Here is a 113289-nt window from a genome sequence, read left to right as displayed (position 1 = left end):
GTTCGCCCTGGTGGACATCACCTTCTTCCGCGAACTGTTCCGCGAAGACGCCTTCATCTACCTTGCCACCGGCGCCATGGCCGGCCTGGGCGTGCTGATCGGCCGCACCCAGCATCGCGCGGTCCAGGTGGCACGCCAGATCCTGTTCGCGATCTTCACCGGCCTGCTGCCGCTGCTGGCCTTCATCGCCGTGCTGTTCGTCGTCAGCCTGCCGTTCACGGGGCTCGCTCCGCTGTGGGAGATGCGTTCGGCGGCGAGCACCCTGATCGCCGTGGTGGCGCTGCTCGTGGCGTTTACGAACTCGGTGCTGCAGGACGGCGAAGGCGAGCGGCCCTACCCGGGCTGGCTGCGGCGGCTCGTCGATGCCGGGCTCGTGGCACTGCCGCTGTACGCGCTGCTGGCGTTGTATGCCATGTGGCTGCGCATCCACCAGCACGGCTGGACGACGGACCGGGTCTGGGCGGTGCTGCTGGCCGTGATCGTGGCCGGCTACGCGTTGGGATACGCCTGGGCAGTGCTCCGCCGCCGGGATGGCTGGCTGGGTGCGATCCGCCCGGTGAACCGGGTGATGTCGCTGGTCGTGCTGGCGCTGGCGCTGCTGGCCAACACGCCACTGCTCGATCCACACCGGATCGCGGTGGGCAGCCAGCTGCAGCGCCTGGCGGATGGCCGCACTGCACCCGATGATTTCGACCTGGCCTGGCTCCGCCACGACAGCGGCCGCCGAGGCTACGAAGCCACGCTGGCGCTGCGCACCCATCCCTCCTGGACCGGCGACGCCGAGCGGCTCGCGGAGCTGGAGCGCGTGATCGCCCGCACCAACCGCTGGGGCACGTACTCGGACGACGAGGCCGAACGCCCCGTGCGTGACGCGGCACAGTTGCGTGCCCAGGTACGGCTGGCCGAAGGAGCCATCGCACCAGACGATGCCTGGTGGGACGCGCTGGCTGCCGGACGCTTCGGCAAGCAGGACTGCGCCCTTGCGACCGACGAGTGCATCCTGCTGACGCCGGACCTCGACCGCGACGGTGCTGGCGACCCCCTGCTGTGCACGCTTGGCAGCGCTCCCAGGTCGCGATGCGCGCTGTTCGCACGTGACGCCAACGGCGCCTGGAACGCCGCGACCAGCTTCCACATGTGGGCCGGAAACACCCCGGACAAAGCCTGGCGACGCACGCTGCGCGACGACCTCCTCGGCGGACGCGTGCAGGCGGTGCCGCCGCGCTGGCCGGACCTGCGCATCGGCGATGACGACCGGCTCCACAGGTTCAGTCCGGTCGACGAGCGCTGAGCAGTCCGCGTCAGCCCAGGCCGAACTGCACCTCGTCGGGCGTCGGCACGCGCACCGACAGCACTTCGAGGTCGGCGCGCACGCGGCGCCCGGCCAGCGGATGGTTGCCGTCCACGGTGAGCGTGTCGGCATCGACCGCCGTCACCACCACATCAAGCGCGCCCTTGGCCGTCGTGGTCTCGAGCCTGTCGCCCACCTTCGGCTCGGAAGTCGCGCGCCACATGCTGCGCGGCAGCGTCTGCACCAGCGCGTCGTGCCGGGGGCCGAAGCCATCCTCCGGCGACACCACCACTTCGAAGCGGTCGCCCGCGCTGCGCCCTTCCAGCGCCTGTTCCAGTCCGCGTGCGATGCCACCGCTGCCATGCATGTAGGTCAGCGGCGCATGGTCGCGGGTGCTGGTGATTGGTTGCCCGCTGTCGGCATCGGTCAGCGTGAAGTGCACGGTGGCGATGCGGCGGTCTGCGATGTCCATCGGCGGCGGTCCTCGTCGGCTGTCGCCGCATCCTCGCCAGCGCCGGGCTGTCGCGCAAGCCCGGGGACGCCCGGGCGTGACGCGGTTCGCGGCGCCCGGACGTGCGAAGCCCCGCCAGGGCGGGGCTTCGTCCTGCATCAGGTGCCGCGACGGCTTCAGCCGGCGATGGCGGCCTGGTAGCGACGCTCGACTTCGTTCCAGTCGACCACGTTGTAGAACGCGGCGATGTAGTCGGGGCGGCGGTTCTGGTACTTCAGGTAATAGGCGTGCTCCCACACATCCAGGCCAAGGATCGGGGTATTGCCCGAGCCGACGCCCTTCATGAGCGGGTTGTCCTGGTTGGCGCTGCTTTCGACCAGCAGCTTGCCGGCCTTGTCGGTGGACAGCCACGCCCAGCCGCTGCCGAAGCGCGTCAACGCAGCCTTGGTGAAGGCTTCCTTGAACGCGTCGAAGCCACCGAGGTCGCTGTCGATGTGCTTTGCCACCTCGCCCACCGGGTTGCCGCCGCCCTTGGGCGACATCACCGTCCAGAACAGCGAGTGGTTGGCGTGGCCGCCGGCGTTGTTGCGCAGCGGACCGCGCTTGTCCTCGGGGAGCTGGTCGAGGTTGGCGATGATGTCCTCGGCGCTCTTTTCGGCCCACTCCGTGCCCTCGAGCGCGGCGTTGGCGTTGTTGATGTAGGTCTGGTGGTGCTTGGTGTGGTGGATTTCCATCGTCTGCGCGTCGATGTGCGGCTCGAGCGCGTCGTAGGCGTAGGAAAGCTTGGGCAGGGTGAAAGCCATGGGGATCTCCAGAGGTGGATGGATCGGCCAGCCATTGTCGCCGCTGCAAGGTAAAAAGTGCGCAAAGGAAAGGGCGCCACGCGGGCGCCCTTGCCGGTACACCACGGAACGCTGCATCCCAGGCCAACCACGCCGCCCAGGTCTTGCGCCAGCTTGACGTGCAGGCCCAGCCCTTGGCGGATCGAGCAACGAAAACGGGGCGCTTGCGCGCCCCGTCGGCATGTCGTGCGGCGAAACCTCAGACCGGGTCGTCGACGCCGTTGTCTTCCGCGTACACCACTTCGAACACGTTGAAGGCCACGCCTGCAGGCAGGTTGCAGCTCACGTTCGCCAGGGGGCTGAAGACCTGACCCGCCGGGGGGTACCACTCGCCGATGTTGGCACCGTTGGCCGCCACCGTGATGGTCTGCGGGTAGTAGGCCGGTGCGTCGAATGGCGGCGTCATGCCGTCGACGAACGTGCAGTTGACGTCGACGGGCGCGGCGTTCTGGTTGGTGAATGCCGCTACCAGCATCAGGTTACCCGACGCCTCGAAGTCGCCAGGCAGCGAGCAGGTCACGAACGCCGGCGCGGTGCCCTCGTTCTGCACGCCGAGCGGGCGCTTGCGGAGTTCACCTTCATACGACGGCAATGCGCCGTTGCACGCGCCGGCGGCGTTGACCGTATGGGTGCGTACCACCGGCGCAGCCGACGCGGATGCAGCAACCAGCAAGCCAGCCGCGATGGCCGTGATTCCAAACGTGAAACCCTTCATCCAAACTTTCCCCTGTTTTGTTTTTTGGCACTGCTGAAGGACGGGCAATGCGTCCGTTTGATTCTTGCCTGGATGCAGGGTCGCAATCGCAGCGATGCGCCGCCGCACCCGATGCGCCGCGTCAGGTGACTTCGGCCACCTCGACGCCATCCAGCCCCTGCGCCAGCGTGCGCGCATCGCCGCCCTGGGCGAGCTTGATGCGCAGGCGCACCTCGTTGGCGGAGTCCGCATAACGCAGCGCGTCCTCGTAGGAGATCTCGCCGGCCTGGTAGAGCTCGAACAGGCTCTGGTCGAAGGTCTTCATGCCGAGGTTGGTCGACTCCTTCATCACTTCCTTGATCTTGTGGATCTCGCCATCGCGGATGTAGTCCTGCACCAGCGGCGTGCCGAGCAGGATTTCCATCGCCACGCGCCGGCCCTTGCCGTCAGGCGTCGGGATCAGCTGCTGCGCGACCACGCCCTTGAGGTTGAGCGACAGGTCCATCAACAGCTGGCCGCGACGGTCTTCCGGGAAGAAGTTGATGATCCGGTCCATCGCCTGGTTGGCGTTGTTGGCATGCAGCGTGCACAGCACCAGGTGGCCGGTCTCGGCGAAGGCGATGGCGTGGTCCATGCCCTCGCGGGTGCGCACCTCGCCGATCATGATCACGTCGGGCGCCTGGCGCAGGGTGTTCTTGAGCGCGTTCTCCCAGTTGTCGGTGTCGATGCCGACCTCGCGCTGGGTGATGATGCAGCCCTCGTGCTTGTGCACGAACTCGATCGGGTCCTCGATGGTGATGATGTGCCCGGTGGAGTTCTGGTTGCGGTAGCCGATCATCGACGCGAGCGACGTCGATTTACCGGTACCCGTGGCGCCGACGAAGATGATCAGGCCGCGCTTGGTCATCGCCAGCGTCTTGATGATCGGCGGGAGGTTGAGCTCCTCGATCGTCGGGATGCGGGTCTCGATGCGGCGCAGCACCATGCCGACCTGGTTGCGCTGGTAGAAGCACGACACGCGGAAGCGGCCGACGCCGGACACGCCGATGGCGAAGTTGCACTCGTGGGTGCGTTCGAACTCCTCGCGCTGCGGCGGTGTCATCACGTTGAGCACCAGGTCGCGCGCCTGCTGCGGCGTGAGCGGGTTCTGCGTGATCGGCGAAATCTTGCCGTGGACCTTCATCGACGGCGGCATGCCCGCGGTGATGAACAGGTCCGAGGCCTTCTGGTGGGCCATCAGCTTGAGGTAGGAGGTGAAGTCGATGGCGCTCATGTGGTGCTCCGGTTACTCGAACAGCCGCTTGTCCTTGGCATAGTCCCGCGCCTGCTGGCGGGTGACCATGGCGCGCTTGACGAGGTCCTGCAGGTGCTGGTCGAGCGTCATCATGCCGTGCTGCTGGCCGGTCTGGATCGACGAATACATCTGCGCGACCTTGTCCTCGCGGATCAGGTTGCGGATGGCCGGGATGCCGACCATGATTTCCCAGGCCGCGGTGCGCCCGCCGCCGACCTTCTTCAGCAGCGCCTGCGAGATCACCGCGCGCAGCGACTCCGACAGCATCGAGCGCACCATCGGCTTCTCGCCGGCGGGGAACACGTCGATGATGCGGTCCACCGTCTTGGCCGCCGAACTCGTATGCAGGGTGCCGAACACCAGGTGGCCGGTCTCCGCGGCGGTCAGCGCCAGGCGGATGGTTTCCAGGTCACGCAGCTCGCCGACCAGGATGTAGTCGGGATCCTCGCGCAGCGCCGAGCGCAGGGCCTCGTTGAAGCCGTGTGTGTCGCGGTGCACTTCGCGCTGGTTGATCAGGCACTTCTGCGCGGTGTGCACGAACTCGATCGGGTCCTCGATGGTGAGGATGTGCCCGTACTCGTTCTTGTTGACGTGGTCGACCATCGCCGCAAGCGTGGTCGACTTGCCCGAACCGGTCGGCCCGGTCACCAGGATCAGTCCCTGCGGCTGGTCGATCAGCTCCTTGAAGATCCGCGGCGTTCCGAGGTCCTCGAGCGTCAGCACCTCGGACGGAATGGTGCGGAACACCGCGCCCGCACCGCGGTTCTGGTTGAACGCGTTGACGCGGAAGCGCGCGAGGCCGGCGATCTCGAACGAGAAGTCGACCTCGAGGAACTCTTCGTAGTCGCGCCGCTGCTTGTCCGACATGATGTCGTAGACCAGCGCATGCACCTGCTTGTGGTCAAGCGCCGGGATATTGATGCGGCGGACGTCACCGTCGACGCGGATCATGGGCGGCAGCCCCGCGGACAAATGCAGGTCCGAAGCTTTGTTCTTGACCGAAAATGCCAGAAGTTCGGCGATATCCATGCATGCTCCCCAGCGGCAGTGCACAAGTTGGTGATGGACGCCCGACCGTCGTTGCGGCTGGCGCCAGAGTACTCCCCGCAGGCAGTATAGCCCCGTATCCGCGTCACAGAACCAGCGGTGCTGGAGGAGCAGGCAGATGCCGACCGGACCCCTCGCGCGCGTCCTAGAATCGATTGAAAACGCCGCCGGCGACGCGACTCGGCCAGCCGCGCGCCTGGTCGCCGTGGGCAAGACCCGCGAGGCGGGCGAGATCGCGACCCTGGCGGCGGAATGGGCCGGCCTGCGCACCGGCGCCACGCTCGCGTTTGGCGAAAACTACGTGCAGGAGGCGTCGGCGAAGATCGCCGCGCTCGAGGGCAGCGGCATCGAGTGGCACCTCATCGGCCATCTGCAGTCGAACAAGGCCGCGCAGGCCGCGGCGCTGTTCGACTGGGTGCAGTCGGTCGACCGCCCCAAGCTGGTCGCGGCCCTGGCGTCCGCGCGCGATCCAGGCCACCCGCCACTGAACGTGCTCATCCAGGTCAATATCGAAGGCGAAGACGGCAAGCACGGCTGCGCGCCGGATGACGTGCCGGCGCTGGCGGCCGCCATCGCAGCCGAGCCGACCCTGGCGCTGCGCGGCCTGATGGCGATCCCGGAGCCCCATCCCGACCTTGCGCGTCGCCGGGACGCCTTCGCCGCGATGCGCGCGCTGCACGATGCGCTGCGCGCCGACCATCCCGCAGCCGACACCCTGTCGATGGGGATGAGCGAGGACTATGAACTCGCGATCGCCGAGGGCGCGACCATGGTCCGCATCGGCACCGCGCTGTTCGGGCCGCGACCGGCGGCCTGACCCGCGTGCCGCAGCACGCGGGCCACGGGGTCGCGACGGGAATCGTGCTCGGCGACAATGGCCCTCCACGCGCCGCAGGAGTCACCCCGCCATGACCCACCCCGCACCAGCCACGGCGGACAGCGTCGCCTTCATCGGCGGCGGCAACATGGCCCGCAGTCTCATCGGCGGCATGGTGTCGCGCGGCGCCGACCCCGCCGGCATCCACGTGGTCGAACCGGTGGACGCGCTGCGCGAGGCACTGGCCCGCGACTTCAACGTGCAGGTCCATGCCGAGGCGTCGGATGCTGCAGTACGTACCGGCACCTGGGTGTTCGCAGTCAAGCCGCAGGTGATGCGTGAGGTCTGCGAGGGCCTGGCCGGACACGCGCGCACGGCGCGGCCGCTGGCGGTGTCGATCGCGGCCGGCATCACCGCCGGCCAGCTGTCGGACTGGCTTGGCGGAAATGCCGCGGTGGTCCGCGCCATGCCCAACACCCCCGCCCTGCTTGGCGCCGGCGTGACCGGCCTGCACGCGAACGCTGCCGTGGACGCCTCCGGGCGCGCGCGCGCGCAGGCGCTGCTGGCCGCCGCCGGTGAAACCGTCTGGATCGAAGACGAGGCGCTGATGGACGCAGTCACCGCTGTATCCGGCAGCGGCCCGGCTTACGTGTTCCTTCTGGCCGAAGCCATGGAAGAGGCCGGGCGTGCCCAGGGCCTCCCCGCCGACGCCGCGCGCATCCTGGTGCAGCAGACGATCCTCGGCGCCGCGCGCATGCTCACCGGCTCCGACGAGGCGCCGGCCGAGCTGCGTCGCCGCGTCACTTCGCCGGGCGGCACCACGCAGGCAGCGATCGAGACCTTCGAGGCCGGCGGGCTGCGCGCACTGGTCGCCTCGGCCATCGACGCCGCCGCCGTGCGCGGCCGCGAGCTGTCGGCCGCGAACGACTGAGGGCGCGCCTCAGTTCTGGTTGATGCCGTAGCGGCCGGGACCCAGCAGCGCGACCGCGACGGCGGTCGCCAGGAACATGCCCTGCAATTCCAGCGCCCAGCCGCCGCCGGCATTGAGCCGGTCGAGCTCGCCCAGGTGCGCCAGTGCGATCGCGAACAGCATGTTCACCGCGACCAGGGCCCCGCCCAGCCGCGCATGGAAACCCAGCAGCACCATCAGCGGTGCCAGCACCTCGCCGATCAGCACGCCATACGCGAGCACCCCTGGCAGGCCGGCGGATTCGACCATGCGCTCGATCCCGCCCATGCCGCCGCGCAGCTTGGCGATGCCGTGCAGCAGGACCAGCAGGCCCAGTGCGATGCGCAGCAGCAGTCGGGCGGCGTCGTGCATGGCGGCCTGGTTCATGTCGTCTGTCTCCGTGGCGTGGGCGCGGATGATGTCAAACCGGGGCGCGATCGTCAGCATCGGTGTTGCGGGTGCCGGCGGGTACGCGGTGCGGCCCGGCCTGCGGCTCAGCCACCGCCGCGCCAGCGCCCGATGATGTCCGCCATCGCTGCCACGCCGTCGGTCAGTGCCGCGGGTCCGGGCTGCAGGATCAGCGGCGACTTGACCTCGTGCAGCTCGCCGTCCCTGACCGCGGGAATCACGTCCCAGCCCGGTCGCGCCGCGACCCTGTCCGGCCTGAACTTCTTCCCGCACCACGAGCCGATGATGATGTCGGGCGCGCGCCGCACCACCTCCATCGGGTCGGCAAGGATGCGCTGCTTCGCCAAGGACTCGGCCGCGAGCTCCGGGAACACGTCGTCGCCGCCGGCGATGCGCACCAGTTCGGCGACCCAGCGGATGCCCGTGATCGGCGGCTCGTCCCACTCTTCGAAGTACACCCGCGGCCGGCGTGGCAGCGCCGCGGCCCGCGCCTCGATCGCTTCAAGCCCCCTGCGCAGCCCGTCGGCATAGGCTTCGGCGCGCGCCGCCACGCCGACCAGCGCGCCGAGCCGGCACACATAGTCGAGGATGCCCTCGACGCTGCGATGGTTGCTGATCCACACCTCCACCCCGCGGCGCACCAGCTCCGCGGCGATGTCGGCCTGGATGTCGGAGAAACCGATGGCGAGATCGGGTTCGAGCTGCAGGATCGCCTCGATCTTCGCGCTGGTGAAGGCACTGACCTTGGGCTTCTCGCGCCGCGCCCGCGGCGGACGCACGGTGAAGCCGCTGATGCCGACGATGCGGTCCTGCTCGCCCAGCGCGTACAGCGTCTCCGTGGGCTCTTCGGTCAGGCAGACGATGCGCCGCGGGCCGCGCAGCAGCGCGGGCGCGCTGCTCACGGATACAGCATCCGCTTGCTGCAGCCGCCGGCAAGGTCGCGTTCGTACAGCCAGCGCTCGTGCCAGCGGTACTCCGCGGCGTACCAGAACTCGATCCGCTCGGGATCGACGCGCAATCCGGTCCAGCGCGGCGGGCGAGGCACATCGCGGCCTTCGAACTCGCGCTCGCACTCGGTCAGCCGGCGCTCGAATTCCTCGCGCGACTCCAGCGTTTCCGACTGCTGCGAGGCCCATGCGCCGATCTGGCTGCCGCGTGGGCGGCTGGCGAAATAGGCATCCGCCTCGGCATCGTCGACGATGGCCACGCCACCCTCGATGCGCACCTGCACGCCCAGACGGACCCGCGGCCAGTGGAACAGCAGCGCCGCGCGCGGGTTGGACTTGAGCTCGCGCCCCTTGCGGCCATCGAGTTGGGTATAGAACACGAAGCCGCGGGCGTCGTGCGCCTTCAGCAGCACGGTGCGCAGCGACGGCCGGCCGTCGGGCGGGGCCGTCGCCAGCTGCATGGCGGTGCGGTCGGGCTCACCGGCGGCCAGGGCTTCGTCGAACAGGGTGTCGAAGGTGTGGAGGGCTTCGGCGTAGAGGTCGGTCATCGGCTTGCGTGCTCCGCGGTCGTGCAGATCGTCGTCATGCGCGGGATGCGCCCGCGCCTGGGCTATCGTGCCCGGATGGCGACGGCGATGCACATCCACCTGGATGGTTTCGACTCCACGTTCGTGTCCGCGGTGCTGGACGATACGCTGCGTTCCGGTGCATTCACTTACGGCATCAGTGGGCTGCAGGGCAGCGGCAAGTCGACGCTGGCCGCACAGGTGGCCACGGAAGCCGCACGGCGCGGCCTGCGCTGCGCGCTGCTGTCGATCGACGACGTCTACCTGCCGCACGCGGATCGCCTGCGGCTGGCGCGCGACATGCATCCGCTGCTTGCGACCCGCGGACCACCGGGCACGCACGATGTCGCCCTTGCGATCGACGTGCTCGACGCGCTGCGCCAGGGCCGCGACGTCGCCCTGCCCCGCTTCGACAAGCTCGATGACGATCGCCTGCCATCCACGCTCTGGCCGCGCACGGGCGCGGTGGACCTGGTGCTGTTCGAGGGCTGGTTCCTGGGCACGCCGCCGCAGGACGCGACCGAGCTCGAGGTGCCGGTCAACATCCTGGAACGCGACGAGGACGCCGGGGGCCCGTGGCGGCGCTGGTGCAATACCGCGCTGGAACGCGACTATCCCGCACTGTGGCGGCGCATCGATCGCCTGTTGCTGCTGCAGGCGCCGTCGTTCGGGATCGTGCCGGAGTGGCGCTGGCAGGCCGAGCGGGCGCTGCAGGCGGCGCGTCCCGGTGCGGCCGCCATGGACCGCGCGGCCATCGACCGCTTCGTGCAGCACTGCGAGCGTACCGGCCGCCACGCCCTGCGCACGCTGCCGCGCATCGCCGACCGCGTGGTCGCCCTGGACGCGCGACGGCGGCCGGTCGGCGCGCCCGGTGCCCACGGACACCGATGATGGCGCCGCGCAGGCTGCTAGCATCCCGTGTCCCGCAGCAAGCGCGTCCTGCCAATGAATCCTGCCCGCCACCTCGTGCTCGTCGGCCCCATGGGCGCCGGCAAGACCTCGATCGGGCGCTGCCTGGCGCGGCACTTCGGCCTGGTGTTCGTCGACAGCGACCTCGAGGTCGAGCAGCGCACCGGCGCGGCGGTCCCGACCATCTTCGAGTGCGAGGGCGAGGCCGGCTTCCGCGCGCGCGAACGCGATGTGCTCGCGACGCTCCTGGCGGGCCCCGACGCGGTCGTCGCCACCGGGGGAGGCGTGGTGCTGGATGCCGGCAACCGCAGGCTGCTTGCCGCCACCGGCTTCGTGGTGCACCTGCATGCGGACGTGGCAGCACAGATCGAACGCCTTGCACGCGACCGCAGCCGCCCCCTGCTGGCCACGGGTGATCGTGAATCCACCCTGCGCCGCCTGGCGACGGAGCGCGAAGCCCTGTACGCGGACGTCGCCGACCTGGTGTTCGACACCCGGCAGCTCTCGGCCGCGGACGCCGCCCGCCAGCTGGCGTCGCAGCTCGACGCGCAATGGCGGCGCGCCGCACCCCGTACCCGACCGGCGCCTGCGGCATGACCACGACCGGGCGCATCGACGTCGGCGGCAGCGCGCCGTACACCATCACCATCGGCCCGGGGCTGCTCGCCGACGGCGCCGCCCTGGCCGCACCGCTCCGCGGACGCCACGCGCTGGTGGTCAGCGACAGCCAGGTCGCGCCGCTGTACGCGGGCACCGTCGGCGACGCCCTGCGCGCCGCACGCCCGGAGGCACGCATCTCGACCTTCGTGCTTGCCGCCGGCGAGGCCAGCAAGACCCTGGCCGGGTTCGGCGATGCGATCGACGCCCTGGCGGCCCTCGGCGCGACCCGCGACGCCTGTGTCTACGCCCTGGGCGGCGGCGTTGTCGGCGACCTTGCCGGGTTCGCCGCCGCCTGCTGGATGCGCGGCATCGACTGCGTGCAGCTGCCGACCACCCTCCTGGCCATGGTCGATTCCTCGGTGGGCGGCAAGACCGCCGTCGACCTGACTGCCGGCAAGAACCTGGTCGGTGCCTTCCATCCGCCGCGCGCGGTGTTCGCCGATACCGCGACCCTGCGCAGCCTGCCCGACCGCGAGCTGCGCGCAGGCCTGGCCGAAGTGGTGAAGTACGGCGCCATCGTCGACGCTCCCTTCCTCGAATGGCTCGCCGGCCATGCCGGCGCGCTGCTGGATCGCGAGGACGCCGCGCTGGCCGAAGCCATCGCCCGCAGCTGCGCGCACAAGGCCGCGATCGTCGAACGCGATCCCTTCGAACACGGCGAACGCGCCCTGCTCAACTTCGGCCACACCTTTGCCCACGCGATCGAGGCGGAACAGGGTTACGACGGCCTCAACCACGGCGAGGCGGTGGCGGTGGGCATGGTGCTCGCCGCGCGCCTGTCGGCGCGGCAGGGGCTGGCCGTCGACGCCGACGCCGACGCGCTGTGCCGCGTGCTGGAACGCTTCGGACTGCCCGTGGCCCTGCCCCGCGGGCTCGACCCGGCCACCCTGGTGGAGCGCATGCGCCTGGACAAGAAAGCAGTGGCCGGTGGCCTGCGCTTCGTGCTCTGGGATGGCCCGGGCCGCGCCCGCATGGCCACGGACGTGCCGGGGGACGCGGTCATGGCGGTGCTGGAAGAACGCTGAAGGCCCCGCGGCAGGCGCGAGCGCCCGCTACCGGGACCGCTCCCGACGTCCGCAGGCCGCATCTCGCGTAGAATCAGCGGCCCATGCGCCTGCTCCTGCAACAACGCCCGGACGGCCACGACGCCCCCCGCTTCGTGCAGCTCATGCTGCAGCCCGACCTGCTCGGTGGCTGGACCCTGGTCCGCGAAACCGGCCACATCGGCGGCCGCAGCAGCGTGCGGCGTGAGCAGTACCTCGACCAGGCATCGGCGGTGGCCGCGCTCGAACAGGCGCGCGACCAGCAGATCAGGCGCGGCTTCCAGCTGATGTTCGCGCAGGGCGCGGACGCGCGCGGCGGCTGACGCGGCCCGACATCCCCCACGACACAGGACCAGAGCATTGCCCCAGACCCTTCGCAACGACCGTTTCCTCCGTGCCCTGCGCCGCGAGCCCGTGGACTGCACGCCGGTATGGCTGATGCGCCAGGCCGGGCGCTACCTGCCCGAGTACCGCGCCAGTCGCGCGAAGGCCGGCAGCTTCCTTGCGATGGCCAAGAACCCGGAGCTCGCCTGCGAAGTCACCCTGCAGCCGCTGGCGCGCTTCGACCTCGACGCCGCGATCCTGTTCTCCGACATCCTCACGATCCCCGACGCCATGGGCCTGGGCCTGTACTTCGTCGATGGCGAGGGCCCGAAGTTCGAGCGTCCGCTGCGTGACGCGGCGTCGATCGCGAAGCTCGGCGTGCCGGACATGGAATCCGACCTCGGTTACGTGATGGATGCCGTGCGCGTGATCCGCCGCGAGCTCGACGGCCGCGTGCCCCTGATCGGTTTCTCCGGCAGCCCCTGGACGCTGGCCTGCTACATGGTCGAGGGCGGCGGCAGCAAGGATTTCGCGATCATCAAGGCGATGGCGCACAACGATCCGAAGGCGCTGCACGCGCTGCTGTCGGTCAACACCGACGCCGTGATCGCCTACCTGGCCGCCCAGCGCGCGGCCGGCGCCCAGGCACTGCAGGTGTTCGACACCTGGGGCGGCGTGCTGTCGCCGGCGATGTACCGCGAGTTCTCGCTGCCCTACCTGACCCGCATCGCGCGCGAACTCGAGCGCGGCGAAGGCGTCGAGCGCACGCCGCTGATCGTGTTCGGCAAGGGCAATGCCGCCTATCTCGACGAACTGGCCGACACCGGAGCCGAAGGCGTGGGCGTGGACTGGCTGATCGAACTCGGCGAGGCCGCGCAGCGCACCGGCGGCAAGGTCGCGCTACAGGGCAACCTTGATCCGACCACGCTGTACGGCTCGCCCGAAGCGATCCGCCGCGAGGTGCGGCGCACACTCGACAGCTACCGCGACGGCAACGGCGGGTCGCGCGAGGGACACGTCTTCAACCTCGGCCACGGCATGTCGCCGAACATGGATCCGGAGCACGTCGGCGTGCTGGTGGACGAGGTGCACGCGCACAGCCGGCGCTGACCGGCCCTGCCGTCCGGCGTGTCACCCCACGCCGGACCGCGACGGCCACAGCCGGCGCCCGCCATCACTGCGCGCGTCGGCGGGCGAGCGGTACTCGAGGCGGATCTCGCGAAGACCCTCTGACACGTCGGGGTTATGCGGTTCGGCGCCGACGCAGCCCGGATACAGGCGGCCGTCGACGGCCATCGCCAGCATGGCCAGGGCCTGCGCGGCATCTCCCAGCGGCTCGTGTGCCAGCACGCGACCGCCGACCAGCCAGGCGCCCGCCTCGCCTTCGGACATGATCGACAGGCGTGAGTCCGCGGGCGCGGGCGCGCCTGCCGGGAGCGCGTCGACCGGAGCCGGCGACCAGCAGCGCCCGGTGCTGCCGATGTAGGTCCCGCGGACCAGTTCGGCGACGAACGCCTCCAGCGCGCTCCTTGCCTCGGGGCGATCCACTGCGCCGGCCGCGACGGTGTAGCGCCCCTTCACGTAGTACAGGCGATCGATCAGCAGGGTCAGCGCCGAGTGGTATTCGCCGTCCTCACGCACCAGTCGCATGTCGGCCGAGCGGGCCGGGATCGCCGCGACCTTGTCGCCGAGCGGCATGACCTGGAACCTGCGCAAGCCACTGAAGTCGCCATCGACGTAGCCACCGGACTGTCCGACGGTGGACTCGATGCCCTGCAGCGCGGCCTGCGCCGCCTGATGCAGGTGCGAGTCGGACACCACGCCCGCAGGGTAGAAGTAGATGTCGATCCAGCGATCAAGGCTGTCGCCGGACTGGTAGCGCACCGAGGCGCCGAGTTCGGCTTCGTCATACAGGCGCTCGCCCACTGCTTCCCATGCGCCGACCTGCAGCGGGTAGACAATGCGCGTCTCCTTGAGGAAACCACCAAGGAAAGGCACGGGCGCATCGTCGCCGCCGGGCGCGGCCTGCGCGGCAGCGGCGCAGGCAAGCACTCCGAGCACGAGGGCCAGCCCTGCCATGCGCGCCGCACCGACTTGTCCGGGTGTCCTCATCGTTCCAACGCTCCATGCAGCAGCATGTCGATCGCTTCGCCCAGCATCGCACCGGTCACCGGCTTGCGCAGGAACCCGTCGAAGCCTGCGTCGCGCGCCAGCGGTTCGGCTTCGGCATCGGCGCGGTGCTGGTCGACGAGGTGCACGCGCACAGCCGACGCTGATCAGTTTGCGTTGTTGACCAGCACCGTGCTGGTGATCCCGATTCCGGGCAGCAGGTTGCACGAGACGCTGACCGCATCCCCCGGCAACAGGAATGCGCCCCCGACGAAGTCGCCGGGCTCGAAGTCCAGGGCGGTGCTGCCGTCCTCGTCGCGCAGCACCCGGATCGACTTCGTGGCGTAGAGCGCATCGCTGCCGTTAGCCCCGGCCCCGGAGTTGACGGCGGTGCAGGAGACGGTGCGCGCGGACGACATGTTCTGCAGGTACACGGTGAATCGGCTGACGCGGCTGCTGCCGTTGCTGTTGCCGGGATTGTTGAAGGAACAGGTCACGAAGGCGTTGGTGCCGCCCTCGTTCTGCACCGCCAGCGGACGCTTGCGGATCTGGGTCTCGAAGGCGGGCAGCGCGCCCTGGCAGATGGCGGTGGCCTGGGCGACGACCCGGATGGCCTCGGCCGGCAGGGGCGCGAGCGCTGCCGCGGCGACGAGCGCCGCTGCGATCATGAAGGGAGCGATGGGCGTGGCTCGATCGGACATGGAGGCTCCTGCGGCTGGCGGGATGGAACGCGGAAGATAGCGCACCATGGCTCCGGCGTCCGTGGCACGGCTCACGCCGGCGCGGAGGGCCCGGACTCCGGAGCCGCGGCCCCGCCGGCTGCGGGTGGGCGACGCAGCGCATCGATCGTTTCGCCCAGCATCGCACCGGTCACCGGCTTGCGCAGGAACCCGTCGAAGCCTGCGTCGCGCGCCAGCGGTTCGGCTTCGGCATCGGCGCGGGCGGTGATCGCGAGCAGCGGCGCGTCGAACCCGCCGGCGCGCAGCTGCCGTGCCAGCGCCAGGCCGGTGATGCCCGGCAGGTCGAGGTCGAGCAGCGCCATGTCGAATGCTGCATTCGTCGCCTCGGACAGCGCAGCCAGCCCGTGCGGCACGTGGACCACATCGTGGCCTTGCGCGCGAAGCAGGCCGCAGATGACCTCGGCGACCGTGGTGTCGTCCTCGACCAGCAGCAGCGACAGTCCGCCGCGCCGGGCACGCCCGGGAACCACCGCTGCGGTGACGGTCTCAGGCCCCGGCGACGTCGCTTGCAGCGGCAGGTCGACGGTGAAGTCCGTGCCCTGACCCGGTGTGCTGTCGAGTTCGATGCGCCCGCCCATGGCCACCGCCAGCTCCTGGCAGATCGCCAAGCCCAGGCCACTGCCGCCGTAGCGGGCCGCAGTGCGCGCGCCATCGGCCTGCTCGAAGCGCTGGAACAGGTGCGCCTGCTGCTCTTCGTTGAGGCCAGGCCCCGTGTCCGACACCACCAGCCGCACGCCCCCCGTGGCGATCGGCCCCGCCTGCATCGAGATGCTGCCCTCCTCGGTGAACTTGACCGCGTTGCCCAGCAGGTTGAGCAGGATCTGTTGCACGCGTCCGGCATCACCCAGCAGCCAGCGAGGGGTCTGCGTGTCGATGTGGCAGCGGAACCGGAGACCGCGCTGCCGGGCCATCGGCTCCACCAGGCCACAGACCTCGTCGAACACCGCCACCAGGTCGAAGGGCTGCGCCACGAGCTCCAGCTTGCCGGCCTCGATCCGCGCCAGGTCCAGCGCGTCGTTCACCAGCCGCATCAGGTGTTCCCCGGCCCGACGGATCGCATCGGCATAGCCGCGCTGCCGCGTGTCCAAGCTGGTGCCCAGCAAGAGTTCGCTCATTCCCAGCACGCCGGTCATCGGCGTGCGGACCTCGTGTCCGAGCGTGGCCAGGAAACGTGTCTTCGCGTCCGAAGCCTGCTCGGCCAGTTCGCGTTTCTGCTTGTTGAGCTGCCAGGCGTGGCGTCGCTTCAGCCGCAGCCGATACAGGTGCACCACCCACAGCATGAGCAGCGCGACGGCCACCGCGAACATCGCCACCGCCCAGGGCGCCTTCCACCAGGGCGGCTCCACGGCCAGCCGCAGGCTCTGGACGGGCGTCCATTCGTCGTCGGCCGTGCGTGCCTGGACGTCGAGCCTGTACTGGCCGGGCGCCAGCCGCGCGAACACGCGCTCGCCGCTGGCGCCAGTCTCGACCCAGCCGGGATCGTAGCCATGCAGGAGGAAGCGATAGCGGTGGGCATGGGCGTCGGTGAACGACAGCAGCCGGGCCACCACGTGCAGATCGCGATCGTCATGCCGCAGCGAGAGGTGGCCTTGCGGCGACAGCACCACGCGTTCATCGCCACGCCGCAGGTCGACGGACTCGATGGCCAGCGTGGGCGTGCTCTGGCTCCACTGCACCTGGCGCGGATGGAACAGCAGCAGGCCATCCGCGGTGCCGGCGGCGACATACCCCTGGTCGGAGACGGCGACCGGATATTCGCTGAACTCCTGGCTGGGCAAACCGTCGTGGACACCGTAGACCCGCAGCCGGTCGCTTTCCGGATCGAAGCGCACCAGCCCGCGCACGGTCGTCAGCCAGACCACCCCGACGTCATCGACCAGGACACCGCCGGGCGCGACCATCGGCAGGCCCTGCTCCGCACCCACGGAGCGCTGGCGGGTAAGCGCGGCGCCGTCCCAGGAAAATGCACCAAGCTCCCCGTACCCGGCCAGCCAGACCATTCCATCGATGCCAAGCGCCACGCTGTAGACGCCGGTTCCGGGGGCACCGGGAACGGGTTCGAACTTGCGCAGGCCATCGTCCCAGGCCAGCAGCCCGTGGCTGGTCGCCACCCAGACCCCGCCATCGGGGGCATGCACGAGGTGTTCGACGAGCATGGCCGCGCCCAGGCCCCGGCCGTCACCGCGATGGATCGTGTCGAGCACCCGTCCGCGGGCGTCGCGCAGCTGGATGCTCTGGTGGCTGGCCAGCCACAGGCTGCCGTCGCGCTGCTCGACGAACTGCGCGATGCGACCCGGCGGCGCGGCGTCGTCGCTGCCGTCCGCATACCAGCGCCGCACCTCATCGGAGCGTGGATCGAACCGCACCAGCTGGTCCTGGCAGCCCAGCCAGACGCCGCCGTCGCGCGCCTCGATGACACCGGTCACGAACAGTGCGCCGCAGACCGCGGACAGCCGGTGCTCGATCGCGCCGCTCTCGGGTGCCAGGTGATCGAGCACGCCGCCGCTGCCGACGAGCCACAGCCCTCCGCCGGCGCCCGTCGCGGACGGCGCAGCGCTGTAGACGAAGGCATTGCCGGGCGACGCGGGATCGTTGATGCGCCGCTGCAGCACGGTGAAGTTGCGCCAGTTCGCGGGCAGGTGCCACAGGCCCGAGTCGGAACTGGCGAACCACAGGCCGCCCTCGCGGTCCTCGTAGGCGGTCGACCATGCCGGGCGCACCAGTCCGCGGCTGGTGTTGCTGTACAGCGGCACGTGCTCGACGCGGTCGCCGTGGACCCATGCGAGGCCGCTCCGCGTGTCCAGCCAGCGCGCGCCCTGGGAGTCCTGCAGCAGCATGTTCAACGCCCGCTCGCCGAGCGCCGGGTCGGTCCACCGCAGCTGTTCGATGCGGCCGTCCGCATGGCGCACCATGCCCGCGCCGTGTATGCCCATCCACAGGCTGCCGGCATCGTCCAGCGCCATGCCGTCGACCATCAGCGTGCCCAGTTTTTCCGGCGGCAAGCGGTCGAAGCCGTCCCCTGTCCAGCGCGCGACACCGCCCTTGGTGCCGACCCACAGCGTGCCGTCGCGGCGATCCACCACCAGGTGCGAGACGCCGTCGGACGGCAGGCTGCGGACATCACCGGGATCATACTGGTAGCGCTGCAGGCGGCCATCCGCCGACAGCCGGTGCAGGCCGCCCTCCGAGGTGCCGAACCAGATGTCTCCGTCCGGCGTTCCATTGATCGACCAGACGTCGTTGCTGGCCATCTCGGGCTGCGTCGCGCGGTCGTACCAGGTGAAGTGCTCGCGGTCGACGTCGAGCATGGCCATGCCCGCCGTGGAGGTGCCGATCCAGATCCGGTCCCTGGCGTCGACATGCACCGACCACACGAAGTTGTCGCGCAGGCCGTCGCCCACGCGCCAGATGCGGAAGCCGACGCCGTCGTAACGCGCAAGGCCATCGCGCGTGGCGATCCACAGGTAGCCCTGCCGGTCCTCGTCGATGGCGTTCACGCGGTTTGACGGCAAGCCGTCGAACACGCTCACCTGGCGCGGTTGCGGCAGCTGGGGCACGGAGGCGCCGGCCGCACCCGCCAGCAGGCACAACAGCCACAGCCACGAACGCATCGCCCAGCGCCGCATCGAACTCCCCATGTCGTCCGCGGTGCCCCCGGCACCGTCCGACTCCACGGGCATCGTCGCAATGCCACCGCGCTGGCGCAAGTTTCACCATTCACGGCCTGCGCCTAGAATCGGGCCGACCACCCATCCGGCCGCACCCTGGGAACGCCATGCGAAGCATCCTCCATCGGCCAATGCTGCGCGCGGCGGTGCTCATCGCAGCCTGCATGCTGGCCGGCGCGTGTGCGCAGCCGGCGACCCGCGGCGCACTGCCCGCCGGTGCGCTCGCAAGCCTGGAGCCTGCGCAGCATCCGGAGGCCAGGACCTACACGCTGGACCCGGTGCACACGCGCATCGCGATCGCGGTCGACCACGCCGGATTCTCGAAAGCCATCGGCACGGTGTCGGGGACCACCGGCACGCTGCAACTGCTGCCGGGCTCCTGGGAGGGCGCGCGCGTGGCAGCGGACATCCCGCTGTCCCAGCTGGACTTCGGCAACGCGGACTGGAACCACGCGGTGGCCGCGAGCGGACTGCTCGACTCCGGGCGGCACCCTGTCGCCAGCTTCCGCTCCACGCGTGTGGAACCGCTCGATGCCGACCGCGCCCGCATCCACGGCGAACTCACGATGCGTGGCACGACCCGCGAAATCGTCCTGGAAGCCGTGCGCAATGCCGAGCGGCGGCACCCCCTGCCACCGTTCCGGAACACCGTGGGATTCTCGGCGACGGCGACGCTCAGCCGGGGCGAATTCGGCAGCAGCGCGTGGAGTTCGATGATCGGGGACGCGGTCGAGGTGCGGATCGAGGTGGAAGCCACGCAATAGACGCCCAGGCCTGGCGGGGGCCCTCGGAGGTCACCGCCCGAGGAATGCCTCCAGCCGGCCGGCATCGAAGGGCCAGGCCAGTTCGCGCCCATCGGCCCCGTCGCGCAGCACCGGCACGCGCTCGCCATAGTCCGCTTCCAGCGCCTCGTCGCCATCGATGAACACGCTCTCGAACTCGGGCGCGCGCGCCGCGGCCAGCACCTCGAGAGCGAGATCGCAGAGGTGGCATTCATCGCGCTGGAACAGGATCAAGGGCATCGCCGGAGGCCTGGCAGTGTTGCGCCCATGCGGGCGTTGGGAGTCGGGGCGGGCGCTATCATAGGCAATACACCCTGCCTTTCCGGTATGCCATGGCCGTCAGCACGTTCGACCTCTACAAGATCGGCATCGGTCCGAGCTCGTCCCACACCGTGGGGCCGATGCGCGCCGCGGCGCGTTTCGTCGAACACTGGCTGGACGAACCGGGCCGCCTGGGCGACGTCGCCCGGGTCCGTGCGGAGGTCTTCGGCTCGCTGGCGATGACCGGCCGCGGCCACGGCACCGACAAGGCCGTGCTGATGGGATTCGAGGGCCAGCACCCCAACACCATCGACCCCGACATCATCCCGGCCGCGCTGGAGCGTATCCGGGGCGGCAAGCAGGTGCTGCTGCTCGGCCGCCACCCGGTGCCGTTCGACGAAAAGCGCGACCTGGTGATGAACAAGCGCCAGAAGCTGCCGCACCACACCAACGGCATGCGCTTCACCGCGTATGACGCCAACGAGGAAGTGATCGCCACCCGCGACTACTACTCGGTCGGCGGTGGCTTCGTGGTCAACCAGGACGAAGCCGCGGAAGACCGCATCGTGGCCGACACCACGCCGGTGCCGTATCCGTTCCACAGCGGCGACGAACTGCTGGCGCAGACGGAAGAACACGGGCTCAGCATCGCCCAGCTGATGATGGCCAACGAGGTCTCGTGGCGCAGCGAGGACGAGGTGCGTGCGGGCCTGCGCGAGATCCATGACGCGATGCAGGCGTGCATCCAGCGCGGCATCGCCAATGGCGGCACGCTGCCCGGCGGGCTGCGCGTGTCACGCCGTGCGCCGGCGCTGTACGCCGAGCTGTCCGAGCGCCCGGAAGCCGGCATGCGCGACCCGCTGACCACGCTCGACTGGGTGAACCTGTACGCGCTGGCGGTGAACGAAGAAAACGCAGCGGGCGGTCGCGTGGTGACTGCGCCGACCAACGGCGCCGCCGGCATCCTGCCCTCGGTGATGCGCTATTACGAGCGCTTCTGCCAAGGGGCGAACGAACAGGGCGTGTTCGACTACCTGCTCACCGCCGCCGCGGTCGGCATCCTCTACAAGGAAAACGCCTCCATCTCCGGCGCCGAGGTCGGCTGCCAGGGCGAAGTCGGCGTGGCCTGCTCGATGGCCGCCGCGGGCCTGACCGCGGCGCTGGGCGGCAGCCCGAGCCAGATCGAGAACGCCGCCGAGATCGGCATGGAACACAACCTGGGGCTGACCTGCGATCCCATCGGGGGCCTGGTGCAGATCCCGTGCATCGAGCGCAACGCCATGGGGGCGGTGAAGGCGATCAACGCCTCGCGCATGGCCATGCGCGGCGACGGCAAGCACAAGGTATCGCTGGACGAGGTCATCAAGACCATGCGCGACACCGGCCGCGACATGCAGGACAAGTACAAGGAAACCAGCCGCGGCGGGCTCGCGGTCAACGTCATCGAGTGCTGAGGCGCACGATCCGCAGCACATCGTCGAGCAGGGCTGCCGCCGTCACTTCGGCGCCGGCGCCCGGCCCACGGATCACCAGTGGCTGCTCGCGGTAGCGGCAGCTCCTGATCGCGACCAGGTTGTCGGTGCCGCCGCCGGCGCACAGCGGATGCGTGGCCGGCAGCGCCCGCAGCCCCACGTCCGCATCGCCATCACTGAAGCGGCCGACGAAGCACAGCCGGGCGCCGTCCCGCCTGGCAAGCGCCAAGCGCTCGGCCAGCAGCGTATCGAGCAGCCCGTACTGCGCGTCGGCCATGGCCGCATCGGCGCCCGCCAGTGCTTCGGGCAGCAGCGAATCCACCCGAACCTGCCCTGCTTCCAGTGGCCATCCGGCTGCACGCGCGAGGATCAGCAGCTTTCGGCGCACGTCCTCGCCCGACAGGTCGATGCGCGGATCGGGTTCGGTATAGCCGGCCTCACGGGCTTCGCGCACCAGGGCAGAAAACGGTCGCGTGGCGTCATGACGGTCGAACAGCCAGGCCAGCGAACCCGACAACACACCTTCCAGCGCGTTGATCCGGTCGCCGCCGGCCACCAGGGCGCGGATGGAACGCAGCAAGGGCAGCCCGGCGCCGACCGTGGCGCTGTCGCCGTAACGCGCGTCGCCCTCCCGCTGTGCCTCCACGATCGCCTGCGCACGTGACAGCCCGGCACCGTTGCCGAGCTTGTTGGCGCTGACCACGTGCACGCCGCGCGCGAGCCACTCGCTATGCCAGTCGGCGACGCGGTCGCTTGCGGTGGCGTCGATGGCGATGTCGCCGCGACGCAGCCCTTCGGCCTGCACCCAGGGCGCAAAGGCATCGTCACGCGGCGCTGCGGAGTTCACCCGGGCAAGAGCAGCCACGGGGTCCGCGCCGCACTCGGCCAGCGCGCGCGAATTGGTCAGCCAGGCGAACGTCGGAACCTCAACGCCCCGCGCGCGCAGCTGTTCGCAGCGGGCCACGAAGGCGCGTCCCACCGTGCCGGTGCCGAGCAGTGCCAAGCGGGGCACGAGATCCGCGCGACGCGACGCAGGCGGCCGGACGGTGTGTCCATGCAGCGGTACTGGCGCCACGGCGCTCATGCATCCACCTGCCTGCGCACGGCTGGCGCCTGCGTGCGGGCCGCGCGCTCCAGCGCCGCGGCCACGTCGGCCTGCAGGTCGGCGCAGGATTCAATGCCGATCGACAGGCGCAGCAGCCCGTCGGAAATCCCGGCGCGCTTGCGCGCCTCGGCCGTCATCGCTGCATGCGTCATCGTGGCTGGATGCGCGACCAGGCTTTCCACGCCGCCCAGCGACTCGGCCAGCGTGAAGCAGCGCAGCCCGTCCAAGAATGCGCGCACCGCCGCTTCGCCGCCGTGCAGCTCCACGCTCAGCATGGCGCCGAAACCCGCCTGTTGCCGCGCGGCCACGGCATGTCCCGGATGCGTCTCCAGCCCCGGCCAATGGACCGTCGCCACCGCCGGATGCGCATCGAGCTGGCGTGCGACGGCTTCGGCGTTTTCCTGGTGCACCCGCACGCGCGCATCGAGCGTGCGCAGGCCGCGCAGTGTGAGGAAGCTGTCGAAAGGCGCGCCGGTGATACCGAGCGCGTTCGCCCACCAGGTGAACCGATCGTGCAGCTCCGGGGTGGCCGCCACCACGGCGCCGCCGACGACGTCGCTGTGACCGTTGATGTACTTGGTGGTGGAATGCAGCACCGCATCCGCGCCGAAGTCGATCGGTCGCTGTAGCGCAGGCGACAGGAAGGTGTTGTCGACCGCGACCAGGGCGCCCGCACGGTGCGCCGCTTCGATGACGAAGCGCAGGTCGGTGATGCGCAGCAGGGGGTTGGACGGCGTCTCGACCAGCACCAGTTTCGGCTGCGTCGCCAGGGCATCGGCCAGCGCGCGCGGATCGGTCAGGTCGACGGTGACGAGTTCGAAGTGGCCCTTGCGCGCCAGCGCGTCGAACAGCCGCCAGCTGCCGCCATAGGCATCATGCGGCACCACCAGGCGCTCTCCGGGCTCGAGCAGCGCATGCAGCAGCAGCGCGATCGCCGCCATGCCGCTGGAGGTCACCACGCCGCCTGCACCGCCTTCGAGGCCTGCCAGCGCTTCACCGAGCAGGTCGCGGGTGGGATTGCCGCTGCGCGTGTAGTCGTATTCGCGCTTGCCGCCGATGCCGTCGAAGCTGAAGTTCGACGACAGCACCAGCGGCGGCACCACGGCGCCGAAGGCCTCGTCGCGGTCGATGCCCGCACGCACTGCAAGCGTGGCGGTGGCATGGCCGGCTGCGGGCGCGCTCATGCCGCCACCTCCGCGGCCAGCGCAGCGCGAAGGATGGCGTCGACGCGGCCGTCGTCCTTGAGGAAGGCATCGTGGCCATGCGGCGAACGCAGCACGCGCAGGGTGGCGCGGCCGCCCAGCCCCTCCACCAAGGCCACCGCCTCCGACAGCGGGACCAGCGGATCGCCTTCCACCGCGACCACGGTGGTGGGCGCCTTCACCTGGGCCGGGTCCACGCGATGCAGGTCGAGCGATTCCGACAGCCGCTGCCAGGCCAGCACGGGTGTCCTGGCAACGAAGCGCGCACCCGCCGCGTCCAGGTAGTCTTCGGCCGCGACGCGCACGCGTCCGTTGGCGACCTCCGCAGGCGCATCGAAGCGCGCGGCGAACCCCTCTCCGCTGCGATAGCCCAGCATCGCGAACTGCCGGGCCAGCGAAAGACCCTGGTCGCCAGCGCACTGCAGCTCGCCCAGCGCCACCGCCTTGCGCTGCAGCGCGCGCCAGGCCGCGGCCCAGGGATGCGCGCGGTGCGCCCCGCTGACCACCACCAGTCTTTCGAGCCGCGCACGATGGCGCGCCGCGAACTGCAGCGCCACTGCCGCACCGTAGGAATAGCCGACAAAGGCATGCAGGCGCGCGATGCCCAGCGTATCGAGCAGCACCGCCGCGGCATCGGCCTGGTCGGCGGTGTCGATCACCGCGTCCAGCGTGCCGTCGGCGCCGACATGGTCGAAGGCGAGCAGGCGCAGACGGGAGGGATCCAGCGCGCGGCCACTCCCGACCACGGCTTCGGCCCAGCCGCGGCCGGGCAGCGATGCATTGGCGGCAAGGTGGCGGCCAGCCGATATCCCGCCCGAAACCAGCACCACCGGCGCCCCGTCCGGACCACTCAGCTCCCAGGCCAGGCGTAGTCGACGCGCGCCGGCGTAGCGCATGGGCAGCACGACATCGATGTCGCCGCGCACGGATGCATGGCCGGCTGCCGGACAGATGGCTGCGGCAACCTGCGGTTCGCAGGTGGAAGGGAACGGTGCGGCCAGAGGGGCTGCAGCGGCGACGCGGTCTTCGAGGCTCATGGCGATATCCGGGAAAGGGACAAGGCCATCGATGCCGCGGGGCATGCCGGAAGACGGGTAGCGCCGCGCGACCACGGCGATACGCGACGGACCGCCGCGAGGCGATCCGCAACCATCTTCCGGTGGACGCACAGGTCCCCGCAGGACTTGGCACGGCGGACGGGGCTTGCGCCCCATCCAGTTGCCCCGGCTTCGTCGGGCCTGTCCCTCAGCCGGTCTCGATGGATGGCGGCAGCTTGGCAGCGCGCCCGACCGCTGTCAATCGCTTCATGCGGATGAAGCGATATAAATCGGTCACAGTGCGGGGACCCGCCTCGCCACCGCATAATCGCGCCATGTCGAAAACTCTCGTTGCGGGCGCGCTCGCCCTGCTCCTCACCGCCTGTGCCACTGCTCCACGTTCGGCGCCGCCATCCACGGCCGGGGCCGATGCAGCCCCATCGAGCCTGGTCGCCGAAGCCTGGATCTCGCCCGATGTCCGCGGCGAGGAGCTGGACTCCGTCGCCACCTGGGTGGACGCCGACGGCCGCACCTGGCTGCTGGCCACCGGCAAGTCCACCCATCGCCTTTCGCTGTTCGATGGCGACAGCGGCGAGCCTTTGCGCAGCATCGGCACGCGCGGCAAGGCGCCGGGCGAGTTCAACCGTCCCAACGGCCTGACGGTGTTCGGCGACCTGCTGTTCGTGGTCGAACGCGACAACCATCGCGTACAGCTGCTGTCGCTGCCCGACTTCGCACCCCAGGCGATCTTCGGCTCCGACGAGCTGCGCAGCCCCTACGGCATCTGGCTGCACGAGTCCGCGCCGGGCGAGCTCGAGGCCTTCGTCACCGACAGCTTCATGTACGGCGAACGCTACGACGTGGTGCCGCCGGCGGAAGAGCTTTCACAGCGCGTGCGCCGTTACCGCCTGCGCTTCGACGACCAGGGCCACCTCGATGCCGCCTATCTCGGTTCCTTCGGTGAAACCGAGGGGCCCGCCCGCCTGAACATGGTCGAGTCCATCGCCGGCGACCCGGCCCACGACCGCCTCCTGGTCGCGGAAGAAGACAAGGCCAGCCCGTCCAACCTGCACGTCTACGGGTTCGACGGCCGCTGGACCGGCCGCAGCCTGCCCGAAGGCACCTTCACCGGCGAGGCCGAGGGCGTGGTGCTCTGGGCCTGCAGCGCCACGGGAGGCTACTGGCTGGCGGTCGACCAGCAGGCGCCGCTGACCTGGTTCCACCTCTTCGACCGCGCCGACCTGTCACCGGTGGGCAGCTTCCACGGCGAGGTCACTGCGCGCACCGACGGCATCGCCCTGCACGCGGCCGCCACGCCACGCTTCCCGGGCGGCGTGCTGTACGCGGTGCATGACGACCGCGCAATGTCGGCCTTCGACCTGCGCGACATCGTCGTAGCCTTGGGCCTGGATCCCGCCTGCCTGCACTGACGATGCGCATGCGTTCCGCCGCCATCGTGCTTGCGTGGATCGCCGCGGTCGGCGTGGCACACGCGGAGGGTCCGCAGCAGCAGCGTGGACATGCCGGGCCTGCGCCCCTGGCGCGACTGGATGTCGTCGATCGTGGCCATGGCCCCGAGGCCTGGGCGGAAAACCTCCTGTCCGGGCCGATCGAAGTCGTGCTGCGCGCCCGCGGACCGACGCCGGCGGCACGCCCCGCACTGCCCGCGCGCGCCACGGTTCCGGCGCTTGCCCGGGTCCTGGTCGCGCGCGTCGACCGCAGCGATGCGCAGCTGCTGCTTGAAGTCGTTCCCGGGCATCCGGGCGCGCGACCACTGGACGTCGAGTACGCCTGGCCCCTGGCGACCCGCACGCTGCGCATCGGGCAGGGCTGGGGCGGCGGTGTCAGCCACCGCGACGACGAAAACCGGCATGCAGTGGATTTCGCGGTGCCCGAAGGTACGCCCGTGCTGGCCGCACGCGACGGCGTGGTGATGCAGGTCGAGGCGCGCTTCACCCGGGGCGGCATGGCCTCGCCCGACGACATCGACCGCGCCAACTTCATTCGCATCCTCCACGGCGACGGCACCATGGCCGTTTATGCACACCTGGCGCCGGGTGGCGTGCAGGTCCGCCAGGGCGAGCGCGTGCGCCGCGGCCAGCACATCGGCACCTCGGGCAGCACCGGCTACAGCGGCGGCCCGCACCTGCACTTCGTGGTCCAGGCCAACCGCGGCCTGCGCCTGGCGTCGCTGCCCTTCAAGATGTTCGGTCCGGGCGGGATCCTGCGCTTCACCGAGGCTGTAGCGGGGGTCGAGCAGTAGGGCGAGGGCGTTTTTGCCACGGATTTACGCGGATACCCGCGAATTTGCACGGATAGGCCAAAAGCATTTTTCAGCCACGGATCTACGCGGATGGACGCGGATGGAACAAAGAGCTTTTCAGCCACTGATCTACGCGGATTACGCGGATCGGGCCGAGGCCAGCCGGATCAGTGCGTCCTACCCCTCTTTCCCAGCCTGATCCGCGTGAATCCGCGCGGATCCGCGTCATCCGTGGCAAAAATGCTCTTTCGATACCCGCCGCCCCCGTATAATTGCCGGCTTCCCGCCCACTCCCGGCGCCAGCAAGGCGCGTATCGCCATGCCTGACGTTTCCAGTGAAGCCGCCCGCCGCCGTACGTTCGCGATCATTTCGCATCCCGACGCCGGCAAGACCACGCTGACCGAAAAGCTGCTGCTGTTCGGCGGTGCAATCCAGATGGCCGGGTCGGTGAAGGGTCGCAAGGCGGCGCGCCATGCCACGTCCGACTGGATGAAGCTGGAGCAGGAGCGCGGGATCTCGGTCACCAGCTCGGTGATGCAGTTCCCCTACGAGGGACACATCATCAACCTGCTCGACACCCCCGGCCACGCCGACTTCGGCGAGGACACCTATCGCGTGCTGACCGCGGTGGACAGCGCGCTGATGGTCATCGACGTCGCCAAGGGCGTGGAGGAACGGACCATCAAGCTGATGGAGGTGTGCCGCATGCGCGACACGCCGATCATGACCTTCATCAACAAGCTCGACCGCGAGGGGCGCGAGCCGATCGAACTGCTCGACGAGGTCGAGAGCGTGCTCGGCATCCAGTGCGCGCCGGTGACCTGGCCGATCGGCATGGGCAAGCGCCTGAAGGGCGTCGTACACCTGATCACCGGGGAAGTGCACCTGTACGAACAGGGCCGCAACTTCACCCGCCAGGACTCGACCATCTTCCCCTCGATCGACGACCCCGCCCTGGAAGCGCGCATCGGCGCCGACATGCTGGCCTCGCTGCGCGACGAACTGGAACTGGTGCAGGGCGCGAGCCACGCCTTCGACGTCGACGAATACCTGGCCGCGCGGCAGACCCCGGTGTTCTTCGGTTCGGCGGTCAACAACTTCGGCGTGCAGCCGCTGCTCGACTTCTTCGTGCGCCACGCGCCCTCGCCGCAGCCGCGCGCCACCACCAGCCGCGTCGTTGCGCCCGAAGAATCGAAGCTCACCGGCTTCGTGTTCAAGATCCAGGCGAACATGGATCCGCAGCACCGCGACCGCGTCGCCTTCATGCGCGTGTGCTCGGGCCGCTTCGAAGCCGGCATGAAGACCTTCCACGTGCGCACCGGCAAGGACATGAAGCTCGCCAACGCGCTGACCTTCATGGCCAGCGACCGCGAGATCGCAGCCGAGGCGTATCCGGGCGACGTGATCGGCATCCACAACCACGGCACGATCTCGATCGGCGACACCTTCACCGAGGGCGAGCAGTTCGCCTTCACCGGTATCCCCAACTTCGCGCCCGAGCTGTTCCGGCGCGCGCGCCTGCGCGACCCGCTGAAGCTCAAGCAGCTGCAGAAGGGCCTGGCGCAGCTGTCTGAAGAAGGCGCGACCCAGTTCTTCCGGCCTTTGATGTCGAACGACCTGATCCTGGGCGCGGTCGGCGTGCTGCAGTTCGACGTCGCCGCCTACCGGCTCAAGGCCGAGTACGGCGTGGACGCGATCTTCGAACCCGTGGGCGTCGTCACCACGCGCTGGGTGCACTGCGACAGCGAAAAGAAGCTCGAAGAGTTCCGCGAGAAGAACGCCCCCAACCTCGGCATTGATGCCGCTGGCGAACTGGTCTACCTGGCCCCGACCCGGGTCAACCTGCAGCTGGCCCAGGAACGCTGGCCCGACGTCCGCTTCGACGCCACCCGCGAACAGGTCCACACCCAAGGCGCGGGCTGAGGTTCTGGCGGGGCGGAGGAAGAGCGTTTTTTGCCGCGGATGACGCGGATTGGCGCGGGTTTACGCGGATCAAGCCAAGGCTTTGAGTTGCTCCTTGCGCTGACCCACTCCTATCCCGCGGCCTGCAGCAGAAGTGCCCCAGCCAGATCCGCGTAATCCGCGCTGATCCGTGGCTAAAAAAATGCTCTTGTCCTATCCGCGTAAATCCGCCTTTATCCGCGTGAATCCGTGGCAAGAAGCTTCTGCGGTACGACTGAGGCGCCGACAAGCCACGCATGGCATCATCGATCCGGCTTCTCCCCCGGGATTCCATCGTGTCGACCATGAACCTGCGCGCGAAGCGCGAAGAGCTCGCAAGCGCGTTGACCCATGGCCTGGGCGCCGCCGCGGCGCTCGCCGGCGGCGCGGTACTGATCACGCTGGCCGCGCTGCATGGCAACGGCTGGCAGCTGGGCGCGGCGATCGTGTTCGGCGTGTCCCTGCTGCTGCTCTATCTCGCGTCCACGCTCTACCACTCCTTCGAGCACCCGGTGCTCAAGGGCCGGCTGAAAGTCCTCGACCACTGCGCGATCTACCTGCTGATCGCCGGCACCTATACGCCCTTCACCCTGATTGGCCTGCGCGGACCGTGGGGCTGGAGCCTGTTCGTCGCGATCTGGTCGCTGGCCCTGGCCGGCGTGGTGTTCAAGCTGTTCTACACCGGGCGTTTCAAGCGCCTGTCCACGCTGGTCTACGTGGCCATGGGCTGGCTGGTGCTGGTGGCGATCAAGCCCGTCCTGGCCGCGCTTGATGCCTGGACCTTCGGCTGGCTGGTCGCGGGCGGCGTGCTCTACACGCTGGGCACGATCTTCTATCACCGCGAGTCGATCCCTTACTCGCACGCGATCTGGCACCTGTTCTGCATCGCCGGCAGCGTCTGCCATTACGTCGCCGTGATGGCGCAGGTGACGTTGAACGCCTGAACACCCCGGAACGCATTCACTGCGGTTTGACCGGGCCCGGTAGAGGCTGGACATCGCACCCGCACCCGGAGCCGGCGAATGCCGACGGATGTCCCGCCGCACGACACGCCCTATCGCAAGGCCGTTGTTGCCGTACACGCCCATCCCTGGCGCACGGCGGTGGCCATCGTCGGCGTGGGCCTGCTGGCCCTGGTGCTGCTGTGGGACTGGAACTGGTTCCGGGGCCCGGTCGAACGCATCGTCACCGCCCGCACCGGCCGCAGCTTCGACATCGGTGGCGACCTGCACGTCGACCTGGGCCGCACCGCCGTGATCCGTGCCGACCGGCTGATGCTCGGCAACGCCGGCTGGTCCGACACGCCGGAGATGGCCAGCGCCGATACGCTCGAGCTGCACGTCCGGCTGCTGCCGCTGCTGGCCGGCCGCATCCACATTCCGGAACTTCGCCTCTCGCGTCCCGATGTCCTGCTGGAAGCCGGCGACGACGGCGGCAATTGGCGCTTCGACGGCATGTCGGGCGATGGCGATGGGCCGCGCATCGACCACCTGCAGGTCGATACGGGCCGCCTGCGCTTCGTCGACGCCGCGCACGAGACCGACGTGGACCTCTCCGTCGCCAGTGAAGACACCGACGATCCGTCGCTGCGCCCGCTTGCGCTGAGCGGTGACGGCCACTGGCGCGGCGAAGCCTTCAAGGTGTCGGGTGCCGTCGCTTCCCCGCTGGAGTTGCGCGACACCGGGACGCCCTACGCGGTCGACCTGAAGGCATCCGCCGGCGCAACCCGCGCGCATGCCCGTGGCGCCATCACCCGCCTGCTCGGCTTGACTGCGTTCGACGTACAGATGGCACTGTCCGGCAAGGACCTCGAGGATCTCTATCCGCTGCTCGGGATCGCACTGCCGAACACGCCGCCTTACGAACTCGACGGCCGCCTCGTCCGCGAGGACGCCGTGTGGCGCTACGAGGGCTTCAGCGGCAAGGTCGGCGACAGTGATCTCGCCGGCACGGCCACCATCACCACAGGCCGCGAACGCCTGCTGTTCGAGGGCGACCTCCACTCCGACCTGCTCGACTTCGACGACCTCGCCGGCTTCGTCGGAGCCGCGCCGGAGAGCGGTGCCGGCGAGACCGGCAGCGCCGAGCTCGAAGCCGAAGCCAGCGAGTACACCGCCGCCGACCGCCTGCTCCCCGACACACCGTACGACCTGCACAAGCTGCGCACCATGGACGCCGACGTGCGCTGGAAGGCACAGCGCATCGAAGCGCCGGGCTGGCCGCTGGACGACATGGACGCGCACATCCTGCTCGAGGCCGGCCTGCTGCGGCTTGAGCCGCTGGACTTCGGCGTGGCCGGCGGCCGCGTGCGATCCACGATCCGCATGGACGCGCGCCAGGAAGCGATCCGCACCGATGCCGCCATCCGCGCGCGCGGGCTCGAACTGGGCCGGCTGTTTCCCGACTCGGCGCTCACCGACGATGCGGTCGGGCGGATCAGCGGCGACATCGACATCGCCGGCAGCGGCAATTCGATCGCGCGCATGCTCGGCAGCGCCGACGGCGAAGCCGTGCTCGGCATGGGCCGTGGCGAAGTCAGCAACCTGCTGCTCGAACTCGCCGGCCTCGATATCTTCGAGGCGCTCAGGTTCCTGCTCGGCAAGGACCGCAAGGTGGCGATCCGCTGCGCGTTCGGCGACTTCGTGATCGCCGATGGCGTGATGACCGCGCGCGCACTCGCCTTCGATACCTCGGACACGATCATCGTCGGCGAAGGTACGGTCGACCTCGACGAAGAGCAACTGGACCTCGTGCTCAAGCCGCGGCCCAAGGACCGGAGCATCCTCGCGCTGCGTTCGCCGCTGGTGGTCGACGGCAGCTTCCGCGACCCGGGCTTCCGGCCGGACATGGGGCGCCTCGGCCTGCGCGGCGCGATCGCGCTGACGCTGGCGAGCATCGCGCCGCCCGCGGCGCTCCTGGCCACGCTGGAACTGGGACCGGGCGAAGACAGCGACTGTGGCGGCCAATACGCGCAGTGACCTGCGGGTTCAGGAGGTGATGTAGCGCTGCAGCTGGTCGAGTTCGTACTGCTGCTCCTCGATCACCGCCTTGACCAGGTCGCCGATGGAGACCAGGCCCACCACCCGGCCATCGGCGACGACGGGCAGATGGCGGACACGCCGTTCGGTGACCAGTTGCATGCAGGCCGGTGCGACATCATCCAGGCCGACGGTAACGATGTCGGCGGTCATGATGTCGCGTACCGGTGTTTCCTTCGACGAGCGTCCGTCGAGCACGATCTTCCGCGCGTAGTCGCGTTCGGACACCATGCCGGCGAGCCGCCCTCCCGGCTCAAGCACCACCAGTGCGCCGATGCCCTTCTCGGCCATCAGCCGGATGGCGTCGATCACCGCCGCATCCGGACCGATCGCGTGGACTTCAGGACCCTTGGACTCCAGCAGCTGCCTCACCGTGCGCATCGCGGCCTCGCTCGATCGTGGGTGGCATGGCCGAGCATACCCCTTCGGCCGGCGACCAGGTGTCGACCACGTACAGCGGCCGCTGCTTGGACTCTTCGTAAAGCCGGCCGAGGTATTCACCGATCAGCCCGAGCGCCATCAGCTGCACGCCGCCCAGGAACAGGATCACCGACATCATCGTCGGCCAGCCCGCCACCGGGTCTCCCCAGAACAGGGCCTTGAGGATGATCCACAGGCCATACGCGAACGCCACGACCGCGGTGGCGACGCCAAGGTAGGTCGCCAGCCGCAGCGGCGCGGTGGAAAAGCTGGTGATGCCTTCGAGTGCGAAGTTCCACAGCCGCCAGGCGTTGAACTTGCTGCTGCCGGCCAAGCGCGGTTCACGGCGATACGGAACGCTCACGCGATTGAAGCCGATCCAGCCGAACAGGCCTTTCATGAAGCGGTGCCGCTCGCGCAGTTCCCGCAGTGCGGCGAGCGCGCGCGGCGACAACAGGCGGAAGTCGCCGGTGTCGGTGGGCATCGGCGTTTTCGACAGCCGCTGCATCACACGGTAGAAGGCGTGCGCGGACGCGCGCTTGAACCAGCCCTCGCCCTCGCGCGCCTGGCGCGTGCCGTGGACGTCGTCATACCCCTCGCGCCAGCGCGCGACGAACCGCGGGATCAGCTCGGGCGGATCCTGGCCGTCGGCATCCAGGATCAGCGCCGCGCCTTCAACGACCCGGTCCAGGCCCGCCGTCAGCGCGGCCTCCTTGCCGAAGTTGCGCGACAGGCGCAGCAGCGACACCCGCGGGTCGGCGGTGGCCAGGTCCCGCAAGACCGTCCAGGTGGCATCGGTACTGCCGTCGTCCACATACAGCACGCCGCCGTCCACGCCGCCTTCGCTGGCCAGCCCTGCAAGCACGGCGCCCAGGCGGCGGTGCAGCTCCGGCAGCGACTGGGCCTCGTTGAAGGCCGCCACCACCACGGTCAGTCGATCGCGGGTCATGCCCTCATCCTATCGCGCGACGGCGGCGCTCCAGCCACCTTCATTCCAGGCCGTCCAGCCAGGCCGCACCGCCGAGGTTACGCATGTTCCGCTCGATCCACTGCACGCGCCGCTGCACATAGGGCCCCGGACGGTGCGCGCTGTAGCGTCGTGGGCTCGGCAACACCGCGGCCAGGCGCGCGCACTCACTGTTGGACAGGGCATCCGCGTCCTTGCCCCAGTAGCTGCGCGCCGCGGCCTGCGCACCGTAGATGCCGTCGCCGAACTCGGCCACGTTGACGTAGACCTCGAGGATGCGCTGCTTCGGCCACAGCAGTTCGATCCACAGCGTGTACCAGGCCTCGGCGCCCTTGCGCACCCAGCTGCGCCCGCTCCACAGGAACAGGTTTTTCGCCAGCTGCTGGCTGATCGTGCTGCCACCCCGGATGCGCTTGCCCTCCGAGTTGTGCTCCAGCGCGCGCTCGATGGCCTCGAGGTCGAAACCGCGGTGACGGGCGAAGTTCTGGTCCTCGGCAGCCACCGCCGCCAGCGGCAGCGAGGGCGCGATCCGGTCCAGGTCACGCCAGTCGTAAGCGATCCGGAAGCCGGCATCACCCGCGCGCAAGGCCTCGACCTGGCGGATGGCCATGAACGACGAGAACGGCGGATCGACGAAACGCAGCACCAGCACCTGCGCGATGCTCAGCAACGCCAGCAGCAGCGGCAGCTTCCACAGCCAGTGCCAGCGACTGCGCCGACGCCGCGGGGCCGGTGGCGACGCCGGTTCCGCGTCCTTGTTCCTGCCACGCGCCATCCCCATCTCCATCGTTCGCCCACACGCGGGCCGTTACGCTGATTATCCAGCCGCCGGCGCTCGCCACAATCGCAACCGGATTCCGCATGACCGCTTCCACCGAAAGCCATGACTTCCTGACCCGCTTCCTGCTGCCGCGCGCCGGGGTGCGCGGCGTGCACGTCCACCTGGGCGACACCTGGCGCCGGATCGCATCCAGCGACGACTACCCGCCGGTGGTGCGCGGCCTGCTCGGCGAGGCCGCGGTGGCGTCGGCGCTGTTCACGGGCCACGTCAAGGTGGACGGCCGGCTGTCGGTGCAGCTGCGCGGCGAGGGCGCGTTGCGCACCCTGTTCGCCGAATGCACCGCGGCGGGCACCCTGCGCGGCATTGCGCGGATGGCCGAAGGTGCCGGCGACATCGCCGCGCTCCAGGACCTCGGCGCCGACGCCCTGCTCGCGATCACGATCGAGAATCCGGGCATCGGCAGCCGCGATGCCGCGCGCTACCAGGGCCTTGTTCCGCTGGACGCCCCGGCACTGGCCGCTGCCTTCGAGAGCTACTTCACCCAGTCCGAGCAGCTGCCCACGCGGATCCTGCTGGCGGCCGGCGAGGACCACGCCACCGGCCTGATGCTGCAGAAGCTCCCGGCCGATGCGGGCGATGACGACGGCTGGAACCGCGCCAGCGCGCTGTTTTCCACCCTTGATGCCGGCGAACTGATGGCCACTGCGGGATCGACGCTGCTGCACCGGCTGTTCCACGAGGAGTCGCCGGAGCTGCTGGGCGGCCGCGCCCTGTCCTTTGCCTGCTCGTGCTCGCGCGGGCGGGTTGAGGCGATGCTGGCCTCGCTGGGCCGGGACGAGGCGGAAGCCGCGTTGGTTGAAGGCACGGCCACCGTGCGATGCGAATTCTGCGGACAGGGCTATGCGTTCGATGCCGGGGCCATACACGCCCTCTTCACTTCGGCGCAGCGCCCAATGGAGGCCCCCACGGGACTGCAGTAGCGTGGAGGGGATTGTTAAGGAAATATAAATCCACTAGAGTCCAAGCCATGATCGGGGCGGAACTTCCGCCTCAGCCTGGGGGTCTATCGGCACGCCATGAAGTCGCGCCTTGCACAACTGTCACTGTCGCTCGCCCTCGCCCTCGGCGTGGCCACGGGCGCGCATGCACAGTCATTGCAGGGCGGTAAACGCGACCAGGCCGTGCTGCCGGTGTGGAACCAGTCCAGCGGCAAGATCGAGGCCCTGCTCCTGCTCGAGGCGGCCGACCCCGGCTCCGCTCCGGGCTTCGGCAGCAACGCCCTCGACGCCGCTTTCGGGATCGACGCGGGCAATTCGCTGGGCGTGTTCTGCGACCGCAAGTCGGGCCTTGCCAGCGCGCTGGGCAACCTCGCCAACAACTGCATGCTCGCCAGCTTCGAAGACGAAGGCGGCACGCATGCCAGCGGCACGGCAGCCTTCAAGGCCGGCCGGAACACCCGGCTGGGCCTCAGTGCCGGCAGCGGCAGCGGCACGCTCCCCGGCTGGCTCACCCCGGGCACCCGGGGCACGGGCGCCACCGTCGACCTCAACGACCTGACCGTGTTTGCGCAGCACAATATCGGCCGCGAGGGCATGGTCGCCATCGCCGGCACCGTGGCCAAGGCCACGTTGGTGACCCCCGCCGAAGCCACGAACCTCGGCATCGGCGATGCCTGGACCTCGCACAGCCTGTCGATCGGCGGCGGCTATGGGCGCTTTGGCGCCAGCATCGTCGGCCAGGTCGTGGAAACCCCCGGCCAGCCCAAGTGGGAAGGCCTCGGACTGGGCCTGACCTGGCGTACGCCCTGGAGCGGACAGCTCACCGTGGGCGCCGACAATCTCGTCACGCGGGGCCGGAATCCGTTCGCCCCGAACGTCAACGGGCGTGACGACGAGGGCACCGTGCCCTATATCCGGTACGAACAGGACCTCTAAGTCCTTGATTCATGCGGGTTCCCGTGACGCGGGCCGCATTTTTTAACAACACTTTAATTTTCGCTTCGGCAGGGCTACTATCGGCGACGGCCCTGCCGGCCTTGGCGTCTGCTTTGACTCCACCGGTGGGGTTCCCATGGGATTTACCCAAGACTCACTTGGAGAGAGAGATGACGTTCAAGACCACCCAACTCCGTGACGCGGTGCTGATCGCACTGGTCGCGGGCGGTGCCGGCATCGCCGGTACCGGCGTCGCGTTCGCCCAGGATTCCGGGCAGCAGGCGACCACCCTCGATCGCATCGAGGTCACCGGTTCGCGCATTCGTTCGGTCGATGCCGAAACCTCGCAGCCGGTCCTGGTGCTGGATCGCGCCGAGATCGAAAAGCAGGGCCTGACCTCGGTTGCCGAAGTGCTTTCGCGCATCTCGGCCAACGGCGCCGGCATCAACCGCTCCTTCAACAACGGCGGCGACGGCTCTTCGGAGATCTCGCTGCGCAACCTCGGCTCCTCGCGCACCCTGGTGCTCGTTGACGGTCGTCGCTGGGTCTCCACCCTGACCGGCTCGGTCGACCTCAATACCATCCCCGCGGCCGTCATCGAGCGCATCGAAGTCCTGAAGGACGGCGCGTCCGCGATCTACGGTTCCGACGCCATCGCCGGCGTGGTGAACATCATCACCCGCGACAACTTCGAAGGCGCCGAGTTCCGCACCCACATCGGCCAGTTCAACCAGGGCGACGGCGAGCGCACCTCGGTCGACGCGACCGTGGGCGTAAGCGGCGAGCGCGGCAACGTGGTCATCAGCCTGTCGCGCGTCGAGGAAGAGGCCGTCATGGCACGCGACCGCGAGCTGTCGCGTGATCCCGTGTTTGGCCTGGGCAGCGACATGTACAGCGGCACGTCCAACCACGGCCGTATCCGTGCCGGCGCGCCCAACCTGGTCGTCGACGGCAGCGCCACGCCGACCAACGGCCGCTACGCACTGGACCAGTTCGTCCCGTTCACCGCGGCCGAGCATGCGTACAACTACGCGCAGGACAACTACCTGCTGACTCCGCAGACGCGCACCTCGATGTTCCTCAAGGGTCGCTACGACATCACCGACAACGTCAGCTTCCGCGCCGACGCCATGTACAACGAGCGTCGCTCGGCCCAGCAGCTTGCGGGCTTCCCGCTGAGCGGCGGCCCGCTGCTCGGCAACCCGGCGGACACCGTGATGAGCGGTGAGAGCTACTTCAACCCCTATAACGTCGCGCATGGCGGTGACGGCCGCGACCTGCACTGGAGCCATCGCCTCACCGAGCAGGCGCGCTACTACGAGCAGGACGTCAAGACGATCCACACCTATGTGGGCTTCGAGGGCGCGTTCGAGCTGGGTGACCGCTTCTTCAACTGGGACGTCGGTTACAACTTCAACAAGTCCGACCAGCACGACGCCCAGATCGGCGACGCCAACATGCTCAACGTGGCGCTCGGCGTCGGTCCGTCGTTCATGGACACCGATGGCGTGATCAAGTGCGGTGCACCGGGTGCGGTGATCGACGGCTGCGTGCCGTTCAACCCGCTGAGCCCGGCTGGCGGCGTGACCCAGGAGATGCTCGACTTCATCCTGTTCACCGCCAACGACACCTTCCAGAACCGCAGCGAGAGCTTCACCGCCAACATCAGCGGCGAGATCGTCGAACTGCCGGGCGGCATGATGGCGTTCGCGGCAGGTATCGAATCGCGCAAGGAAAGCGGCTTCGACCGTCCCGACGCCTTCGTGGCCGCAGGCTACACCTCGGGCAACTCGCGCCTGCCGACCTCCGGTTCGTACGACCTCGACGAGGTCTATGCCGAGCTTCTGCTCCCGGTCCTTTCGGGCGTCACGGGTGCACAGCTGCTCGAGTTCAGCCTGGCCTCGCGCTACTCCGACTACAGCAACTTCGGCGACACCACCAACAGCAAGGTGGGCTTCAAGTGGAAGCCGATCGAAGACCTCCTGGTCCGCGGCAACTGGTCGGAAGGCTTCCGCGCCCCGCCGGTCCAGACGCTGTTCCGCGGCAACGCGGACTCCTACGAGAGCTTCGGCGACATCTGCTCGGTCGACTTCCCGGGCTACAACGCGACCATCGCGGCGAACTGCACCGCGGCGGGCGTACCGGTTGACTACCTCCAGATCACCAGCAACGCCGTAAACGGTTACGGCGGGCAGACGATCTTCCCGTTCACCTTCGGCGGCAACGCCGATGTCGGTCCGGAAGAGTCGGAGTCCGTCACGCTGGGCCTCGTGTACAGCCCCAACTTCGTGGACGGCCTGGACATTTCGCTTGACTGGTGGAACATCGAGATCACGAATGCGATCTCCACGCCGAGCACGACCGAAATCCTCGACCAGTGCTACGGCCTCGGTAACCAGCAGTTCTGCGACATGATCGTCCGCGACACTGCCGCGGGCCCGAACCAGGGCGTGATCACCGACATGCTGCTGGTGCCGCAGAACGTGGCGTCCATCGAAGTCGAAGGCTGGGACTTCAACGTGCGTTACCGCCTGCCGGAAACCTCGTTCGGCCAGTTCGCCCTGAACTTCGACAGCAGCTACATGAGCAAGTGGGACCTCCAGTCGCTGCCGGGCGCCGAGGTCGAGAACCTCATTGGTATCTACAACGACCGCGATCCGACGTGGCGCCTGCGTGCCAACGCTTCGCTTGACTGGAACTATGGTGATTTCGGCGCGACCTGGTCCACCCGTTACTACTCGGGCGTGGTCGAGGAGTGCTTGTATCCCGGTTACGGCATGTGCTCGAATGAGGATCGTTATATCGACGGTCCCGACGGCTCACCCCAGTTCGCCCCGCGGAACCGCCTGTCGGCGACCACTTATCACGACATGCAGGCTCGCTATGCACTGCCGTGGAACGGTACCGTCAAGCTCGGCGTGAACAACATCTTCAAGAAGAGCGCGCCGTACTCGCAGGTGGCCTTCGCGAACTCGTTCGACCCGCAGTACGACATTCCGGACAGCCGCTACATCTACATGGAATACATGCAGCGCTTCTGATAGGAAGCTGATTCAGGAAGTGGCCCCGGAAACGGGGCCACTTTTTTTGTGCCTGCCGATACGTCGCGCAGAAAAAAGGGCGACCCGGCGGGTCGCCCTTCAAGCGGAACGTGGAGTCCGGGTCAGACGGCGATTTCGTCGCTGATCCGGCGATGCTCGTCGAGCAGCGCCTCCGGCATGCGTTCACCGAAGCCGTCCAGGAAGCCACCGATCTCGCCGAACTCCGTGCGCCAGCCCTCGCGCTCGAAGCCCAGCAGGGTTGCCAGCGCGGCATCGTCGAGGTCCAGGCCCTCAAGCGCCAGGTCGCCTGCCGCCGGAATGGCGCCGATGGGCGTATCCGTTCCCCCGGCCTCGCCCTTGACGCGGCCGATGATCCATTCGAGCACGCGCAGGTTGTCGCCGAAGCCCGGCCACACGAAGCGGCCGTCGGCATCCTTGCGGAACCAGTTCACGTGGAAGACCTTGGGCAACCGCGCCTCTGGTGTGTCGAAGGACAGCCAGTGGCTGAAGTAGTCGGCGAAGTTGTAGCCGCAGAACGGCTTCATCGCCATCGGGTCGCGGCGCATCACGCCGACCGCCCCGGTCGCCGCAGCCGTGGTTTCCGAACCCATGGCCGCGCCGACCAGCACGCCGTGCGTCCAGTCGCGCGCCTCGAACACCAGCGGCACCAGGCTGGCGCGGCGGCCGCCGAAGACGATCGCGCTGATCGGCACGCCCTGCGGTGCTTCGGCCTCGGGCGTCCAGCTCGGGCACTGGCGTGCGCTGACGGTGAAGCGGGAGTTCGGATGCGCGGCCGGGCCGTTGCCGGCGTCGTAGGGACGGCCCTGCCAGTCCTTCGCCGGCTCGCGCTTGTCCAGGCCTTCCCACCAGGGCTGGCCGTCGTCGGTGACCGCGACGTTGGTGAAGATGGTGTTCTGCTGGATCGAAGCCAGGGCATTGGGGTTGGACTTTTCAGACGTTCCCGGCGCCACGCCGAAGAAGCCGGCCTCCGGATTGATCGCCCACAGCCGCCCGTCTTCGCCCGGGTGCATCCAGCAGATATCGTCACCGACCGTCCACACCTTCCAGCCCTTTTCACGGTAGGACTCCGGCGGGATCAGCATGGCCAGGTTGGTCTTCCCGCAGGCGCTGGGGAACGCCGCGGCGACGTAATGCACTTCGCCCTGCGGGTTCTCGATGCCGACGATCAGCATGTGCTCGGCCAGCCAGCCCTCCTGCCGCGCCTGGTGCGACGCGATGCGCAGCGCGTGGCACTTCTTGCCCAGCAGCGCGTTGCCGCCGTAGCCCGAGCCGTAGGACTTGATCGCCAGCTCTTCCGGGAAATGCATGATGTAGCGGCGCCCGGGATCGAGCTCGCCGGTGGAATGCAGGCCGCGCACGAACATGCCTTCGCGCTCGATGCGGGCCAGCGCCCCGGCGCCCATGCGCGTCATCAGCCGCATGTTGGCGACGACGTACGCGGAGTCGGTGATCTCGACCCCGCAGCGCGCCAGCGGCGAATCGATCGGACCCATGCAGTACGGGACGACATACATCGTGCGGCCCTGCATGCAGCCGTCGAAGAGGGCATCGATCTTGGCGTGCGCCTCGGCCGGCGCCATCCAGTGGTTGTTGGGGCCGGCGTCATCCCGGTTGGACGGACAGACGAAGGTCAGGTGCTCGACCCGGGCCACGTCATCGGGACTGGAGCGGTGCAGCGCGCAGCCCGGGTGGGTGTCCTGGTTCAAGGGCAGCAGGGTGCCATCGGCCATCATGGCCGCCTCCAGGCCGGCGGCTTCGGTGTCGCTGCCGTCGCACCACACCACGCGATCCGGCCGGGTCAGCGCCGCGACCTCGTCGACCCACTGCCGCAGGGACGCAAGCCGCGTGCCGGGCGTCGCACGGGCGCCCTGCTGGGGAACTGCATTCATGTGTCTTGCGCCTCCGCAAAGCGCTTTTTTCAGGCTGGACCACCAATTCTAGCCAGCCGGCACCCCGCCGCGTGCTGCAGTGCAATAAGCAGCAATGCTCCGCGTCAGCCCGGCACCAGGGTGCGGGTCAGGTGCTCGACGTATTCATCGAACTCTTCCTGCGGCATCCGGGCCTGGTGCAATTGCAGGTTCAACTGCAGGAAGCCGACATATGCGGCATAGGTCAGCCGCGCGCGGTGCCGTGCCTCGGTGCGGCCCAGGCCGGCCTGCCGGAACGACGCGGTGAGGTAATCGAGCCGGCGCTGCGACACACGGTCGATCACCGGCTGCACGGCCGGATGGTCCGGCGCCTTGAGCAGCGCGCTGTACACCACGTGCGACTTGAACTCCCGGGCCACCATCTGGAACAGCGCGCGCAGGCGTTCGCGGGGATCGGGAACGGCCTCGAGCTTGCCGAAGACGTCCTGCTCCTCGAACGCCTCCCAACGCTCCAGCGCAGCCTGCAGCAGCGCGTCGCGGGACGGGAAATGCCAATAGAAACTGCCCTTGGTGACGCCCAGCCGGCGTGCAAGCGGTTCGACCGCCACCGCGGATACGCCGAGCTCGGCGACCAGGTCCAGTGCGGCCTCGGCCCAGTCATCGGCGCTGAGGCGGCTGCGTTCGCTTTTTGCCGCAGGCTTCTTCATTCCCCGAGTGTATCCATACGCATGGGTGCGGGACAGCACTCGGCGGGCCACCGCGTTGACAGCGCCGGGTGCCGATGTCCATACTGATCCGTATGGCCCGTGCGCGGCCGTGTCGTCTGCGGGTGCACACTGGCTTCCACCAGCCGAAGGCGAGCCGAGCGCTCGCGGAGACCGTGCCATGAGTATCGTCGTCCCCTTCCTCGTCCTGCTGCTGGTTGGCGCGTTCGCCGCCTACCACCGGATGCGCCTGGCCACCTGGGCGGCCATCACTGCCGCCGCGCTCGCCGCCTGCTGGCTGCTGGGCGCCAGCATTCCGGCCACCGTGGTCGCCATCGCCATCGCCGCCCTGGTCGCCGTGCCCCTGCTGCTGCCGGTGATCCGGAAGCCCCTGGTCACCGCGCCGCTGCTGAAGTTCTACCGCAAGATCCTGCCGCCGCTGTCGCAGACCGAACGCATCGCGCTGGAGGCCGGCTCGGTCGGCTTCGAAGGCGAGCTGTTCTCGGGCGCGCCGGACTGGAACGTCCTGATGTCGCAGCCCAAGCCGGAGCTCACCGTCGAGGAGCAGGCATTCCTGGACGGTCCAGTGGAGCAGCTCTGCCGGATGACCGACGACTGGGACATCACCCATGTCCGCGCCGACCTGCCGCCGGAGATGTGGCAGTTCATGAAGGACCGGCGCTTCTTCGGGATGATCATTCCGAAGGAATACGGCGGCCTGGGCTTCAGCGCGCTGGCCCACCACAAGGTGATCCAGAAGCTGGCCTCGATCTCCAGCGTGGTCAGCTCGACCGTGGGCGTGCCGAACTCGCTTGGCCCCGGCGAACTGCTGATGCACTACGGCACCCAGGCGCAGAAGGACTATTACCTGCCGCGCCTGGCCGATGGCCGCGACGTGCCCTGTTTCGGCCTGACCGGTCCCTTCGCGGGCTCGGACGCGACCTCGATCCCGGACTTCGGCATCGTCTGCAAGGGTGAGTGGAACGGCGCCCAGGTGCTGGGCCTGAAGCTCACCTTCGACAAGCGCTACATCACGCTCGCGCCCGTGGCTTCGCTGATCGGCCTGGCCTTCCGCATGTACGACCCCGACGGCCTGCTCGGCGACACCCGCGACATCGGCATCACGCTTGCCCTGGTGCCGCGCGAGGTCGAGGGCATGGACATCGGCCGCCGCCACTTCCCGCTCAACTCGCCGTTCCAGAACGGCCCGATCCACGGCCGCGAAGTGTTCGTGCCCCTGAGCCAGGTGATCGGCGAGGAAAACGGCTTCGGCGAAGGCTGGCGGATGCTCAGCGAGTGCCTGTCGATCGGGCGCTCGATCACCCTGCCCTCCACCGCCAGCGGCGGCGCCAAGTCCGGCGCGGTCACCACCGGTGCCTATGCGCGCATCCGCAAGCAGTTCGGGCTGTCGATCGGCCGCTTCGAGGGCGTCGAAGAGGCGCTGGCGCGCATCGGCGGCAAGGCGTATGCGATCAGCGCGCTGTCGCAGGCGACCGCGGCGGCGGTCGACCGTGGCGACGTGCCCGCGGTGCCCTCGGCGATCGCCAAGTACCACTGCACCGAGATGGGCCGGGAAGTGGCCAAGGACGTCATGGACGTCATCGGCGGCAAGGGCATCATCCTCGGCCCGCGCAACTTCGCCGGCCGCGCATGGCAGGCCTCGCCGATCGCGATCACGGTCGAGGGCGCCAACATCATGACCCGCAGCCTGCTGATCTTCGGCCAGGGCGCGATCCTCTGCCATCCGTGGGTGATGAAGGAGATGAAGGCGGCGCAGGATCCCGACGAGCGGGCTGGCCTGGAAGCCTTCGACCGCGCGCTCTTCGGCCACATCGGCTATGCGATTTCCAACGCGGTGCGCTCGGTGTGGTTCGCAGTGACGGGCTCGCGCTTCGGCAGGGCGCCGGGCGACGACTACACCCGCCGCTTCTTCCGCCGCCTCAACCGCCATTCCGCCAACCTGGCGCTGATGGCCGACGTGTCGATGCTGATGCTGGGCGGCAAGCTCAAGTTCAAGGAGTCGCTGTCGGGCCGCCTGGGTGACGTGCTCAGCCACCTGTACATGACCAGCGCCATCCTCAAGCGCTACCACGACGAAGGCACGCCGGTCGCCGATCGCCCGCTGCTGGCGTGGGCGTACCACGACAGCGTGCACAAGATCGAAACCGCGCTGTCCGCGGCGCTGCGCAACTTCCCGATCCGTCCGGTGGGCTGGCTGATGTGGCTGCTGATCTTCCCGCTCGGCCGCCGCGCCGAAGCGCCGGGCGACCGGCTGGGCCATCGCGTCGCGGCGCTGCTGATGACGCCGAACGAAGCCCGCGACCGGCTCGCATCCGGCGTCTTCACCACGCCCTGCGCGAACAACCCCGCCGGCCGCATCAACAGCTACCTGGCCGCCGCCGTGGCCGCGGAGCCGGTGGAGCGCAAGTTCCTCAAGGCGCTGAAGAACAAGGGCATCGAGGCGCTGGACTTCGCCAGCCAGCTCGACGAGGGCGTGCGCGAGGGCTGGATCACCGCCGAGGAGCGGGTGCAGCTCGAAGAGCTGCGCGAGATGACGCTCGACGCGATCACCGTCGACGACTTCGACGCGCATGAGCTGCGCGCGGCGACGTACTACAACCCGGAACGCCCGGACGGCAACCGCGAAGCAGCCTGAGGCCTCCAGCAACGCGTTACCGGGGTTCCCTGCCCGCCTGCCCACCCACGTGTCGGGCAGCGGGCATGTCCGCGGCAGCGCCGCACGCTAGCTATGACGCGGAAGCATCGTCGAGGAGTCCGTCCTGCGTGCGCTCGTCGAAGAACCGGTCACGCATCCGCAGCTTCCAGGTGGCCCGGCGCACCATGCTGTCCACCCTCGTCTGCAGACGCAGGCAGTCATCCTCGGGCGCAAGACGCAGCAAGGCGGCGTGCAGCTCGTGGGCCGCCTCGGTCGCATGGCGGCGATGTCCTTCCTCATGGCGCTCGAGCCGTCCGAGTGCGCCCAGCCATTGCTGCCGCACCTCTCTTCCGGCATGTGGCGCTGGCTGCCACTCGGGCAGCGTCGTCACGATGTCCACCGACAGCTCCAGCCCCCCGAGGGTGCAGCCATCAGCGCCCTGGTCGAGCTGTGCTTCGACCGAGAGCCTGCTGCTGGTCCGGCCATGCCCCGAGGCCATGCCTTGTGGAGCATGGTGGCGCAGCTGTTCGCGTATGCGGCCAATGCTGTTGCCCTGCACCGCGTAGTACGAGGTGGTGTGGTTGATGCGGACGGGAGGAAAACGATCCTCGGGTCGACCATGCTCCGCCAGTAGCAGGACGGCAACCGTAGCCATTCGAACGAGCATGGAGGCGGATCCGACGCGTCCAGCCGGCCTTAGCACGGCGCATGACGCGCGTGCGTGCGCGGACGGCTCGGCTCATCGCCCACGTTCATGCCAGGCCGCCAGCACGGCCGCCTCGCGCTCATGCGTGATTCCCGCCTTGGGCTGTGCACGACGCTCCGGCGGAAGCCAGCGCCAGTAGTCCAGGGTGTCACCGACCGTGTCCTCGAGCGAACGCGTGCGCAGGCCGATCGCATGCGCACGCGCCGTGCTGATGTGGCCAAAGCCGGCGTAATCACCTGTCGCGGGGATCCACGCCGGCATGTCCTGCCAGGGCGACACGCCCTGCGCCTCCAGGAAGTCCGCCGGCACCCACGTCAGCGTGGAATCGTGGCCAGGCGGCTGCGGGCACGGTGCGCGCACGCACTGGATGGTGTTCATGCGCCGCGACACGTCCTGGCAGGTCGCCAGCAGCCGGCCCATGGTGATCGAACCCGCAGGCGCGTCGGCGTTGTAGATCCCCGTGTGGCGCTGCTCCAGCGCGAGCAGCAGGAAATCCGCGAGGTCGCGCACGTCGATGAACTGCGTCGGATCGTCTGGCGCACCGGGCGCGAGGATCTCGCCGCCACGGTCGGCCCGCGCCGGCCAGTAGGTGAAGCGGTCGGTGGTGTCGCCCGGACCGACGATCAGCCCGGGACGGACGATGGTGGTGCGTCCGGGGAGTTCGGCTTCGGCGGCGCGCTCGCACAGCGCCTTGAGCCCGCCGTAGGTCTCACCGGTGACTTCGGTGACGCTCGGGTCGGCGAGGATCGCGAGCGACGCGTCCTCGTCCTGGCCCCGCCGGTCGGTCTTCGCATAGACCGAAATCGTCGACACCATCAGGTACTGCCCCACTCGGGGCGCGAGCAGCCGCGCCGCGCGGGTGACGTCGGCCGGCACGTAGGCGGAGGTATCGAGCACCGCGTCCCAGCGGCGGTCGCCTCCCAGCGCGGAGAGGTCGACCTTGCGATCGCCGCGCAGCTGTTCGATGTCGGCGAACTCCTCGCCCTCGAAGCGCTCCGGGTTGCTCTTGCCACGGTTGAACAGGGTCAGCCGATGGCCCTTCGCGCGCGCGGCGGCGACAAAGTGCGGACCGAGGAAGCCGGTGCCGCCCAGCACGAGGATCCGCATCGGTGCAGCGGCGCCGGCGGCTTCGGGTCCGGCACCGCCGGCGAGGCTGCGCGCGCAGGCCGGCAGGGCCAGGGCAACGGCACCGGCAAGGCCGGCCTTCAGGAGGTCACGTCGGCTTGGGTGTCGCATGCACGGGCTCCGCGGCGGGGTCGTCCGGGAGCGTGCGCTCGGCGCGCACCACGCGCCATGCGCCGTAGGTCATGCCCACCGCGATACCCAGGCCGGCCAGGAACACCATGCTCGACCCCAGCGCCGCCAGCGCCTTGTGCATCCACACGAAGGTGAGGTCGCCGCCGCGGTAGACCGCGGTGTCGATCACCGCCTTGGCCTTGTAGCGCTCCTCGCGGTCGACGCGGGTGTACAGCGTTTCCCGCGCGGGCTTGGCCAGCGAGAATTCGCTGGCACGGGTGACGATCTGCACGATCGCCACCAGCATCGGCAGCGGCGAGGCCGACAGCGCCGCGAAGCCCAGCATGATCGCGAACGCCGGCAGCAGCAGCAGCGGCGCGATACCGTAGCGCTGCAGCAGGAAGCGGGTCAGCAGCAGCTGGATGGCGATGGTGAGCCCGTTGATCGCCCAGTCGAGCGTCGAGTAGAACGCCGCGCGCTCCTCGGCGGTATCGAAGGCCGCACGCACGATCGCTGCCTGCTCGTTGTACAGCAGGGTGCCGACACCGACACCGAAGAACATCAGCATCGCCAGCGCGCGCAGCAGCGGCCGCTCCCAGACCAGGCGCAGGCCGGCCAGGATCGAACCGCCCATCGCGCGCCCGTCCGCGCCGCCACCGTGGCTGCGCTCGCGGGCCAGCGCCCAGGGCCGCAGCTTGATGATGCACAGCAGGCAGACGGCGATGAAACCGGCGGACACCAGCAGCAGGTTGGCCACGCCCACCGGCCCCACCAGGAAGCGCGTGATGGCCGGACCGACCAGGGCGCCGATGGTGCCGCCGGCACCGATGTAGCCGTAGAACTGCTTCGCGTTGGCGTTGTCGAAGACATCCGCCATGAAGCTCCAGAACACGCTCACCGCGAACAGGTTGAAGACCGCCACCCAGACGAAGAACACCGCGCCGCGCCCCGGGATGCCGCTGTCGAAGGCCCACCAGAAGCCGAGCAGGCAGGCGATGAAGACCAGGTATACCGCCGGCAGGAACACGCGCCGCGGAAAGCGCGACACCAGCGCCCCGTACAGCGGCTGCAGCAGCACCATGGCGATGAAGGTGGCGGTGAACAGCAGCTGCAGGGTGAAGTCACCGACCTCGATGCCCATGCGCTCGCCCAGCGCGATCAGGCCACGCGGGAATACGGCGGCCGCGTCCGACGAGGCGCCCATGGCGTCTCGCACGGGGCGTAGCACGTAGTAACCACAGAGCAGGCTGAAGAAGTACAGCATCGCCCACCACAGTGGCGGCGACGCGGACAGCGCGGTCCGGAAACGGCCCAGGCGCCGTCCGGTACCCATCTGCTCGCCGGGCATCAGGCCGCCTCGAGTCCGGGAGGCAGCGGGCAATGCAGCACGCCGCAGATGGTGCGAAGCAGCTCGGACTCCGCCACCGAGATCCGGCCGTCGTGGCTGGCCGCGGCGGTCACCGCCTCAACCATCACCTGCTTGGCAAGTGGCTCCAGCGCATCAAGCGCCGCCCAGACCTCGTCGAGTGCGAGCACGCCGGTGGCCGGCGGCGCGTACGGCACGTGATCCCGCGGCAGCACGCGCTGCAGGCCGGCCAGGTAGGCGCGCTGCGCGGCTGCCGGATCGTCCGGGCTGCCGGCGTGCGCCACGACCGCGAGCAGGGTCGCGAACTCCTGGCGCACGCTGCCGGGCTTGCGGCGGCCGAAGCGCGCATGGCTGCGCGGGTCCAGCGACTCGCGCAGCTGGACTTCGAGCAATCGCGCCAGGCAGTACTCGAACAACGATACGCGACCGTCGCAGTGCACCACCGCATGCACCGTGTCGAGGAACGTCTCCAGCTCCGGGCGCGGCCGCTTGCGCAGCACCGGGAACGCGATCGACGCCAGGGGCAGGCGCTGCATCGGATGCAGCGCAGCCAGGTCGCCGCGATGCAGTGCCAGCGCACCCTGGGCCACGGCGTCGCCGAGGCGCGCGGTGATTTCAGGCAGCTGGCGACCGCGCATCGCGGCGTCGTCGTCGAGCAGCAGCCCCAGCACCAGCGGCAGCACCGCCTCACGCGAGCGGGCCAGCGTGCCCAGCGCGTCGGGCATGGCGTGGACGATGGCGTCGGCGCGGTGGTAGTCGTCCGCCTCCGGATGGCCGACCTGGGCGGACACCATCGGTGGCGTGACAGCGAGGTTGCCATCGCGCGCCGGCAGCGTGCCCGGGTGCCCGTCCAGGCCCATCATCCGGTCTTCCTGCAGGCCCGAGGGCGGCGTCATCGCCCACTGCCCGCGCATGCGTTCGAGCTGCTCGCCGCGGAAGCCCGGCTCCAAGGCCTGGATGCGCTCGAGGATCGGAGGATGGGTGGCGAACAGGCCGCTGAACCCCACGCCATCGCCGAACAGCATGTGGCTGGCCTCTTCAGCGTCGGCCTTGTCGCTCAGGCGCGCGCCCTCGGGCAGGCCTGCGATCTTCTTCAGCGCGCCGGCCAGGCCCGCGGTCTGCCGCGTGAACTGGACCGCCGACGCATCCGCCAGGCGTTCGCGCGTGCGGCTGACGCTGGCCTTGATCATGCGTGCGAAGAACATGCCGATCGCGCCCACCAGGATCGCCACCAGCGCCGCGACCAGGATCGCGGCGCCATTGCGGCTGCGGCCACCCCCGAGGTACAGCACCTTGCGCCCGATCAGGCTGATCATGAGGATGCCGAACAGCACCCCCATCAGGCGGATGTTGAGGCGCATGTCGCCGTTGAGCACGTGGCTGAATTCATGGGCGATGACGCCCTGCAGCTCATCGCGGTTGAGGCGATCGAGCGCACCGCGGGTCACCGCGATCGCCGCATCGCTGGTCGAGTAGCCGGCCGCGAAGGCGTTGATCGCCCCCTCGTTTTCCAGCACGTAGAGGCTGGGCACCGGCACGCCCGAGGCGATCGCGATCTCCTCGACCACGTTGCGCAGGCGGCGCAGCGATGCATCGGTGGTGTCCTGCGGCACCGGCGTGCCGCCGAACTGCAGGGCCACGGCGTCGCCACCGCCGCGCAGCGAGGCCAGCCGGTACAGCGAGCCCAGCCCGATCACCGCCAGCGTGGCCAGCGTGGTGAATGCCAGCAGGCCCCAGTTGGGGCCGGCCACCACTGCCACCGCGATGTCGATGGCCAGCACGATGCCGACCACCGCCAGCGCGAACAGGACGACCAGGCGGGTGCTGCTGCGGCGGGCCTGCGCCTGCTGCTCGAAGAAGTTCATCGAGCTTTAGAACTGGACCTTGGGCGCCTCGCGGACCTCGGCCTTGTCGGCCGGGATTTCCAGCAGCGCCGCGGCGTCGAAGTTGAACATGCCGGCCAGGATGTTGGACGGGAACACCTCACGCTTGATGTTGTAGGCCATCACCGAGTCGTTGTAGGCCTGGCGCGCGAACGCCACGCGGTTCTCCGTGGAGGTGAGCTCTTCGGTGAGCTGCATCATGTTCTGGTTGGCCTTGAGGTCCGGATAGGCCTCGGCCACCATCATCAGACGGCCCAGCGCGCTGTTGAGCATGCCTTGCGACTGGCCGAGCTCGGCCATCGCCGCGGGGTCGCCCGGGCTGGCCTTGGCCGCCGACAGGCCCGACATCGCGGCGCTGCGGGCGGCGATCACCGCCTCCAGGGTCTCGCGCTCGTGCTTGAGGTAGCCCTTGGCGGTCTCGACGAGGTTCGGGATCAGGTCGAAGCGGCGCTGCAGCTGCACGTCGATCTGGGCGAAGGCGTTCTTGAATGCGTTGCGGGCGGTGACGAGGCCGTTGTAGATGCCCACGCCCCACATCAGTGCGACCACGATCACACCGGCAAACACGAGCAGGATCAGCAAGCTGGACATCAAAGCTCCCCTTGTTCATGCAATTGCGGAAACAGGGGCATATGATCACCCCGCAGTCGCAGCATACGCAGGGGGAACGCCCGATGAAAGACGCAGCGCGCACGCCTCCCCGCCTCTTCCTGGTCGCAGGTTTGCTGGCATGCCTCACGCCGATGGCGGCGGGTACTGCGGCGCAGACAAAACTCCAGTGGCAGCCGTCCGCCGATGTCCAGGCGGAAGCCACGCAGGCAGCCACCGTGGCGGACGGTCCATCGCCCTTGCTGCCGCCCGGCACCACGTCGATGCCGTTGTCCAGCGACTTCGACGTCGCCCGCTTCGAAGCCATGGCACAGATGGTGGTTGCCAACCAGCGCGTGCCCGGCCTGGCGATGGCCATCGTCCACAAGGGCGAGGTCCTCAGCGCGCGCGGCTATGGCATTACCGATGTCAGTGCCGCCGAGCCGGTCGACGCGCATACCGTGTTCCGCCTGGCATCGCTGTCCAAGCCGTTCGCCGGCACCATGACCGGATTGCTCGTGGCCGAAGGGTCGCTGCGCTGGGACAGCAACGTCGCCGACTTCATGCCGGCGCTGCGCTTCTCCAATCCCGATGCCGCCGGCAAGCTGACCGTCGCCGACGTCCTCAGCCACCGCGTCGGCCTGGGCCGCAACACCTATGACCGCGACATCGAGCGCAACGCCGACTACCGCACCCTGGTGCAAAGGTTCGCCGACGCGCCCATGACCTGCGACGTCGGCGACTGCTACAGCTACCAGAACGTGGCCTTCAGCCTGGTCGGCGACGTGGTGTTCGCCGCCACCGGCCAGTTCTTCAGCGAGGCCGTCACCGGGCGCATCTTCAAGCCGCTGGGCATGAACGATGCGAGCTACGGCCTTGAAGGCATCCAGGCGAGCCCGCGCTGGGCCAAGCCGCACGTACGCGCGGGCGGCGGCTGGCGTTCACTGATGCCCAAGCCCACGTACTACCGGGTCGCGCCGGCCGCGGGCGTCAACGCCAGCATCAGCGACATGGCGCAGTGGCTGATCGCGCAGTCGGGGCGGCGCCCCGACGTGCTGCCTGCGCCGCTGCTTGCAACGCTCCAGCAGCCGCTGGTGTCGACGCCGCAGGAGACACGCAGCTCGTCCTGGCGGCGGGAGCGCGTGAACGAGGCCGGGTATGCCCTGGGCTGGCGCGTCTATGAATATGCCGGCCATCGCGTGGTCTTCCATGCGGGCGCGGTGCAGGGCTACCGGGGCCTGATGGCCCTGATGCCCGAGCGCGACCTCGGCGTGGTCGTGCTGTGGAACGGCGAAAGCAGCCTGCCCACCGGCCTGCTGCCGACCATCCTCGACAGCGCCATCGGCTTGGGTCAGCGTCAGTGGCTGGATGTCGACCTCGAAGAGGTGGACGAGCTGCTGCTGGCCAACGCCGCCGACCACGACGGGCAGCACGCACCACCGTCACCCCGCGCCGACCGGCCGCACCCCGGTCCCGCCGGCTCGAGCGCCGCCGCTTCGACCGCCGAGCCACGCTGACCCGCCAAAGAAAAACCCCTCCCCCGCCTGGGCTGCGGGAGAGGGGTCGGGTTTACGGCTATCGGGGTTGCTTACATCAACGGCGCGGGTGCCGCCGGGATGGAGACGACCGGTGCCTTGGCCTTGCGCGGCGCACGCTTTTTCGCCGCCTTCTTGGCGGTCTTCTTCACGGTCTTCTTGGCGGCGGCCTTCTTGGTCGCCTTCTTCGCCGGTGACTTCTTGGCGACAGCCTTCTTGGCAGCCTTCTTGGCCGGACGCTTCGCGACCTTCTTCGCCGCCTTCTTGGCGGTCTTCTTGGTGGCCTTCTTGGCTACCTTCTTCGCGACCTTCTTCTTGGCGACCTTGCGGGTTGCCTTCTTGGCGGTCTTCTTCGCGGCCTTCTTCACGGCGGCCTTCTTCACTGCCTTCTTCGCGACCTTCTTCTTCGCGACCTTCTTGGCGACCTTGCGCGGTGCAGCCTTGCGCACGGCCTTCTTCGCGGTTTTCTTCGCCGCCTTCTTGGCGGGCTTCTTTTTCACGACTTTCTTAGTGGCCATGTGATGGCTCTCCTCGTCTGTGGGACTTGCAGGTACTACTGCCCAGTACGAAACGCACCGCGGGTGTCGGACCCACGGTCAACCGACGACGCGCAGAGCGCGTCGTGCCGGATCTGGTATTGCTCGACACGAAAAAACCCGCTGCGGAGTGCGTCGCGGGTTGCATGATTCGAAGGTCCTCGAGTTTTCGCGGAGGAGACAACGCCCGAGTCCACCATGCCGACCATCCGGCGGTAGGACTGAGTTGTATCGCGCGTTGTCGCTTGGTTCGCACTCACTCGCTTCGTGGCCACGTGTCGTTGTGGCGAAACCTAATCACGGTTTTTTTCGCTGTCAACACCCTTCGTCGCCCCAAGGACGCTGCGCGGGAGCAAGCGTCGACGCCATCGTCGGCGAAAGCGGCGTGCCGACGCGTGGTGCAAGCGACGGGGGAAACGGGAATGCGTCGATGCCCATGCGGGAAAGCGCTTGTTTTAAGTGCTTTGCGCGCGCGGCAGGACGCTCGTGCCGTGCGTGCGCCGATGCACGCGACGCGACGCGGCGCGGCGCGAGTGCTCGTCGCGCCCGCGTGTACGTCGCGTGCAGACGGGTCAAGGACAGTCGCCACCAATGGTGCTGCAATGACCGAATTGCGCGAAAGTGCGCGGACCTTTTCAACCGCTCCCGCGCCCGGACGAAGAACGCCGGGCAATGCCCGGCGTTCCGAAACACGATGCCGCGCGTCGCGCGGCGATGGCGTCCGTCAGTCGTCGCCTTCGATCAGCGCGGCGTAATCGTCGGGAGCAAGCAGCTCCTTGACCTGGTCGGGCTCACTGGCCTCGATCACGAACAGCCAGCCTTCCCCGAACGCGTCTTCGTTGATCGTTTCCGGCTTGTCGGCAAGCGCGGCGTTGACCTCGAGGATCGTCCCCGACACCGGGGCATAGATATCGGAGGCGGCCTTGACCGACTCGACCACCGCGCAGGCGGTGCCCGCCTCCACGCTGTCGCCGACGCCTGGCAGGTCGACATAGACCAGGTCGCCGAGCAGGCCCTGGGCGTGGTCGGAAATGCCGACGGTGACCTTGCCGTCACCTTCGACTCGGGCCCACTCGTGGGACTTCATGAACTTGAGATCGCCAGGGATTTCGCTCATCGCATTGCTCCGGAGACAGCGTTGCTGGGGGGTGGGGGGATTAGTGTAACGAAGGGTCGGGCCGGTGGATCAAATGCCCTCGCGGGGCTGGCCGTCGCGAACGAAAGGATAGGCGACCACGCGCACCGGCACCTCGCGGCCGCGGATGTCCACGCGCACGTCGCCGGGCTCGCCCGCCGGGAGCCGCGCCAGGGCGATCGCCTTGCCCAGCGTGGGCGCGAACGTACCTGACAGGATCTCGCCCTCGCCGCTCGCCGCCAGCACCTTCTGGCCGTGGCGCAGCACGCCCTTCTCGTCCATCACCAAGCCGACGATCTGGCGGGCGTCGCCGCGATCGCGCTGTGCCTCGAGCACCGCGCGACCGTTGAACTCCCGCCCTTCATCCAGCGACACCGTCCAGCCCAGGCCGGCCTCGTAGGGCGTCACCGATTCATCCATGTCCTGGCCGTACAGCGGCAGGCCGGCCTCGAGGCGCAGCGTGTCGCGCGCGCCCAGGCCCGCCGGCGCCACGCCCGCCGCGACCAGCGCGTCCCAGAACGCCACGGCGTGCCCGACTGGCAGCGCGACCTCGAAGCCGTCCTCGCCGGTGTAGCCGGTGCGGGCGATGAACAGCGGCGCGCCATCGGCGGAGCGGACGTCGCGGCTGGCGAACTTGCCGAGCTTGGCGATGGCGGCCTGGTCGTCGCCATGGACCAGGCCCAGCACCTTGTCGCGTGCCTGCGGGCCCTGCACGGCGATCATCGCCAGGTCGTCGCGCACCCGGACCTCGACATCGAACGGCTTCGCCTGGGCGTTGATCCAGGCCAGGTCCTTGTCGCGCGTCGAGGCATTGACCACCAGTCGATAGAAGTCGTCGCCGAGGTAATAGATGATCAGGTCGTCGATCACCCCGCCCTGCTCGTCGAGCATGCAGGTGTACAGGGCCTTGCCCTGGACCTTGAGCTTGTCGACCGAGTTGGCGACCAGCTTGCGCAGGAAGTCGCGCGCGCGCGCGCCGTGCAGGTCGACCACGGTCATGTGCGAGACGTCGAACATGCCGGCGTCGCGGCGCACGTGGTGGTGCTCCTCGATCTGGGAGCCGTAGTTGATCGGCATGTCCCAGCCGCCGAAGTCGACCATCTTCGCGCCGAGCGCGCGGTGGGAGGCGTTGAGGATCGTCTGGCGGGTCATGGGCAAGGGCTCCTGTGCGGCGGAGGACCATTATCCCCGACCGGCATCGCCCCGTGGGGGCAGCCCGGTCCTGGCGTCGACGCAGGGCTGCAACGCTCCGATCCGATTGCCCGCCCCTGCCTCAGTCGACCGGACGCACCTCGAGCACCATGCCGTTGGCCCCGATGACGCGCACCTGCGCCCCGGCTTCGAGCTCGGGACCGCTGACATCCCAGTAGGCGTCGTCCAGTTTCACCCGACCGCGAGCGCCGATGATCGCGCGATCCAGTGCGACCACGCGCCCGACCAGCTGCTCGGCTCGGCGGTTGAGCAGTGGCCGGTCGCTCGGACGTTCGCGGCCGCGCCCCCACTTCAGGTAGGCCAGCACCGCGACCACGCTCAGCGCCACGAACAGCACCACCTGTGCCAGCAGCGACAGGCCGGGGAACAACAGCACCACCATCCAGACGACCGCCGCGGCAATGCCCATCCAGAGCAGGAACGCGCCCGGGATGAAGGTCTCCGCCGCGATCAGCACCAGTGCGATCGCGGCCCAGGCGATGGTGTGCGTGCTCCAGGCCACCTCAGATCCCCGGTCGCTTGGCGTCGATGCGCGCGCGCGTGTCGACCTGCTGCTTGCCCAGCGCTTCCTTGCCCAGCTCGGCGATGCCCGCGATCGAGCCGATGATCCCGCTGGTCTCCATCGGCATCATCACGAACTTGGCGTTGGGCGCGGTCGCGAGCTCGCGGAAGGCCTCGACGTACTTCTGCGCGATGAAGTAGTTGATCGCCTGCACGTCGCCCGACGCGATCGCGTTGGACACCATTTCAGTGGCCTTGGCCTCCGCCTCGGCCAGGCGCTCGCGCGCCTCGGCCTCGCGGTAGGCCGCTTCGCGTTCGCCCTCGGCCTGCAGGATCGCCGCCTGCTTCTCGCCCTCGGCGCGCAGGATCGCCGAGCTGCGATGGCCCTCGGCTTCCAGGATCACGGCGCGTCGGTCGCGCTCGGCCTTCATCTGCCGGCCCATGGAATCGATCAGGTCGCGCGGCGGCTGGATGTCGCGGATCTCGATGCGGGTGACCTTGATGCCCCACGGATGGGTGGCCTGGTCGACGACGTTGAGCAGCTGGGCGTTGATCGACTCGCGGTTGGACAGCGATTCGTCGAGGTCCATCGAGCCGATCACGGTGCGGATGTTGGTCTGCACCAGCGCGATCGTGGCGACCTCGAGGTTGGAGACCTCGTAGGCGGCCTTGGCGGCATCGAGCACCTGGAAGAACACCACGCCATCGACCTTCACCACGGCGTTGTCCTTGGTGATGACTTCCTGCGAGGGCACGTCGAGCACCTGCTCCATGACGTTGACCTTGCGGCCCACCGCCTGCATCACCGGGATCAGCAGGTGCAGCCCGGGCGACAGCGTGTGCGTGTACTTGCCGAAGCGCTCGACCGTCCACTCGAAGCCCTGCGGCACGATGCGCACCATCTTGAAGAAAAAGACGATGAACGCGACAGCCAGCACGGCCGCAATGAAGGTTGCTCCGGACATCCCACATCTCCCCAATGATTGATCTGGAGTATAGACGCGGGCCGGGCGCCCACTGTGACCGCGGCGGGACGCTTACTTGGTGAGGATCAGCTTGTCGTTGCGCGTGTGGCGGAGGCGATAGACCTCGCTGCCGTGGCGGATGAGCACTTCGCGCTGGCCGTGCAGCAGGGACGCACTGGTGACCTCTCCGTCGCACACGGAAGGATCCGGATGATCGGCAAACGACGGTTCGTCGAGGTCGGCGTTGAAGCTGGACGGATGGGACCGGGAGGCAAGCATCTGGAGCTCCTCATCGAATGAGGAATCCAATGCTAATGATTCTCATTTGCCTGTCAACCGGAATATCAGCCGGCGGTCGCGGACTCCGCGCGACGCCACGTCGCTTCATCCAGCAGCCCGGCCAGCTCCAGGGCCCCCAGGTTCTCAAGGAGCTGGCTGACCCGGCTTGCACCCAGGATCACGGTGGATACATGCGGATTGCGCAGGCACCAGGCGATCGCCAGCGCCCCGGGCCGCACGCCGAGCTCGTCGGCCAGCGCGGTGAAACGCCGCGCCCGCGCAAGGCGGTCGTCGCCCTCGCCGCCGGCCAACCGCTCACGCAGCCAGTCCTCGCGCGCGGCGCGCGAACCCTCGGGCACGCCGTCGTTGTATTTGCCGGTCAGCAGGCCCGAGGCCAGCGGCGACCACACCGTGGTGCCCAGGCCCAGCTCGGCATACAGCGGCGCGTACTCGAGCTCCACGCGACGCCGGTGCAACAGGTTGTACTGCGGCTGTTCCATCGACGGCGGCTGCAGTTGGTTCGCGCGCGCCGCCGCATGCGCCTCGCGCACCAGGGCGGCCGGCCATTCCGACGTGCCCCAGTACATCACCTTGCCCTGGCGCACGAGCGCATCCATCGCGGACACCGTTTCCAGCACCGGCACGTCGGGATCGGGGCGATGGCAGAAGAACAGGTCGAGGTAGTCCACGCGCAGTCGCTTCAGCGCCGCATGGCAGGCGTCGTGCACGTGCTTGCGCGACAGGCCCTTCTGCATCGGCAGCGGATCCGCGGCCGATCCGAACATCACCTTGCTCGACACCGCGAAGCCGTCGCGCGGCAGCCGCAGGTCGACGATCACGTCGCCCATCACGCGCTCGGCGTCGCCCTGGGCATAACTCTCGGCGTTGTCGAAGAAGTTGATGCCATGGTCCCAGGCCGCGGCCACGAGTTCGCGCGCCTCGCCGCGTGCGATGCCGCTGCCGAACGTGGTCCAAGCGCCAAGCGACAGCGCCGACAGCGCCAGCCCCGACGCGCCGAGCCTGCGGTATTCCATCGTCGACCACTCCGTTCACATGCCCGGGCCGCAGTGTACGCGCGCCGCCGCGCTATCCTCCCCGACAGGCAAGGGGGAACGGCACGCACCATGCACGCCAACGATGGCGGGATCCGCGACACGCTGGGGCGCCTGATGGCACCGCCCGACGAAGTCATGCGCGAACTCGGCGGAAGCGGCGAGCGCCTGGTCGCCCGCGCGCGCTTGCTGCTGTCGGTGCTGGCGCTGGCCCTGCCGCTCCTCGCCGCGGCCGCGGGCGCGGGCATGGGCCGGATCCTGGCCTGCCTGGCTGCGGTGGTCCTGGTGAACGCGATGGCGCTCCTGTGGCTGGTGCTGACGCGCACGCGCCGGACCTGGCTGCCGTTCGCGACCAGCGCCTGGGACGTCACCCTGGTGTCCATGGCGCTCGCGGTGCTTGCGACACGGTACCCGGCGGCCACGCTCCACGCCGCGGTCGGCTGGTCGTTCTACCTGGTCTTGATCGGCTCCACCGCCCTGCGCGCGGATGGGCGCCTGACGCTGTTCACCGGCGGCCTTGCGCTGGCCCAGTACATCCTGCTGGCTGCGGCCGCCTACGCGCGTGGCGAGGTGGCCGACGGCCTGCAGCCGCTCGATGGGGGCGAACTCGGGATCGGCGGGCACCTGTTGCGGGCGCTGCTGCTGCTCATCGCCACCGGCACCGCCGCGGTCCTGGTCCGGCGCATGCAGTCGCTGGTGGAGCTGTCGGGACACGACGGCCTCACCGGGCTCCCGAACCGCTCCTGGCTGCTGCAGCGCATGCCGCACGTGTTCGCCACCGCGCGCAACTCCGCGGCGTCGCTCACCCTGGTGCTGCTCGACATCGACCGCTTCAAGCGCGTCAATGACGAAGCCGGACCCAAGGCCGGCGACCGCGCGCTGCGCCACATCGCCTCGACCATGAGCGGGATGCTGGCCGACAACGAGGCCCTGGCCCGGATTGGCGGCCAGGAGTTCGTGATGGTCCTGCACTGCCCCGCAGGCAGCGCCTGGGAACGCCTGGACCGCCTGCGCCGGACCCTGGTCGAGAGCCCGTTCCTGCCGGAGCGCGGCCAGGACGCGTTCGCCTTCACCTTCAGCGCCGGACTGGCAGCCTGGCCGCAGGACGGCGCCAGTACATCGGGCCTGCTCGGCTGTGCCGACCGCCGGATGAAGGCCGCCAAGGCCGCCGGCGGCAACCGGATCGTGGCCCGCGATCCCTGAGCACGGTTGCCCGCCTCCCGGGCCTGCACTACGCTGCTCCGTCGCCGCGCGCCCGCGGCAGTGCCAGGGGATCGGGTTCTGATGGAATTGTTGACGCGGATCGGTTTTGGCCTCTTCGGCCTGGCCGTGCTCATCGGGATCACTTGGCTGTTCTCCAACAACAAGGGCCGGGTCGACTGGAAGCTGGTCGGCACCGGCGTGACCCTGCAGATCGCATTCGCGGCCCTGGTGCTGCTGGTGCCCGGCGGGCGCGAGGTCTTCGACTGGCTGGGCCAGCTGTTCGTGCAGGTGCTGGGCTTCGTCAACGCGGGCTCCGAGTTCATCTTCGGCAGCCTGATGGACGTGCAGACCTACGGCTTCATCTTCGCCTTCCAGGTGCTGCCGACGATCATCTTCTTCGCCTCGCTGATGGCGGTGCTCTACCACCTGGGCGTGATGCAGTTGGTGGTGCGCGTCATGGCGCTGGCCATCACCAAGGTGATGCGCGTGTCGGGCGCGGAGACCACCAGCGTCTGCGCCAGCGTGTTCATCGGCCAGACGGAAGCGCCGCTGACGGTGCGTCCCTACATCTCGCGCATGACCGAGTCCGAGCTGATCACGATGATGATCGGCGGCATGGCGCACATCGCCGGCGGCGTGCTTGCCGCCTACGTGGGCATGCTCGGCGCGGGTGATCCCGCGCAGCAGGCCTACTACGCCAAGCACCTGCTGGCGGCCTCGATCATGGCCGCGCCGGCGACGCTGGTGATCGCCAAGATCCTGATCCCCGAGACCGGCGAGCCGCTGACCCGCGGCACGGTGAAGATGGAGGTCGAAAAGACCACCAGCAACCTGATCGATGCCGCCGCCGCGGGCGCCGGCGACGGCCTCAAGCTTGCGCTCAACATTGGCGCGATGCTGCTGGCCTTCATCGCGTTGATCGCGATGATCAACGCCCCGCTGACCTGGCTGGGCGACGTCACCGGGCTTGCGGCGGCGATCGGCAAGCCCACCGACCTGGCGGCGATCTTCGGCTACGTGCTGGCGCCGGTGGCCTGGCTGATCGGCGTGCCCTGGGAAGACGCCGGTACCGTCGGCTCGCTGATCGGGCAGAAGGTGGTGATCAACGAGTTCGTCGCCTACCTGCAGCTGGCCGACATCGTCAACGGCCGCGTCGAAGGCGTGTCGCTCGGCGACGAGGGCCGGCTGATCGCGACCTACGCGCTGTGTGGCTTCGCCAACTTCAGCTCGATCGCGATCCAGATCGGCGGCATCGGCGGGCTCGCCCCGGACCGCCGCCAGGACCTTGCGCGGTTCGGCCTGCGCGCGGTGCTGGGCGGCACCGTCGCCACGCTGATGACCGCGACCATCGCCGGCGTGCTGACCCACATCGGCGCCTGAGGCCGGCAGCGTGTCCCGCGTCGTCGTCGCCGGCTCGTTCAACGTCGACCACGTCTGGCAGTGCGCGGGCTTGCCGCGCCCGGGCGAGACGCTGGCGGGCCACTACGCGACCGGTCCCGGCGGCAAGGGCTTCAACCAGGCGGTGGCCGCGGCCTCGGCCGGGGCCGACACCACCTTCATCTGCGCCCTGGGCGACGACGATGGCGGGCGATTGGCGCGGCGGCTGGCGACCACGCACGGCATCGACCTGCGCGCCCAAGGCGCCGACGCGGCCACCGGCACCGCCGGCATCTTCGTGGACGCGAACGGCGGCAACAGCATCGTCATCGGGCCCGGCGCCAACGCCGCGCTGTCGACCGACTTCGTGGCCGCCCAGGGCGAGGCGATCGCCGCCGCCGACGTGGTCCTGGCCCAGCTCGAGTCGCCCGTGGACGCGATCGTCGAGGCGCTGCGGCTGGCCCGCGCGAACGGCGCGCACACCCTGCTCAACCCGGCGCCGGCCAATGCGGCCTGCAGCCGCGAACTGCTGGCGGTGGCCGAAGTCCTGACGCCCAATGAAACCGAGTTCGCCAGCCTGCTGACCTACCACTGCGGCGACGACGTCGACGCCGGTGCGCTCGCGTCCATGGACGGCGAGGGCCTGCATCGGCTCTGCCGCACCCTGCTGCCGCGCGGCACCCTGGTGCTGACGCTGGGGGCCGCCGGATGCTTTGTCTCGCACCGCGAGGACAGCCTGCGCGGCGATGACCGTGCCCACTACCGCTGTCCGGCCGCCGAGGCCCGCGTGGTCGATACCACCGGTGCCGGCGACGCTTTCAACGGCGCACTGGCGGCCGCGCTGGCGAGCGCGCCGTCGTCGCCCTTCGCAGCCCATGTCCGCTTCGCGACGCGCTATGCCGCGCTGTCCACCGAACGCCCGGGCGCAGCGGACGCGATGCCCCTGGCCAGGGATGTGGCCGCCCGCTGGCCGGATGGCGCGCCCGGCGCCTGACCCCGGGCCAGTGCGCGGGCCCCGTGCCCCGCGATCGGCGACAATACGGCCATGCGCATCGGCCCCCACGACATCGTCGCGAACGTCGTCCTCGCGCCCATGGCGGGCGTGACCGACAAGCCGTTCCGGCAGTTGTGCAAGCGCCTGGGCGCGGGCCTGGCCGTGTCCGAGATGACCACCAGCGACCCGCGCTTCTGGAACACGCGCAAGTCGCTCACGCGCATGGACCACGATGGCGAACCCGATCCGGTGAGCGTGCAGATCGCCGGCACCGAGCCCCGGCTGATGGCCGAGGCCGCGCGCCACAATGCCGGCCAGGGCGCGCAGATCATCGATATCAACATGGGCTGCCCGGCCAAGAAAGTGTGCAGCGCCTGGGCCGGCTCGGCCCTGATGCAGGACGAAGCGCTGGTGGCGCGGATCCTGGAGGCGGTGGTCGAAGCCGTGGACGTGCCGGTCACGCTGAAGATCCGCACCGGCTGGTGCGCGCAGCAGCGCAACGCGCCCGCGATCGCGCGCATCGCGCAGGACAGCGGCATCGCCGCGCTGGCCGTGCACGGGCGCACGCGCGACCAGCACTACACCGGCCAGGCCGAGTACGACACCATCGCCGCTATCAAGGCCGCATTGTCGATCCCGGTGCTCGCCAACGGCGACATCGATTCCCCCGACAAGGCCGCCGCCGTGCTGCGCCACACCGGTGCCGACGCAGTGATGATCGGTCGCGCGGCGCAGGGACGGCCCTGGATCTTCCGCGAGGTGGCGCACTTCCTCGCCACCGGCGAGCGCCTGCCGCCGCCGTCGCTGCGCGAGGTCCGCGACATCCTGCTGTCCCATCTCGAAGCATTGCATGTGCTGTACGGGGAGCAGGCGGGCGTGCGGATCGCTCGCAAGCACCTTGGCTGGTACGCGAAGGATCGCCCGGAAAACGCCGCCTTCCGCAGCGTGGTCAACCGCGCGCAGACCGCGGACATGCAGCTGCAGCTGACCCGCGACTACTTCGACGCGCTCGCCGCGGGCGTCATGCCGGACCTCCCGGCGGCCGCCTGACGCACCGCTGCGCTTGCCAGCGCGCGCAGTCAGCTCCCAAGATGCGCGGCCAGGCCATCGCGCCCACCCAGGGAAGGGAACACATGACGTCACCAGGACAGGACCATGACGCGTCGCGCCGGCCGATCAAGGCGCGCGGCAATGCACTCATCCAGCGGGGCGCCGCAGCGCTCGCGCGATCGCCGCTGACGCCCAACGCGATCTCCGTGCTGAGCATCGCCTTCGCCGCCGCTGGCGCCGCCGCGCTGCTGTGGCTTCCTGCCTGGGGCGCATGGCTGTGCGCGCTGGGCATCCAGCTGCGGCTGCTGTGCAACCTGCTCGACGGCATGGTGGCCGTGGAAGGCGGCAGGTCCACGCCCACCGGTGCGCTGTACAACGAAGTCCCCGACCGCATCGCCGACAGCGTGCTGCTGGTCGCGCTGGGCTGCGCGGCCGGCCTGCCCTGGGCCGGCTGGCTCGCGGCCCTGCTGGCGGCGCTGACGGCGTACATCCGCACGCTCGGCGGCGCGCTGGGGCTGGCGCAGGATTTCCGCGGCCCGATGGCCAAGCAGCACCGCATGGCACTGATGACCCTGGCCTGCTTCGTCGCTCCCTTCGAGACGATGTGGGCCGGCAGCCGCCATGCGCTGGTGATCGCGGTGCTTGTCATTGCCGCGGGCGCACTGCTGACCTGCGGGACGCGCCTGCGCGCAGTCGCCCGGCAGCTGGAAGCCGCCTCGTGATCGCGCGGCTCGCCGGTGCCGTCCTGGTGGGTTTCACCCGCACGCTGGTCGGCGCACGCGCGCAGTGGCGGGTCGCGCCGCCAGTCGGCCAATGCCTGTACTTCGCGAACCACACCAGCCACCTCGACACCGTCGCCATCTGGTCGGCGCTGGCGCCGCGGCAGCGCGCCGAGGTGCGTCCGGTGGCCGCCCGCGACTACTGGGACAAACCCGGCCTGCGCGGCTGGATGTCGGGCAACGTGCTGCGCGCGATCCTGATCGACCGCCAGCGCGCGGCCGCCGATGCCGACCCGCTGGCGCCGGTGCGTGAGGCCCTGGACCAGGGCGATTCACTGATCCTGTTCCCCGAGGGCACGCGCAGCGCGGAACGCCTGCCGCAGGCGTTCAAGGGCGGCCTGTTCAAGCTCGCCAGCGAATATCCCCACCTCGAGCTGGTGCCGGTCTACCTCGACACGCTGCACCGCAGCCTGCCCAAGGGCGCGCTGCTGCCGCTGCCGCTTCCGCTGTACTGCAATGTCAATTTCGGCGCACCGCTGGCCCTGGCCGCCGGTGAGTCGCGCGAGGATTTCCTGGAACGCGCGCGCGCCGCGGTGGAGGCGATGGCATGAGCCCGCAAACGAAGATGGTGTACGTGTTTTCCGGCATCGTCGGCCTGCTGCTGGTGGCGTCGATCATCGGCTGGCTGTTGTCGCGACGCGGATCCGACGGCGGCGGCGCCACGGTGCAGAACCTCAACGCAAGGCTGCGCGCCTGGTGGGGCATGGTGGCGGTACTCGGCGCCTGCTTCGCGATCGGACCGGTGGCCACGCTGCTGGTGTTCGCCGGGATTTCGTTCTTCGCCCTGCGCGAATTCATCACCCTCACCCCGACCCGCGCCGGGGACCACCTGCCGCTGGTGGCCGCGTTCTACCTGCTGATCCCGCTCCAGTACTGGCTGATCCACGACCACTGGTACGGCCTGTTCGCGATCTTCATCCCGGTCTACGCCTTCCTCGCGCTGCCCGTGCTTGCGGTGTTCGGTGGCGACACCACCGACTTCCTCGCACGCACCACCAAGATCCAGTGGGGCACGATGGTCGCGATCTACTGCATCAGCCACGCGCCCGCGCTGATGATCCTGCATCCTGGCGCGCCGGCCGGCCAAGGCCAGCTGTTGCTGCTCTACCTGATGCTGGTGGTGCAGATCAGCGACGTGATGCAGTACGTGTTCGGCAAGCTGTTCGGGCGCCGCAAGCTGGCGCCGGCGGTGAGTCCGTCGAAGACGGTCGAAGGCCTGCTCGGCGGCGGACTGGCCGCGGTCGGCATCGGCACCGCACTGTGGTGGATGACGCCGTTCACCCCGCTGCAATCGGCGGGCATGTCGACGGTCATCGTGGTCGCGGGCGTGTGCGGTGGGCTGGCGCTGTCTGCGGTCAAGCGCAGCCTCGGCGCCAAGGACTGGGGCCGCATGATCGAGGGCCACGGCGGGATGATGGACAGGATGGACTCGGTCGTGTTCGCTGCGCCGGTGTTCTTCCATTTCACCCGCTACTGGTTCCCCGCCTAGGCCGGCGGTCTGGAGGCCGACGGGGGCTCGCTCCAGATGCGGTGCCACATGTCAGCCAGGCGCCGCCGCGCCTCCCAGGGCCAGGAGAGTTGTTCGGGCGGGATCTCACGCCAGCCATCATCCTCACGCTCGGCGACCGCGAAATTGAAGCTGTAGTCGGGCTCCGCGCCCATGCGCAGGTCGCTCAGCACCAGCCGGCCATCGCGCTCGGCGGCCTTCATGAAGCCGCGGTTGAACCAGGCCAGCCGCGCCACCGCGGGATAGCCGTCCACCTGAGCCAGCGCTTCGACGTCGGACATGTAGCGGCGGAACGTCATCGGACGGCGGTCCGCGACCAGCGAATGCTCACCTTCGACGAAGCCGTCCGGCGTAAGCGCCACCACCCGCCACAGGAAGGTGTTGAAGGGCATCGGCACCGAGAACCGCGGCGCATCGACCAGCCCTACGGCCGCCAGCGCGCGGTCGGCCTCGTGCTCCACCAGGGCCTTGGCCGCCAGTGACCAGCCCAGATAGGCGGTGCTCAGTACCAGGCCGGCGGCGAGCGCGCGCTGCGCCGCCACGCGCTCGCGCAGGAAGAACGCCGCGACGCAGGCCACCAGCAGCCAGATCGTGTACAGCCGATCGATGATGAAGACGCTCGACCACATGACAGGCGGCAGCGGCAAGGGCCACAGCAGCTGGGTGCCGTAGACGGTGAAGGCGTCGAGGAGTGGATGCGTCAACAGCGCCATCTGGATCGCCCAGAACCAGCGCCGCGGCGCCTCGGCCACGCGCCCGCCGCGCTTGCGGAAGAACGCCCAGAGCAGCCATCCCAGCAACGGCAGCACGAACAGCGAGTGGCTGAAGCCGCGATGCAGGGTCATCAGCGCGACCGGGTCGTCGGTGAACAGGGCGATCGGCAGCGAGTCCAGGTCGGGCAAGGTGCCCAGCGCAGCCCCTGCCAGCAGCGCGGCGCGGCGGTGTCGGGGTGGCGCAATGGCGGCGGCGACGGCGGCGCCGAGCACGATCTGCGAAAGTGAGTCCATGTGCGGATGCTAGCCGCCGGAGCCCGGGCAACGCATCCTGTGCGATGGAACGCTGCATGACGCCGTGGGCCACCCGGTCGCGGCACAATGCACGCGACCCCGCGCCCATGTATCATGCGCGCCCATCTCTCCATCCGAATCAAGGGATATAAGGCCGATGTCCAGCACCCTGTTCACCTCCGAATCGGTCTCCGAAGGCCATCCGGACAAGATCGCCGACCAGATCTCCGACGCCGTCCTCGACGCCATCCTGAGCCAGGACAAGGGCGCGCGCGTGGCCTGCGAGACCATGGTGAAGACCGGCGTGGCGATCGTCGCCGGCGAGATCACCACCAGCGCGTGGATCGACCTCGAAGCGCTGACCCGCAAGGTGATCCTGGACATCGGCTACAACTCCAGCGACGTCGGTTTCGACGGCGCCACCTGCGGCGTGCTGAACCTGATCGGCAAGCAGAGCCCGCACATCGCGCAGGGCGTGGACCGCAAGAAGCCCGAGGAAATGGGCGCCGGCGACCAGGGCCTGATGTTCGGCTACGCGACCCGGGAGACCAGCAGCTTCATGCCGGCGGCGATCCACCTGTCGCATCGCCTGGTCGAACAGCAGGCCAAGGTGCGCAAGAAGAAGAAGTCGCCGCTGCCGTGGCTGCGCCCCGACGCCAAGAGCCAGGTCACCCTGCGCTACGAAGACGGCGTGGCCGTCGCCATCGACGCCGTGGTCCTGTCCACCCAGCACGCCCCGGGCATCCGCCAGAAGGACCTGATCGAGGCGGTGCGCGAAGAGATCCTCAAGCCCGTGCTGCCCGCCAAGTGGCTGCACAAGGGCACCAAGTACCACATCAACCCGACCGGCAAGTTCGAGATCGGCGGCCCGGTAGGCGACTGCGGCCTGACCGGCCGCAAGATCATCGTCGACACCTACGGCGGCTGGGCCCGCCACGGCGGCGGCGCGTTCTCGGGCAAGGATCCGTCGAAGGTCGACCGCTCGGCCGCGTACGCCGCGCGCTACGTCGCCAAGAACGTGGTCGCCGCCGGCCTGTCCGACCGCTGCGAGGTGCAGCTGAGCTACGCCATCGGCGTCGCCGAGCCGACCTCGATCTCGGTGACCACCTTCGGCACCGGGAAGGTCTCCGACGATGTCATCGAGAAGCTGATCCGCCGCCACTTCGACCTGCGCCCCTACGGCATCATCAAGATGCTCGACCTGGTGCACCCGATCTACCAGCGCACCGCCAGCTACGGCCACTTCGGCCGCACGCCGGAGGACGTCAGCTACACCGACGACGCCGGCAAGACCCACACCGCCACGGCGTTCTCGTGGGAGAAGACCGACAAGGCCGAAGAGCTGCGCAAGGCCGCCCGCATCAAGTAAGGGCGGTCCAGCCCAGGACCCGGCGATGCAGCCATGGCGGCTGCATCGCCCGTGTCGGGGCTAGTTGGTCGCCGCGGGGTTGTTGTCGGCGTAGTTGTAGCTGCTCAGCAGCGCGGACAGGTAGTCGCGCTCGTTGTCGACGCTGACCTCTTCAGCGAGCTCCTGCATCAGTCCCGACAGCGCGTCGTCGGCGTGCAGGTCGGGGAACTTCTCAAGCAGCAAGCCGGCGGCCTGGTCGGTCAGGCCGTCCTTCATCATCTTCTCCAGCTCGCCCTTGATTTCGCCCCAGGTTTCGGACTTGGTGATCGAGCCGGGCAGGATCGTCGACACCACGTTGCCGCCCGGCAGCAGCTTCAGGCCGTCCTGGCCCAGTGCCCAGGCCAGGTCGAGCCCGAACTCCAGGCCCTTCCGCTGCGCGTCGTGCTTGTCGCTCGCCACCTCCACGGCCTGCTCCAGGCCGTTGTCGATGTGACCCAGCAGGGCGCCGGCGAGGTGGGTTACCTGCGCCTGGTTGGCGCCGTCGTATTTGTCGGCGAAGGCGGCATCGTCGAGCGTGTTGACGTCGTTGATCATCGTGCCGAGCCTGTCCACCAGGAACTGGCTGGTGGCGTCGCGCAGGTTGCCGGTGGGATCGGTGAACAGCACGTTCTGGGCGAAGTTCTCGAGCGCCTCCGGGAAGGGGTGGTCGTCATCGAGCATGGCGCCGTTGCCGCCGGTCGAATCGGCCACCATCCGGTCGAAGTCGGACATCAGGATCCGCGACAGGCCATCCTTCAGCAGCGTGTTGTCCTGCCACTGGTCGCGGTTGGCATCCAGGCCGTTGGTCGCGCTGTAGAAGACCTCGTCGCGCACCGACTGCAGGGCCGCGTGGCTGTACGGCGCCGGCGGCTGGTTGCCCGGGCCGCTGAAGTGCGCGGAGTCGAAGCTGAGCGCGCTGACCAGCTGCGCGACGCCGTCGTAGTCGACCTCCTGCCCGATGATCCCGCGCGCATCCGGATCACGCAGCCGTTCGGTCTGGGCATCGGACGTGTATGAATCGAAGGCGGCCGCATGGGGCGGCGTCGACATTGCGAGCGTGATGAACCTGTCGACCGCATTGTCGCCATCGGCCTGCAGGTCGATCATGCGGCTGACCTGGTTCTCGGTGCTGGTCTGTCCCAGCACGAAGGCCGACGCGGCGGCGAGGCTTTCGCGGTCGCCATCGCTGAGCCTGTCGATCGCCTCGTCCGAGAACAGGAACTCGCGGTTGGACAGGTCCTGCCCGGCAAGCGCGAGTTCGCCGGCGGCGCGGAAGAACGCGTTCTGCATGTCCTGGCCGTGGCTGCCGCCCAGTCCACCGAACAGCTGTGCGACGCCCGGGTTGAAGTTGCCGCGATCCATCGCCCAGTGCTCGACCAGGCGGGCGATGTCGGCATCATTGATCACGCCGCTTTCGTACATGTTCTCGATCGCGCCGCGGACGGCTTCGATCTCGCCATTGGCGTAGTCGGCCGACAGGTCGGTGTAGCGGCCCGGCTCGGCGACGCTGCCCAGGTATTGCGCGGTCTTTTCCGCGCCCAGGGCAGCGAAGTAGTCCTGCAGCCACTGCGGGTCATCCTGGTGTTCGCGCACGAAGTGCATGAACTGGGACGTGCCCGCCGACTCCGCACCGCTGCCGTGCGTTCCGACCTGCTCGGTCTGCGCCGCCGCGCCGACAGGATCATCGAAACCCGGGTAGGCGCCTTCGGGAATCGCGGGACTGTCGCTGGTGAACAGCGCGGTGTCTTCGAACAGCGGCGCGTTTTCCATCACCGCGGCCATGTCCTGGTCGGATATCACGCCGTCGGCCGCATACAGGCCGCCGCCGTCGCGTCCGGTGTCGAGCACGGCGTAGACGTCAGGATTGTCGAGCAGGTACTGGGCGGCCGCGCGCTGCCCGGCGGTGTACTGCGAGCCGTTTGCGACCGCTTCGATGTCGTTGCGACTCACCTTGCCGTCGGCGCCGCCGCCCTTCGCCGCGGTATCGAAGACGTTGAAATGCTGCTCGAACGCGCGGACGTTGGAGTCGATCGTGGGCATGGCGACACACTCTCGCGAGGGGGATGCCGCGATTCTGGCGCCGCCCCGCCGACCGATGAAGCTGGGGAAAACCCTCGCCGAAGCGCTGCGCGCGATGCTGAACAGGTGTCCAGCATCATGCGCAGCGCCTGCGTTCAGCGGGCCGGCGCCTCCCGGACGTGCTCGTCCAACCACGCGTGCGTCTCCGCCAGCATGTGCAGGATCGACTCGCGCGCGCGGTAGCCATGCGACTCGTTGGGCAGCATCACCAGGCGTGCGGTGCCGCCCAGGCCCTTGATCGCGGCGAACATGCGCTCGCTCTGCATCGGGAAGGTGCCGGAGTTGTTGTCTTCCTCACCATGGATCAGCAGCACCGGCTCGTTGATGCGGTCGGCGTGGTCGAAGGGCGACATCGCGTGGTAGGTGTCGGTGGCCTGCCAGTAGTTGCGCTCCTCGGCCTGGAAGCCGAAGGGCGTCAGCGAGCGGTTGTAGGCGCCGCTGCGCGCGATGCCGGCGCGGAACAGGTCCGAATGCGCGAGCAGGTTCGCGGTCATGAACGCGCCGTAGGAGTGGCCGCCGATCGCGATGCGGTCGCGATCGGCCACGCCGCGCTTCACCACCTCGTCCACCGCCGCCTGCGCGCTCGCCACCAGCTGGGCAACGTAGGTGTCGTTGGGTTCGGCGTCGCCCTCGCCGATGATCGGCATGGTCGGACCGTCGAGCACGGCGTAGCCCTGTGCCAGGTAGGCCAGCGGACCCCAGTAGCTGATGCGGTTGAAGCGGTAGGGCGAGCCGCGCACCTGGCTGGCGGCATCGGCGGATTTGAACTCGCGCGGATAGGCCCACATCAGCATCGGCAGCGGGCCGTCGCGCGCGGGGTCATAGCCGGACGGCAGGTAGAGGTCGGCGGTCATCTCCACGCCGTCGGCGCGGGCGTAGCGGATCTGCTCCTTGCTCACGCCGCGCAGCTCGGGCGTCGGGTGCGGGAAGTCCGTCAACGCGATCGGCGCGGCATCCGCACCGGCACCTGCACTCGCATCCGCATCCGCATCCGCATCCGCATCCGCATCGAGCCTGCGCAACAGCACGTTCGCCGGGTCGGTCGGCGACTCGCGCGTGGTGAGGATGCGCGAGGCATCGGCATCAAGCAGCGCGAACGGCGACTCGTACCAGGGCGCCGCCGACTGGAACAGGCGCTCGGTGACGCCGCCGGCAAGATCCTGCCGGTCGAGGAAGGGCCGGTCGCCGTCGGCCGACGCGCCGGCGCCGATGCGGTAGATGGTTTCGCCATCGCCGGTGGTGAGCAGGCGTGCGAAGCCGCGGTCGTCCATCTGCATCACCGGCGTGCCGGGATCGGCATAGCGGTCTTCGTACGAGCCCTCTCGCAACAGCGCCGGCGCGATTGATGCACCGGGCGCAAGCCGCCATTCGCGCAGCTGGCGCGTCTTCCACCAGGACTCGGTCAGCAGTGCCAGGCCATCGTGGCCCCAGTACACGCCGCCGTAGCGCATCGAGAGGTCGGCCAGCACCCGCGGCTCGCCCTTGAACGGCGCGGCGTGGGCGAACACGCGGTCGCGCACGTCGACCTCGCGCGCGGGATCGCCGCCGTCCTGTGCCTCGGCCCAGACCAGGGTCGCCGGCGCATCGGCGCGCCACCCGATACGGCGCACGCCGGTGGCCACGGCGTCGTTGCCGGTCGGCAGGCCTTCGACCACGGGCAGCACCGCCACGGTGTGCAGCAAGCGGCCGCCGAGGTCGATGACGTCGATGCGGCGCGGGAAGCGCGAATACGGCACCAGATAGGAGAACGGCCGTTCGAGCCGCTGCCGCAGCAGGTGGCGGCCGTCGGGCGACACCGAGGCTCCCACGTACATCTCCGGCGCGCCGATGCGCTCCACCCGACCGTCCAGCCCGACGCGCGCCAGCTGGCTCGTCATGTAGTACGCAAACAGCGCCGCGTCGTGCGCATTCCCCAGCAGGTCCTGGTAGGTCCGCAGGCTCTGCACGCGGCCGTCGCCGTTGGTCTGCTGGATGTTCGGGCCGGCCGGCACGCCATCGCTCTCAGGCGCGGGCCCCTGCCCTTCCGGACGCAGCAGGGCGATCAGGCCACGGCTGTCGGGCAACCAGTCGAACCCGCTGCCCACCACGCTGCCCAGCGGCTGCTCAAGCAGCCTGCGCGCGCGCCCCGCGGCCACATCCACCAGCCACAGCTCCACGCGCCCGGCGCGGGCATCGACGTGGCTGAAGGCGATGTGGCGCTGGTCGGGCGACCACTGCATCGAGCGCAGGGCCAGCGGCCGGGGCAGGCCCTCGATGCGCCGTTCGCCGCCGCCGTCCACCGCCTGCAGCCAGAGGTCGTCGATGAAGCTGAAGGCGCTGGCCGAATGCGTGCGCGGATGGATGCGCAGGCCGGCGAGCTTGAGCTCGGGTTGTGCCACGACGTCGATGCCCGGCAGCGAGGGCACCTGCATGTAGGCGATGAGGTCGCGCCTGGGCGACAGCGACAGGCTTGGTGCCTGAGGGGCGTCCACGATCGCACGCAGGGCGGGCGTGGGCAGGCGGTAATCGGAATCGGAATCGGCCAGTATGCCCACGGGTTCGCGGGCCTGCAGCGCGGCGGTCGCGAACAGCAGGCCTGCAAAAAGGATGAGCGGTGCGAAGCGCGGCCGCGCGACGGATTTTGGCATGGGTGACTCCCCTGACACGAACCTCGAGCCTAGCCCGGACGCCACGGCGTGTACCGTGGCGAGGGTCATGGTGGCCCGTGCACTCAACGCACGGCGACAACCTCGCGATCGAACCGCGCGACAACGTCCGCATGCACCTTCGGCGCCAATGCCAGCGAGGCGCGCGCGCGCTTTTCCCAGCCCGCGCCGCGCCCTGCAAGGTCGTTCCAGGCATCCGCCAGGGCATGGGGCGCGCGCTGCAGGTGCCAGTCGATCAAGGCCAGCGCCTGGGCGATGTCCTTATCGTGCTTGGGGTTGGCGGGCCCGCGCTCGTGCGCGACGATCAGCTTGTGCAGCCCGTAGCGCGCCGGGTCCGGAAGATTCACAAGGCAGGCGTCCGCACGATCCAGCAGCACGGCCTGCCCCGACCGCTCCATCAGGTAATCGAGGAACTTCATCGGACTGAGTGACACGCCAAGGTCGGGTGCATGCACATCGCTCCGCCCACCGCGCCGGCTGGACGTCAGGAAATCGACACGCAGCCCGGGGTCACGCTCGCTCACGTACAGGCTGGCCATCCCCTTGCTGCCTCCCAGCGCGGGCAGGAATCCCTGTTCGAGCGATTTCAGCGCATCATGCGCATTCGCCCGCAGGTCGGCCGGCAGCGCCACGGCGATGTTGCCCCCGCGGCCGGCATGGGCGAAGTCCATGTCAAGCGTCCGCGTTCCGCTGCCCCATGCGACACCCAGCTGGTTGCCCAGTGCCAGGAAGGCATGTGTCCCCACCAGCAGGCCGCCGGCACGGAAGAACTGGTACTCCGACAGCCGCTTCACGATGCGGAAGTGCTTTGGCGGCGTTGCGACGCAGCCGTGCGCAAGCGCTGCCGCTGCTTGCCGTGCCACTGCGTCCAGCGTCGGCGAACCCGCGATGCGCGCGCGCTCGATCGCGTCGATCGCCGGCCCCGCCGGTCCGAGGTAGTACTCGCGCTTGCGCCCGTCCAACTCCTTGAAAGCCCAATACGCGTAGCGCGAGCCCTTGATGGTCTTGTACGCCACCTTGCCGGTGACCGACGCAGGCGAGCGCGTGGCCTCGGCCACCTGCACGAGCTCGTGCAGTTCGGCATAGGCCGTCTGCGCGGATGCGGCGAGTTCGCGGTAAAGGGCCATCGGCTTTCCTCAAGAACAGGTGAGTTATACCACCAGATATTAGTGCGGTGGTATAACTTGACTCCGTACACCCTAGGGAATGCTGCGTACAGCGCAGCGCAGATGGGGTCAAGGAACGACAACGGAGCGCCTCCTGCCCGCCGCGAAGATCCTGCCCTACCCCGCCGGGCACGGCGCAGACCCTCGCGAAGCCGCGCCGCCACCTGTTCAGCTGCGTGCCAGCGAAGCGGCGGCCGTACGCCCCGCGCCGGGGCACAAGCGATATAATCGCCGGCTCCGCCGAGGGGCGCTGCGACCGTGGAACCTGCACGGCCAGGCTCGGCGGAATACACCCCAACGGCGCCCGGTTCCCCACCCCACCCTCTCCCCGAGCGGGACAGGGAGCAGAAACCGGAGCTTCCGCATGAACGCACAGGTCAAGACCTTCTCCACCGAGGGCGATTACAAGATCGCCGACATTTCCCTGGCCGACTGGGGCCGCAAGGAAATCGACATCGCCGAGCACGAGATGCCCGGCCTGATGTCCATCCGCCGCAAGCACGCCGCCGAAGCGCCCCTGAAGGGCGTGCGCGTGACCGGCTCGCTGCACATGACCATCCAGACCGCGGTGCTGATCGAGACCTTGAAGGACATCGGCGCCGACGTGCGCTGGGCGTCGTGCAACATCTTCTCGACCCAGGACCACGCCGCGGCCGCGATCGCCGCCACCGGTACCCCCGTGTTCGCCTGGAAGGGCGAGACGCTGGAGGAGTACTGGGACTGCACGCTCGAGGCGCTGAGCTTCCCCGACGGCAAGGGCGGCTTCCTCGGCCCGCAGATGGTGGTCGACGATGGCGGCGACGTGACGCTGCTGATCCACAAGGGCTACGAGCTGGAACAGGGTGACGAATCCTGGGTCAACGGCGCGGCGTCGAGCCACGAAGAGCAGGTGATCAAGAACCTGCTCAAGCGCGTCGCCAAGGAGCGTCCCGGCTTCTGGACCATCGTCGTCCGCGACTGGAAGGGCGTCTCCGAAGAGACCACCACCGGCGTGCACCGCCTGTACCAGCTCGCCGAAGCCGGCCAGCTCCTGGTGCCTGCGATCAACGTCAACGACTCGGTCACCAAGTCGAAGTTCGACAACCTGTACGGCTGCCGCGAGTCGCTGGCCGACGGCCTGAAGCGCGCGCTCGACGTGATGCTGGCCGGCAAGGTGGCCGTGGTCTGTGGCTATGGCGACGTCGGCAAGGGTTCGGCGGCTTCGCTGCGCGCCTACGGTGCGCGCGTGATCGTCACCGAGATCGACCCGATCTGCGCCCTGCAGGCGGCGATGGAAGGCTATGAGGTCAAGACCGTCGAGGACACGCTGGGCGAGGCCGACATCTACGTCACCACCACCGGCAACAAGGACATCATCACCGTCGCGCACATGACGGCGATGAAGGACCAGGCCATCGTCTGCAACATCGGCCACTTCGACAACGAGATCCAGGTCGATGCGCTGAAGGCCGTGGCCGGCGTCGAGGTCATCAACATCAAGCCGCAGGTCGACAAGTTCGTCTTCGCGAACGGCAACGCGATGTTCCTGCTGGCCGAGGGCCGCCTGGTGAACCTGGGCTGCGCCACCGGCCACCCGAGCTTCGTGATGTCGAACTCGTTCGCCAACCAGACGCTGGCGCAGATCGACCTGTGGGCGAAGAAGGACGAGTACGAGAACAAGGTCTACATCCTGCCGAAGAAGCTCGACGAGGAAGTCGCGCGCCTGCACCTGGAGAAGATCGGCGTGAAGCTGACGAAGCTCACCAAGGACCAGGCCGACTACCTGGGCGTGTCGGTGGATGGCCCGTTCAAGGCCGACCACTACCGCTACTGAGGCCAGTCCTCGACAGCACATGTAAAACGAAGGGCGCCGCAAGGCGCCCTTCTTGCTTCGCGCCGACGGGCGGGGTGCCGGGTCCAAGCGCTTTTTTGCCACGGATCTATGCGGATCAACGCGGATAGGGCAAAGGCAACATCTTTTCTGAAAGGCTTTGTCCGCGTGAATCCGCGCAGATTCGTCATCCGTGGCAAACGCTTTTGCTTTCCTATATTCACATCCATCGCGATAAAGAGATATGATCCGCCGACCCTGCCAGTTGCCGGACGCCATGACACCGATCAGTTTCGAGTTCTACCCGCCCAAGAACGAGGAGCAGCGCGCGCAGCTCGACCGCACCGCGGCGCGGCTCAAGGCCTACGCGCCGGAGTACGTCTCCTGCACCTTCGGTGCCGGCGGCTCGACGCTCAGCTATACCGGCGACACCGTGCGCGGGCTGATCGATGCGCACGGCCTCGAGGCCGCACCGCACCTGTCCTGCGTGGGCGGCACGCGCGATGAAATCGCCGCGCTGCTGCTGACCTACCGCGACACCGGCTGCCGCCGCATCGTCGCCCTGCGCGGCGACCTGCCCTCCGGCATGGGCCATCCCGGCGAGTTCCGCCACGCCGCCGACCTGGTCGCCTTCATCCGCTCGGCGCACGGCGACCACTTCCACATCGAAGTGGCCTGCTATCCCGAAACCCACCCGCAGGCCGAGGACGCCATCGCCGACCTGCGCCACTTCAAGGCCAAGGTCGATGCCGGTGCCAACGGCGCCATCACCCAGTACTTCTACAACCCCGACGCTTACTTCCGCTTCGTCGACGAGGCCCGCGCCGCGGGCGTCGAGGTGCCGATCGTCCCCGGCATCATGCCGATCTCGAACTTCACCCAGCTGCGCCGCTTTTCCGAGGCCTGCGGCGCCGAGATCCCGCGCTGGGTGACCAAGCGCATGGCGGCCTATGGCGACGATGCCGACAGCGTGCGCAAGCTGGGCACGGACGTGGTGGCCGGCCTGTGCCAGCGCCTGATCGACGGCGGCGCGCCGGCGCTTCATTTCTACACGCTCAACCTGGCCCGGCCGACGATCGCGGTGCTCGACCGCCTCGGCTGACCGCCTGCGCGCGCTTCTGCGCGGCACGCCGCCGCTGTACCCTTGAGCCCATGCCGTACCTGCGACACCCCGCCCTGGCCGGCGCACTGCTGTCGGCCGTGGCGATCGCCGCGGCCCTGCCCTCGCCTGCCGCCGCCCAGGTCCGGCGCTGCACCACGCCCGATGGCGGCGCGGTGTACACCGACCGCAGCTGCGAATCCCTGGGCGCGGTGGAGAACCGGCCGCGCACCGAGGGCAGCGGTAGTGCCGCCGCGCTGCGCTATCGCGGCGGCTGTTCAAGGCGACTGCAGGACCTGGTGTTCGAAGTCACCGCGGCGATCGACGCCGGCGACACCAACCGGCTTGCGCGCAGCTACCACTGGGTGGGGATGTCGCACAGCAATGGCTATGCGGTGATCGAACGCCTGGATGCGATCGCCCGGCGTCCGCTGCTCAACATTTCCGCACTGCGCCCCGCCGAGGCAGTGGTCGCATCGGCGGAGCCCGCACCGCTGGCGGCCCTCGACGGCAGCGCAGCGATGCCGGCCACGCCGCCCTCGCCACGGCGACCGGTGGCGCTGCGCATCGACCAGGCACTGGCCGACGGCATCACGCCGTCCAGCACGACCTTCGGCCTGCGTCGGCACATGGACTGCTGGTGGATCACGCTCTGAGCACTGCGGGCCAGACTCCGGCCTGCGGCACAATGGGCCTTCCACACAGCGGAGCAGCGCCATGCAGTACCCGGAATGGATCTGGCACAACGGCGGCATCAAGCCCTGGGCCGACGCCACCACGCACGTGATGTCGCACGGCCTGCACTACGGCTCTTCCGTGTTCGAAGGCATCCGTGCCTACGCGACGCCGCAGGGCAGCGCGATCTTCCGGCTGCAGGACCACAACCGCCGCCTGTTCGCCTCGGCGCACATCTACGACATGGCGATCCCCTACACGCTCGAAGAGCTCAACGCCGCGTGCCACGAAGTCCTGCGCAGGAACGGATTCCAGCAGGCCTACCTGCGCCCCGTCGCGTGGCGCGGCCTCGGCGGTTTCGGGCTCAGCGCGGACACCCCGGTCGACGTCGCCGTGGCCACCTGGCACATGGGGCCATACCTGGGCGAAGGCGCGCTCACCGAAGGCATCGACGCCTGCGTGTCGAGCTGGCAGCGGGTCGCGCCCAACACCATCCCGGCCGGCGCCAAGGCCGGCGGCAACTACCTGTCCGGCCAGCTGATCGCGCGCGAGGCGCGGCGACTGGGCTTCGGCGAAGGCATCGCGCTGGCGTCCACGGGCCTGCTCAGCGAAGGCGCAGGCGAGAACCTCTTCCTGGTCTTCGACGGCGCGCTGCACACCACTCCGGTCAGCGCGGCGCTGCTCAATGGCATCACCCGCGACTCGATCATCCGCCTGGCGCGCGACGCCGGCATCACCGTGGTCGAACGCGACCTGCCGCGCGAATACCTGTACCTGTGCGACGAACTCTTCATGTGCGGCACCGCCGCCGAGATCACGCCGATCCGCTCGGTCGACGGCCGCCAGGTCGGCAGCGGCAAGGCCGGTCCGGTCACCCTGCGCCTGCAGGAACTGTTCTTCGGACTGTTCGAAGGCAGTACGCCGGACCACTACGGCTGGCTGGAGCCGGTGCAGGCGTAAGCCTCAACCCGCCTCCGCCGGATCCACGTCGAAGCGCAGCGTCGCCACCACGCCGCGCTCCTCGCCCGGCACCACCCGCACCTGCCAGTCATACAGCCGGCACAGGCGGCGCACGATGGAGAGGCCGATGCCGCCGCCGTGGGTGTGCTCGGCGTGGCTGCCGCGATAGCCGCGCTGGAACAGGTGCGCGGCGTCCTCGGGGCTCAGGCCCGGCCCGGAGTCGATCACGTCCACGGCGCGGTCGTGCAGGCGGACCACGACCTCGCCGGCGGTGGTGTACTTCACCGCGTTGCCGATCAGGTTGCCCAGCGCGACCGACACGGCCGCCTCGGGCGCATCCACCACCAGCGTCCCCGCCTCGCCTTCCATGCGCAGTTCCAGCGCCTTGCCGCCGATCTGTGCGCGGTGGGCGTCCAGCAACTGCTCGGCGACGCGGCAGACGTCGGTGTTGCCGTGGCCACGTTCGGCGCGAGACAGCAGCAGCAGCGCGCTGATCAGGTCCGTGCACTGCTGCTCGGCGCGCTGGATGCGCTGCAGGCGCGCGACGGTCTTGTCGTCCAGGTCGGGCCGGCTGAGCAGCAGCTCGACCGCGCCCTTGACCACCGCCAGCGGCGTGCGCAGCTCGTGGCTGACGTCGGCGTTGAACTCGCGGTCGCGCTGCACCACTTCGGTCAGGCGCGCGGCATAGTCGTCGAGCGCGGTGGCGAGCTCGCCGACTTCGTCGTCGGGGAAATGGGGTGCCAGCATCCCGGGGCCGGCATTGCTGCCGGACGAGCCGAGAAGGTTCGCCAGCTCCGACACCGGCCGCATCACGCGTGCCGCCGACCACCAGCCGATCACGCCGGCGAGCAGGGTGAACAGCACCACCGCGGCGATCAGGATCAGCTTGATGCGGTCGCGCACCTCGGCGGTGCTGGTCATGTCCTGGGCGACGAAGAACCAGTACTCGGGGTCCTTCTTCACCACGAGGCGGTAGACGAACGGCTCGCCGTCCTCGACGCCGTTCATGTTGTAGACGCCCGACTCGAGCTCGATCCAGTCCGGCTGTGCGTTGTGCCACTTGTCCGGCCCGAAGACATAGGCGCGCACGCTGCCCAGCGGCGACAGCTGGGCGGACTGGTCGCGGTAGAAATTCTCGGCGTAGTCGTCGAGGTTCTCCTTCAGTACCGCGCCGACCGCCTGGTCCTCGACCACCGCGCCCACAAAGGCCGCCGCGATCGCGAACATTGCCGTCAACCCGAGCCCGAGCAGCGCGAACGACAGGATGATGCGGGTGCGCAGCCGGCGCCGATAACGCCGCCGGCCGGAGACCAATGGCGCCGGAGCGCCGCCCTCAGCTTGCGACATCGGGTGCGGCGATCCGGTAGCCGATGCCATGGCGGGTCTGCACCAGCAGGGTCGGGAAGGGCTTGTCGATCACCGCGCGCAGGCCGTGGATATGCACGCGCAGGCTGTCCGAATCGGGCAGTTCCTCGCCCCAGACCCGGGTCTCGAGCTCCTGCCGGGTGACCACCGCCGGCGAGGCTTCCATCAGCGACTGCAGGATCTTGAGCGCCGTGGGGTTGAGCTGCACCAGCTTGCCGGCGCGGCGCACTTCCAGGGTATCGAGGTTGTATTCCAGGTCGGCGACTTCCAGCACGCGCGTCTGCACGCCCTTGCCGCGGCGCGCCAGCGCGTTGAGCCGGACCTCGACCTCCTGCAGCGCGAAGGGCTTGATCAGGTAGTCGTCGGCGCCGGAGTCGAAGCCGGCGAGCTTGCTGTCGAGGCTGTCGCGGGCGGTGAGCATCAGCACCGGGGTCTGCTTGCGCGCCTCGTTGCGCAGCTTGCGGCAGACCTCCAGCCCGTCCATGCCCGGCAGGTTGAGGTCGAGCACCACGGCATCGAAATCGTGGACCACCGCCAGGTGCAGGCCGGTGACACCGTCCGCGGCGAAGTCGACCGTATGGCCACGTTCTTCCAGGTAGTCGCCGATGTTGGCGGCGATGTCCTGGTTGTCTTCGATCACGAGGATGCGCATGCGTGGGTCCTATGGATGGGTCGGTGTTGGACCGCTGCGCGGCGCGCGCGTTCCGCCGCGGCCGATTCTTGCACACGGTGCCGCATGCCCGGCGCGATGGCGGCGCGCGCAGAAAAAGGCCCGGGCAAATGCCCGGGCCGAAAAGTATTGCCCCGATGCCGCAATCCACCACTGACGACAGGAGAGATCCGATGACGCACTAAGGGATTTCGGTCGGGCCACGCTACCCGCGGATCGATTAAAGAGGCGTTAAACGCAGCGTTAAACTTTCATTCCGGAACCACGTCTCACACGTTTGCGCGACGGCATCCCGGCTCCGGTTGCGCCTGCCGCAACGAAGTCGATGATCCGGCCGGCAACGTCGACACCGGTGGAACGTTCGATGCCCTCCAAGCCAGGCGATGCGTTGACCTCGAGCACCAGCGGGCCGCGCGCGGACGACACCAGGTCCACTCCCGCCACGCCCAGGCCCAGGGCCCGGGCTGCGCGAACCGCGATTTCCACCTCCGGCGCATCCAGCTGCACGCCCTCGGCACTCCCGCCCCGGTGCAGGTTGGCCCGGAAGTCGCCTTCCGGTGCCTGCCGGCGCATCGCCGCCACGACTTCGTCGCCGACCACCAGGCAGCGCAGGTCGGCGCCGCCGGCTTCGGCGATGAACTCCTGCAGCAGGAAAGTCGCGTACAGCCCGCGCAGCGCGTCGACCACGCCGCGCGAGGCCGAGGGTTTTTCGGTCAGCATCACCCCGCGCCCCTGGCTGCCCTCGGTGAGCTTGATCACGTGCGGGGGCTCGCCGAGCATCGCCAGCAGGTCATCGGTGTCGTCGGGGTTGTCGCCGAATACGGTCACCGGCATGTCGATGCCCTGCGCCGCCAGCAGCTGGTGGCAGCGCAGCTTGTCGCGCGCGGACATGATCGCCGCCGACGGGTTGGGCGTATGGCAGCCCATCAGCTCGAACTGGTGCAGCACGGCGTTGCCGTAGCGGTTGATCGAGGCGCCGATGCGCGGGATCACGGCGCCGAAACCGGCCAGCGACTGGCCCTTGTAGTGCAGCGCGAAACCGTCCTTGCCGATGCGCATGTAGCAGCGCAGCGGGTCGAGCACGCGGACGGTGTGCCCTCGCTGCCGCGCCGCCTCGACCAGCCGGCGCGTGGAGTACAGCTTGCTGTTGCGCGAAAGGATCGCGAGCTTCATGGGCGCCTGCGCGGTGGGGATTGCGGTTGGAACAGCGTGGAGACCGATGCGCGCAGTGCGTGTGACGTCAGCGGGTCAGCTGCGCCGCACCCTCGAGGTACTTGCGGCCCTGCGTCTTCACGGTATCGACCTCGTAGCGCTCGGACGCCACGTGCACGTCTTCGAGGGTTTCTTCCAGGTCCTCGACTTCGGACTTGATCTTCGCCAGCGCGTTCTCGAGCGTGTAGGTCAGCTCGTGGATCTTCGCGGTGTCCTCCGGACCGAGTTCGTCCTTGGCGAGGATCCCTGCGAGCTGCGCGTTGTACTCGCCGAGGTTGGTGATCGCCGCGTCCAGCGTGGGCGAAGCCTCGCCCTTGAAGTGGGCGGGGCGCTCATCGGCCTGCGCGATGGACGGCAGGGACAACACAAACAGGGCGCCGGCAAGCAGCGCGGTCGGAAACTTCATGGGGAACTCCTCGGGTCTGGGCAGCAGATGATAATGAATCCCATTACCAGACGCATGCCCGGGCGGCTGCCGGCAGCACGCCCGACGGCCAAGGACCAGGTCGTGAGCTGGAGCGGGCGAAGGGAATCGAACCCTCGTCAGTTGCTTGGGAAGCAACAGCTCTGCCATTGAGCTACGCCCGCACGAGGCGGCCAGTCTAGGACCTGGCCGCCGGACTTGGCAACGCCGCGCGGGACCACCCGCGCGGCGCCGGGCCGCTCAGAAACCGGCGCCGACGCTGGCGAACACCATGGCGTGCTTGCCGCCCTTCTGGCCGTTGTTGACGCTGGCACCGATGTTGGCATCCATGCCGAACAGCTGCGTGCGCGCACCGAAGGTCAGCGTCACCCAGGACTGGTCGTACTCCACGCCGGGCACGGCATAGGGCAGCGAACCCGCGATCGACTGCGAGCGGGCGAAGGCCTGCTCAGCCTCGTCCTCGAACTCCCGGTCCATGGTGATGCGCGCATACGGCGCCAGGTGGTCATGGATGGTGTAGGCCAGCTGCCACCCGGCGCTGCCGACGGTGGAGTCGAACTCCTGGTCGAGGTAGGCCAGCGAGGTCGACAGCGTCGGATCGCTTTCATTGAAGCCGTCGACCTCGATGCGCTGCGCGACCACGCCCAACACCGGGCCGTGGCGCAGCGCGCCCTCGCCGAAGTCCCAGCCGCCCTGCACCGCCAGCGTGACGTTGCTGCCATCGGTGGAGCCGCTGTGGGTGCGCAGCACCTGGCCCAGCGGGACCTGGCGCTCGATGTCGAAATCGATGCTGGTGTAGCTGAGCTGTCCGTTGGCCCACGCGCCCGATTCGCCGGTCCAGCCGAGGTAACCGCCGATCGACAGTTCGGTCTGGTCCCAGTTGCCGCGGCGCTTGCCCCAGTCGTTGCCCTGCTCGCCGTAGCCGAGGAAGCCACCGTAGGCCAGGCCGCTGTCGCCCCAGTCCATGCCGACGGTCAGCGTCGGGCCGACGCCATCGTAGTGATCGCCGTGGTCGTAGCGCTGGAAATCGCCGCGCGCGTCGGCCCACCAGCGTGAACCGGAGGCATCGCCACGGCCGGCCAGCTGGGCGCCCACGCGCGCGGCGCGGTTGCGGCCGGTGCCGGCGGCGGAATGCGGCAGCACCGCCATCTGCCGCGGACCCTCGATCGCGGCCACGGCCAGGTCGGCCAGCGCGCGATGGGCGCTGCTGGCCGGATGCACGCCGTCGGCGAAGAGGTAGGTCTGCGGCGCGTCGGGGCTGACCAGGCTGGTCGGGTTGCAGGTCAGCGACTGCGCGGTGATCTGCGGCATGCAGGCGGTGCCGGTGGTGTTGCTGATGCCGAACGCCGCCGGATTCGCGGCCACTTCGCGCAGGAAGCTGAAGGTGTCCACCGGGATCACGCTCAGGCCGGTGGCGGCCAGGGTGCCGAACAGGGCGTCGTTGTACATGGCGGCCAGCGCCGTGGCCTGCGCCTGCGCGCCCGGACCCTGGGCGACCTGCGCCGGGGTCAGGCCGAGGTCGGGGATGTTGGGGACGAGGACGTAGCGCGCGCCCGCGGCCTGCAGGCTGCCGATGATGCCCACCTGCGCCGCCACTGCGCCGCCGATGATCGCCTGGGCGTTGCCCGGATCGGCCGCGACGGCGAACAGGTCGTTCGCACCGCCCCAGACCGTGTACAGCGCGTCGGGGTCGGCCCGGCCGCCGTTGGCGGCGAGGTAGCGCGTGGCCTGCGTCGCCAGCGAAGGCGTGAAACCGAGCGCACCGGTGACGTCGACGCCGTTGCGGGCACCGCCGGCGGCATGGTTGTCACCGACCTGGCCGTTGCCGTTGGGGCTGGAATCGGTGCCGTAGAACTGTGCCAGCCACTGCGCCCACACCAGCCCGGGGTTGGTCGTGAACTGGCCGGTGACGCCCTGCACCTCCGGAGGCAGCAGCGGCCTGAAGTAGCCGGCATCCGTCAGGCTATCGCCGAAGAACACCGTCTGCGAGAACGGCTGGTCGTTGGCGGCGACGGGAAGCACGGCCAGCGCGAGCGCGGCGGCAAGTACGGTACGGACGGTGCGGGACTTCGACATCGAGGGCTCCTTGCGGGGGGCTGTCGTGGCGCTGATGCCCGACAGTGACCGTCCATCGTTCCACGGCACGGCCCGCGCGCTCAATGTGCACTGCGGCAAGTCCGGGCCATGCGACATGCAATCACGCCCCCGGCGGGCGACAATGACGCCATGGACATCATCCTCAACGGCGAGCCGCAGGCCCTGCCCGGCCCCTGCACCATCCTCGCCCTGCTTGAATCCAGGGAGCTGGCCGGGCGCAAAGTAGCGGTGGAGGTCAACGGCGCCATCGTGCCGCGCAGCCAGCATGCCGAACACGCGCTGAAGGACGGCGACCGGATCGAGATCGTGCACGCCCTGGGAGGCGGCTGAAAGGCGAAGCTTGCGCAATAATGGCGCAATGAACAGCCAACCCACCCACGGCGACGACGCGCTCGTCATCGCCGGCACGCCCTTCCGCTCGCGCCTGCTCACCGGCACCGGCAAGTTCAAGGATCTCGAGGAAACCCGCCTGGCCACCGAGGCCGCGGGCGCCGAGATCGTCACCGTGGCCATCCGCCGCACCAACATCGGCCAGGACCCGGGCGAGCCCAACCTGCTCGACGTCCTGCCGCCGGACCGCTACACCATCCTGCCCAACACCGCCGGCTGCTACACCGCCGAAGAGGCCGTGCGCACCCTGCGCCTGGCCCGCGAGCTGCTCGACGGCCGCACGCTGGTCAAGCTGGAGGTGCTGGGGGACAGGAAGACCCTGTATCCGGACGTGGTGCAGACCCTCAAGGCCGCCGAGCTGCTGGTGGCCGAGGGCTTCGACGTCATGGTCTACACCTCCGACGACCCGATCCTGGCCAAGCAGCTGGAAGAAATCGGCTGCGTGGCGGTGATGCCGCTGGCCGCGCCGATCGGCTCCGGCCTGGGCATCCAGAACAAGTGGAGCCTGCTGGAGATCGTCGACAACGCCCGCGTGCCGATCATCGTCGACGCCGGCGTGGGCACTGCGTCCGACGCCGCCATCGCGATGGAGCTCGGCTGCGACGGCGTGCTGATGAACACCGCGATCGCAGGCGCGCGCGAACCGGTGCTGATGGCGCACGCGATGAAGCTCGCGGTCGAAGCCGGCCGCGCCGCCTTCCGCGCCGGCCGCATCCCGCGCAAGCGCTACGCCAGCGCGTCGTCGCCGGTCGACGGCCTCGTCGGCTGATGACGCAGCGCTCGTGACCGACCCGTTCTCCAGTCCTGGATCGAAGGCACCACCCAAGCCCTTCACCATCGAGGACGGCCATCGCCGCGTGCGCAGCTTCGTGCTGCGCCAGGGCCGCTTCACGCCCGCGCAGCAGCGTGCCTTTGACGCGCTGTGGCCGCGCTTCGGGCTGGACTATGCCGGCAAACCGCGCGACTTCGACGCAGTGTTCGGCCGCAGCGCGCCGCGGATCCTCGAGATCGGCTTCGGCAACGGCGAGGCACTGCGCTATTCCGTCGCGCGCGACCACGCGCGTGATCACATCGGCATCGAAGTGCATGCACCGGGCGTCGGCCGCCTGCTCAACGCACTGGCCGAGGATGGCAACGAACACGTCCGCCTCTATCACCACGATGCCGTGGAAGTGCTGGAGAACGAGATCGCCGATGGCAGCCTCGACGAAGTCCGCATCTACTTCCCCGATCCCTGGCACAAGAAACGCCACAACAAGCGACGGCTGGTGAGCAACGCCTTCGCCACGCTGCTGGTGCGCAAGCTTGCGCCCGATGGCCGCTTGCACCTCGCCACCGATTGGCAGGACTATGCGGAGCAGATGTGGGATGTGCTCGACGCGACGGAAGGACTCCGCAACCGCGCCGGGGAGCGCGGCCACGTTCCACGACCGGAGTGGCGGCCACAGACGCACTTCGAAAGCCGCGGCCAGCGCCTGGGCCACGGGGTGTGGGACCTGCTCTACGACAGGACCGGGGACTAGACGCAGCACATGGACACGCTTGCCCTCACCACCGACATGAAGCTCGTCCTCGGGCTGGTGGCGCTGGTGATGGTGCTGTTCCTGTTCGAGCGCGTACGCGCCGACCTCGTGGCCCTGGTGGTGCTGGTGGTGCTGGGCCTGACCGGCCTGGTGGCCTCCGAGGACATCTTCAGCGGCTTCTCGTCGAACGCGGTGATCAGCATCATCGCCACCATGATCCTCGGCACCGGCCTGGACCGGACCGGCGCGCTCAACCGCCTGGCCGCGTGGCTGCTGCGGCGCTCCAGGGGCCAGGAGAAACGGCTGCTGCTCTACACCTCGGCGATCGCCGGCCTCAACTCGTCGTTCATGCAGAACCCGTCGGTGATGGCGCTGTACCTGCCGGTGGCCTCGCGCCTGGCCTCGCGCACCGGCCTGCGGCTGTCGCGCTTCCTGCTCCCGATCTGCGCCGCGATCATCATGGGCGGCTCGCTGACCATGGTCGGCAACTCGCCGCTGATCCTGCTCAACGACCTGCTGGTCGCCGCCAACGCCAACCTGCCGTCCGGCGTGGCCACGCTCGAGCCGCTGCCGATGTTCGCGCCGCTGCCGATCGGCCTCACCCTGCTGGTGATCGCGCTGGCCTACTTCCACTTCTTCGGCGACAGGCTGCTCGGCCGGGGCGGCGAGAGCGACGGCAGCGTGACCCCGGCCCGCACCCAGAGCTATTTCGCGCGCGCCTACGGCATCGAGGGCGATGTGTTCGAACTCACCGTCAGCGCCGACAGCCCGCTGGTGGGCATGGCATTGGGCGAAGCCGAGAACCTGCACGGCGCGCCGCTGCTGCTGGCGCTGAAGACCGGCAACGATTCACGCCTGGCGCCGCCGGCCGACGCCCGCATCTGGGTCGGCAGCGTGATCGGCGCCATGGGCGATCGCCAGCAGGTGGCGGACTTCGCGCAGAACAACATGCTGCGGATGTCGAGCCGGCTGCGCGAGTTCGGCGACCTGTTCAACCCCAGCCGCGCGGGCATCTCCGAAGCCGTGGTGCCGCCGACCTCGAAGTTCATCGGCAAGACCTCGGCCGAGCTCGCCCTGCGCAAGAACTACAGCATCAGCCTGCTGGCCGTGAACCGCGACAAGGAAGTGCTGCGCGACGACATCCGCAACCTGCCGCTGCGCGCCGGCGACATGCTGGTGCTGCACAGCATCTGGCAGGACCTGGCGCTGACGGCGGCCAACCGCGACTTCGTGGTGGTCACCGACTTCCCCAAGGGCGAGCAGCGGCCGCACAAGTTCAAGGTCGCGATGGCGATCTTCGCGGTCACGATCCTGGTCGCGCTGGGCTCGGACCTGCCGACCTCGATCGCGCTGATGACCGGCGTCGCCGGCATGCTGGTCTGCGGCGTGCTGAAGATGGACGAGGCCTATTCGGCGATCAGCTGGAAGACCGTGTTCCTGATGGCCTGCCTGATCCCGCTGGGCTGGGCGATGGACACCAGCGGCGCCGCCGCCTGGATCGCCGGCCACACCATCGAGGAGCTGCCCGACGGCCTGCCGGTGTGGGTGATCCAGTTCACCGTGGCCGCGCTCACCGCCACGTTCTCGCTGGTGATCAGCCACGTCGGCGCGACCATCGTGATGGTGCCGCTGGCGATCAACCTGGCGCTGGCGGCCGGCGGCGACCCCACGTCGTTCGCGCTCATCGTGGCGCTGGCGGCCTCGAACAACCTGGTCACCTCGTCGAACCCGGTGGTCTCGATGGTCACCGGCCCCGCCGACTATTCGTCACGCGATCTCTGGCGGGTGGGTTCGGCGCTGTCGATCGCCTACCTGCTGGTGGTGGTGGCGATGGTGAACATGATCTTCTGACTCAGGCCAGCCAGACCATTCCGTCGCGCACCTCGATCGCCACCGCGTGCAGCGACTCGCCGCGACAGGGGCCGGCTTCGCACACGCCACCCACGGTCTCGAAGCTGGCGCCGTGCACCGCGCATACCAGGGATCCTTCCTTCGATACCAGGAAGCGGCCCGGTGCCCAGTCCAGGCGACGGCCGGCGTGCGGGCAGACGTTGAGCCAGGCGCGTACGGATCCGGCGGAATCGCGATGGACGATGATCGATTCCGCGCTGCCATCCACCAGCCCCTCGCCTTCAGTGAAGCCACCCGGAGGCAGGTCGTCCAGCGCCACCAGCGCCGTCTCGGCCGGTCCGGTTAACGCTTCACTTACATCTTTTGCGGCCATCGGTCCGATACTCGTGCCATCACCAATGCTTCACATTCTGGCACTTCCGCATGATCAACCGCACTTTCCGCCACGCCCACGCTCGCTTCGATGCCAGCCAGTTCGGCGCCATGTTCGCGCCGCGCAAGCCCCGGCATCCGCTCCTGCGCCTGGCCGTCGGCCTGCTCGGGCTGGCGCTGCTGGGCGTGCTGCTGGTGGTCGGCGTGGTGGTCGGCACGGCGATGCTCGCCGCCGGCCTCGCGCGCCGCCTGCTGGGCGGGCGCGCCAAGCCGCAGGTGCGCGCCGGCAACGTGGTCGACGCCGAGTACCGCGTCGTCGACAAGCCGGTGCACACGCTGCCCTACTGAGCCCCCTGCGACACCTTCCCTGGAGCACTCCATGTCCGACGTGATCCCCGCGCCGGCGCCCGTCCGCGTGCCGGTCCGCGGCGGCGGCAGCTTTCCCGTGCGCCGCGTGTACTGCGTGGGCCGCAACTTCGCCGACCATGCGCGCGAAATGGGCGCGCAGGCGCCGGCATCGAAGGCCGAGCGCGGCACGCCCGTGTTCTTCATGAAGCCGGGCGACGCCGTGGTGACCGGAGGCACGGTGCACTACCCGCCCGCCACCGCCGACCTGCACCACGAAGTGGAACTGGTGGTGGCGCTGGGCCGCGACGCGCCCGACGGCGTGCTGGACCGGGATGCGGCGCAGTCACTGGTCTTCGCCTACGGCGTCGGCCTCGACCTGACCCGTCGCGACCTGCAGGCCGCGGCGAAGAAGGCCGGCCTGCCCTGGGACACGGGCAAGGGCTTCGACGAATCGGCACCGCTGAGCGAGTTGGTGCCCGCCGCCGATATTGGCGCACTGGCGCCGCTGCGCCTGTCGCTGGCCGTGAACGGCCAGGAGCGCCAGGCCGCCCCGCTGTCGGGCCTGATCTGGGACGTGCCCGACATCCTCCACGAACTGTCCAGGCTCTATGCACTGCGCGCGGGCGACCTGGTGTTCATGGGCACCCCCGCGGGCGTCGCCGCCCTGTCGCCCGGCGACATGTGCGAAGCGCGCCTGGGCGATGCCATCGTGCTGCGCTGCCGGATCGCGCCGCCGCGTGTAGGCTAGGCACGCCACCACCGCCAACCAGGGAGATCCGCGATGGGAATGATGAGTGAGTTCAAGGAATTCGCGATGCGCGGCAACGTCATCGACCTCGCGGTTGGCGTGGTTATCGGCGCGGCCTTCGGCAGGATCGTGACGGTGCTGGTGGACAACGTGATCATGCCGCCGATCGGCCTGCTGATCGGCGGGGTCGACTTCTCCGAACTTGTCATCACCCTGAAGGCAGCGACGGTGGACGCCGCCGGCGAGGCCGTACCCGCGGTGGTGATCGGCTACGGCGAGTTCATCAATGCGCTGATCCAGTTCACCATCGTCGCCTTCGCGATCTTCATGGTGGTCAAGGCGATCAACCGCCTCAACCGCAAGCCGGAGGAAGCGCCGGTTCCGGAAGCGCCGTCGGAAGACGTCCTGCTGCTGCGCGAGATCCGCGATTCGCTGAAGAAGTAGCGCGCCGCCCGCAGGGGGGACTTGTCGCACATTGGCACGGGGTCGCGAGTTGCTAAGCTCGCGGCCCCGTCCTTTTTGCAGCGGAGCGCCATGCGCCTGGTCCCGATGTTGCTCGCCGCGGCCATCGCCGCCGCCACCTTCCCCGCCACTGCCGCTGATGCTGCCGTGGACGCCACGCCGCCCCGCGCTGAAACCCGCATCCCGGACGAAGCCATGGCCCTTGTCGCGGGTCTGCGCGACACCGCGCTGGCCAGCAGCCTGGCCTGGGACATCACCGAGTCGCTCACCACCGAGGTCGGCCCGCGCCTGGCCGGCAGCGAGGCCGATGCACGCGCAGTGGAATGGGCAAAGGCCAAGTTCGCCGAGCTCGGGTTCGACCGCGTCTGGACCGAGCCCGTCACCTTCCCGAAGTGGGTCCGGCGCAGCGAAAGCGCTGAAGTCCTTGGGGCCCACGCGCAGCCGCTGGCCTTGACCGCGCTGGGGGGCAGCCCCGGCGGCATCGTGGAAGCCGAAGTGGTCCGCTTCGCCGACCTCGCCGCGCTCGAAGCCGCGTCCGCGGGCTCGCTGGTCGGGAAGATCGCCTTCGTCGACTACCGGATGGAGCGCGCACGCGACGGCAGCGGCTACGGCCCGGGCTCGCGCGTGCGCAGCCGCGGACCGTCGGAGGCGATCCGCGCCGGCGCCGCGGGATTCGTCATGCGTTCGGCCGGCACCGACTCGCACCGCAATCCGCACACCGGCATCACCCGCTTCGACGAGGGCCTGCAGCCGGTGCCGTCCGCCGCACTTGCCGTACCCGATGCCGACCAGCTCGCCCGACTGCTTCAGCGCGGGCCGGTGCGGATGGGCCTGGCCCTGGACAGTGGCTGGGACGGCGAATACACCTCGCAGAACGTGATCGGCGAGATGACCGGCGCCAGCCGCCCGGACGAAGTGGTGCTGCTCGGCGCCCACCTCGACTCCTGGGATCTGGGTACCGGCGCCGTCGACGACGCCGCTGGCATCGGCATCACCATGGCCGCGGCGGTGCATGTCGCCGCCCTCGAGCGCCGCCCGGCGCGCAGCCTCCGCGTGGTCGCCTTCGCCAACGAGGAACAGGGGCTGCACGGTGGCTACGCCTACGCCGACGCGCACGCCGCCGACATCACCCGCCACCAGATCGTGGCCGAGAGCGATTTCGGCGCCGGGCGCATCTATGCCTTCAACACCAGCGCGCCCGCGCATGCCGACGCCGCTGAAGCGCGCATTGCCGAGGCGCTGGCGCCGCTGGGAATAGAACGCTCCGACGCGGGCGGCCCGGGTCCCGATCTCATCCCGATCACGGGCAAGGGCGCGGCCTGGGCCTGGCTTGGCCAGGACGGCAGCGACTATTTCGACCTCCACCACACGCCCGACGACACCCTCGACAAGATCGACCCGGCCGCGCTGGCGCAGAACGCGGCGGCCTATGCCGTGTTCGCCTGGCTGGCGGCCGAGGCGGAAGGCGACTTCGGCAGCGCCCCGGTCGCAGCTCCCTGACACTTCACCGCGGCAAAGCCGCGTCAGCTCGGTTCGCCAACATGGAGCAAGAGCTTTTTTGCCACGGATTTACGCGGATAACACGGATCTAGCCGAGGCAAGAGTGGTGCAGGGAGCCATAAGGAAAAAGCGCTGGGTGCATGGCGTTGTGCCGGCCCTGGCTTCGGCCGGATCCGTGTTATCCGCGTAAATCCGTGGCAAAAGGCTTTCCCCGCCAGCCGCCTAGGGCGCGTTGGCGACGGACTGCCACCAGCGGGCGAGGAGCACTGCGGTGGCGGCGGCGACGTTGAGGCTTTCCACGGCGCCGGTGCCCGGGATCGACATGCGCAGGTCGCAGGCGTCGGCAAGCGCCGGCGACATGCCTTCGCCTTCGTGGCCGAGCACAAAGACCAGACGCTGCGGAAGCGGCACGGCGAAGGCGTCGTCGCCGCTGCGCACCAGCGTCGCCGCCAGCGCGAAGCCGGCACCGCGCAGCTGGGCGATGGCGTTGTCCTCGCGCCCCAGGCGCACCAGCGGCACGGCTTCCGCGCCGCCCTCGGCAACGCGTGCCGCCGCGCCCGACAGCTGCAGCGGCGAATGCTTGGGCAGCAGCACCGAGGCGCCGAAGTTCGCCGCCGAGCGCAGGATCGCGCCGAGGTTGTGCGGGTTGCCGACGCCATCCAGCCACAGCGCGCAGGCCGGGCCTTCGCCCAGGTCGTCCAGCCACGTGGTGAGCGCCACCGGTGCCTCGCGCAGCACGTCGGCGACCACGCCCTCGTGATGGCTGCTGGCCGCCAGCTTGCGCAGGTCGTCTTCCTCCACCACGCGGTAGCCGACGCGGTTTGCGACGCACCACTTCAGCAGTGGCTGCAGGCGCGGGATCAGCGCCTGCGCCAGGTACAGCTTGCGGATCGCCGTCGGGCGGCGCGCAAACACGGCCTGCACGGCGTTGAAGCCGTGCAGGCGGATCTCATCGGCAGCGCCGGCCTTTGCCATCCCTACTTCTTCCGCATCCAGAAGGTCGCGTTGCGGATGCCCAGCGCCTCCGGATCGAAGACCGGCTCCTTGCCGGCCTTCTTCTGCACTTCGTAGTCGCGCAGCGCCGCCAGCGCCGGCTTCTGCAGCAGGAACAGCGCGACGATGTTGAGCCAGGCCATCAGGCCCACGCCGATGTCACCCAGCGCCCATGCCGTCTTCGCGTTGTGGTACGCGCCGAAGACGACCATGCCGATGATCGCCAGGCGCAGCAGCGTCGTGGCCAAAGGCCGCGTCTTGTGGCCGTTGAGGTAGGTGAGGTTGGTTTCGGCCATGTAGTAATAGGCCATGATCGTGGTGAACGCGAAGAAGAACAGCGCCAGCGCCACGAAGCCCGAGCCCCAGCCCGGCAGCACGGTGTCGATGCCGTTCTGCACGAAGCCGGCGCCGGCCTCGATGCCGGGCAGGGCCTCGTGCACCAGCGTGCCGTCGGGCAACTGCACGTTGTACATGCCGGTGGCCAGCACCAGGAACGCGGTCGAGGTGCAGATCAGCATGGTGTCGAAGTAGATCGCCCAGGCCTGCACATAGCCCTGCTTGGCCGGGTGCGAGACCTCGGCCGCCGCGGCCGCATGCGGACCAGTGCCCTGTCCGGCCTCGTTGGCGTAGACGCCGCGGCGCACGCCCCACTCCACCGCCAGGCCGAGCATCGCGCCGAAGCCGGCGTGCATGCCGAAGGCGCTGCTGAAGATGATGCGGAACATGTCCGGCACGAACTCGTAGTTCACGACCATCACGAACACGGCGGTGCAGATGTATGCGATCGCCATGAACGGCACCACCAGCTCGGCGAAGGCCGCGATGCGCTTCACGCCGCCGAAGATGATCATCGCCAACAGGCAGGCCACCACCACGCCCACGCCGAGCTTCAGCGCGTCGCGTGCGGGCATGCCCATCCACTGGCCGCCGAGGTCACCGCACAGCGCGCCGCCCTGGCAGGCATTGGCGATGCCGTCGGCGATGGCATTGGCCTGCACGCCTGGCATCAACAGGCCGGCAGCGAGCAGCGTGGCCACCGCGAATGCGACCGCATACCACTTCAGGCCCAGGCCCTTCTCGATGTAGTACGCCGGACCGCCGCGATAGCGGCCCTCGTTGTCCTTTTCCTTGTAGATCTGCGCCAGCGAACACTCGATGTACGAGGTCGATGCGCCAAGGAAGCCCATCACCCACATCCAGAAGATCGCGCCGGGACCGCCGAATGCGATCGCGGTGGCCACGCCGGCGATGTTGCCGATGCCGATGCGCCCGGCCATCGACAGCGACAGCGCCTGGAACGAGGACACGCCCGCATCCGACTTCTGGCCGCTGAAGGTCAGGCGCGTCATTTCGACGATACCGCGCACCTGCATGAAGCGCGTGCGGAAGGAGAACCACAGGCCCGCACCGAGACAGAGCGCGATCAGCCCCTTGCTCCAGATGATGGCGTTGATGAAATCGAGGATCTGTTCCAAAGGCTGGCTCCGGGATGGACGACGTCGATGCACCGGCGCCGCGTTGCCCGGGCCGGAACCGTCCCGATTCTCCACGATCGGGACACAAACGCGAAGGGGCTGCGCGACGCAACCCCTCCGGATGCACAGCCGCCCGCGGGGCGGAGCGCCTCAGGCGTGGCCGCCCACGCTCGGAACCTCGCGCTGCTGGCGCGCGAGCTCATGGGCCACGGCCTCGGGCGAGCGCGTGAACGGCGCCAGCAGGGTGTAGAACGCCGGCACCACGAACAGCGACAGCAGGGTCGAGAAGGCCACGCCCGCGATCACCACCACGCCGATGGTGGCGCGGCTGGCCGAGCCCGGCCCGCCCGCCAGCACCAGCGGCAGGGCGCCCGCCGCGGTCGCGATCGAGGTCATCAGGATCGGCCGCAGGCGCACCGTGGACGACTCGACGATGGCCTGGGCCACGTTGCGCCCCTCGTCGCGCAGCTGGTTGGCGAACTCGACGATCAGGATGCCGTTCTTCGCCGCCAGCCCCACCAGCATCACCACGCCGATCTGGCTGAAGAGATTCAGCGTGCCTCCTGTCAGTGCGAGTCCGATCAGCGCGCCGAGTACGCCCAGGGGCACCGTCAGCATGATCACGAAGGGATGGATGAAGCTCTCGAACTGCGCCGCCATCACCAGGTAAACCACCAGCAGCGCCAGGGTGAAGGTCAGCAGCACGGCGCCACCGGCCTTCTGGAACTCGCGCGACTCGCCCTTCCAGGCGACCTGGGCGTAATCGGGCAGCTCGGTGCGCACCAGGTCGTCGAGGAAGGCGAGCGCATCGCCCATCGGGTAGCCGGGGGCGAGGCCGGCGCTGATGGTGATCGCGCGCATGCGGTTGAAGCGGTTGAGGCTGCCGGCTTCGGCAAGCTCGCTCAGGGTGACCAGGTTCGACAGCGGCACCAGCTCGCCGCTGCGCGCGCGCACTTCGATCGCAGCGAGGTCCGCGGGCTCGGCGCGGCCCGAGCGCCCGGCCTGCACCAGCACGTCGTACTCCTCGCCGTCCTGCACGAAGGTGGTGACGCGGCGGCTGCCCATCATCGTTTCCAGCGCGCGGCCGATGTCGGTGACGCTCACGCCGAGGTCGGCGGCGCGCACACGGTCGATCACCACGCGCATCTGCGGCCGGGTTTCCTTGTAGTCGGAGTCGACCGAGAAGAAACCGGGATGCGCCTCCATGCGCTGCATGACGACATCGCGCCACGCCGCGATCTCCTCGTACTCGGGGCCACCCAGCACCATCTGGATCGGCTGCCCGCGGCTGCCGACCAGGCCGCCGCCCACGCGCGGCTGCGCCTGCACGCCGCTGAGCGTGTCGAGCTCGGCGCGCAGCGACTCGGCGACTTCGGCCGTGCTCTGCTCGCGCTTGTCCCAGTCCTCCAGGAACACGATCACGTTGCCGGTGTGCATTTCCTCGCTCGCGCCCCAGCCGCCCGGCGCACGCGTGTTGTAGCGGCGGATCGCAGAGCCGTCCTCGGCCACGCGCGCGGCGAACACCTTCTCCACCTCGCGCACCTGCTCCACCGTGTAGTCGTAGCCCGCGCCCTCCGGGCCGACGATGGACACGAAGAACGAGCCGCGGTCCTCGGCCGGCGCAAGCTCGGAGGGCACCAGCCGCGACAGGCCCCAGGCCGCCGCCAGGCAGGCCAGCATCACCAGCATCACGCCACCGAACACCTGCCGCGAACGCAGCCCGGCCATCCACTGCAGGCTGCGCCCGTAGCCCGCGGTCACCGACGCCAGGCGCGCGTTGAACCAGCGGTTCACCGGGTTCGACTTCTCCTCGGTCTGCGGGCGCACCATCTTCGAGGCCATCATCGGCGTCAGCGTCAGCGCGACGAACGCCGACAGCGCCACCGCGCCGGCCAGCGCCACCGAAAGTTCGCGGAACAGGCGACCGGTATTGCCTTCCATGAAACCGACGGGCAGGAACACGGCCACCAGCACGGTCGTGGTCGCGATCACCGCGAAGGCCACCTGCTTCGTGCCGCGCACCGAGGCCACCAGCCGCGGCTCGCCGAGGTCGACGCGACGCTGGATGTTTTCCAGCACCACGATGGCGTCGTCCACCACCAGGCCGATCGCCAACACCAGCGCCAGCAGCGTCAGCAGGTTGATCGAGTAGCCGAACAGCAACAGCGGGATGAAGGCCGCCAGCAGGCACACCGGCACCGTCACCGCCGGGATCAGCGCGGCGCGGAAACTGCCCAGGAACAGCCAGATCACGATCAGCACCAGGGCGATGGCCTCTGCCAGCGTCCAGTACACGCGCTTGATCGATTCCTCGATGAACACCGTGTCGTCGTAGGCGACGAAGATGTCGGTGCCCTCGGGCAGCGACTTCTGGATCTCCACGGCCGCCGCCCGTGCGGAGCGCGTGACGTCGAGCGCATTCGCGGTCGAGGTCTTGACGATGCCCAAGCCGATGTTCGGCTGGCCGTTGCTGTGGTAGTAGGCGCGGCGCTCGGCGGATGCCAGCTCGATGTCGGCGACGTCGCCCAGGCGCACCACGTAGCCGTCGTCGCCCTTGCGCAGCGGCATCACTTCGAAATCCGCCGGCTCGACGTAGCTGCGCTCCACGCGCAGGGTGAAGTCGCGGCTGCCGGACTCGATGCGACCGGCGGGGAGCTCGACGTTCTCCGCGCGCAGCGCGGCCTCGATGTCGTTGGGGGTGATGCCGCGCGCGGCCATCGCCGCGCTGTCCAGCCACACCCGCATGGCGTAGCGCTGGCGGCCGCCGATGCGGACCTGGGCGACGCCGTCCAGGCTCGACAGGCGGTCGACGATGTAGCGGTCGGCGTAGTCGGACAGCTCCAGCGTGTCCATCGACGCCGAGCTCATGTTGAGCCAGATGATGGTGTCCGAATCGCTGTCGGCCTTCTCCACCTCGGGCGGATCGGCCTCGTCGGGCATGCGGTCGGCGACGCCGCTGATGGCGTCGCGCACGTCGTTGGCGGCGGCCTCGATGTCGCGGTTGAGAGTGAACTCCAGGGTCACCGACGCGCGCCCGTTGCGGCTGCGCGACTGCAGGGTCTCGATGCCCTCGATGCCCGACAGCGCGTCCTCCAGCACCTGGGTGACGCGGGTCTCGACCACCGCCGCCGAGGCGCCGGGGTAATTGACGTCGACGGAGACGATCGGCGGATCGATCGCCGGCAGTTCGCGCAGGGTCAGGCGCGAGAACGCCATGATGCCGATCACCATCAGCATCAGGCTCATCACCGTGGCGAACACGGGCCGGCGGATGGAGAGATCGGACAGCAGCATGGCTCAGCCCTCGCCGGGTGCGGCGGCCTCGTCGGTATCGACGACGCCCGGCCCGGCCTCGACGATCGGGCTGCCGTCGCGCAGCTTGCCGGTGCCGTCGATCACGATGCGGTCGCCGGGCTCGATGCCCGCCACGATCTCGGCCATGCCGGCCGCGCGCGAACCGAGGCCGACCACGACCTGCTCGACCGTGTCGTCCGGCCGGACCCGGTACACGAAGGATTCGCGACCCACCTGGACCACGGCGATCTCCGGCACCAGCAGGGCCTCGCGCTCGGCGCGCTCGAGTTCGATCTGCATCAGCATGCCCGGGCGCAGCAGGCGCTCGGGATTGGCGAAATCGGCGCGCACGCTGAAGGCACGGCTGGTCGGGTCTACGCGCGAACCGACGTTGCTGACCACGCCCTCGAAGCCGCGGCCGCGCCAGGCGGTGCTGGTGCCGGTGATGCGCTGGCCATCGGCGACGTGCGCCAGGTGCGCCTCGGGCACCGGGAAATCGACGTACACCGAGGACAGGTCGTCGAGCGTGGCGATCACGGTGCCGGGCGTGATCAACGTGCCCGGGCTGACCTGGCGGATGCCGAGCACGCCGGCGAAGGGCGCGCGGATCACGCGGTCAGCCAGGTTGGCCTCGATCTGCCGCACCTGCGCCAGGGCGCTGTCACGCGTCGCACGCTGGGTATCGAGCGTGGCGCGTGCGATCAGCTGCTGCGCGGCCAGCTCCTGCTGCCGCTTGAGCAGGCTGTCAGCCTCGTTGGCCGTGGCACGCGCCGCCGCGAGCGAGGCCTGCTGCTGCTGGCCGCTCAGGGTGACCAGCGGGGCGCCGGCAACGGCGATGTCGCCGCTGTCGAAGTGCACGCGCTCGACGATCTCGCTGACCTTGGCCGTGACCTCCACCGACTCCCGCGCCTTCACCGTGCCCAGCGCGCGGATGCGGTCGTTGAACGGCTGCACCGCGACCGCGGCCGTGGTCACCACCGCCGGCGCCGGACCGCCCCGGCCGCCCGCATCGCCCTCGGCCCCGCAGGCCGCGAGGACCAGGGCGAGCACGGCGGCGCAGCAGGCCCGGAGGCTGGGGCTGGGGACAGGGGTGGAGGCTTCGGACATGTTCTGCGGGGGCGACGGGAAGATGAAGCGGTCGATTCTATCGACACCCCGTGTCGACGACGTATGCCATGAGGCCCGGGCGTGGAATACGGCGTTCCGGTCAACCTGTGGCGCCTTCGTGCGTTACGGCGCACTCTGGGTCCCGCCGCGGCCCGGGCCGGCGGCACGTCCCCTCCACTCACGCAGGACGACGCCATGATCCACGAAAGCATCCTCGACACCATCGGCCGCACGCCCATCGTGCGCCTGAACCGCCTCGCGCCCGACGGCGTGGCGCTGTACGCCAAGGTCGAATCCTTCAACCCCGGCGGCTCGGTCAAGGACCGTCTCGCACTGGCCATCATCCTCGACGCCGAGCAGCGCGGCGTACTGAAGCCCGGTGACACCGTAGTCGAGGCGACCTCGGGCAACACCGGCGTCGCCCTGGCCATGATCTGCGCCGCGCGCGGCTATCCCTTCGTGGCGACGATGGCCGAAAGCTTCTCGGTCGAACGCCGCAAGCTGATGCGTGCCTACGGCGCGCGGGTGATCCTGACCCCCGCCGCCGAGCGCGGCACCGGCATGGTGCGCAGGGCGAAGGAACTCGCCGACGAGCACGGTTGGTTCCTCGCCAGCCAGTTCGCCAACCCGGCCAATCCGGCGTACCACCGCAACACCACGGCCGCGGAGATCCTGCAGGACTTCGCCGGCCGCCGGCTCGACCACTTCGTCACCGGCTGGGGCACCGGCGGCACCCTCACCGGCGTCGGCGAGATGCTCAAGCTGGCGCGTCCCGAAGTCGAGGTCGTGGCGGCGGAGCCGGCCGTGGCGGCGCTGCTGCAGGGCGCGGAATTCACGCCGCACAAGATCCAGGGCTGGACCCCGGACTTCGTGCCCGACGTGCTCAACCGCGACATCGCCGACCGCGTGCTGTCGGTGGCGGACGACGTGGCCATCGCCACCGCGCGCAGGCTGGCGGCGGAGGAAGGCATCTTCGTCGGGATCTCGGCCGGCGCCACCGTCGCGGCGGCGCTGGAGGTGGCGAAGGGCGCGAAGGACGGCGCGGTGATCCTGGCGATGCTGCCCGATACCGGCGAACGCTACTTCTCGACGCCGCTGTTCGAGGGCGTGTCCGACGGGAGTGATGACGAATGGTTGGCCGGCTTGCCCTGACCGCCCCTGTAGTCCAACGAAAAAGGGCGGCCTGGGGCCGCCCTTTTTCATGGAATCGCGGCGACAGCCGCTGCAACACTCAGCCGCGGGTCCACTGCCCCAGGGCCGCCAGGCCGTTGGCCTTGGCGCGCTCGAACACCGTCGCCTGCGCCTTGTCGTAGTTGTTGACCAGGTCCTGCGACCACAGCTTCAGCGCGGCCGACTGCATCGCGCGGCCGTAGGAGAACGACAGCGGCCACGGGTTCGGGCCCATGCGGTTCATGGCGTCCAGATGCGCGGTGGCGTCATCGTCGGACTGGCCGCCGGACAGGAACACGATGCCCGGGAGGATCGCCGGCACGGACGACTTCAGGCACATCAGGGTGGCTTCGGCCACTTCCTCGACGCTGGTGGTGTCGTCGCTGTCCTTGCCAGGCAGCACCATCGAGGCCTTCAGGATCGTGCCCTCGAGCGCCACGTTCTGGTTGTACAGGGCATCGAACAGCGCACGCAGGGTGACCTCGGAGACTTCGAAGCAGGTGTCGATGTCGTGGTCGCCGTCGATCAGCACCTCGGGCTCGACCATCGGCACCAGGCCCTGCTCCTGGCACAGCGCGGCGTAGCGCGCCAGCGCGTGGGCATTGGCCTCGATGCAGGTGCCCGAGGGCACGTCCTCGCCGATGTTGATCACCGCGCGCCACTTGGCGAAGCGGGCGCCGAGCTTGTAGTACTCCTCGAGGCGCGCGCGCAGACCGTCGAGGCCTTCGGTGACCACTTCGCCCGGGAAACCGGCCAGGGCATGGGTGCCCTTGTCGACCTTGATGCCCGGGATCATGCCGTTGTCGGACATGTACTGCGCGAAGGGCACGCCGTCCTTCGTCTTCTGGCGCAGGGTCTCGTCGAACAGGATCGCGCCGCTGATGTGGTCGGACAGGTTCGGCGTGGTCAGGAGCAGCTCGCGGTAGGCGCGGCGGTTCTCCTCGGTATTCTCGATGCCGACGCCGGCGAAACGCTTGGCGATCGTGCCGGTGGATTCGTCGATCGCGATGATGCCCTTGCCCGGGGCAACCATGGCGAGGGCGGTCTCGGCAAGCTGTTCGATGCTCATTCTTGTGGAACTCCGGGCTGGCGACGGGGCCGCCCAGTATAGCCGTTTGCCCAGGTGGCGGCCCTTGCAGGGAGCCACCCCCAGGCCTGCTGTTGTGGGAGCGGTCAGAGCGTCCCGAGACCCTGGGCGGCGCCGTCGGCGCCCACCTGCAGCAGGCGCAGCGTATTGGTCGCGCCGTGGGTTTCCATGGTTTCCCCGCTGGTGAACACCACCCGGTCCCCGGCCGACAGCAGGCCGGCCGCCACCAGCAGGCCCATGGCGTCGTGCGCGGCCTGGCGCGCGCTCTGGCCGCGGCTGTCGTGCGCCATCGGGAACACGTCGCGCATCAGGCTCATGCGCCGGCGGGCATCGGCATGGCGCGAGAAGGCGTAGATGGGCGCGCTGGAGCGGAAGCGCGACAGGAAGCGAGCGGTGCCGCCGGACTCGGTCATCGCCACGATCGCCGCCACGCCGATGTGCTCGCTGAGGAACATCGCGCCCATGGCGATCGCCTGGTCGGCGCGCTGCAGGCCGCGCTGGGCCTGCTCGAAGTCGGTGTCGTGCTCGAACTGCTTCTCGGCGCCGACGCAGATGCGCGCCATCGCCTCCACTGCCTTCACCGGATAGGCGCCGGCCGCGGTCTCGGCCGACAGCATCACCGCGTCAGTGCCGTCGATCACCGCGTTGGCGACGTCGAGCACCTCGGCGCGGGTGGGCATCGGGCTCTCGACCATCGACTGCAGCATCTGCGTGGCGGTGATCACCACGCGCTGCCGAGCCAGGGTCTCGCGGATGATCTTCTTCTGCAGCCCGGGAAGCTCCGCATCGCCGATCTCCACGCCAAGGTCGCCACGGGCGACCATCACCACGTCGCTGGCCTCGATGATTTCGGCCAGGTTCTCGATCGCCTCGGCGCGCTCGATCTTCGACACCAGGGCGGCATTGCTGCCGTGGGCCTCCGCGATCCGACGCGCCTCGTGCATGTCTTCGGCATTGCGGCAGAACGACACCGCGATGAAGTCGGCGCCGATCGCCGCGGCTACGCCGATCAGCTCGCGGTCGTGGTCGGTGATCGCGCCCAGCGACAGCCCGCCGCCCTGCTTGTTGAGGCCCTTGCGGTCGGAGAGCACGCCGTCGTTGAGCACGGTGGTGGCGATGGTGTCGCCCTCGACCCCCAGCACGCCCAGCTGCACCATGCCGTCGTCGAGCAGCAGCACGTCGCCCTCGGCGACATCACCGGGCAGGCCGAGATAGCTCACGCCGACGCCATGCACATCGCCCGGCGCGGCATCCGCGCGGGCGTGGAGGTCGAAGCGCTCGCCGGCGCGCAGCTGCACGCGCCCTCCGGCGAAGCGGTCGATGCGGATCTTCGGGCCCGGCAGGTCGGCGAGGATGCCGACCTCGACCCCGGCCCGGCGCGCGGCGTCTCGGATTTCCTGCGCGCGACGGACGTGGTCGGCCGGCTCGCCGTGCGACAGGTTCAGCCGCACCGCGTTGACGCCCGCGCGCACCAGCGCGTCGAGCACTCCGGGCGCATCCGTCGCCGGACCGAGGGTGGCGAGGATGCGGGTACCGCGGCGGTATTCGGACATGCGGGTCTCGTGGGAGCGGATCGGGGAACGCGCCCCAATGCTAGCCGAGCCGCATGGCGAACGGCGGCCCGCCGTCCGCCTCAGCCGCCGCGCTGCTCCAGCGCCGCCACCGCCGGCAGCGTCTTGCCTTCCAGGAACTCCAGGAACGCGCCGCCACCGGTGGAAATGTAGGACACGCCACCAGCGATGCCGTACTTGTCGACCGCGGCCAGGGTGTCGCCGCCGCCGGCGATCGAGAACGCATCAGACGCGGCGATCGCACGCGCCAGGGTCTCCGTGCCCTTGCCGAAGGCGTCGAACTCGAACACGCCCACCGGGCCGTTCCAGACCACGGTGCCGGCCTTCGCGATCAGCGCGGCGTAGCGCGCCGCGGTCTCCGGTCCGATGTCGAGCACCATGTCGCCCGCGTCGATGGCGTCGACCGCCTTCACCGTCGCCGGGGCGTCGGCGGCGAAGGCCGGCGCCACCACCACGTCGGTCGGCACCGGGATGTCGGCGCCGCGCGCGCGGGCATCGGCCATGATCTGCTTCGCGGTATCGATGAGGTCGGCCTCGTGCAGCGAGGTGCCGACCGCGTGGCCTTCGGCGGCGATGAAGGTGTTGGCGATGCCGCCACCCACGATCAGCTGGTCGACCTTGCCCACCAGCGACGACAGCAGCTCGAGCTTGGTCGAGACCTTGGAACCGGCCACGATCGCGAGCAGCGGGCGCGCGGGGGCCTTCAGCGCCTTGCCCAGCGCATCGAGTTCGGCCATCAGCAGCGGGCCGCCCGCGGCGCGGGCGGCGTGGCGGATCACGCCATGGGTCGAGGCCTGGGCGCGGTGTGCGGTGCCGAAGGCGTCCATCACGAACACGTCGCACAGGGCGGCATAGCGCTTCGCCAGTGCCTCGTCGTCGGCCTTCTCGCCGATGTTCATGCGGCAGTTTTCGAGCAGCGCCAGCTGGCCCGGGGCGACATCGGCGCCGTCGAGGTAGTCACGGACCAGCGGGACCTCGCGGCCGAGCAGCTCCGACAGCCGCGCCGCGACCGGTGCCAGCGAATCGGCCTCGCTCCAGGTTCCTTCCTCGGGACGGCCGAGGTGCGACATCACCATCACCGCCGCGCCGGCGTCGAGCAGCGCGCGCAGGGTCGGCAACGAGGCCAGGATGCGCTGGTCGGACGTCACGCGGCCCGCGGCCACCGGCACGTTGAGGTCCTGGCGGACGAGCACGCGCTTGCCGGCGAGGTCGAGGTCGGTGATGCGGAGGATGGGCATGTGCGAGGGCCGGTGGTCTGCGGGGCGGCCATTGTCGGCGCCGCCGGAGCCATATTCAAACCGCCGGTCCAAGCCGCCGAAAACGGAAAGGCCCCGCTTGCGCGGGGCCCCGGTCAGGCTGCTATGGCCTCAGTTGCGATATCCGGAATCGTCCTTGTTGTGGATGATCCAGATGAGGTTGCCGCCGGTGTCCCAGCCCCTGCCGGCGAAGATCAGCCGGCCCTGGCCCTTGTAGGCCAACTCGTAGCGGTGGCGGTCGGACCCGAAGTAGAACGGGATGAACGCCTTGCCCGTCACGTAGGCACCCTGGTCGGTCGGTTCGCCGGCGATGTCGGTCACCTGCTTCATCGGCATGCCGATCTGCAGCTGGGTGAACTTGCTGCCGGGCGCCGGCTTGCCGGTGATCTCGCCCTCCCAGTCGCCAACGCCGGTGACGGTCTCGCCGTAGCCGGCCTCGACCGCGGCGGAATCGGTCACTTCACCTTCGGCGTTCATCCACGCCGGCGCTTCCTTGGCCTTCGAACCGCGGCGCGCATCGGCGTCCCCGGCCACGAACAGGCCTGCGCCGACGATCACCGCCGCGACGGCGATCACTCGCATCTTGCTGTGCATTACTTGCTCTCCCTGTGATTGTGCCCCCCCTTGCAAACGCCCGCCGCGGGCATCGGGGCCAACCACTCCACGGCGTCGGCCGCGATTCTCCATCGCGACGGCACGCCGGCGCAACCGCGGCGTCAGCCACTGCGCCGTCGGAACAGCAGCCAGGACACTGTCAGCATCAACAGCGGCGGCGCCGCGTACGCAAGCCGGTAGTCGAAGCCGTAGACCGCCGCGAGCTTGGCCACCTGGTTCTGCAGCATCCAGAACCCCAGCGCGAACACCACGCCGATGAACAGTCTTCGCCCCAGTCCGCCGCTGCGCAGGGAGCCGAACGCAAAGGGCATGGCGGCCAGGCACAGCGCGAGCACGTTGACCGGGTAGAACCAGCGGCCCCAGTAGTGTTCCTCGAACTCGCTGGCATCGAGCCGGTTGCGATGCCGGTAGTCGATGCCCTGGGCCAGGTCGCGCGCGGACATGTAGCGCGGGCGGAAGGCGCCCCCGGCACTGGCCGCCAGCGCGGCGGCATCGAGCTGGGAATCCCAGCGCTCCTCGTCGACGTGGATCTCGGTCACCGAGCGCTCTTCGAAAGTCACCCTGCGGACGTCGCGCAGGTGCCAGCCGCCGCCCCGGTGCTCGGCCACGCCCGCCTGGGCGATCGATTCCAGCCGCCCGTCGCGGTCGAATTCAAACAGGCGCACATCGTTGAGCTCCAGCCAGGCCTGGTCGCCTTCGCTGCGCTCGCGGCCGTCGCGGGCGTTGAGGAAGGTATTGCCCTCGCGCGCCCACAGCCCCGAATACTGCGCGACGATCATGTCGCTGGAGCGCGCGGCCGCCTTCATGGCATCGGCGCTGCGCTGCGCGGCCGGACCCAGGGTCTCCCCGCTGAGCATCATCACCGCCGTCAGGACCGCCAGCGGCACCGCGACCGAGATGCTCAGCCGGCGCCGGGACACGCCCAGCGCCCGCAGCGCGGTGAGCTCCGACGAAGCCGCCAGTTGGCCCAGGCCCATCAGCGTGCCGATGACCGCCGCGGTCGGGAACATGGTGTAGGCGCGTCGCGGGAGCGTGTACGCCACGTAGGTCAGCACGCTGACGAAGCCGTAGTCGCCCTCGCCCATGTCGTCGATCTGGTCCACCGCCGCCAGCACCGCGTCCAGGCCGACCAGCACCGTCCACGCCAGGAGCACGGTGACCACCACCACGCGGGCGACGTGGAGGTCGTGGATCTTCGGGAAGGGCATCATCGCGCCGCCTCCGCCACGCGGCGTCGACGCGGCACGGCCACGCGGCCGTCGCGGAAGTACAGCCAGGCACCGACCCCGAGCAGCGGCAGCACCAGCCACCACAGACCCAGGCCCAGGGGAATCACCCCGTTGGCCAGCCACTTGGTCCCCAGCAGCATGAGGTTGATCCCGACCACGTAGGCCAGGAAGCCCAGGGCGATCCGCCCGTAGCGGGCCTGCCGCGGCGGGCTGCGCGCCAGCGGCACGGCGAGCAGGGCGAAGGCCAGCGCCAGCAGCGGCGGCGCGATGCGCGAATGCAGCTGCGCGCGCGCTTCGGGCCGCGGGTCGCCCAACAGCGCGAACGTGGAATCGAACTCGGGGTTCTCGTCGGCCGGACGGGTCTGCGCATCGGGCAGGCGGAGTTCATTGCGCTGGTAGCGCATCATCCGGAAGTCGAGCGTGTCGGCCAGCGGGCCTTCCACGCGGAAGCCCTCGCCCAGGTCGAGGTAGCGCTCGGCGCCGTCCACGGTCAGCAGCCCGGTGCGGGCGGTGGTGACGTCCATGCGCTCCTCGTCCTGGCGGTAGACGAACACCCGCCCCAGCGCGGAGCCCTCGCCCGACATCGCGCCGACGTAGACCACGCCGCTGCCGCCGGGCAGCTCCACGAAGCGCCCGGCCTCCAGGCCCGCCAGCAGCAGGTTGCGGTTGCCCTCGGCCACCATCCGCTGCGAATAGTCATTCGCCCAGGGGCCCAGCCACAGCGAGCAGGCGCCGATGAAGCCAACCACCGGCAACACCAGCATCATCAGCGGCCGCAGCAGCCGACCCGGGCCGACCCCGGTGGCCACCAGGACAGGCATTTCGGAGTCCCGGTAGAGCCGGCCCACGGCCATCAGCAGCCCCAGCATCAGGCCCAGCGGCAGGATCAGCGGCAGGTAATTGAGCACCTGCAGCCCCAGCTGGGACAGCATCAGCCCCGCCGGGACCCGCCCGCGGGCGATGTCGCCCAGCACCTCGGCGAACACGCCGCCCAGGCTCACGATCATCAGGACCACGACGGCCGCGAAGGTGGACTGGGTGAATTCGCGGAACAGGTAACTGTCGAGCTTCGGCATCCGGGGGCGGCCTTGCATTAGAATCGGGGGTTCGTCCATACACCGCTTACGGCCGCGCCGGGACACTGGCGCCGCGGCGCATCGCCGCATTCTGGACCGCGGATTGTAAGGAACACTTCACGCCAAACCCCAGAACAGGATCCCATGACCCTCGAACTCGCCCTCAACACCGCCGCCCCCGCCTCCGCCAACGTCGATTGCGTGGTGGTTGGCGCCTATGCCGACAAGACCCTGACGCCCGCCGCCCGCGCCATCGACGAGGCCAGCGGCGGCCGCCTCACGGCCCTGGCCGCACGCGGCGACGTTGACGGCGCCACCGGCCGCACGTCGGTGCTGCTCGACCTGGCCGGCGTGACCGCGCCGCGGGTGCTGGTGGTCGGCCTGGGCGATCCCGGCAAGTTCGCGGTGCCGCAGTACCTCAAGGCCGTGGCCGACGCCGTGCGCGCGCTGAAGACCGGCCCGGTGCGCTCCGCCCTGCTGACCCTGTCGGAACTCGAGGTTCCCGGCCGCGACGCCGCCTGGACGATCCGCCAGGCCGCCATCGCCGCCGGCCACGCCGCCTACCGCTACACCGCCACGCTGGGCGAGAAGAACAAGAAGCGCAGCGAAAAGGGCCTTGAGCGCCTCGAAATCGCCGGTGCCGACGCTGCCGCGCTGACCCAGGGCCAGGCCATCGCCGCCGGCGTTGCCTTCACCCGCGAGCTCGGCCACCTGCCACCGAACATCTGCAACCCGGCCTACCTGGCCAGCCAGGCACAGGAATTCGCGGGCCGCTTCGAGAAAGCCTCCTGTGAAGTGCTTGAGCGCGAGGACATGGAGAAGCTCGGCATGGGCTCGCTGCTGGCGGTCGCCCGCGGCTCGGCCAACGCGCCGAAGCTCATCGTGCTGAAGTGGAACAACGGCGGCGATTCGAAGCCCTACGTGCTGGTCGGCAAGGGCATCACCTTCGACACCGGCGGCGTGAACCTGAAGACCCAGGGCGGCATCGAGGAGATGAAGTACGACATGCTCGGCGCCGGCTCGGTGATGGGCACCTTCGTCGCGGCGGCCGGCATGGACCTGGCCGTGAACCTGGTGGTGGTGGTGCCGGCGGTCGAGAACGCGATCGACGGCAATTCCTACCGCCCCTCGGACGTCATTACCAGCATGTCCGGCAAGACCATCGAAGTCGGCAACACCGACGCCGAGGGCCGCCTGATCCTGTGCGACGCGCTGACCTATGCGCAGCGCTTCGAGCCGCAGGCCCTGGTCGACGTGGCCACGCTCACCGGCGCCTGCATGGTCGCCCTGGGCAGCTTCGCCACCGGCCTGATGTCCAAGCACGACGACCTGTCTCAGGAATTGCTGGCCGCCGGTGAGCAGGTCTTCGACCGCGCGTGGCGCCTGCCGCTGTGGGACGAGTACCAGACCATGCTCGACTCCAGCTTCGCCGACGTCTACAACATCGGCGGCCGCTGGGCCGGCGCGGTGACCGCGGGCTGCTTCCTGGCGCGCTTCACCGAAGGCCAGCGCTGGGCGCACCTCGACATCGCCGGCAGCGCCAGCCACAGCGGCAAGAACGGGCTGGCCACCGGCCGTCCGGTCGGCCTGCTGTCGCAGTGGCTGCTGGACCAGACCGCACAGTAAGCCGCGCGGGGCCGGCACCGGCTTTCGTCCGCGAAAGCCGCCCGGCCCCTGCCGTTGACCGGGAGCCCGCATGCGCGCCGACTTCTACTTGATTGCCAAGCCCCGCTTCCGCGACGAGCCGCTGCTGCTGGTCTGCGAGCTGGCGAAGAAAGCGCACGCTGCGAACCAGCCGCTGCTGGTTCTCGCGCGCGACATGGAACAGGCCGAACGCCTCGACGACCTGCTGTGGTCCTTCGAGCCCGATGCCTTCATCCCGCACGAGATCGCCGGGACCGGCTTCGACGACGGTGACGGCGACGGCAGCGAGGACGAAGCCGATGTGCTGATCGCCCCGCCAGAGATCGATGCGCCGCTGCGCCCGCTGGTGCTCAACCTGCGCGACGCGGCCGTCGAGGGCGCGTTCCAGCGCGTGCTGGAAGTGGTGCCCGCCGACCCGTCCGCCCGCGAGCCGCTGCGCGAGCGCTGGAAGCAGTACAAGGCGCGCGGCTTCACGCTGAACAAGTACGACATGTAACGCGGGGCGCTTGCCCCGTCCTGCCCCGAATCCGAGCCCATCGATGACCCTCGCCACCGGCTACGACCCGAAGTCCTTCGAATCCCGCCTCTACGCCCAGTGGGAATCCAGCGGCGCGTTCGCGCCGGCTGGCGATGGCCCGGCGTATTCGATCCTGCTGCCGCCGCCCAACGTCACCGGCACCCTGCACATGGGGCACGCGTTCCAGCACACGCTGCAGGACGCGCTCGTCCGCTACCACCGCATGCGCGGCTTCCGCACCCTGTGGCAGGTGGGCAGCGACCATGCCGGCATCGCCACCGAGATGGTGGTGGCGCGCAACCTCGACCGCGAGGGCCGCGGCGAGACCCGTGATTCGCTCGGCCGCGACGGCTTCATCGCCAAGGTCTGGGAGTGGAAGGCCGAATCGGGCGACACCATCGAGCGCCAGATGCGTCGCATGGGTGCTTCCGGGGACTGGTCTCGCAGTGTGTTCACCATGGATGCGATGCCGTCGAAGGCGGTCATCGAGGCCTTCGTGCGCCTGCACGAGGACGGCCTGGTCTACCGCGGCAAGCGCCTGGTCAACTGGGATCCGGTACTGCAGACGGCGGTGTCCGACCTGGAGGTCGTGAGCGAGGAGGAGGACGGCTTCCTGTGGTCGATCCGCTATCCGCTGGCCAATGGCGTGACCTACGAACACGTCGAGCGCGATGCCGACGGCAACGAGACGATGCGCGAGACGCGCGACTACCTGGTCGTGGCCACCACGCGACCGGAAACCATGCTCGGCGACACCGCGGTGATGGTGCATCCCGACGACGCGCGCTATTCCGCGCTGGAAGGTGCCTCCGTCGAGCTGCCGCTCACCGGCCGCCGCATCCCGCTGATCAGCGACGACTACGTGGACCGCGATTTCGGCACCGGCGTGGTCAAGGTCACCCCGGCGCATGACTTCAACGACTACGCCGTCGGCCAGCGCCATGGCCTGCCGATGATCAACGTGCTGACCGCCGACGCGAGGATCGTGTCCGACGTCGACGGTATCTCCGAACGCTACCTCGGCCTGGACCGCTACGATGCGCGCACCGCGGTGCTGGCCGACCTCGAGGCCGCCGGCCTGCTGATCGAAGCAAAGCCGCACAAGCTGCAGGTGCCGCGCGGCGACCGCAGCGGCCAGGTGATCGAGCCCTGGCTCACCGACCAGTGGTTCGTGCGCATGGACGCGATGGGCCGGCGTGGCATGGAGCTGGTCGAGAACGTCGATGGAAAGCCGGGCGCGGTGAAGTTCGTGCCGCCGAACTGGATCAACACCTACCGCCACTGGATGGAGAACATCCAGGACTGGACCATCAGCCGCCAGCTCTGGTGGGGGCACCGCATTCCGGCCTGGTTCGACGCCAACGGCAAGGCATACGTCGGCCGCGACGAGGCCGAGGCGCGCGCGCGTGCGGAGGCCGACGGCTACACCGGCCCGCTGGAACAGGACTCCGACGTGCTGGAGACCTGGTTCTCCTCGGCCCTGTGGCCGTTCAGCACCATGGGCTGGCCCGACGCGGACGCCATGGCCACGCGCGGTTTCGACGGGTTCGTGCCGTCCAGCGTGCTGGTCACCGGCTTCGACATCATTTTCTTCTGGGTCGCCCGGATGATCATGATGACCGACCGGTTGACCGGCCAGGTGCCGTTCCGCGACGTCTATATCACCGGCCTGGTGCGCGACAAGGACGGCCAGAAGATGTCCAAGTCGAAGGGCAATATCCTCGACCCCCTGGACATCATCGACGGCATTTCGATCGACAACCTGGTCGCCAAGCGCACGGCCGGCCTGATGCAGCCGAAGATGGCCGACAGGATCGCGAAGGCCACGCGCAAGGAGTTCCCGGACGGCATCCCCGCCTTCGGCGCCGACGCCCTGCGCTTCACCATGGCCGCGCTCGCCGGCCCCGGCCGCGACATCAAGTTCGACCTCGCCCGCGCCGAGGGCTACAAGAACTTCTGCAACAAGCTCTGGAACGCCACCCGCTTCGTGCTGATGAACACCGAGGGCGCCGACGCGATGGCCGGCACGCCCGCAGCGCACACTGCACCGGAGCAGTGGATCCTTTCCCGCCTGGCCGCCGTCACCGCCGAGGCCGAATCCCACTTCGCCAGCTACCGCTTCGACCTCCTCTCGCAGTGCCTGTACGAGTTCGCGTGGAACGAGTTCTGCGACTGGTTCGTCGAGCTCGCCAAGCCCGCCCTCAACGGCGACGACGCAGCCGCCGCCGCCAGCACCCGCCACACCCTGCTGCACGTGCTCGAACGCCTGCTGTGCCTGCTGCACCCGCTGGTGCCTTTCGTCACCGAGGAGCTGTGGCAGCAGGTCGCGCCGCGCCTGGGCATCGAAGGCGACAGCATCATGGCGCGCCGCTATCCGCAGGCTAGGGACTTCGCCGGGCAGGACCACGCCGCGGCCGCCGCCGACGTGGAATGGCTCAAGGCGATGGTGTCCGCGCTGCGCCGCATCCGCAGCGAGCTTGGCGTGTCGCCGGGCAAGCCCGTGCGCCTGCTGGTGTCGGGCGGCAGCGCGAACGATGCCGACCGCATCGCGCGCTTCGCTACGCAGCTGGGCTTCCTCACAAGGATCGAGGGCGTCGAAGCCATCACCGACGACCCGCCGCCGGCCGCGGCGGCGCTGGTCGGAGAGCTGAAGCTGTTCGTGCCGTTGGAAGGCCTGGTCGACCTCGACGCGGAGCGCACGCGCCTGGACAAGGAGCTCAAGCGCGTGGCCGGGGAACTCGCGAAGTCGAAAGGTAAGCTCGCCAGCGAATCCTTCGTCGCCAACGCACCGGCGGCCGTGGTCGAGCAGGAGCGCACGCGCCTGGCCGACTGGACAGGCCAGCACGAGGCCCTCGCCGCGCAGCGCGCCCGTCTCTGACCGCGCGCGCAAGTTCGCTGCTGGCGGCTATGGTCGCCACGGCTTGAAAAGCTTTTTTTGCCACGGATTTACGCGGATAAGAGCGGATTTACACGGATCAGGCCGAGGCAAGGTCGTGGGGGGCTGGAGAAAAAGCCGGATCGTTCTTCGCGAGCTGCGCTCCGCGAGCAGCTGACCCACGCAAGCGCATTTCCTGATGAACGCCCTTTCTTTGCCCGCGTCTGCTTTATCCGCGCAAATCCGCTCTTATCCGCGTAAATCCGTGGCAAAAAGGCTCTTTGTCTTTGCCCCGGCCAAGCAGCCCCCTCACGAAGCGAACAGCTCCATCGCCATCACGATCGCGTCCTCGCGGCCATTGTCCGTCGGGTAATACCGCGGACGACGGCCGATCTCGTTGAAGCCCACGTCCTCGTACAGGGCCACGGCCACGGGGTTCGAGGGCCGCACCTCGAGGAACACGCGGCAGGCGCCGCGCCCGCGCGCGACATCGATCATCGCCCGCAGCAGGCCGCGGCCGTATCCGCGGCCCTGGCGCGCAGGATCGACGCAGACATTGAGCACGTGGGCTTCGTCGGCGGCGATGCTCAGCACGCCGTGGCCGATGAAGGCGCCGCCCTCGACCAGCACCCAGGCCGGATAGCCGGCGAACAGGCAGTCGCGGAAGATGCCGATCGACCACGGGTAGGGATAGGCGCGGCGCTCGACCACCATCACCGCATCGAGGTCCTCGATGCGCATCGGCCGCATGACCGGCCGTTCCCCGGCGTCGGCCACCACCGCGGCGTTCATCCCGGCGGGGTCCCGCGGCGCAGGGCGCGCAGCTTCGGCCACAGCGCGCGCTTGGCGGCCGGATCGGTGCGCAGCGTGGCCAGCGGCGGCAGGCCGCGCAGCAGCGCCGCAGCGTCGTCGGAACCGGCGCTGCGCCCGGCCGCGCGCAGCAGGGCATGCGCCAGCGGATCGTCGGGAACCACGTCTTCCGCGCGCGGCGCACGCGCATAGACCCGGTGGCCCATCGCCTCCAGCACCTCGCGCTGCCAGGGATCCCAGGCCACCGCGCTCACTCCGTCCGCGCCCCGCGGCGACCGCGCAGCCGCCACAACGAGGTCAGCGGCCCGGACAGCGCATAGGCGCCGAGCACCGCAAGCAGGGTCTTGGGCGGATCAATCCACAGCGCGATCAGCGCCGCCACCACCAGCAGCAGCGCGAAGAACGGCACCCGGTCCGAGCCCGGCCCGCTGCCGCTGCCCTTGAAGCTGGTGTAGCGGAACAGGCTGACCATCAGCAGGCCGGACACCACCGTGATCGCCAGCGCCACGTAGCGCAGCGACTCGCCGCTGAGATCCAGGCTGTGCAAGGTCCACACCGAGCTGGCCATGACGCCCGCCGCCGCCGGGCTGGCCAGGCCGATGAACCAGCGCTTGTCGACCTTGCCCACCTGGCTGTTGAAACGCGCCAGGCGCAGCGCCGCGCAGGCGGCATAGAGGAACGCCGCCAGCCAGCCGATCTTGCCCAGGGTGTTGCCGTCGAGCTTCATCGCCACGAGCGACCAGTGGTACATCACCAGCGCCGGCGCCATGCCGAAGCTGATGAGGTCCGCGAGCGAGTCGTACTGCACGCCGAACTCGCTCTGGGTGTTGGTCAGCCGCGCCACGCGGCCGTCGAGGCCGTCGAGGATGGCGGCGACGAAGATCGCGATGCAGGCGGCTTCGATGCGCCCCTGCGTAGCCGCGATGATCGCGAAAAAGCCCGCGAACAGCCCGCCCGTGGTGAGCAGGTTGGGCAGCAGGTAGATGCCGCGTCCGCGGCGTGCCTTGGGGCTGGTCTCGTCCATGGCCGCAAGTGTACCCGCCGCCGTGGTGCCTGCCGCAGGCAGCGCCGCGGTCACGGAACCACGTGCCGGCGCTTGCGCCAGGCTGCCCCCGGTGCTGCAATCAGCGCCCACGCCCCCCAAAGGCAGGAGCTCCGCATGCATCGCTTCGTCTTCGCCGCCATCCTGGCGTTTGCCGCGTCGCCGGCCATCGCACAGCAGACCGCGGGCGAGGTCTACCAGTGGACCGACGCCAGCGGCGTCACCCACTACTCGCAGACGCCTCCGGACAAGGGCCGCTACGAGCACCGCCTGATCACATCGTCCGGGGCGGCCGCCACGACGGCCACCGAGCCTGCGGCCGCGGTCGAGAACCCGCAGTGTGCGACCGCGCGCGCCAACATCGCAGCCCTGCAGGGCGAGGGCGATGTCCAGCAGGACACCGACGGTGACGGCAAGCCCGACAGCGTGCTCGACGCCGACCAGCGCAGCGCCCAGCTCGACCTGGCCCAGGCTGCCGTCAAGGCCTACTGCACGCCCTGACGCACGCGGACAGACGCCGCCGTGCAGACGCGCTGGGCCAGCGTCGCCGGCCTTGCCGCCGGAATCGCGGTGGCATGGTGGTTTTCGCGCGAGGCGCCCGAAGCCGCCGAGGCGCGTCGTGAGCGCGCCGACCAGGCCGCCGCGGACACGCTTGAAGACACGCGCCCGGTGCTGTATCGCTGGACCGACGACGCCGGCGTGGTGCAGGTGACCCAGGAGCCTCCTCAGCGCGGCCGGCGCTTCGAGAAGGTCGACATCCAGCCTCGCGAAGGCATCGAGGTCGACGGCAGCCGGCAATAGCCCCGGCGTCGCGGCGGCACGGCGCGTGCTGCATGGCACAATCACCGGCCGAACCACCAGACCGATGATGCCGCCGATGCGCCTGTCGCAGTTCCACCTCCACACCGAAAAGGAAACCCCGGCCGAGGCCGAGCTCGTCAGCCACAAGCTGATGCTCAAGGCGGGGATGATCCGCAAGCTTGCCGCCGGCATCTACACCTGGTCGCCGCTGGGCCTGCGCGTACTGCGCAAGGTCGAGGCGGTGGTGCGCGAGGAAATGGACGCCGCCGGGGCGATCGAAGTGCTGATGCCCTCGATCCAGCCGCGCGAGCTGTGGGACGAGACCGGGCGCTGGGAGAAGTTCGGCGGCCAGCTGCTGAAGATCCGCGACCGCAAGGATGCCGAGTACGCCTACGGCCCGACGCACGAGGAGGTCATCACCGACTTCGCGCGCCAGGAGCTGGCGAGCTACAAGCAGCTGCCGGTGACCTTCTACCAGGTCCAGACCAAGTTCCGCGACGAGATCCGGCCGCGCTTCGGCGTCATGCGCGCGCGCGAGTTCCTGATGAAGGACGCCTATTCCTTCGACATCGACGCCGAGGGCATGGCGCGTTCCTACGCGGGCATGCACGCCGCCTACACCCGCATCTTCAGCCGCCTTGGACTGCGCTTCCGCGCGGTGCTGGCCGACTCCGGCGCGATCGGCGGCGACGCCTCGCAGGAGTTCCACGTGCTGGCCGATTCCGGCGAGGACGCGATCGCCTGGTCGGACAGCGGCAATGACGGCGACTCCGCCGGCTA

General features: G+C 69.4%; 103 protein-coding genes, 1 tRNA gene and 2 riboswitches (2 of these 106 running past the window's edge). Of the genes, 47 read left to right on the top strand and 57 right to left on the bottom strand.

The genetic code is table 11. From position 1 onward, the window contains the following. Nucleotides 1-1291: the 3' portion of a DUF4153 domain-containing protein gene (locus ACW5F0_RS10000; RefSeq protein ID WP_456999667.1), read on the top strand. 536 nt of this gene lie to the left of the window's left edge; the window shows 1291 of its 1827 coding nt (coding positions 537-1827); the start codon falls outside the window, past its left edge; it ends in the stop codon at nt 1289-1291. A gap of 10 nt (nt 1292-1301) precedes the next feature. Here the strand turns inward: ACW5F0_RS10000 and ACW5F0_RS09995 are convergent, their stop codons facing one another. The 5 genes from ACW5F0_RS09995 to ACW5F0_RS09975 all read right to left on the bottom strand — a co-directional run bounded on the left by ACW5F0_RS09995 (nt 1302) and on the right by ACW5F0_RS09975 (nt 5601). Continuing rightward, entirely contained in the window at nt 1302-1763 is a 462-nt protein-coding gene (locus tag ACW5F0_RS09995; RefSeq protein WP_456963785.1) for an FKBP-type peptidyl-prolyl cis-trans isomerase, read from the bottom strand. A gap of 155 nt (nt 1764-1918) precedes the next feature. Continuing rightward, complete coding sequence (locus ACW5F0_RS09990) at nt 1919-2545, bottom strand: superoxide dismutase (protein WP_456963784.1); 627 nt, start codon at nt 2543-2545, stop codon at nt 1919-1921. Nucleotides 2546-2783: 238 nt separating this feature from the next. Beyond that, nucleotides 2784-3224, bottom strand: a complete 441-nt coding sequence (locus ACW5F0_RS09985; protein ID WP_456999650.1) for a hypothetical protein — start codon at nt 3222-3224, stop codon at nt 2784-2786. Nucleotides 3225-3420: 196 nt separating this feature from the next. Next, a complete protein-coding gene (locus ACW5F0_RS09980; RefSeq protein ID WP_456963782.1) occupies nt 3421-4551 on the bottom strand; it encodes a PilT/PilU family type 4a pilus ATPase in 1131 nt (376 codons plus the stop codon). Between the two features lie 12 nt (nt 4552-4563). Beyond that, nucleotides 4564-5601 carry a type IV pilus twitching motility protein PilT gene (locus tag ACW5F0_RS09975; RefSeq protein ID WP_456963781.1) on the bottom strand — a complete coding sequence of 346 codons (1038 nt, stop codon included), beginning with the start codon at nt 5599-5601 and terminating at the stop codon, nt 4564-4566. A gap of 136 nt (nt 5602-5737) precedes the next feature. Here ACW5F0_RS09975 and ACW5F0_RS09970 point away from each other — a divergent pair, with 136 nt between their 5' ends. Together ACW5F0_RS09970 and proC are read left to right on the top strand one after the other, a co-directional pair. Continuing rightward, nucleotides 5738-6436: a YggS family pyridoxal phosphate-dependent enzyme gene (locus tag ACW5F0_RS09970; RefSeq protein WP_456999649.1), complete on the top strand. Its 699-nt coding sequence runs from the start codon at nt 5738-5740 to the stop codon at nt 6434-6436. 91 nt (nt 6437-6527) lie between these two features. Beyond that, a complete protein-coding gene (gene proC / locus ACW5F0_RS09965) occupies nt 6528-7367 on the top strand; it encodes a pyrroline-5-carboxylate reductase (protein WP_456999648.1) in 840 nt (279 codons plus the stop codon). Nucleotides 7368-7376: 9 nt separating this feature from the next. Here proC and ACW5F0_RS09960 read toward each other — a convergent pair whose 3' ends face one another. The 3 genes from ACW5F0_RS09960 to pdxH form a co-directional block, all read right to left on the bottom strand. Next, nucleotides 7377-7772, bottom strand: coding sequence for a DoxX family protein (locus tag ACW5F0_RS09960; RefSeq protein WP_456963778.1), 396 nt, complete (start codon nt 7770-7772; stop codon nt 7377-7379). Nucleotides 7773-7879: 107 nt separating this feature from the next. Further along, complete coding sequence (locus ACW5F0_RS09955) at nt 7880-8695, bottom strand: cobalamin-binding protein (RefSeq protein ID WP_456963777.1); 816 nt, start codon at nt 8693-8695, stop codon at nt 7880-7882. Next, complete coding sequence (gene pdxH, locus ACW5F0_RS09950; RefSeq protein WP_456963776.1) at nt 8692-9288, bottom strand: pyridoxamine 5'-phosphate oxidase; 597 nt, start codon at nt 9286-9288, stop codon at nt 8692-8694. The genes ACW5F0_RS09955 and pdxH overlap by 4 nt, the downstream gene beginning before the upstream one ends. Before the next feature lie 75 nt (nt 9289-9363). On the opposite strand from pdxH, the gene ACW5F0_RS09945 reads away from it, so the two are divergent. The 5 genes from ACW5F0_RS09945 (at nt 9364) to hemE (ending at nt 13352) form a co-directional block, all read left to right on the top strand. After that, nucleotides 9364-10197: a kinase gene (locus ACW5F0_RS09945; RefSeq protein WP_456999666.1), complete on the top strand. Its 834-nt coding sequence runs from the start codon at nt 9364-9366 to the stop codon at nt 10195-10197. A gap of 54 nt (nt 10198-10251) precedes the next feature. Continuing rightward, nucleotides 10252-10812 carry a shikimate kinase gene (locus ACW5F0_RS09940; RefSeq protein WP_456963775.1) on the top strand — a complete coding sequence of 187 codons (561 nt, stop codon included), beginning with the start codon at nt 10252-10254 and terminating at the stop codon, nt 10810-10812. Next, entirely contained in the window at nt 10809-11900 is a 1092-nt protein-coding gene (aroB, locus tag ACW5F0_RS09935) for a 3-dehydroquinate synthase (RefSeq protein ID WP_456963774.1), read from the top strand. The genes ACW5F0_RS09940 and aroB overlap by 4 nt, the downstream gene beginning before the upstream one ends. An 83-nt stretch (nt 11901-11983) precedes the next feature. Further along, a complete protein-coding gene (locus ACW5F0_RS09930; protein WP_456963773.1) occupies nt 11984-12241 on the top strand; it encodes a WGR domain-containing protein in 258 nt (85 codons plus the stop codon). A 37-nt stretch (nt 12242-12278) separates the two neighbouring features. Then, nucleotides 12279-13352: a uroporphyrinogen decarboxylase gene (gene hemE / locus ACW5F0_RS09925; protein ID WP_456963772.1), complete on the top strand. Its 1074-nt coding sequence runs from the start codon at nt 12279-12281 to the stop codon at nt 13350-13352. Between the two features lie 21 nt (nt 13353-13373). Here the strand turns inward: hemE and ACW5F0_RS09920 are convergent, their stop codons facing one another. The 4 genes from ACW5F0_RS09920 to ACW5F0_RS09905 form a co-directional block, all read right to left on the bottom strand. Next, complete coding sequence (locus tag ACW5F0_RS09920) at nt 13374-14321, bottom strand: hypothetical protein (protein ID WP_456963771.1); 948 nt, start codon at nt 14319-14321, stop codon at nt 13374-13376. 29 nt (nt 14322-14350) lie between these two features. Further along, entirely contained in the window at nt 14351-14500 is a 150-nt protein-coding gene (locus tag ACW5F0_RS09915) for a hypothetical protein (protein WP_456999647.1), read from the bottom strand. Between the two features lie 18 nt (nt 14501-14518). Continuing rightward, nucleotides 14519-15052 carry a hypothetical protein gene (locus ACW5F0_RS09910; protein WP_456963769.1) on the bottom strand — a complete coding sequence of 178 codons (534 nt, stop codon included), beginning with the start codon at nt 15050-15052 and terminating at the stop codon, nt 14519-14521. A gap of 71 nt (nt 15053-15123) precedes the next feature. Further along, complete coding sequence (locus tag ACW5F0_RS09905) at nt 15124-18717, bottom strand: ATP-binding protein (RefSeq protein ID WP_456999665.1); 3594 nt, start codon at nt 18715-18717, stop codon at nt 15124-15126. Between the two features lie 149 nt (nt 18718-18866). Between ACW5F0_RS09905 and ACW5F0_RS09900 the strand changes: the two genes are divergently transcribed. Continuing rightward, a complete protein-coding gene (locus ACW5F0_RS09900) occupies nt 18867-19523 on the top strand; it encodes a YceI family protein (protein ID WP_456963768.1) in 657 nt (218 codons plus the stop codon). A 30-nt stretch (nt 19524-19553) separates the two neighbouring features. Here ACW5F0_RS09900 and ACW5F0_RS09895 read toward each other — a convergent pair whose 3' ends face one another. Continuing rightward, on the bottom strand, nt 19554-19781 hold the full coding sequence (locus ACW5F0_RS09895; protein WP_456963767.1) for a glutaredoxin family protein: 228 nt from the start codon (nt 19779-19781) through the stop codon (nt 19554-19556). Nucleotides 19782-19873: 92 nt separating this feature from the next. On the opposite strand from ACW5F0_RS09895, the gene ACW5F0_RS09890 reads away from it, so the two are divergent. Continuing rightward, nucleotides 19874-21256 carry an L-serine ammonia-lyase gene (locus ACW5F0_RS09890; protein ID WP_456963766.1) on the top strand — a complete coding sequence of 461 codons (1383 nt, stop codon included), beginning with the start codon at nt 19874-19876 and terminating at the stop codon, nt 21254-21256. Here the strand turns inward: ACW5F0_RS09890 and ACW5F0_RS09885 are convergent. From ACW5F0_RS09885 to metX, 3 genes are read right to left on the bottom strand one after another with little or no spacing between them, the layout of a single operon-like run. After that, entirely contained in the window at nt 21243-22358 is a 1116-nt protein-coding gene (locus ACW5F0_RS09885; RefSeq protein WP_456963765.1) for a homoserine dehydrogenase, read from the bottom strand. The genes ACW5F0_RS09890 and ACW5F0_RS09885 overlap by 14 nt on opposite strands. Further along, a complete protein-coding gene (locus ACW5F0_RS09880) occupies nt 22355-23563 on the bottom strand; it encodes an O-succinylhomoserine (thiol)-lyase (RefSeq protein ID WP_456963764.1) in 1209 nt (402 codons plus the stop codon). Before ACW5F0_RS09880 ends, ACW5F0_RS09885 begins: the two co-directional genes overlap by 4 nt. Continuing rightward, nucleotides 23560-24618, bottom strand: a complete 1059-nt coding sequence (gene metX / locus ACW5F0_RS09875) for a homoserine O-succinyltransferase MetX (protein WP_456963763.1) — start codon at nt 24616-24618, stop codon at nt 23560-23562. The genes ACW5F0_RS09880 and metX overlap by 4 nt, the downstream gene beginning before the upstream one ends. 109 nt (nt 24619-24727) lie before the next feature. Next, nucleotides 24728-24846, bottom strand: a riboswitch (SAM riboswitch). 107 nt (nt 24847-24953) lie between these two features. Here metX and ACW5F0_RS09870 point away from each other — a divergent pair. From ACW5F0_RS09870 to ACW5F0_RS09850, 5 genes are all read left to right on the top strand, one after another. Continuing rightward, entirely contained in the window at nt 24954-26048 is a 1095-nt protein-coding gene (locus ACW5F0_RS09870) for a phytase (protein ID WP_456963762.1), read from the top strand. 2 nt (nt 26049-26050) lie between these two features. After that, complete coding sequence (locus ACW5F0_RS09865; RefSeq protein WP_456999646.1) at nt 26051-26881, top strand: M23 family metallopeptidase; 831 nt, start codon at nt 26051-26053, stop codon at nt 26879-26881. A 319-nt stretch (nt 26882-27200) separates the two neighbouring features. After that, nucleotides 27201-28805 (top strand): peptide chain release factor 3, encoded by a 1605-nt coding sequence (locus ACW5F0_RS09860; protein ID WP_456999645.1) that lies wholly within the window; start codon nt 27201-27203, stop codon nt 28803-28805. A gap of 323 nt (nt 28806-29128) precedes the next feature. Further along, nucleotides 29129-29767 carry a PAQR family membrane homeostasis protein TrhA gene (gene trhA, locus ACW5F0_RS09855; RefSeq protein WP_456965205.1) on the top strand — a complete coding sequence of 213 codons (639 nt, stop codon included), beginning with the start codon at nt 29129-29131 and terminating at the stop codon, nt 29765-29767. Nucleotides 29768-29845: 78 nt separating this feature from the next. Next, the gene (locus ACW5F0_RS09850; RefSeq protein WP_456999644.1) at nt 29846-31801 is read left to right on the top strand and encodes an AsmA family protein; all 1956 of its coding nucleotides are present in this window, start codon (nt 29846-29848) and stop codon (nt 31799-31801) included. A 9-nt stretch (nt 31802-31810) separates the two neighbouring features. Here ACW5F0_RS09850 and ACW5F0_RS09845 read toward each other — a convergent pair whose 3' ends face one another. The 3 genes from ACW5F0_RS09845 to mtgA are packed head-to-tail and all read right to left on the bottom strand — an operon-like array spanning nt 31811 to nt 34023. Further along, entirely contained in the window at nt 31811-32242 is a 432-nt protein-coding gene (locus tag ACW5F0_RS09845) for a CBS domain-containing protein (protein ID WP_456963758.1), read from the bottom strand. Next, nucleotides 32202-33230, bottom strand: coding sequence for a glycosyltransferase family 2 protein (locus ACW5F0_RS09840; protein ID WP_456963757.1), 1029 nt, complete (start codon nt 33228-33230; stop codon nt 32202-32204). Before ACW5F0_RS09840 ends, ACW5F0_RS09845 begins: the two co-directional genes overlap by 41 nt. Before the next feature lie 40 nt (nt 33231-33270). After that, a complete protein-coding gene (mtgA, locus tag ACW5F0_RS09835) occupies nt 33271-34023 on the bottom strand; it encodes a monofunctional biosynthetic peptidoglycan transglycosylase (protein ID WP_456963756.1) in 753 nt (250 codons plus the stop codon). 86 nt (nt 34024-34109) lie between these two features. Between mtgA and hslO the strand changes: the two genes are divergently transcribed. The 3 genes from hslO (at nt 34110) to ACW5F0_RS09820 (ending at nt 39004) form a co-directional block, all read left to right on the top strand. Continuing rightward, nucleotides 34110-35009: an Hsp33 family molecular chaperone HslO gene (gene hslO / locus ACW5F0_RS09830; protein ID WP_456999643.1), complete on the top strand. Its 900-nt coding sequence runs from the start codon at nt 34110-34112 to the stop codon at nt 35007-35009. A gap of 96 nt (nt 35010-35105) precedes the next feature. Beyond that, nucleotides 35106-35963 carry an XOO1806 family protein gene (locus ACW5F0_RS09825; protein WP_456963754.1) on the top strand — a complete coding sequence of 286 codons (858 nt, stop codon included), beginning with the start codon at nt 35106-35108 and terminating at the stop codon, nt 35961-35963. Between the two features lie 170 nt (nt 35964-36133). After that, nucleotides 36134-39004: a TonB-dependent receptor plug domain-containing protein gene (locus ACW5F0_RS09820; protein WP_456963753.1), complete on the top strand. Its 2871-nt coding sequence runs from the start codon at nt 36134-36136 to the stop codon at nt 39002-39004. Nucleotides 39005-39126: 122 nt separating this feature from the next. Here the strand turns inward: ACW5F0_RS09820 and ACW5F0_RS09815 are convergent, their stop codons facing one another. Both ACW5F0_RS09815 and ACW5F0_RS09810 read right to left on the bottom strand, forming a co-directional pair. Next, nucleotides 39127-40914, bottom strand: a complete 1788-nt coding sequence (locus ACW5F0_RS09815; RefSeq protein ID WP_456963752.1) for a phosphoenolpyruvate carboxykinase (GTP) — start codon at nt 40912-40914, stop codon at nt 39127-39129. A 104-nt stretch (nt 40915-41018) separates the two neighbouring features. Next, nucleotides 41019-41600, bottom strand: a complete 582-nt coding sequence (locus ACW5F0_RS09810; RefSeq protein ID WP_456963751.1) for a TetR/AcrR family transcriptional regulator — start codon at nt 41598-41600, stop codon at nt 41019-41021. Between the two features lie 178 nt (nt 41601-41778). Between ACW5F0_RS09810 and ACW5F0_RS09805 the strand changes: the two genes are divergently transcribed. Further along, on the top strand, nt 41779-44253 hold the full coding sequence (locus tag ACW5F0_RS09805) for an acyl-CoA dehydrogenase (RefSeq protein WP_456963750.1): 2475 nt from the start codon (nt 41779-41781) through the stop codon (nt 44251-44253). 91 nt (nt 44254-44344) lie between these two features. On the opposite strand, the gene ACW5F0_RS09800 is transcribed toward ACW5F0_RS09805, so the two are convergent. The 5 genes from ACW5F0_RS09800 to ACW5F0_RS09780 all read right to left on the bottom strand — a co-directional run bounded on the left by ACW5F0_RS09800 (nt 44345) and on the right by ACW5F0_RS09780 (nt 50035). Further along, the gene (locus ACW5F0_RS09800; protein ID WP_456999642.1) at nt 44345-44908 is read right to left on the bottom strand and encodes a DUF922 domain-containing protein; all 564 of its coding nucleotides are present in this window, start codon (nt 44906-44908) and stop codon (nt 44345-44347) included. A gap of 84 nt (nt 44909-44992) precedes the next feature. After that, complete coding sequence (locus ACW5F0_RS09795) at nt 44993-46195, bottom strand: NAD-dependent epimerase/dehydratase family protein (protein ID WP_456963748.1); 1203 nt, start codon at nt 46193-46195, stop codon at nt 44993-44995. Next, nucleotides 46173-47543: an NTP/NDP exchange transporter gene (locus tag ACW5F0_RS09790; RefSeq protein ID WP_456963747.1), complete on the bottom strand. Its 1371-nt coding sequence runs from the start codon at nt 47541-47543 to the stop codon at nt 46173-46175. Before ACW5F0_RS09790 ends, ACW5F0_RS09795 begins: the two co-directional genes overlap by 23 nt. Continuing rightward, a complete protein-coding gene (locus ACW5F0_RS09785; protein WP_456963746.1) occupies nt 47543-49426 on the bottom strand; it encodes a M48 family metallopeptidase in 1884 nt (627 codons plus the stop codon). The genes ACW5F0_RS09790 and ACW5F0_RS09785 overlap by 1 nt, the downstream gene beginning before the upstream one ends. A gap of 6 nt (nt 49427-49432) precedes the next feature. Beyond that, the gene (locus tag ACW5F0_RS09780) at nt 49433-50035 is read right to left on the bottom strand and encodes a LemA family protein (protein WP_456963745.1); all 603 of its coding nucleotides are present in this window, start codon (nt 50033-50035) and stop codon (nt 49433-49435) included. 119 nt (nt 50036-50154) lie between these two features. Here ACW5F0_RS09780 and ACW5F0_RS09775 point away from each other — a divergent pair, with 119 nt between their 5' ends. Continuing rightward, nucleotides 50155-51549 (top strand): serine hydrolase domain-containing protein, encoded by a 1395-nt coding sequence (locus ACW5F0_RS09775; protein ID WP_456965204.1) that lies wholly within the window; start codon nt 50155-50157, stop codon nt 51547-51549. Between the two features lie 71 nt (nt 51550-51620). Here the strand turns inward: ACW5F0_RS09775 and ACW5F0_RS09770 are convergent, their stop codons facing one another. The 7 genes from ACW5F0_RS09770 to ACW5F0_RS09740 form a co-directional block, all read right to left on the bottom strand. Further along, nucleotides 51621-52085, bottom strand: coding sequence for a hypothetical protein (locus ACW5F0_RS09770; RefSeq protein ID WP_456999641.1), 465 nt, complete (start codon nt 52083-52085; stop codon nt 51621-51623). Between the two features lie 742 nt (nt 52086-52827). Then, the gene (gene gcvH / locus ACW5F0_RS09765; RefSeq protein WP_456963743.1) at nt 52828-53220 is read right to left on the bottom strand and encodes a glycine cleavage system protein GcvH; all 393 of its coding nucleotides are present in this window, start codon (nt 53218-53220) and stop codon (nt 52828-52830) included. Nucleotides 53221-53289: 69 nt separating this feature from the next. Further along, nucleotides 53290-54390: a glycine cleavage system aminomethyltransferase GcvT gene (gene gcvT / locus ACW5F0_RS09760; protein WP_456963742.1), complete on the bottom strand. Its 1101-nt coding sequence runs from the start codon at nt 54388-54390 to the stop codon at nt 53290-53292. Between the two features lie 121 nt (nt 54391-54511). Next, on the bottom strand, nt 54512-54952 hold the full coding sequence (locus tag ACW5F0_RS09755; protein WP_456963741.1) for an NfeD family protein: 441 nt from the start codon (nt 54950-54952) through the stop codon (nt 54512-54514). A gap of 1 nt (nt 54953) precedes the next feature. After that, entirely contained in the window at nt 54954-55916 is a 963-nt protein-coding gene (locus ACW5F0_RS09750; RefSeq protein WP_456963740.1) for an SPFH domain-containing protein, read from the bottom strand. 72 nt (nt 55917-55988) lie between these two features. Next, on the bottom strand, nt 55989-56195 hold the full coding sequence (locus ACW5F0_RS09745; RefSeq protein WP_456963739.1) for a hemin uptake protein HemP: 207 nt from the start codon (nt 56193-56195) through the stop codon (nt 55989-55991). 65 nt (nt 56196-56260) lie between these two features. Beyond that, nucleotides 56261-57229, bottom strand: a complete 969-nt coding sequence (locus ACW5F0_RS09740) for an aldo/keto reductase (protein ID WP_456963738.1) — start codon at nt 57227-57229, stop codon at nt 56261-56263. Between the two features lie 90 nt (nt 57230-57319). On the opposite strand from ACW5F0_RS09740, the gene ACW5F0_RS09735 reads away from it, so the two are divergent. The 7 genes from ACW5F0_RS09735 (at nt 57320) to ACW5F0_RS09705 (ending at nt 64139) form a co-directional block, all read left to right on the top strand. After that, nucleotides 57320-58450, top strand: coding sequence for a GGDEF domain-containing protein (locus tag ACW5F0_RS09735; protein ID WP_456963737.1), 1131 nt, complete (start codon nt 57320-57322; stop codon nt 58448-58450). A 78-nt stretch (nt 58451-58528) separates the two neighbouring features. After that, the gene (locus ACW5F0_RS09730; protein ID WP_456965203.1) at nt 58529-59830 is read left to right on the top strand and encodes a NupC/NupG family nucleoside CNT transporter; all 1302 of its coding nucleotides are present in this window, start codon (nt 58529-58531) and stop codon (nt 59828-59830) included. A gap of 10 nt (nt 59831-59840) precedes the next feature. Next, complete coding sequence (locus ACW5F0_RS09725) at nt 59841-60821, top strand: ribokinase (protein ID WP_456963736.1); 981 nt, start codon at nt 59841-59843, stop codon at nt 60819-60821. Nucleotides 60822-60872: 51 nt separating this feature from the next. Beyond that, nucleotides 60873-61871, top strand: a complete 999-nt coding sequence (gene dusB, locus ACW5F0_RS09720) for a tRNA dihydrouridine synthase DusB (RefSeq protein ID WP_456999640.1) — start codon at nt 60873-60875, stop codon at nt 61869-61871. Between the two features lie 83 nt (nt 61872-61954). Then, nucleotides 61955-62593: a CDP-alcohol phosphatidyltransferase family protein gene (locus tag ACW5F0_RS09715; protein ID WP_456999639.1), complete on the top strand. Its 639-nt coding sequence runs from the start codon at nt 61955-61957 to the stop codon at nt 62591-62593. Beyond that, nucleotides 62590-63201, top strand: coding sequence for a lysophospholipid acyltransferase family protein (locus ACW5F0_RS09710; protein WP_456963733.1), 612 nt, complete (start codon nt 62590-62592; stop codon nt 63199-63201). Before ACW5F0_RS09715 ends, ACW5F0_RS09710 begins: the two co-directional genes overlap by 4 nt. After that, on the top strand, nt 63198-64139 hold the full coding sequence (locus ACW5F0_RS09705) for a phosphatidate cytidylyltransferase (RefSeq protein ID WP_456963732.1): 942 nt from the start codon (nt 63198-63200) through the stop codon (nt 64137-64139). Before ACW5F0_RS09710 ends, ACW5F0_RS09705 begins: the two co-directional genes overlap by 4 nt. Here the strand turns inward: ACW5F0_RS09705 and ACW5F0_RS09700 are convergent. Next, nucleotides 64136-65164 carry a metal-dependent hydrolase gene (locus ACW5F0_RS09700; protein WP_456999638.1) on the bottom strand — a complete coding sequence of 343 codons (1029 nt, stop codon included), beginning with the start codon at nt 65162-65164 and terminating at the stop codon, nt 64136-64138. The genes ACW5F0_RS09705 and ACW5F0_RS09700 overlap by 4 nt on opposite strands. A gap of 157 nt (nt 65165-65321) precedes the next feature. Here ACW5F0_RS09700 and metK point away from each other — a divergent pair, with 157 nt between their 5' ends. After that, the gene (gene metK / locus ACW5F0_RS09695) at nt 65322-66533 is read left to right on the top strand and encodes a methionine adenosyltransferase (RefSeq protein ID WP_456963730.1); all 1212 of its coding nucleotides are present in this window, start codon (nt 65322-65324) and stop codon (nt 66531-66533) included. A gap of 60 nt (nt 66534-66593) precedes the next feature. On the opposite strand, the gene ACW5F0_RS09690 is transcribed toward metK, so the two are convergent. The 3 genes from ACW5F0_RS09690 to ACW5F0_RS09680 form a co-directional block, all read right to left on the bottom strand. Beyond that, nucleotides 66594-68591, bottom strand: coding sequence for a hypothetical protein (locus ACW5F0_RS09690; RefSeq protein ID WP_456999637.1), 1998 nt, complete (start codon nt 68589-68591; stop codon nt 66594-66596). 134 nt (nt 68592-68725) lie between these two features. Continuing rightward, on the bottom strand, nt 68726-71257 hold the full coding sequence (locus tag ACW5F0_RS09685; RefSeq protein ID WP_456999636.1) for a prolyl oligopeptidase family serine peptidase: 2532 nt from the start codon (nt 71255-71257) through the stop codon (nt 68726-68728). 83 nt (nt 71258-71340) lie between these two features. Continuing rightward, nucleotides 71341-72402: a GSU2403 family nucleotidyltransferase fold protein gene (locus ACW5F0_RS09680; protein ID WP_456999635.1), complete on the bottom strand. Its 1062-nt coding sequence runs from the start codon at nt 72400-72402 to the stop codon at nt 71341-71343. 275 nt (nt 72403-72677) lie between these two features. Beyond that, nucleotides 72678-72754: riboswitch (S-adenosyl-L-homocysteine riboswitch) on the top strand. A 51-nt stretch (nt 72755-72805) separates the two neighbouring features. Here ACW5F0_RS09680 and ahcY point away from each other — a divergent pair. From ahcY to ACW5F0_RS09660, 4 genes are all read left to right on the top strand, one after another. After that, on the top strand, nt 72806-74254 hold the full coding sequence (ahcY, locus tag ACW5F0_RS09675) for an adenosylhomocysteinase (RefSeq protein ID WP_456963726.1): 1449 nt from the start codon (nt 72806-72808) through the stop codon (nt 74252-74254). 274 nt (nt 74255-74528) lie between these two features. Beyond that, on the top strand, nt 74529-75353 hold the full coding sequence (gene metF, locus ACW5F0_RS09670; RefSeq protein ID WP_456963725.1) for a methylenetetrahydrofolate reductase [NAD(P)H]: 825 nt from the start codon (nt 74529-74531) through the stop codon (nt 75351-75353). A 50-nt stretch (nt 75354-75403) separates the two neighbouring features. After that, nucleotides 75404-76006 (top strand): hypothetical protein, encoded by a 603-nt coding sequence (locus ACW5F0_RS09665; protein WP_456963724.1) that lies wholly within the window; start codon nt 75404-75406, stop codon nt 76004-76006. A gap of 61 nt (nt 76007-76067) precedes the next feature. After that, nucleotides 76068-76985: a branched-chain amino acid transaminase gene (locus tag ACW5F0_RS09660; RefSeq protein WP_456999634.1), complete on the top strand. Its 918-nt coding sequence runs from the start codon at nt 76068-76070 to the stop codon at nt 76983-76985. 3 nt (nt 76986-76988) lie between these two features. Here ACW5F0_RS09660 and ACW5F0_RS09655 read toward each other — a convergent pair whose 3' ends face one another. From ACW5F0_RS09655 to ACW5F0_RS09630, 6 genes are all read right to left on the bottom strand, one after another. Then, nucleotides 76989-78332, bottom strand: a complete 1344-nt coding sequence (locus ACW5F0_RS09655; RefSeq protein WP_456963722.1) for a sensor histidine kinase — start codon at nt 78330-78332, stop codon at nt 76989-76991. Beyond that, complete coding sequence (locus ACW5F0_RS09650; protein WP_456963721.1) at nt 78319-79002, bottom strand: response regulator transcription factor; 684 nt, start codon at nt 79000-79002, stop codon at nt 78319-78321. The genes ACW5F0_RS09655 and ACW5F0_RS09650 overlap by 14 nt, the downstream gene beginning before the upstream one ends. Before the next feature lie 261 nt (nt 79003-79263). Further along, complete coding sequence (rimK, locus tag ACW5F0_RS09645) at nt 79264-80193, bottom strand: 30S ribosomal protein S6--L-glutamate ligase (RefSeq protein WP_456999633.1); 930 nt, start codon at nt 80191-80193, stop codon at nt 79264-79266. Between the two features lie 67 nt (nt 80194-80260). After that, nucleotides 80261-80638 (bottom strand): DUF6746 family protein, encoded by a 378-nt coding sequence (locus ACW5F0_RS09640; RefSeq protein WP_456999632.1) that lies wholly within the window; start codon nt 80636-80638, stop codon nt 80261-80263. 108 nt (nt 80639-80746) lie between these two features. Next, nucleotides 80747-80820 (bottom strand) — tRNA-Gly (locus tag ACW5F0_RS09635). Between the two features lie 76 nt (nt 80821-80896). Next, nucleotides 80897-82732: an autotransporter domain-containing protein gene (locus ACW5F0_RS09630; protein WP_456999631.1), complete on the bottom strand. Its 1836-nt coding sequence runs from the start codon at nt 82730-82732 to the stop codon at nt 80897-80899. A gap of 150 nt (nt 82733-82882) precedes the next feature. Here ACW5F0_RS09630 and thiS point away from each other — a divergent pair, with 150 nt between their 5' ends. Genes thiS through ACW5F0_RS09610 form a run of 4 tightly spaced genes read left to right on the top strand, consistent with a single transcriptional unit; the run spans nt 82883 to nt 86517 of the window. After that, nucleotides 82883-83083 carry a sulfur carrier protein ThiS gene (gene thiS / locus ACW5F0_RS09625; protein WP_456965202.1) on the top strand — a complete coding sequence of 67 codons (201 nt, stop codon included), beginning with the start codon at nt 82883-82885 and terminating at the stop codon, nt 83081-83083. 28 nt (nt 83084-83111) lie between these two features. After that, nucleotides 83112-83912 carry a thiazole synthase gene (locus ACW5F0_RS09620; RefSeq protein ID WP_456963717.1) on the top strand — a complete coding sequence of 267 codons (801 nt, stop codon included), beginning with the start codon at nt 83112-83114 and terminating at the stop codon, nt 83910-83912. A 13-nt stretch (nt 83913-83925) separates the two neighbouring features. Continuing rightward, on the top strand, nt 83926-84666 hold the full coding sequence (gene trmB, locus ACW5F0_RS09615) for a tRNA (guanosine(46)-N7)-methyltransferase TrmB (protein WP_456963716.1): 741 nt from the start codon (nt 83926-83928) through the stop codon (nt 84664-84666). A gap of 9 nt (nt 84667-84675) precedes the next feature. Then, complete coding sequence (locus tag ACW5F0_RS09610) at nt 84676-86517, top strand: SLC13 family permease (protein ID WP_456963715.1); 1842 nt, start codon at nt 84676-84678, stop codon at nt 86515-86517. Between the two features lies 1 nt (nt 86518). Here ACW5F0_RS09610 and ACW5F0_RS09605 read toward each other — a convergent pair whose 3' ends face one another. After that, nucleotides 86519-86890 carry a Rieske (2Fe-2S) protein gene (locus ACW5F0_RS09605; protein ID WP_456963714.1) on the bottom strand — a complete coding sequence of 124 codons (372 nt, stop codon included), beginning with the start codon at nt 86888-86890 and terminating at the stop codon, nt 86519-86521. A gap of 50 nt (nt 86891-86940) precedes the next feature. On the opposite strand from ACW5F0_RS09605, the gene ACW5F0_RS09600 reads away from it, so the two are divergent. The 4 genes from ACW5F0_RS09600 (at nt 86941) to ACW5F0_RS09585 (ending at nt 89947) form a co-directional block, all read left to right on the top strand. Then, nucleotides 86941-87237 carry a hypothetical protein gene (locus ACW5F0_RS09600; protein WP_456963713.1) on the top strand — a complete coding sequence of 99 codons (297 nt, stop codon included), beginning with the start codon at nt 86941-86943 and terminating at the stop codon, nt 87235-87237. Between the two features lie 31 nt (nt 87238-87268). Continuing rightward, nucleotides 87269-87985, top strand: coding sequence for a fumarylacetoacetate hydrolase family protein (locus ACW5F0_RS09595; protein WP_456963711.1), 717 nt, complete (start codon nt 87269-87271; stop codon nt 87983-87985). A gap of 33 nt (nt 87986-88018) precedes the next feature. Then, nucleotides 88019-88429, top strand: coding sequence for a large-conductance mechanosensitive channel protein MscL (mscL, locus tag ACW5F0_RS09590; protein WP_456999630.1), 411 nt, complete (start codon nt 88019-88021; stop codon nt 88427-88429). Nucleotides 88430-88519: 90 nt separating this feature from the next. Next, nucleotides 88520-89947: a M28 family peptidase gene (locus ACW5F0_RS09585; RefSeq protein WP_456999629.1), complete on the top strand. Its 1428-nt coding sequence runs from the start codon at nt 88520-88522 to the stop codon at nt 89945-89947. Between the two features lie 222 nt (nt 89948-90169). On the opposite strand, the gene ACW5F0_RS09580 is transcribed toward ACW5F0_RS09585, so the two are convergent. From ACW5F0_RS09580 to ACW5F0_RS09565, 4 genes are all read right to left on the bottom strand, one after another. Then, the gene (locus ACW5F0_RS09580; RefSeq protein WP_456999628.1) at nt 90170-90922 is read right to left on the bottom strand and encodes a TrmH family RNA methyltransferase; all 753 of its coding nucleotides are present in this window, start codon (nt 90920-90922) and stop codon (nt 90170-90172) included. 2 nt (nt 90923-90924) lie between these two features. Further along, complete coding sequence (locus tag ACW5F0_RS09575; RefSeq protein ID WP_456963707.1) at nt 90925-92415, bottom strand: alanine/glycine:cation symporter family protein; 1491 nt, start codon at nt 92413-92415, stop codon at nt 90925-90927. 150 nt (nt 92416-92565) lie between these two features. After that, the gene (locus ACW5F0_RS09570) at nt 92566-95709 is read right to left on the bottom strand and encodes an efflux RND transporter permease subunit (protein WP_456963706.1); all 3144 of its coding nucleotides are present in this window, start codon (nt 95707-95709) and stop codon (nt 92566-92568) included. Nucleotides 95710-95712: 3 nt separating this feature from the next. After that, entirely contained in the window at nt 95713-96816 is a 1104-nt protein-coding gene (locus ACW5F0_RS09565) for an efflux RND transporter periplasmic adaptor subunit (protein ID WP_456963705.1), read from the bottom strand. A gap of 195 nt (nt 96817-97011) precedes the next feature. On the opposite strand from ACW5F0_RS09565, the gene cysK reads away from it, so the two are divergent. Then, complete coding sequence (cysK, locus tag ACW5F0_RS09560) at nt 97012-97968, top strand: cysteine synthase A (RefSeq protein ID WP_456963704.1); 957 nt, start codon at nt 97012-97014, stop codon at nt 97966-97968. Between the two features lie 79 nt (nt 97969-98047). Here cysK and ACW5F0_RS09555 read toward each other — a convergent pair whose 3' ends face one another. From ACW5F0_RS09555 to lptF, 6 genes are all read right to left on the bottom strand, one after another. Continuing rightward, nucleotides 98048-99055 carry a class I fructose-bisphosphate aldolase gene (locus tag ACW5F0_RS09555; RefSeq protein ID WP_456963703.1) on the bottom strand — a complete coding sequence of 336 codons (1008 nt, stop codon included), beginning with the start codon at nt 99053-99055 and terminating at the stop codon, nt 98048-98050. A gap of 104 nt (nt 99056-99159) precedes the next feature. Further along, nucleotides 99160-100626: a pyruvate kinase gene (gene pyk / locus ACW5F0_RS09550; protein ID WP_456963702.1), complete on the bottom strand. Its 1467-nt coding sequence runs from the start codon at nt 100624-100626 to the stop codon at nt 99160-99162. Between the two features lie 80 nt (nt 100627-100706). Then, nucleotides 100707-101882, bottom strand: coding sequence for a phosphoglycerate kinase (locus ACW5F0_RS09545; RefSeq protein ID WP_456999627.1), 1176 nt, complete (start codon nt 101880-101882; stop codon nt 100707-100709). Between the two features lie 129 nt (nt 101883-102011). Continuing rightward, entirely contained in the window at nt 102012-102440 is a 429-nt protein-coding gene (locus tag ACW5F0_RS09540) for a hypothetical protein (protein ID WP_456965201.1), read from the bottom strand. Between the two features lie 176 nt (nt 102441-102616). Beyond that, nucleotides 102617-103726: an LPS export ABC transporter permease LptG gene (lptG, locus tag ACW5F0_RS09535; RefSeq protein WP_456999626.1), complete on the bottom strand. Its 1110-nt coding sequence runs from the start codon at nt 103724-103726 to the stop codon at nt 102617-102619. Continuing rightward, a complete protein-coding gene (gene lptF, locus ACW5F0_RS09530; protein WP_456963699.1) occupies nt 103723-104820 on the bottom strand; it encodes an LPS export ABC transporter permease LptF in 1098 nt (365 codons plus the stop codon). Before lptF ends, lptG begins: the two co-directional genes overlap by 4 nt. Nucleotides 104821-104964: 144 nt before the next feature. On the opposite strand from lptF, the gene ACW5F0_RS09525 reads away from it, so the two are divergent. From ACW5F0_RS09525 to ACW5F0_RS09515, 3 genes are all read left to right on the top strand, one after another. Further along, on the top strand, nt 104965-106446 hold the full coding sequence (locus tag ACW5F0_RS09525) for a leucyl aminopeptidase (protein ID WP_456999625.1): 1482 nt from the start codon (nt 104965-104967) through the stop codon (nt 106444-106446). A gap of 70 nt (nt 106447-106516) precedes the next feature. After that, nucleotides 106517-106960, top strand: a complete 444-nt coding sequence (locus tag ACW5F0_RS09520; RefSeq protein ID WP_456963697.1) for a DNA polymerase III subunit chi — start codon at nt 106517-106519, stop codon at nt 106958-106960. A gap of 43 nt (nt 106961-107003) precedes the next feature. Further along, nucleotides 107004-109859 (top strand): valine--tRNA ligase, encoded by a 2856-nt coding sequence (locus ACW5F0_RS09515; protein WP_456999624.1) that lies wholly within the window; start codon nt 107004-107006, stop codon nt 109857-109859. A gap of 306 nt (nt 109860-110165) precedes the next feature. Here ACW5F0_RS09515 and rimI read toward each other — a convergent pair whose 3' ends face one another. Genes rimI through pssA form a run of 3 tightly spaced genes read right to left on the bottom strand, consistent with a single transcriptional unit; the run spans nt 110166 to nt 111690 of the window. Next, nucleotides 110166-110648, bottom strand: a complete 483-nt coding sequence (rimI, locus tag ACW5F0_RS09510) for a ribosomal protein S18-alanine N-acetyltransferase (RefSeq protein WP_456999623.1) — start codon at nt 110646-110648, stop codon at nt 110166-110168. Further along, nucleotides 110645-110911 carry a hypothetical protein gene (locus ACW5F0_RS09505; protein WP_456963694.1) on the bottom strand — a complete coding sequence of 89 codons (267 nt, stop codon included), beginning with the start codon at nt 110909-110911 and terminating at the stop codon, nt 110645-110647. The genes rimI and ACW5F0_RS09505 overlap by 4 nt, the downstream gene beginning before the upstream one ends. A 5-nt stretch (nt 110912-110916) precedes the next feature. Beyond that, nucleotides 110917-111690 carry a CDP-diacylglycerol--serine O-phosphatidyltransferase gene (gene pssA, locus ACW5F0_RS09500; RefSeq protein ID WP_456963693.1) on the bottom strand — a complete coding sequence of 258 codons (774 nt, stop codon included), beginning with the start codon at nt 111688-111690 and terminating at the stop codon, nt 110917-110919. Nucleotides 111691-111825: 135 nt separating this feature from the next. On the opposite strand from pssA, the gene ACW5F0_RS09495 reads away from it, so the two are divergent. The 3 genes from ACW5F0_RS09495 to ACW5F0_RS09485 form a co-directional block, all read left to right on the top strand. Then, complete coding sequence (locus ACW5F0_RS09495; RefSeq protein ID WP_456963692.1) at nt 111826-112209, top strand: DUF4124 domain-containing protein; 384 nt, start codon at nt 111826-111828, stop codon at nt 112207-112209. Between the two features lie 21 nt (nt 112210-112230). Then, the gene (locus ACW5F0_RS09490) at nt 112231-112509 is read left to right on the top strand and encodes a DUF4124 domain-containing protein (RefSeq protein WP_456999622.1); all 279 of its coding nucleotides are present in this window, start codon (nt 112231-112233) and stop codon (nt 112507-112509) included. Between the two features lie 76 nt (nt 112510-112585). Continuing rightward, a protein-coding gene (locus ACW5F0_RS09485) for a proline--tRNA ligase (protein ID WP_456999664.1) crosses the window boundary here: on the top strand, nt 112586-113289 show its 5' end (the start). It continues 1024 nt past the right edge of the window; 704 of the gene's 1728 nt are visible here — the first part of the coding sequence; its start codon is at nt 112586-112588; its stop codon lies beyond the right edge, outside the window.

Source organism: Luteimonas sp. A534 (assembly GCF_054072805.1).
The sequence above is the reverse complement of the archived record's forward strand: the minus strand, read 5'-3'. Positions and strand labels throughout refer to the sequence as shown.

Excerpts from the sequence above, each read along its gene's own strand:
- ACW5F0_RS09715 (WP_456999639.1), top strand. The coding sequence starts at position 61,955 with ATGACGTCACCAGGACAGGACCATGACGCGTCGCGCCGGCCGATCAAG.
- ACW5F0_RS09795 (WP_456963748.1), bottom strand. The coding sequence starts at position 46,195 with ATGCGACACCCAAGCCGACGTGACCTCCTGAAGGCCGGCCTTGCCGGT.
- ACW5F0_RS09895 (WP_456963767.1), bottom strand. The coding sequence starts at position 19,781 with ATGCCCTTGATCCTGTTCCAGCGCGATGAATGCCACCTCTGCGATCTC.
- ACW5F0_RS09995 (WP_456963785.1), bottom strand. The coding sequence starts at position 1,763 with ATGGACATCGCAGACCGCCGCATCGCCACCGTGCACTTCACGCTGACC.
- ACW5F0_RS09620 (WP_456963717.1), top strand. The coding sequence starts at position 83,112 with ATGAACAGCCAACCCACCCACGGCGACGACGCGCTCGTCATCGCCGGC.
- ACW5F0_RS09970 (WP_456999649.1), top strand. The coding sequence starts at position 5,738 with ATGCCGACCGGACCCCTCGCGCGCGTCCTAGAATCGATTGAAAACGCC.
- ACW5F0_RS09785 (WP_456963746.1), bottom strand. The coding sequence starts at position 49,426 with ATGAACTTCTTCGAGCAGCAGGCGCAGGCCCGCCGCAGCAGCACCCGC.
- ACW5F0_RS09690 (WP_456999637.1), bottom strand. The coding sequence starts at position 68,591 with ATGCCCACGATCGACTCCAACGTCCGCGCGTTCGAGCAGCATTTCAAC.
- mtgA (WP_456963756.1), bottom strand. The coding sequence starts at position 34,023 with ATGGCGCGTGGCAGGAACAAGGACGCGGAACCGGCGTCGCCACCGGCC.
- lptG (WP_456999626.1), bottom strand. The coding sequence starts at position 103,726 with ATGATGCCCTTCCCGAAGATCCACGACCTCCACGTCGCCCGCGTGGTG.
- ACW5F0_RS09800 (WP_456999642.1), bottom strand. The coding sequence starts at position 44,908 with ATGGCTACGGTTGCCGTCCTGCTACTGGCGGAGCATGGTCGACCCGAG.
- ACW5F0_RS09640 (WP_456999632.1), bottom strand. The coding sequence starts at position 80,638 with ATGAAGTTTCCGACCGCGCTGCTTGCCGGCGCCCTGTTTGTGTTGTCC.
- gcvH (WP_456963743.1), bottom strand. The coding sequence starts at position 53,220 with ATGAGCGAAATCCCTGGCGATCTCAAGTTCATGAAGTCCCACGAGTGG.
- rimI (WP_456999623.1), bottom strand. The coding sequence starts at position 110,648 with ATGAACGCCGCGGTGGTGGCCGACGCCGGGGAACGGCCGGTCATGCGG.
- ACW5F0_RS09900 (WP_456963768.1), top strand. The coding sequence starts at position 18,867 with ATGCGAAGCATCCTCCATCGGCCAATGCTGCGCGCGGCGGTGCTCATC.
- metF (WP_456963725.1), top strand. The coding sequence starts at position 74,529 with ATGACACCGATCAGTTTCGAGTTCTACCCGCCCAAGAACGAGGAGCAG.
- gcvT (WP_456963742.1), bottom strand. The coding sequence starts at position 54,390 with ATGACCCGCCAGACGATCCTCAACGCCTCCCACCGCGCGCTCGGCGCG.
- ACW5F0_RS09580 (WP_456999628.1), bottom strand. The coding sequence starts at position 90,922 with ATGGCAAAGGCCGGCGCTGCCGATGAGATCCGCCTGCACGGCTTCAAC.
- ACW5F0_RS09735 (WP_456963737.1), top strand. The coding sequence starts at position 57,320 with ATGCACGCCAACGATGGCGGGATCCGCGACACGCTGGGGCGCCTGATG.
- ACW5F0_RS09975 (WP_456963781.1), bottom strand. The coding sequence starts at position 5,601 with ATGGATATCGCCGAACTTCTGGCATTTTCGGTCAAGAACAAAGCTTCG.
- ACW5F0_RS09860 (WP_456999645.1), top strand. The coding sequence starts at position 27,201 with ATGCCTGACGTTTCCAGTGAAGCCGCCCGCCGCCGTACGTTCGCGATC.
- ACW5F0_RS09585 (WP_456999629.1), top strand. The coding sequence starts at position 88,520 with ATGCGCCTGGTCCCGATGTTGCTCGCCGCGGCCATCGCCGCCGCCACC.
- pyk (WP_456963702.1), bottom strand. The coding sequence starts at position 100,626 with ATGTCCGAATACCGCCGCGGTACCCGCATCCTCGCCACCCTCGGTCCG.
- ACW5F0_RS09945 (WP_456999666.1), top strand. The coding sequence starts at position 9,364 with ATGGCGACGGCGATGCACATCCACCTGGATGGTTTCGACTCCACGTTC.
- ACW5F0_RS09840 (WP_456963757.1), bottom strand. The coding sequence starts at position 33,230 with ATGACCCGCGATCGACTGACCGTGGTGGTGGCGGCCTTCAACGAGGCC.
- ACW5F0_RS09815 (WP_456963752.1), bottom strand. The coding sequence starts at position 40,914 with ATGAATGCAGTTCCCCAGCAGGGCGCCCGTGCGACGCCCGGCACGCGG.
- metK (WP_456963730.1), top strand. The coding sequence starts at position 65,322 with ATGTCCAGCACCCTGTTCACCTCCGAATCGGTCTCCGAAGGCCATCCG.
- ACW5F0_RS09845 (WP_456963758.1), bottom strand. The coding sequence starts at position 32,242 with ATGCGCACGGTGAGGCAGCTGCTGGAGTCCAAGGGTCCTGAAGTCCAC.
- ACW5F0_RS09920 (WP_456963771.1), bottom strand. The coding sequence starts at position 14,321 with ATGGCAGGGCTGGCCCTCGTGCTCGGAGTGCTTGCCTGCGCCGCTGCC.
- ACW5F0_RS09910 (WP_456963769.1), bottom strand. The coding sequence starts at position 15,052 with ATGTCCGATCGAGCCACGCCCATCGCTCCCTTCATGATCGCAGCGGCG.
- ACW5F0_RS09980 (WP_456963782.1), bottom strand. The coding sequence starts at position 4,551 with ATGAGCGCCATCGACTTCACCTCCTACCTCAAGCTGATGGCCCACCAG.
- ACW5F0_RS09940 (WP_456963775.1), top strand. The coding sequence starts at position 10,252 with ATGAATCCTGCCCGCCACCTCGTGCTCGTCGGCCCCATGGGCGCCGGC.
- ACW5F0_RS09570 (WP_456963706.1), bottom strand. The coding sequence starts at position 95,709 with ATGCTGCTGTCCGATCTCTCCATCCGCCGGCCCGTGTTCGCCACGGTG.
- rimK (WP_456999633.1), bottom strand. The coding sequence starts at position 80,193 with ATGAAGCTCGCGATCCTTTCGCGCAACAGCAAGCTGTACTCCACGCGC.
- ACW5F0_RS09555 (WP_456963703.1), bottom strand. The coding sequence starts at position 99,055 with ATGAGCATCGAACAGCTTGCCGAGACCGCCCTCGCCATGGTTGCCCCG.
- metX (WP_456963763.1), bottom strand. The coding sequence starts at position 24,618 with ATGAGCCTCGAAGACCGCGTCGCCGCTGCAGCCCCTCTGGCCGCACCG.
- ACW5F0_RS09790 (WP_456963747.1), bottom strand. The coding sequence starts at position 47,543 with ATGCCCGGCGAGCAGATGGGTACCGGACGGCGCCTGGGCCGTTTCCGG.
- pdxH (WP_456963776.1), bottom strand. The coding sequence starts at position 9,288 with ATGACCGACCTCTACGCCGAAGCCCTCCACACCTTCGACACCCTGTTC.
- ACW5F0_RS09810 (WP_456963751.1), bottom strand. The coding sequence starts at position 41,600 with ATGAAGAAGCCTGCGGCAAAAAGCGAACGCAGCCGCCTCAGCGCCGAT.
- ACW5F0_RS09630 (WP_456999631.1), bottom strand. The coding sequence starts at position 82,732 with ATGTCGAAGTCCCGCACCGTCCGTACCGTACTTGCCGCCGCGCTCGCG.
- ACW5F0_RS09700 (WP_456999638.1), bottom strand. The coding sequence starts at position 65,164 with ATGGACTCACTTTCGCAGATCGTGCTCGGCGCCGCCGTCGCCGCCGCC.
- ACW5F0_RS09850 (WP_456999644.1), top strand. The coding sequence starts at position 29,846 with ATGCCGACGGATGTCCCGCCGCACGACACGCCCTATCGCAAGGCCGTT.
- ACW5F0_RS09685 (WP_456999636.1), bottom strand. The coding sequence starts at position 71,257 with ATGCCAAAATCCGTCGCGCGGCCGCGCTTCGCACCGCTCATCCTTTTT.
- cysK (WP_456963704.1), top strand. The coding sequence starts at position 97,012 with ATGATCCACGAAAGCATCCTCGACACCATCGGCCGCACGCCCATCGTG.
- ACW5F0_RS09610 (WP_456963715.1), top strand. The coding sequence starts at position 84,676 with ATGGACACGCTTGCCCTCACCACCGACATGAAGCTCGTCCTCGGGCTG.
- pssA (WP_456963693.1), bottom strand. The coding sequence starts at position 111,690 with ATGGACGAGACCAGCCCCAAGGCACGCCGCGGACGCGGCATCTACCTG.
- ACW5F0_RS09595 (WP_456963711.1), top strand. The coding sequence starts at position 87,269 with ATGTCCGACGTGATCCCCGCGCCGGCGCCCGTCCGCGTGCCGGTCCGC.
- trhA (WP_456965205.1), top strand. The coding sequence starts at position 29,129 with ATGAACCTGCGCGCGAAGCGCGAAGAGCTCGCAAGCGCGTTGACCCAT.
- ACW5F0_RS09865 (WP_456999646.1), top strand. The coding sequence starts at position 26,051 with ATGCGCATGCGTTCCGCCGCCATCGTGCTTGCGTGGATCGCCGCGGTC.
- ACW5F0_RS09870 (WP_456963762.1), top strand. The coding sequence starts at position 24,954 with ATGTCGAAAACTCTCGTTGCGGGCGCGCTCGCCCTGCTCCTCACCGCC.
- ACW5F0_RS09740 (WP_456963738.1), bottom strand. The coding sequence starts at position 57,229 with ATGGAATACCGCAGGCTCGGCGCGTCGGGGCTGGCGCTGTCGGCGCTG.
- ACW5F0_RS09545 (WP_456999627.1), bottom strand. The coding sequence starts at position 101,882 with ATGCCCATCCTCCGCATCACCGACCTCGACCTCGCCGGCAAGCGCGTG.
- ACW5F0_RS09905 (WP_456999665.1), bottom strand. The coding sequence starts at position 18,717 with ATGCGGCGCTGGGCGATGCGTTCGTGGCTGTGGCTGTTGTGCCTGCTG.
- hslO (WP_456999643.1), top strand. The coding sequence starts at position 34,110 with ATGACCGCTTCCACCGAAAGCCATGACTTCCTGACCCGCTTCCTGCTG.
- ACW5F0_RS09805 (WP_456963750.1), top strand. The coding sequence starts at position 41,779 with ATGAGTATCGTCGTCCCCTTCCTCGTCCTGCTGCTGGTTGGCGCGTTC.
- ACW5F0_RS09930 (WP_456963773.1), top strand. The coding sequence starts at position 11,984 with ATGCGCCTGCTCCTGCAACAACGCCCGGACGGCCACGACGCCCCCCGC.
- thiS (WP_456965202.1), top strand. The coding sequence starts at position 82,883 with ATGGACATCATCCTCAACGGCGAGCCGCAGGCCCTGCCCGGCCCCTGC.
- ACW5F0_RS09885 (WP_456963765.1), bottom strand. The coding sequence starts at position 22,358 with ATGAGCGCCGTGGCGCCAGTACCGCTGCATGGACACACCGTCCGGCCG.
- ACW5F0_RS09880 (WP_456963764.1), bottom strand. The coding sequence starts at position 23,563 with ATGAGCGCGCCCGCAGCCGGCCATGCCACCGCCACGCTTGCAGTGCGT.
- ACW5F0_RS09825 (WP_456963754.1), top strand. The coding sequence starts at position 35,106 with ATGAAGTCGCGCCTTGCACAACTGTCACTGTCGCTCGCCCTCGCCCTC.
- ACW5F0_RS09525 (WP_456999625.1), top strand. The coding sequence starts at position 104,965 with ATGACCCTCGAACTCGCCCTCAACACCGCCGCCCCCGCCTCCGCCAAC.
- ACW5F0_RS09745 (WP_456963739.1), bottom strand. The coding sequence starts at position 56,195 with ATGCTTGCCTCCCGGTCCCATCCGTCCAGCTTCAACGCCGACCTCGAC.
- ACW5F0_RS09665 (WP_456963724.1), top strand. The coding sequence starts at position 75,404 with ATGCCGTACCTGCGACACCCCGCCCTGGCCGGCGCACTGCTGTCGGCC.
- ACW5F0_RS09890 (WP_456963766.1), top strand. The coding sequence starts at position 19,874 with ATGGCCGTCAGCACGTTCGACCTCTACAAGATCGGCATCGGTCCGAGC.
- ACW5F0_RS09565 (WP_456963705.1), bottom strand. The coding sequence starts at position 96,816 with ATGTCCGAAGCCTCCACCCCTGTCCCCAGCCCCAGCCTCCGGGCCTGC.
- lptF (WP_456963699.1), bottom strand. The coding sequence starts at position 104,820 with ATGCCGAAGCTCGACAGTTACCTGTTCCGCGAATTCACCCAGTCCACC.
- dusB (WP_456999640.1), top strand. The coding sequence starts at position 60,873 with ATGCGCATCGGCCCCCACGACATCGTCGCGAACGTCGTCCTCGCGCCC.
- ACW5F0_RS09680 (WP_456999635.1), bottom strand. The coding sequence starts at position 72,402 with ATGGCCCTTTACCGCGAACTCGCCGCATCCGCGCAGACGGCCTATGCC.
- aroB (WP_456963774.1), top strand. The coding sequence starts at position 10,809 with ATGACCACGACCGGGCGCATCGACGTCGGCGGCAGCGCGCCGTACACC.
- ACW5F0_RS09600 (WP_456963713.1), top strand. The coding sequence starts at position 86,941 with ATGATCAACCGCACTTTCCGCCACGCCCACGCTCGCTTCGATGCCAGC.
- ahcY (WP_456963726.1), top strand. The coding sequence starts at position 72,806 with ATGAACGCACAGGTCAAGACCTTCTCCACCGAGGGCGATTACAAGATC.
- ACW5F0_RS09960 (WP_456963778.1), bottom strand. The coding sequence starts at position 7,772 with ATGAACCAGGCCGCCATGCACGACGCCGCCCGACTGCTGCTGCGCATC.
- ACW5F0_RS09520 (WP_456963697.1), top strand. The coding sequence starts at position 106,517 with ATGCGCGCCGACTTCTACTTGATTGCCAAGCCCCGCTTCCGCGACGAG.
- ACW5F0_RS09655 (WP_456963722.1), bottom strand. The coding sequence starts at position 78,332 with ATGTCGCAAGCTGAGGGCGGCGCTCCGGCGCCATTGGTCTCCGGCCGG.
- ACW5F0_RS09750 (WP_456963740.1), bottom strand. The coding sequence starts at position 55,916 with ATGTCCGGAGCAACCTTCATTGCGGCCGTGCTGGCTGTCGCGTTCATC.
- ACW5F0_RS09990 (WP_456963784.1), bottom strand. The coding sequence starts at position 2,545 with ATGGCTTTCACCCTGCCCAAGCTTTCCTACGCCTACGACGCGCTCGAG.
- proC (WP_456999648.1), top strand. The coding sequence starts at position 6,528 with ATGACCCACCCCGCACCAGCCACGGCGGACAGCGTCGCCTTCATCGGC.
- ACW5F0_RS09770 (WP_456999641.1), bottom strand. The coding sequence starts at position 52,085 with ATGGCCACTAAGAAAGTCGTGAAAAAGAAGCCCGCCAAGAAGGCGGCG.
- ACW5F0_RS09705 (WP_456963732.1), top strand. The coding sequence starts at position 63,198 with ATGAGCCCGCAAACGAAGATGGTGTACGTGTTTTCCGGCATCGTCGGC.
- ACW5F0_RS09495 (WP_456963692.1), top strand. The coding sequence starts at position 111,826 with ATGCATCGCTTCGTCTTCGCCGCCATCCTGGCGTTTGCCGCGTCGCCG.
- ACW5F0_RS09780 (WP_456963745.1), bottom strand. The coding sequence starts at position 50,035 with ATGTCCAGCTTGCTGATCCTGCTCGTGTTTGCCGGTGTGATCGTGGTC.
- mscL (WP_456999630.1), top strand. The coding sequence starts at position 88,019 with ATGGGAATGATGAGTGAGTTCAAGGAATTCGCGATGCGCGGCAACGTC.
- ACW5F0_RS09660 (WP_456999634.1), top strand. The coding sequence starts at position 76,068 with ATGCAGTACCCGGAATGGATCTGGCACAACGGCGGCATCAAGCCCTGG.
- ACW5F0_RS09605 (WP_456963714.1), bottom strand. The coding sequence starts at position 86,890 with ATGGCCGCAAAAGATGTAAGTGAAGCGTTAACCGGACCGGCCGAGACG.
- ACW5F0_RS09515 (WP_456999624.1), top strand. The coding sequence starts at position 107,004 with ATGACCCTCGCCACCGGCTACGACCCGAAGTCCTTCGAATCCCGCCTC.
- ACW5F0_RS09650 (WP_456963721.1), bottom strand. The coding sequence starts at position 79,002 with ATGCGCATCCTCGTGATCGAAGACAACCAGGACATCGCCGCCAACATC.
- ACW5F0_RS09820 (WP_456963753.1), top strand. The coding sequence starts at position 36,134 with ATGACGTTCAAGACCACCCAACTCCGTGACGCGGTGCTGATCGCACTG.